At 70.8% G+C, this 110,773-nt stretch carries 107 protein-coding genes, 1 tRNA gene and 1 pseudogene (2 of these 109 only partly in view); 56 read left to right on the plus strand and 53 right to left on the minus strand.

Features of this window, described 5'->3' with window-relative positions:
- Together LC438_RS03855 and LC438_RS03860 are read left to right on the plus strand one after the other, a co-directional pair.
- Positions 1-1,469: the 3' portion of a DUF11 domain-containing protein gene (locus LC438_RS03855; protein WP_223585902.1), read on the plus strand. Its footprint begins 4,069 nt before the window's first position; 1,469 of the gene's 5,538 nt are visible here — the last part of the coding sequence; its start codon lies beyond the left edge, outside the window; the stop codon is at positions 1,467-1,469.
- A gap of 225 nt (positions 1,470-1,694) precedes the next feature.
- Positions 1,695-2,549 (plus strand): EamA family transporter, encoded by an 855-nt coding sequence (locus LC438_RS03860; RefSeq protein ID WP_105672853.1) that lies wholly within the window; start codon positions 1,695-1,697, stop codon positions 2,547-2,549.
- A 99-nt stretch (positions 2,550-2,648) separates the two neighbouring features.
- Here the strand turns inward: LC438_RS03860 and LC438_RS03865 are convergent, their stop codons facing one another.
- Entirely contained in the window at positions 2,649-3,302 is a 654-nt protein-coding gene (locus LC438_RS03865; RefSeq protein WP_105672852.1) for a response regulator transcription factor, read from the minus strand.
- Between the two features lie 231 nt (positions 3,303-3,533).
- Between LC438_RS03865 and LC438_RS03870 the strand changes: the two genes are divergently transcribed.
- Positions 3,534-4,676 (plus strand): sensor histidine kinase, encoded by a 1,143-nt coding sequence (locus tag LC438_RS03870; RefSeq protein ID WP_105672851.1) that lies wholly within the window; start codon positions 3,534-3,536, stop codon positions 4,674-4,676.
- 205 nt (positions 4,677-4,881) lie between these two features.
- Here the strand turns inward: LC438_RS03870 and LC438_RS03875 are convergent, their stop codons facing one another.
- The gene (locus LC438_RS03875; protein ID WP_223585903.1) at positions 4,882-5,625 is read right to left on the minus strand and encodes a GntR family transcriptional regulator; all 744 of its coding nucleotides are present in this window, start codon (positions 5,623-5,625) and stop codon (positions 4,882-4,884) included.
- Between the two features lie 170 nt (positions 5,626-5,795).
- Here LC438_RS03875 and LC438_RS03880 point away from each other — a divergent pair, with 170 nt between their 5' ends.
- The 7 genes from LC438_RS03880 (at position 5,796) to LC438_RS18730 (ending at position 13,347) form a co-directional block, all read left to right on the plus strand.
- On the plus strand, positions 5,796-6,725 hold the full coding sequence (locus LC438_RS03880; protein ID WP_105672849.1) for a phosphate/phosphite/phosphonate ABC transporter substrate-binding protein: 930 nt from the start codon (positions 5,796-5,798) through the stop codon (positions 6,723-6,725).
- Positions 6,726-6,806: 81 nt separating this feature from the next.
- Positions 6,807-7,634: a phosphonate ABC transporter ATP-binding protein gene (gene phnC, locus LC438_RS03885; RefSeq protein WP_105672848.1), complete on the plus strand. Its 828-nt coding sequence runs from the start codon at positions 6,807-6,809 to the stop codon at positions 7,632-7,634.
- Positions 7,631-9,370, plus strand: a complete 1,740-nt coding sequence (locus LC438_RS03890) for an ABC transporter permease (RefSeq protein WP_223585904.1) — start codon at positions 7,631-7,633, stop codon at positions 9,368-9,370. Before phnC ends, LC438_RS03890 begins: the two co-directional genes overlap by 4 nt.
- Entirely contained in the window at positions 9,367-10,491 is a 1,125-nt protein-coding gene (locus LC438_RS03895; protein ID WP_105672847.1) for a TIGR03364 family FAD-dependent oxidoreductase, read from the plus strand. Before LC438_RS03890 ends, LC438_RS03895 begins: the two co-directional genes overlap by 4 nt.
- Positions 10,488-11,195: an HAD family hydrolase gene (locus tag LC438_RS03900; RefSeq protein ID WP_223585905.1), complete on the plus strand. Its 708-nt coding sequence runs from the start codon at positions 10,488-10,490 to the stop codon at positions 11,193-11,195. Before LC438_RS03895 ends, LC438_RS03900 begins: the two co-directional genes overlap by 4 nt.
- Positions 11,196-11,202: 7 nt before the next feature.
- Positions 11,203-12,282 (plus strand): alcohol dehydrogenase catalytic domain-containing protein, encoded by a 1,080-nt coding sequence (locus tag LC438_RS03905; protein WP_223585906.1) that lies wholly within the window; start codon positions 11,203-11,205, stop codon positions 12,280-12,282.
- A 156-nt stretch (positions 12,283-12,438) separates the two neighbouring features.
- A complete protein-coding gene (locus LC438_RS18730) occupies positions 12,439-13,347 on the plus strand; it encodes a DMT family transporter (RefSeq protein ID WP_105672844.1) in 909 nt (302 codons plus the stop codon).
- A gap of 1 nt (position 13,348) precedes the next feature.
- Here LC438_RS18730 and LC438_RS03915 read toward each other — a convergent pair whose 3' ends face one another.
- Positions 13,349-14,107, minus strand: a complete 759-nt coding sequence (locus LC438_RS03915; RefSeq protein WP_105672843.1) for a membrane protein insertase YidC — start codon at positions 14,105-14,107, stop codon at positions 13,349-13,351.
- A 63-nt stretch (positions 14,108-14,170) separates the two neighbouring features.
- Positions 14,171-14,443, minus strand: coding sequence for a DUF6412 domain-containing protein (locus LC438_RS03920; RefSeq protein ID WP_105672842.1), 273 nt, complete (start codon positions 14,441-14,443; stop codon positions 14,171-14,173).
- 90 nt (positions 14,444-14,533) lie between these two features.
- On the opposite strand from LC438_RS03920, the gene LC438_RS03925 reads away from it, so the two are divergent.
- A complete protein-coding gene (locus LC438_RS03925) occupies positions 14,534-15,565 on the plus strand; it encodes a nitronate monooxygenase family protein (RefSeq protein ID WP_105672841.1) in 1,032 nt (343 codons plus the stop codon).
- Between the two features lie 236 nt (positions 15,566-15,801).
- Here the strand turns inward: LC438_RS03925 and purU are convergent, their stop codons facing one another.
- A complete protein-coding gene (gene purU, locus LC438_RS03930; RefSeq protein WP_105672840.1) occupies positions 15,802-16,653 on the minus strand; it encodes a formyltetrahydrofolate deformylase in 852 nt (283 codons plus the stop codon).
- A 75-nt stretch (positions 16,654-16,728) separates the two neighbouring features.
- Between purU and LC438_RS03935 the strand changes: the two genes are divergently transcribed.
- Positions 16,729-17,196, plus strand: a complete 468-nt coding sequence (locus LC438_RS03935) for a glutaminase (protein WP_105672839.1) — start codon at positions 16,729-16,731, stop codon at positions 17,194-17,196.
- A gap of 62 nt (positions 17,197-17,258) precedes the next feature.
- Here LC438_RS03935 and LC438_RS03940 read toward each other — a convergent pair whose 3' ends face one another.
- From LC438_RS03940 to LC438_RS03955, 4 genes are read right to left on the minus strand one after another with little or no spacing between them, the layout of a single operon-like run.
- Positions 17,259-17,975, minus strand: a complete 717-nt coding sequence (locus tag LC438_RS03940) for a GMP synthase (RefSeq protein ID WP_105672838.1) — start codon at positions 17,973-17,975, stop codon at positions 17,259-17,261.
- A gap of 24 nt (positions 17,976-17,999) precedes the next feature.
- Positions 18,000-18,740, minus strand: coding sequence for a LysR substrate-binding domain-containing protein (locus LC438_RS03945; RefSeq protein WP_223585907.1), 741 nt, complete (start codon positions 18,738-18,740; stop codon positions 18,000-18,002).
- A 20-nt stretch (positions 18,741-18,760) separates the two neighbouring features.
- Positions 18,761-19,126, minus strand: coding sequence for a hypothetical protein (locus tag LC438_RS03950; RefSeq protein ID WP_223585908.1), 366 nt, complete (start codon positions 19,124-19,126; stop codon positions 18,761-18,763).
- Positions 19,123-20,745, minus strand: a complete 1,623-nt coding sequence (locus tag LC438_RS03955) for a PspC domain-containing protein (RefSeq protein WP_223585909.1) — start codon at positions 20,743-20,745, stop codon at positions 19,123-19,125. Before LC438_RS03955 ends, LC438_RS03950 begins: the two co-directional genes overlap by 4 nt.
- Before the next feature lie 113 nt (positions 20,746-20,858).
- Between LC438_RS03955 and LC438_RS03960 the strand changes: the two genes are divergently transcribed.
- Together LC438_RS03960 and LC438_RS03965 are read left to right on the plus strand one after the other, a co-directional pair.
- On the plus strand, positions 20,859-22,058 hold the full coding sequence (locus LC438_RS03960; RefSeq protein WP_223585910.1) for an ATP-binding protein: 1,200 nt from the start codon (positions 20,859-20,861) through the stop codon (positions 22,056-22,058).
- Positions 22,051-22,710 (plus strand): response regulator transcription factor, encoded by a 660-nt coding sequence (locus LC438_RS03965; RefSeq protein ID WP_105672834.1) that lies wholly within the window; start codon positions 22,051-22,053, stop codon positions 22,708-22,710. The genes LC438_RS03960 and LC438_RS03965 overlap by 8 nt, the downstream gene beginning before the upstream one ends.
- 126 nt (positions 22,711-22,836) lie before the next feature.
- Here LC438_RS03965 and LC438_RS03970 read toward each other — a convergent pair whose 3' ends face one another.
- The 5 genes and pseudogenes from LC438_RS03970 to LC438_RS03990 form a co-directional block, all read right to left on the minus strand.
- Complete coding sequence (locus tag LC438_RS03970; RefSeq protein WP_105672833.1) at positions 22,837-23,244, minus strand: DapH/DapD/GlmU-related protein; 408 nt, start codon at positions 23,242-23,244, stop codon at positions 22,837-22,839.
- A gap of 80 nt (positions 23,245-23,324) precedes the next feature.
- Positions 23,325-24,097: pseudogene (locus LC438_RS03975) on the minus strand (DNA-formamidopyrimidine glycosylase family protein).
- Positions 24,097-24,867, minus strand: a complete 771-nt coding sequence (locus LC438_RS03980; RefSeq protein WP_223585911.1) for an EI24 domain-containing protein — start codon at positions 24,865-24,867, stop codon at positions 24,097-24,099. The pseudogene LC438_RS03975 and the gene LC438_RS03980 overlap by 1 nt, the downstream one beginning before the upstream one ends.
- Before the next feature lie 140 nt (positions 24,868-25,007).
- On the minus strand, positions 25,008-29,606 hold the full coding sequence (locus LC438_RS03985) for an ATP-dependent helicase (protein ID WP_223585912.1): 4,599 nt from the start codon (positions 29,604-29,606) through the stop codon (positions 25,008-25,010).
- Positions 29,607-29,644: 38 nt separating this feature from the next.
- Positions 29,645-29,824, minus strand: a complete 180-nt coding sequence (locus LC438_RS03990) for a PspC domain-containing protein (RefSeq protein ID WP_223585913.1) — start codon at positions 29,822-29,824, stop codon at positions 29,645-29,647.
- Between the two features lie 78 nt (positions 29,825-29,902).
- On the opposite strand from LC438_RS03990, the gene LC438_RS03995 reads away from it, so the two are divergent.
- Complete coding sequence (locus tag LC438_RS03995) at positions 29,903-30,313, plus strand: DUF6157 family protein (RefSeq protein ID WP_223585914.1); 411 nt, start codon at positions 29,903-29,905, stop codon at positions 30,311-30,313.
- A 27-nt stretch (positions 30,314-30,340) separates the two neighbouring features.
- Here the strand turns inward: LC438_RS03995 and LC438_RS04000 are convergent, their stop codons facing one another.
- The 4 genes from LC438_RS04000 to LC438_RS04015 are packed head-to-tail and all read right to left on the minus strand — an operon-like array spanning position 30,341 to position 35,701.
- Positions 30,341-31,660, minus strand: coding sequence for a CHAT domain-containing protein (locus LC438_RS04000; protein ID WP_223585915.1), 1,320 nt, complete (start codon positions 31,658-31,660; stop codon positions 30,341-30,343).
- Complete coding sequence (locus LC438_RS04005; RefSeq protein WP_223585916.1) at positions 31,657-33,288, minus strand: tetratricopeptide repeat protein; 1,632 nt, start codon at positions 33,286-33,288, stop codon at positions 31,657-31,659. Before LC438_RS04005 ends, LC438_RS04000 begins: the two co-directional genes overlap by 4 nt.
- Positions 33,285-34,373: a hypothetical protein gene (locus LC438_RS04010; RefSeq protein ID WP_223585917.1), complete on the minus strand. Its 1,089-nt coding sequence runs from the start codon at positions 34,371-34,373 to the stop codon at positions 33,285-33,287. Before LC438_RS04010 ends, LC438_RS04005 begins: the two co-directional genes overlap by 4 nt.
- Positions 34,370-35,701 carry a hypothetical protein gene (locus LC438_RS04015; RefSeq protein ID WP_223585918.1) on the minus strand — a complete coding sequence of 444 codons (1,332 nt, stop codon included), beginning with the start codon at positions 35,699-35,701 and terminating at the stop codon, positions 34,370-34,372. Before LC438_RS04015 ends, LC438_RS04010 begins: the two co-directional genes overlap by 4 nt.
- A gap of 81 nt (positions 35,702-35,782) precedes the next feature.
- Here LC438_RS04015 and LC438_RS04020 point away from each other — a divergent pair, with 81 nt between their 5' ends.
- The 4 genes from LC438_RS04020 (at position 35,783) to LC438_RS04035 (ending at position 39,881) form a co-directional block, all read left to right on the plus strand.
- A complete protein-coding gene (locus tag LC438_RS04020; RefSeq protein ID WP_223585919.1) occupies positions 35,783-37,078 on the plus strand; it encodes a PA2928 family protein in 1,296 nt (431 codons plus the stop codon).
- A gap of 100 nt (positions 37,079-37,178) precedes the next feature.
- Positions 37,179-37,928 carry a DUF998 domain-containing protein gene (locus tag LC438_RS04025; protein ID WP_223585920.1) on the plus strand — a complete coding sequence of 250 codons (750 nt, stop codon included), beginning with the start codon at positions 37,179-37,181 and terminating at the stop codon, positions 37,926-37,928.
- 25 nt (positions 37,929-37,953) lie between these two features.
- A complete protein-coding gene (locus LC438_RS04030; protein WP_223585921.1) occupies positions 37,954-39,225 on the plus strand; it encodes a sensor histidine kinase in 1,272 nt (423 codons plus the stop codon).
- Positions 39,222-39,881 (plus strand): response regulator transcription factor, encoded by a 660-nt coding sequence (locus LC438_RS04035; protein ID WP_223585922.1) that lies wholly within the window; start codon positions 39,222-39,224, stop codon positions 39,879-39,881. The genes LC438_RS04030 and LC438_RS04035 overlap by 4 nt, the downstream gene beginning before the upstream one ends.
- Before the next feature lie 230 nt (positions 39,882-40,111).
- Here LC438_RS04035 and LC438_RS04040 read toward each other — a convergent pair whose 3' ends face one another.
- Positions 40,112-41,791 (minus strand): ABC-F family ATP-binding cassette domain-containing protein, encoded by a 1,680-nt coding sequence (locus LC438_RS04040; RefSeq protein ID WP_223585923.1) that lies wholly within the window; start codon positions 41,789-41,791, stop codon positions 40,112-40,114.
- Between the two features lie 287 nt (positions 41,792-42,078).
- On the opposite strand from LC438_RS04040, the gene LC438_RS04045 reads away from it, so the two are divergent.
- On the plus strand, positions 42,079-42,444 hold the full coding sequence (locus LC438_RS04045; protein WP_105672821.1) for a hypothetical protein: 366 nt from the start codon (positions 42,079-42,081) through the stop codon (positions 42,442-42,444).
- 7 nt (positions 42,445-42,451) lie between these two features.
- Here the strand turns inward: LC438_RS04045 and LC438_RS04050 are convergent, their stop codons facing one another.
- Positions 42,452-43,096, minus strand: a complete 645-nt coding sequence (locus LC438_RS04050; protein WP_223585924.1) for an alpha/beta hydrolase — start codon at positions 43,094-43,096, stop codon at positions 42,452-42,454.
- Between the two features lie 29 nt (positions 43,097-43,125).
- On the opposite strand from LC438_RS04050, the gene LC438_RS04055 reads away from it, so the two are divergent.
- Positions 43,126-43,728, plus strand: a complete 603-nt coding sequence (locus tag LC438_RS04055; RefSeq protein ID WP_105672819.1) for an NUDIX hydrolase family protein — start codon at positions 43,126-43,128, stop codon at positions 43,726-43,728.
- Positions 43,729-43,896: 168 nt separating this feature from the next.
- On the opposite strand, the gene LC438_RS04060 is transcribed toward LC438_RS04055, so the two are convergent.
- Positions 43,897-44,964 (minus strand): low specificity L-threonine aldolase, encoded by a 1,068-nt coding sequence (locus LC438_RS04060; protein WP_223585925.1) that lies wholly within the window; start codon positions 44,962-44,964, stop codon positions 43,897-43,899.
- A 72-nt stretch (positions 44,965-45,036) separates the two neighbouring features.
- On the opposite strand from LC438_RS04060, the gene LC438_RS04065 reads away from it, so the two are divergent.
- On the plus strand, positions 45,037-46,554 hold the full coding sequence (locus LC438_RS04065; protein WP_223585926.1) for an MFS transporter: 1,518 nt from the start codon (positions 45,037-45,039) through the stop codon (positions 46,552-46,554).
- Complete coding sequence (locus LC438_RS04070; protein WP_223585927.1) at positions 46,551-47,162, plus strand: GNAT family N-acetyltransferase; 612 nt, start codon at positions 46,551-46,553, stop codon at positions 47,160-47,162. Before LC438_RS04065 ends, LC438_RS04070 begins: the two co-directional genes overlap by 4 nt.
- A gap of 44 nt (positions 47,163-47,206) precedes the next feature.
- Here LC438_RS04070 and LC438_RS04075 read toward each other — a convergent pair whose 3' ends face one another.
- Together LC438_RS04075 and LC438_RS04080 are read right to left on the minus strand one after the other, a co-directional pair.
- The gene (locus LC438_RS04075) at positions 47,207-47,848 is read right to left on the minus strand and encodes an SDR family oxidoreductase (protein ID WP_223585928.1); all 642 of its coding nucleotides are present in this window, start codon (positions 47,846-47,848) and stop codon (positions 47,207-47,209) included.
- A gap of 111 nt (positions 47,849-47,959) precedes the next feature.
- Positions 47,960-49,399, minus strand: coding sequence for a DUF6421 family protein (locus LC438_RS04080; RefSeq protein WP_223585929.1), 1,440 nt, complete (start codon positions 49,397-49,399; stop codon positions 47,960-47,962).
- A gap of 72 nt (positions 49,400-49,471) precedes the next feature.
- Between LC438_RS04080 and LC438_RS04085 the strand changes: the two genes are divergently transcribed.
- Positions 49,472-49,930, plus strand: a complete 459-nt coding sequence (locus LC438_RS04085; protein ID WP_105672814.1) for an Lrp/AsnC family transcriptional regulator — start codon at positions 49,472-49,474, stop codon at positions 49,928-49,930.
- Positions 49,931-49,945: 15 nt separating this feature from the next.
- Here the strand turns inward: LC438_RS04085 and LC438_RS04090 are convergent, their stop codons facing one another.
- Positions 49,946-50,971: a DUF5937 family protein gene (locus LC438_RS04090; protein ID WP_105672813.1), complete on the minus strand. Its 1,026-nt coding sequence runs from the start codon at positions 50,969-50,971 to the stop codon at positions 49,946-49,948.
- A 45-nt stretch (positions 50,972-51,016) separates the two neighbouring features.
- Between LC438_RS04090 and LC438_RS04095 the strand changes: the two genes are divergently transcribed.
- From LC438_RS04095 to LC438_RS04105, 3 genes are read left to right on the plus strand one after another with little or no spacing between them, the layout of a single operon-like run.
- The gene (locus LC438_RS04095; protein ID WP_105672812.1) at positions 51,017-51,379 is read left to right on the plus strand and encodes a cupin domain-containing protein; all 363 of its coding nucleotides are present in this window, start codon (positions 51,017-51,019) and stop codon (positions 51,377-51,379) included.
- Between the two features lie 15 nt (positions 51,380-51,394).
- Positions 51,395-51,685, plus strand: a complete 291-nt coding sequence (locus LC438_RS04100; protein WP_105672811.1) for a DUF4287 domain-containing protein — start codon at positions 51,395-51,397, stop codon at positions 51,683-51,685.
- Between the two features lie 22 nt (positions 51,686-51,707).
- A complete protein-coding gene (locus tag LC438_RS04105) occupies positions 51,708-52,352 on the plus strand; it encodes a dihydrofolate reductase family protein (protein WP_223585930.1) in 645 nt (214 codons plus the stop codon).
- Here the strand turns inward: LC438_RS04105 and LC438_RS04110 are convergent.
- Positions 52,339-52,530, minus strand: a complete 192-nt coding sequence (locus tag LC438_RS04110; RefSeq protein WP_223585931.1) for a hypothetical protein — start codon at positions 52,528-52,530, stop codon at positions 52,339-52,341. The two genes, LC438_RS04105 and LC438_RS04110, sit on opposite strands and share 14 nt — an antisense overlap.
- 427 nt (positions 52,531-52,957) lie before the next feature.
- On the opposite strand from LC438_RS04110, the gene LC438_RS04115 reads away from it, so the two are divergent.
- A complete protein-coding gene (locus tag LC438_RS04115) occupies positions 52,958-53,923 on the plus strand; it encodes a 1,4-dihydroxy-2-naphthoate polyprenyltransferase (protein WP_105672809.1) in 966 nt (321 codons plus the stop codon).
- Positions 53,924-54,167: 244 nt separating this feature from the next.
- On the opposite strand, the gene LC438_RS04120 is transcribed toward LC438_RS04115, so the two are convergent.
- The 3 genes from LC438_RS04120 to LC438_RS04130 are packed head-to-tail and all read right to left on the minus strand — an operon-like array spanning position 54,168 to position 56,585.
- Positions 54,168-55,346 carry a hypothetical protein gene (locus tag LC438_RS04120; RefSeq protein WP_223585932.1) on the minus strand — a complete coding sequence of 393 codons (1,179 nt, stop codon included), beginning with the start codon at positions 55,344-55,346 and terminating at the stop codon, positions 54,168-54,170.
- Between the two features lie 49 nt (positions 55,347-55,395).
- Positions 55,396-55,671 carry a DUF4229 domain-containing protein gene (locus LC438_RS04125; protein WP_105672807.1) on the minus strand — a complete coding sequence of 92 codons (276 nt, stop codon included), beginning with the start codon at positions 55,669-55,671 and terminating at the stop codon, positions 55,396-55,398.
- The gene (locus LC438_RS04130; protein ID WP_223585933.1) at positions 55,668-56,585 is read right to left on the minus strand and encodes a hypothetical protein; all 918 of its coding nucleotides are present in this window, start codon (positions 56,583-56,585) and stop codon (positions 55,668-55,670) included. Before LC438_RS04130 ends, LC438_RS04125 begins: the two co-directional genes overlap by 4 nt.
- 104 nt (positions 56,586-56,689) lie before the next feature.
- Here LC438_RS04130 and LC438_RS04135 point away from each other — a divergent pair, with 104 nt between their 5' ends.
- From LC438_RS04135 to LC438_RS04155, 5 genes are all read left to right on the plus strand, one after another.
- Positions 56,690-57,670: a glycosyltransferase family 2 protein gene (locus LC438_RS04135; protein WP_223585934.1), complete on the plus strand. Its 981-nt coding sequence runs from the start codon at positions 56,690-56,692 to the stop codon at positions 57,668-57,670.
- Positions 57,667-59,016, plus strand: a complete 1,350-nt coding sequence (locus tag LC438_RS04140) for an alpha-2,8-polysialyltransferase family protein (RefSeq protein ID WP_223585935.1) — start codon at positions 57,667-57,669, stop codon at positions 59,014-59,016. The genes LC438_RS04135 and LC438_RS04140 overlap by 4 nt, the downstream gene beginning before the upstream one ends.
- Entirely contained in the window at positions 59,013-60,161 is a 1,149-nt protein-coding gene (locus LC438_RS04145) for an acylneuraminate cytidylyltransferase (RefSeq protein WP_223585936.1), read from the plus strand. Before LC438_RS04140 ends, LC438_RS04145 begins: the two co-directional genes overlap by 4 nt.
- Positions 60,162-60,244: 83 nt before the next feature.
- Entirely contained in the window at positions 60,245-61,117 is an 873-nt protein-coding gene (locus LC438_RS04150) for an N-acetylneuraminate synthase family protein (protein WP_105672803.1), read from the plus strand.
- Positions 61,114-62,490 carry a DUF6716 putative glycosyltransferase gene (locus LC438_RS04155; RefSeq protein WP_223585937.1) on the plus strand — a complete coding sequence of 459 codons (1,377 nt, stop codon included), beginning with the start codon at positions 61,114-61,116 and terminating at the stop codon, positions 62,488-62,490. The genes LC438_RS04150 and LC438_RS04155 overlap by 4 nt, the downstream gene beginning before the upstream one ends.
- Before the next feature lie 21 nt (positions 62,491-62,511).
- Here the strand turns inward: LC438_RS04155 and LC438_RS04160 are convergent, their stop codons facing one another.
- The gene (locus LC438_RS04160; RefSeq protein ID WP_105672801.1) at positions 62,512-63,114 is read right to left on the minus strand and encodes a TetR/AcrR family transcriptional regulator; all 603 of its coding nucleotides are present in this window, start codon (positions 63,112-63,114) and stop codon (positions 62,512-62,514) included.
- A 104-nt stretch (positions 63,115-63,218) separates the two neighbouring features.
- Here LC438_RS04160 and LC438_RS04165 point away from each other — a divergent pair, with 104 nt between their 5' ends.
- Together LC438_RS04165 and LC438_RS04170 are read left to right on the plus strand one after the other, a co-directional pair.
- Positions 63,219-63,932, plus strand: coding sequence for an SDR family oxidoreductase (locus LC438_RS04165; protein ID WP_105672800.1), 714 nt, complete (start codon positions 63,219-63,221; stop codon positions 63,930-63,932).
- Between the two features lie 37 nt (positions 63,933-63,969).
- Entirely contained in the window at positions 63,970-64,968 is a 999-nt protein-coding gene (locus LC438_RS04170) for an NADP-dependent oxidoreductase (protein ID WP_223585938.1), read from the plus strand.
- Positions 64,969-64,972: 4 nt separating this feature from the next.
- Here the strand turns inward: LC438_RS04170 and LC438_RS04175 are convergent, their stop codons facing one another.
- Both LC438_RS04175 and LC438_RS04180 read right to left on the minus strand, forming a co-directional pair.
- Positions 64,973-66,022, minus strand: coding sequence for a hypothetical protein (locus LC438_RS04175; RefSeq protein ID WP_223585939.1), 1,050 nt, complete (start codon positions 66,020-66,022; stop codon positions 64,973-64,975).
- A gap of 118 nt (positions 66,023-66,140) precedes the next feature.
- Positions 66,141-66,494: a metalloregulator ArsR/SmtB family transcription factor gene (locus LC438_RS04180; protein WP_105672797.1), complete on the minus strand. Its 354-nt coding sequence runs from the start codon at positions 66,492-66,494 to the stop codon at positions 66,141-66,143.
- Between the two features lie 83 nt (positions 66,495-66,577).
- Between LC438_RS04180 and LC438_RS04185 the strand changes: the two genes are divergently transcribed.
- Both LC438_RS04185 and LC438_RS18445 read left to right on the plus strand, forming a co-directional pair.
- Complete coding sequence (locus LC438_RS04185; protein WP_223585940.1) at positions 66,578-67,897, plus strand: FAD-dependent oxidoreductase; 1,320 nt, start codon at positions 66,578-66,580, stop codon at positions 67,895-67,897.
- Positions 67,894-68,022: a hypothetical protein gene (locus LC438_RS18445; protein ID WP_258132452.1), complete on the plus strand. Its 129-nt coding sequence runs from the start codon at positions 67,894-67,896 to the stop codon at positions 68,020-68,022. Before LC438_RS04185 ends, LC438_RS18445 begins: the two co-directional genes overlap by 4 nt.
- A gap of 70 nt (positions 68,023-68,092) precedes the next feature.
- On the opposite strand, the gene LC438_RS04190 is transcribed toward LC438_RS18445, so the two are convergent.
- Both LC438_RS04190 and LC438_RS04195 read right to left on the minus strand, forming a co-directional pair.
- Positions 68,093-68,872: an ABC transporter permease gene (locus LC438_RS04190; RefSeq protein ID WP_105672796.1), complete on the minus strand. Its 780-nt coding sequence runs from the start codon at positions 68,870-68,872 to the stop codon at positions 68,093-68,095.
- Entirely contained in the window at positions 68,869-69,903 is a 1,035-nt protein-coding gene (locus LC438_RS04195) for an ATP-binding cassette domain-containing protein (protein WP_223585941.1), read from the minus strand. Before LC438_RS04195 ends, LC438_RS04190 begins: the two co-directional genes overlap by 4 nt.
- 61 nt (positions 69,904-69,964) lie before the next feature.
- On the opposite strand from LC438_RS04195, the gene LC438_RS04200 reads away from it, so the two are divergent.
- Both LC438_RS04200 and LC438_RS04205 read left to right on the plus strand, forming a co-directional pair.
- The gene (locus LC438_RS04200; protein ID WP_105672794.1) at positions 69,965-70,948 is read left to right on the plus strand and encodes a YafY family protein; all 984 of its coding nucleotides are present in this window, start codon (positions 69,965-69,967) and stop codon (positions 70,946-70,948) included.
- Positions 70,949-71,040: 92 nt separating this feature from the next.
- Positions 71,041-71,116: transfer RNA gene (locus LC438_RS04205), tRNA-Met, on the plus strand.
- Between the two features lie 31 nt (positions 71,117-71,147).
- Here the strand turns inward: LC438_RS04205 and LC438_RS04210 are convergent.
- The 9 genes from LC438_RS04210 to LC438_RS04250 all read right to left on the minus strand — a co-directional run bounded on the left by LC438_RS04210 (position 71,148) and on the right by LC438_RS04250 (position 81,155).
- Complete coding sequence (locus tag LC438_RS04210) at positions 71,148-72,038, minus strand: siderophore-interacting protein (protein ID WP_223585942.1); 891 nt, start codon at positions 72,036-72,038, stop codon at positions 71,148-71,150.
- Positions 72,035-73,843, minus strand: coding sequence for an ABC transporter ATP-binding protein (locus LC438_RS04215; protein ID WP_223585943.1), 1,809 nt, complete (start codon positions 73,841-73,843; stop codon positions 72,035-72,037). Before LC438_RS04215 ends, LC438_RS04210 begins: the two co-directional genes overlap by 4 nt.
- On the minus strand, positions 73,836-75,476 hold the full coding sequence (locus tag LC438_RS04220) for an ABC transporter ATP-binding protein (RefSeq protein ID WP_223585944.1): 1,641 nt from the start codon (positions 75,474-75,476) through the stop codon (positions 73,836-73,838). Before LC438_RS04220 ends, LC438_RS04215 begins: the two co-directional genes overlap by 8 nt.
- On the minus strand, positions 75,473-76,261 hold the full coding sequence (locus LC438_RS04225; RefSeq protein WP_223585945.1) for an ABC transporter ATP-binding protein: 789 nt from the start codon (positions 76,259-76,261) through the stop codon (positions 75,473-75,475). Before LC438_RS04225 ends, LC438_RS04220 begins: the two co-directional genes overlap by 4 nt.
- An 11-nt stretch (positions 76,262-76,272) precedes the next feature.
- Positions 76,273-77,379 carry an iron chelate uptake ABC transporter family permease subunit gene (locus LC438_RS04230; protein ID WP_223585946.1) on the minus strand — a complete coding sequence of 369 codons (1,107 nt, stop codon included), beginning with the start codon at positions 77,377-77,379 and terminating at the stop codon, positions 76,273-76,275.
- Positions 77,376-78,449, minus strand: coding sequence for an iron ABC transporter permease (locus tag LC438_RS04235; RefSeq protein ID WP_223585947.1), 1,074 nt, complete (start codon positions 78,447-78,449; stop codon positions 77,376-77,378). The genes LC438_RS04230 and LC438_RS04235 overlap by 4 nt, the downstream gene beginning before the upstream one ends.
- A gap of 8 nt (positions 78,450-78,457) precedes the next feature.
- Positions 78,458-79,525, minus strand: coding sequence for an ABC transporter substrate-binding protein (locus LC438_RS04240; protein ID WP_223585948.1), 1,068 nt, complete (start codon positions 79,523-79,525; stop codon positions 78,458-78,460).
- Between the two features lie 167 nt (positions 79,526-79,692).
- Positions 79,693-80,535: an AraC family transcriptional regulator gene (locus LC438_RS04245; protein ID WP_223585949.1), complete on the minus strand. Its 843-nt coding sequence runs from the start codon at positions 80,533-80,535 to the stop codon at positions 79,693-79,695.
- A complete protein-coding gene (locus LC438_RS04250) occupies positions 80,532-81,155 on the minus strand; it encodes a TetR/AcrR family transcriptional regulator (RefSeq protein ID WP_223585950.1) in 624 nt (207 codons plus the stop codon). The genes LC438_RS04245 and LC438_RS04250 overlap by 4 nt, the downstream gene beginning before the upstream one ends.
- A gap of 71 nt (positions 81,156-81,226) precedes the next feature.
- Here LC438_RS04250 and LC438_RS04255 point away from each other — a divergent pair, with 71 nt between their 5' ends.
- Positions 81,227-82,564 carry an MFS transporter gene (locus tag LC438_RS04255; RefSeq protein ID WP_223585951.1) on the plus strand — a complete coding sequence of 446 codons (1,338 nt, stop codon included), beginning with the start codon at positions 81,227-81,229 and terminating at the stop codon, positions 82,562-82,564.
- A 140-nt stretch (positions 82,565-82,704) separates the two neighbouring features.
- Here the strand turns inward: LC438_RS04255 and LC438_RS04260 are convergent, their stop codons facing one another.
- Positions 82,705-83,559, minus strand: a complete 855-nt coding sequence (locus LC438_RS04260) for a hypothetical protein (protein WP_223585952.1) — start codon at positions 83,557-83,559, stop codon at positions 82,705-82,707.
- A complete protein-coding gene (locus tag LC438_RS04265; protein ID WP_223585953.1) occupies positions 83,552-84,541 on the minus strand; it encodes a type IV toxin-antitoxin system AbiEi family antitoxin in 990 nt (329 codons plus the stop codon). Before LC438_RS04265 ends, LC438_RS04260 begins: the two co-directional genes overlap by 8 nt.
- Before the next feature lie 109 nt (positions 84,542-84,650).
- Between LC438_RS04265 and arfB the strand changes: the two genes are divergently transcribed.
- The gene (gene arfB / locus LC438_RS04270; protein ID WP_105677308.1) at positions 84,651-85,091 is read left to right on the plus strand and encodes an alternative ribosome rescue aminoacyl-tRNA hydrolase ArfB; all 441 of its coding nucleotides are present in this window, start codon (positions 84,651-84,653) and stop codon (positions 85,089-85,091) included.
- Positions 85,092-85,163: 72 nt separating this feature from the next.
- Here arfB and LC438_RS04275 read toward each other — a convergent pair whose 3' ends face one another.
- Positions 85,164-87,239 (minus strand): bifunctional lysylphosphatidylglycerol flippase/synthetase MprF, encoded by a 2,076-nt coding sequence (locus tag LC438_RS04275; protein WP_223585954.1) that lies wholly within the window; start codon positions 87,237-87,239, stop codon positions 85,164-85,166.
- A 67-nt stretch (positions 87,240-87,306) separates the two neighbouring features.
- On the opposite strand from LC438_RS04275, the gene LC438_RS04280 reads away from it, so the two are divergent.
- Entirely contained in the window at positions 87,307-88,374 is a 1,068-nt protein-coding gene (locus tag LC438_RS04280) for a sorbosone dehydrogenase family protein (protein WP_223585955.1), read from the plus strand.
- Between the two features lie 4 nt (positions 88,375-88,378).
- On the opposite strand, the gene LC438_RS04285 is transcribed toward LC438_RS04280, so the two are convergent.
- Entirely contained in the window at positions 88,379-89,485 is a 1,107-nt protein-coding gene (locus LC438_RS04285; RefSeq protein WP_223585956.1) for an LLM class flavin-dependent oxidoreductase, read from the minus strand.
- A 226-nt stretch (positions 89,486-89,711) separates the two neighbouring features.
- Between LC438_RS04285 and LC438_RS04290 the strand changes: the two genes are divergently transcribed.
- The 6 genes from LC438_RS04290 to LC438_RS04315 all read left to right on the plus strand — a co-directional run bounded on the left by LC438_RS04290 (position 89,712) and on the right by LC438_RS04315 (position 95,858).
- Positions 89,712-91,034 (plus strand): M20/M25/M40 family metallo-hydrolase, encoded by a 1,323-nt coding sequence (locus tag LC438_RS04290; protein WP_105677303.1) that lies wholly within the window; start codon positions 89,712-89,714, stop codon positions 91,032-91,034.
- Positions 91,035-91,207: 173 nt separating this feature from the next.
- Positions 91,208-92,251: an amino acid ABC transporter permease gene (locus LC438_RS04295; protein ID WP_223585957.1), complete on the plus strand. Its 1,044-nt coding sequence runs from the start codon at positions 91,208-91,210 to the stop codon at positions 92,249-92,251.
- Positions 92,248-93,039, plus strand: a complete 792-nt coding sequence (locus LC438_RS04300) for an amino acid ABC transporter ATP-binding protein (RefSeq protein ID WP_223585958.1) — start codon at positions 92,248-92,250, stop codon at positions 93,037-93,039. The genes LC438_RS04295 and LC438_RS04300 overlap by 4 nt, the downstream gene beginning before the upstream one ends.
- Positions 93,040-93,090: 51 nt before the next feature.
- Positions 93,091-94,089, plus strand: a complete 999-nt coding sequence (locus tag LC438_RS04305; protein ID WP_223585959.1) for an ABC transporter substrate-binding protein — start codon at positions 93,091-93,093, stop codon at positions 94,087-94,089.
- 78 nt (positions 94,090-94,167) lie between these two features.
- On the plus strand, positions 94,168-95,319 hold the full coding sequence (locus tag LC438_RS04310) for an LLM class flavin-dependent oxidoreductase (RefSeq protein WP_223585960.1): 1,152 nt from the start codon (positions 94,168-94,170) through the stop codon (positions 95,317-95,319).
- Positions 95,316-95,858 carry a GNAT family N-acetyltransferase gene (locus LC438_RS04315; protein ID WP_223585961.1) on the plus strand — a complete coding sequence of 181 codons (543 nt, stop codon included), beginning with the start codon at positions 95,316-95,318 and terminating at the stop codon, positions 95,856-95,858. Before LC438_RS04310 ends, LC438_RS04315 begins: the two co-directional genes overlap by 4 nt.
- Positions 95,859-95,918: 60 nt before the next feature.
- On the opposite strand, the gene LC438_RS04320 is transcribed toward LC438_RS04315, so the two are convergent.
- From LC438_RS04320 to LC438_RS04335, 4 genes are read right to left on the minus strand one after another with little or no spacing between them, the layout of a single operon-like run.
- Positions 95,919-96,779, minus strand: a complete 861-nt coding sequence (locus tag LC438_RS04320; RefSeq protein ID WP_223585962.1) for a DUF1684 domain-containing protein — start codon at positions 96,777-96,779, stop codon at positions 95,919-95,921.
- Positions 96,776-98,161 (minus strand): NtaA/DmoA family FMN-dependent monooxygenase, encoded by a 1,386-nt coding sequence (locus LC438_RS04325; protein WP_223585963.1) that lies wholly within the window; start codon positions 98,159-98,161, stop codon positions 96,776-96,778. Before LC438_RS04325 ends, LC438_RS04320 begins: the two co-directional genes overlap by 4 nt.
- Before the next feature lie 18 nt (positions 98,162-98,179).
- A complete protein-coding gene (locus LC438_RS04330) occupies positions 98,180-99,376 on the minus strand; it encodes an LLM class flavin-dependent oxidoreductase (RefSeq protein ID WP_223585964.1) in 1,197 nt (398 codons plus the stop codon).
- A gap of 31 nt (positions 99,377-99,407) precedes the next feature.
- Positions 99,408-100,436, minus strand: coding sequence for an LLM class flavin-dependent oxidoreductase (locus LC438_RS04335; protein ID WP_223585965.1), 1,029 nt, complete (start codon positions 100,434-100,436; stop codon positions 99,408-99,410).
- Between the two features lie 242 nt (positions 100,437-100,678).
- Here LC438_RS04335 and LC438_RS04340 point away from each other — a divergent pair, with 242 nt between their 5' ends.
- Positions 100,679-101,404, plus strand: coding sequence for a GNAT family N-acetyltransferase (locus LC438_RS04340; RefSeq protein ID WP_223585966.1), 726 nt, complete (start codon positions 100,679-100,681; stop codon positions 101,402-101,404).
- On the opposite strand, the gene LC438_RS04345 is transcribed toward LC438_RS04340, so the two are convergent.
- Together LC438_RS04345 and LC438_RS04350 are read right to left on the minus strand one after the other, a co-directional pair.
- Complete coding sequence (locus LC438_RS04345; RefSeq protein WP_223585967.1) at positions 101,401-102,042, minus strand: thioredoxin domain-containing protein; 642 nt, start codon at positions 102,040-102,042, stop codon at positions 101,401-101,403. The genes LC438_RS04340 and LC438_RS04345 overlap by 4 nt on opposite strands.
- Before the next feature lie 66 nt (positions 102,043-102,108).
- The gene (locus tag LC438_RS04350) at positions 102,109-102,513 is read right to left on the minus strand and encodes a hypothetical protein (protein ID WP_223585968.1); all 405 of its coding nucleotides are present in this window, start codon (positions 102,511-102,513) and stop codon (positions 102,109-102,111) included.
- A gap of 72 nt (positions 102,514-102,585) precedes the next feature.
- On the opposite strand from LC438_RS04350, the gene LC438_RS04355 reads away from it, so the two are divergent.
- From LC438_RS04355 to LC438_RS04365, 3 genes are read left to right on the plus strand one after another with little or no spacing between them, the layout of a single operon-like run.
- Positions 102,586-102,930: a PLD nuclease N-terminal domain-containing protein gene (locus LC438_RS04355; protein ID WP_105673772.1), complete on the plus strand. Its 345-nt coding sequence runs from the start codon at positions 102,586-102,588 to the stop codon at positions 102,928-102,930.
- Positions 102,927-104,591, plus strand: coding sequence for a 2-succinyl-5-enolpyruvyl-6-hydroxy-3-cyclohexene-1-carboxylic-acid synthase (gene menD / locus LC438_RS04360; protein ID WP_223585969.1), 1,665 nt, complete (start codon positions 102,927-102,929; stop codon positions 104,589-104,591). Before LC438_RS04355 ends, menD begins: the two co-directional genes overlap by 4 nt.
- Positions 104,592-104,607: 16 nt before the next feature.
- Positions 104,608-105,450: a PPK2 family polyphosphate kinase gene (locus LC438_RS04365; RefSeq protein ID WP_105673768.1), complete on the plus strand. Its 843-nt coding sequence runs from the start codon at positions 104,608-104,610 to the stop codon at positions 105,448-105,450.
- Between the two features lie 327 nt (positions 105,451-105,777).
- Here LC438_RS04365 and LC438_RS04370 read toward each other — a convergent pair whose 3' ends face one another.
- On the minus strand, positions 105,778-107,031 hold the full coding sequence (locus LC438_RS04370) for an isochorismate synthase MenF (protein ID WP_223585970.1): 1,254 nt from the start codon (positions 107,029-107,031) through the stop codon (positions 105,778-105,780).
- Positions 107,032-107,185: 154 nt separating this feature from the next.
- Between LC438_RS04370 and LC438_RS04375 the strand changes: the two genes are divergently transcribed.
- From LC438_RS04375 to LC438_RS04390, 4 genes are all read left to right on the plus strand, one after another.
- Positions 107,186-107,773 carry a hypothetical protein gene (locus LC438_RS04375; RefSeq protein WP_223585971.1) on the plus strand — a complete coding sequence of 196 codons (588 nt, stop codon included), beginning with the start codon at positions 107,186-107,188 and terminating at the stop codon, positions 107,771-107,773.
- Positions 107,774-107,842: 69 nt separating this feature from the next.
- The gene (locus tag LC438_RS04380; RefSeq protein ID WP_223587448.1) at positions 107,843-108,502 is read left to right on the plus strand and encodes a ubiquinone/menaquinone biosynthesis methyltransferase; all 660 of its coding nucleotides are present in this window, start codon (positions 107,843-107,845) and stop codon (positions 108,500-108,502) included.
- Positions 108,503-108,536: 34 nt separating this feature from the next.
- Positions 108,537-109,598 (plus strand): polyprenyl synthetase family protein, encoded by a 1,062-nt coding sequence (locus LC438_RS04385; protein ID WP_223585972.1) that lies wholly within the window; start codon positions 108,537-108,539, stop codon positions 109,596-109,598.
- A 56-nt stretch (positions 109,599-109,654) separates the two neighbouring features.
- Positions 109,655-110,773 carry the 5' portion of an FAD-dependent oxidoreductase gene (locus LC438_RS04390; RefSeq protein WP_105673758.1) on the plus strand. Its footprint extends 255 nt past the window's final position, so the window shows 1,119 of its 1,374 coding nt (coding positions 1-1,119); the start codon lies at positions 109,655-109,657; its stop codon lies off the right edge, out of view.

Genomic DNA, 110,773 nt, shown 5'->3' on the forward strand with positions numbered 1-110,773 from the left:
AGGTCACCGATGCGAACGGCGACGGGTTCATCGGCGCCGGCGACACGATCGACTACTCCTTCACGGTGCGCAACACGGGCAACACCACCCTGGTGGGTGTCACCGTGTCGGACCCGCTTCTCGGCGCGGGAGCGCTGTGCACCGTCGGCGATCTCCTGCCAGGGGCCAGCGCAGCCTGCGGACCGTTCACCTACGCGCTGACGCAGACGGACATCGAAGCTGAGCGCCGCCCGAACTTCGCCACGGCTACCGGCGACAGCCCGATCGGCGAGGTCAGCGACACCGGCTCCGCCGAGGTCCTGTTCTCCGGCACCACTGCGATCGCTCTGACGAAGACGCCCGGTGCCGTCGATCCGGGCGCGGACGGCATGGTCGGAGCCGGTGACACCGTGCCCTACTCCTTCACGGTGAGGAACACCGGAACGACGCAGCTCCGCGAGATCGTTCTCAATGATCCGCTGCTCGGCGGAGAGATCGAGTGCCCGGCACTCGACGGCCTTCAGCTGGAGCCGGGACAAGAGGTCGTCTGCGGCCCTGTCGACTACGTGCTGACTCAAGCCGACGTCGACGCCGGAACGGTCCACAACACCGCGACCGTCGAGGGGCAGTCCTGGAGCGGCACGGCCGACGCCACGGACGAGGCCGATGTGCGCGTGGCAGGGACCGACGCCCTCTCGCTGCTCAAGTCGGCCGCGGCGATCGTCGACGCGAACGGCAACGGACGCACGGATGCCGGCGACACCATCGCGTACACGTTCACCGTCACGAACACGGGAACGACGACGCTCACCGGCATCTCGGTCTCCGACCCGCGTCTGAGCGGCGACATCGTCTGCGACACGACGGAGCTGGCCCCCGGCGAGGCGACGCTCTGCCACGGCGAGCCCGCCGTGATCACGCAGGCCGAGGTCGACGCAGGCCAGATCGTGAACACCGCCACCACCACCGGCACAGGTACGAGCGAGATCCCGCCGACGGCGGAGGACACGGTGGTCACGCCCATCGAGGCGCAGCCGGCCATCGCCCTCGCGAAGACCGGCGGGGAGTACGCGGATGCTGACGGCAACGGCAAGATCAGCGCGGGCGACACGGTGAGGTTCCGCTTCACCGTGACGAACACCGGTGCGAGGACGCTGACGGCCGTGGCGATCAGCGATCCGATGCTGGGCGGTACGATCGCCTGCGAGATCCCCGACCTCGCGCCCGGGGCGAAGGCCGACTGCGGTCCGGTCGTCTACGTCCTCACGGCGGCCGACGTCGCGGCGGGCAAGGTCGTCAACGTCGCGACGGCGACCGGCACGGCTGGCGCCGTCACGGTCACGGCGGCGGCGACGGCATCCGTCGACCTGAACGTGCTCGCCACGACCGGTGGCGTCATCAACGGCGTGGGCTGGGCGCTCGCCCTGCTCGCGATCGGCGCGTTCGTGCTCCTGATCGCACGGCTCCGTCGCGACGAGATCGAGGTCTGACCCTCGCGTCGGATGAGAGGCGCCCGGTGCGGAAGGTCGCACCGGGCGCCTTCGCGTTCACGTCGATGGGCTAGGGTGTACCGCGATAGCGCCTAGGGTTCCGGGGTCCGTCCCGTCTGGTCCGAGCGGCGCCACGGCTCTTCTCCGCAGGAGAGCCGTCATCTGACAGGACAAAAGCCCGGAGGACCCTGTTCGTCGCGCCCGCGGCGGATGGAAGGGTCTGTCATGTCCTCTCTCGCCTTCGTCCTCGTCTTCGCCGCGGCCGTGTCCCATGCCGCCTGGAACGTGATCGCACACGGGGTGAGTCGTGCCGGGGTGCCGTTCCTGTGGTGGGGAGCCGTCGGCGGAACAGCCTTCTGGATCGGAGCCATCCCGTTCACGGGCGGGCTCGGCACCGACGACCTCGGCGGGTTCCTGCTCGGCGTGGGCGTCTCCGCGGCCCTGCACGTCGTCTACATGGCCGTGCTGCAGCGCGGGTACCAGGAGGGCAACCTCTCGACCGTCTACGCCACAGCGAGGGGCACAGGGCCGTTCCTGTCGGTGATCGTCGCGGTGCTGCTGCTCGGGGAGCGCCCGTCTGTCGTCGCGCTGATCGGCGTCGCGGCGGTGATCGTCGGGGTCGTCGCGATCGGGCTGGTCGACCGTGGCGGGGATCGGGTCTTCGACCTCGGGCTCGTGTTCGGGCTGCTCACCGGCGTCGCGATCGCGGCGTACACGATCTGGGACGCGAACGCCGTGCGCACCTGGTCGCTGTCGCCGGTCGCGTTCATGGTCGGCACGATGGTGCTGGAGATCCCGTTCTACACGCTCGGGGTGCGCAGGCGGTGGGATGCCGTCGCAGCCCTGTGGCGCACGCAGTGGAGGCGGATCGTGGCGTTCAGCATCCTGTCTCCGCTGTCGTACATCCTCGTCCTGACGGCGATCCAGATCGCTCCCGTCGCGCTGGTGGCTCCGCTGCGCGAGGTGAGCGTGGTGCTCGTGAGCCTGTTCGGGGTGCTCGTGCTGAAGGAGGACCGCCCTGGCTGGAGGCTCGGCGCATCGGTCGTCGTGGTCGCGGGCATCGTGCTGCTCGCGCTGTAGGTCCGTCCTGCATTCCGCGACTCCGGTCGCGAACCTGGTCGCGAAAGCCGGCGAGTCTCGACCAGGTTCGCGACCGGAAGGGGGGAGCCGCTCGAGGGCTCAGCGGAAGTCGACGAGCCCCGCGTGCGCTGCGGTGACGAGGATCTGCACGCGATCGCGCACCTGCCACTTCGCCATGATGCGGCCGAGGTGAGCCTTGACCGTGCCCTCGGACACGATCAGCGACTGCGCGATCTCGGAGTTCGACATGCCCTGGGCGAGGCGTTCGAGCACCTCGGCCTCGCGCTCGGTGAGCTCTTCGAGCTCCGTGTCGCCGGGGAGCGGTTCCGTGCTGCGCACGTGCTTGACGAGGAGGGACGCGATGCGCGGCGACAGCGAGCTCGCGCCGCTGTGCACTTCACGCACGCCGGTGACGATGCTCTCCGCGCTCGAATCCTTGAGGAGGTAGCCGGAGGCGCCGGCGCTCAGCATCGGCAGCACGGTGTCGCTGCCGTCGAGGGTGGTGACGGCGAGCACCCGAACCCCCGGCCACCGATCGGCGATCGCCGCGGTGGCCTCGATGCCGTTCATCTCGGGCATCTGGACGTCCATCATCACGACATCCGGCTGGTCCTTCTCGATGAACGCGATCGCCTCGAGCCCGTTCTCGGCCTGCCCGATGACGTCGATCGCCGGATCCCTCGCGACGAAATGGGAGAGTGCGGAGCGCACGAGAGGGTCGTCGTCGACGATGAGCACGCGGATGTCCGGCATGAGGGAAGCCTATCGGCGCTGGCCGGGAGGTCAGGGGCAGATCTAGACCTTTGTCTAGTGAGGTCTGGACTCAAGGCAGATGTGCGCCGCGAGCGGAGCCGAGAAGATCAATAGGTACCTAGACGAAAGAACTACCTACGGAGGTGAACTACTATGACTTTCTGGCAGCAGGTTGGCAAGATGTTCGGCGTATATCGCTAAGAATACCTGGCTAAAGGGAGACAGTGAACCATGGCCTTTGACCAGTCGCTCCGCGAATCACCGGGTGTGCTTCGCATCGGGCGCGGCGAGAGACTGGGTGCCGTCGAGAGGATCGTCGTCCTCGCGGCCATCGGCATCGTCGTCTCGATCGACATCATCGGTCTCTTCCTCCCGCCGGGTGTGGAACTCGGTGCGGCGGCGATCAGCATCGCCTCCACCGCAGTATTCGCTCTCTATCTGTGGTCGCCCGTCTGGGCGACCGTGGCAATGGCCGTCATCTTCGGCCTCTCCTTCTTCAGCGGAACCGAGACCCAGGTCCTCACCGCCGCCGCAGTCGCGGCCGGAATGGTGATGCGACTGGGCAGAGGGTCCCTGATCTTCTCCTACATCGGAGTCTTCCTCCTGTCCTCGGCGCTCATCGCGTTCGGGGATACGAGGGTGCCCGTGAACGTCGGCGTCCAGATGATCCTGGCCGCCGTGTCGGGCGCCATCGGCTATGCGCTGCGGCTCGGCGCCGAGAGAGGAAGCCGACTCGAGCGCGAGCTCGTCGTGCAGGTCGAGAAGGAGCACGAAGCGGTCCTCGCCGAGAGGCGCTGGATCGCAGGAGAACTCCACGACAGCATCGCGCACCACCTCACCGTGGTCGCCCTGCACGTGCAGATGCTCGACGACCCGACGATGACCTCCGAATCCCAGGAGGCCATCCGGGTCGCCGCACGCAAGGCCATGGCCGATCTGCGCTTCGTGATCGAACTCGCCGACGACGGACCCCGCTCTGCCGGAATGCAGACGGGCGACCTCGATTCGGCGGTCGACGAAGCGAAGGCGGAGATCGAGGCCGCAGGCCACCCCGTCGTCGCGACCGGCGACCCCCGGGATGAGCGCATCCCCCGTGTCGCGGAGATCGCCTTCGCGCGCATCGTCCGAGAGTCGGCGACCAACATCCTCAAGCACGCCGGCCCGGGGGAGGTCGCGATCAGCCTTGACATCGACGACGACTCGGCCGCGCTGACGATCAGCAGTCCGATGCCGACGACTCCGCGGAGGGATCTCCCCTCCAGTGGCACCGGTCTCAACCGCATGGCCGAGCGCGTGCTCGGAGCGAGCGGCGAGTTCACGGCGGGTGAGGTCGACGGCGCATGGCAGGTTGCCGCTAGACTGCCAATGGCCTGATCAGCGCCTCAATCAAGACCTAGACGAAAGTCTAGGCAAGTCTGAACGAACGTCCCTTTCAAGGGCACCCTCACGCGACCTATCCTGGAATCTCCCCAGAATAAGCGTCCCCAGCGCTGCGATCGCGAGCGCGATCTTCTAAGGCTTCTGAAACCACTGCGCTCGCGATCGCGTTCTGTGTACGGGACACGTCCCGATCAGGCGGCTATCCGCCCACCGCGCGCATGTAGTGCCCGTCCGTCGAGATCCCGGATGCGGCGACCGTGAAGCGCACGACCTCGCTGAGGTAGCGGTCCTCCGACGCCTCGAAGATGCGCCCCTCTGCGTCCCTCGAGATGCGACTCAGGCGCAGGATCGGCGTCCCCTGCGGAACACGCAGCAGCGCGGCATCCTGCTCGTCCGCTGCTACCGCGTCGATCACGTGCTGCAGTCCGACGATCGGATGTCCGACGGATGCGAGGTACTCGGTGATCGACACGCTGTCGAGGTCGACCTCGAAGAGCCTCCGCCCGGCGACCTCCGTGTAGAAGAGCCGCTCGAGCATGGTCGGGCGTCCGTCCAGCGACCGCAGCCGTACGACGCTGACGATGGTGTCGTCCGGAGCGACCCCGAGGAGCTCGGCCTTGGAGCCCGCGCGCCGCAGGCTCAGCTCCTGCGTCTGCGCGCCGGGGGTCACGCCGAGGTTGCGCGCCCAGCGGGTGAACGGCACGGACATGTCGACGGCCTGACTTGCCTTCCGCGCGACGACGCGCGCGGGGCGACCTCGGCTGGTCTCGATCAGCCCCTCGCCCCGCAGGGCGGCCAGGGCATTGCGGATCGGGCCGCGCGATGTGCTCCAGCGCTCGGCCAGTTCGGCCTCGGTGGGAACGTCATCGCCCGGACGCAGGATGCCGGAGGCGATCTGCGCGCGCAGCTCGTCGGCGATCTGGGTGTACACAGCTTCTGCCACATAGGCATACTACTTGGTCAGGTCGTTGAGGAGTGAGAGGTTTCTCCGGTGTTCATCCGGGAGAACCCTCGGTAAACGACCTCTGAACTCTTGCAAGTTAGGTACCTTTCTCGACTCGAGACCTGAGAGAGTCATCCGTGGATCAACCCCCACACACCCGAAAGGTCCTCATGAAGCTCCGTGCTCTCCCCGCCCTCGCCGGCGCCGCGGTCCTCGCCCTCGGCCTCGCTGCCTGTTCCGGTTCGGCCGATGCCACCAGCAACGGCGGCACCGACGAGGCAGCCGCGACCTCCAGCTACGCGGTCGACGAGAACACCCTCGTCTTCGGCGTCGTCCCCGACTCGGTCGACACCGAGACCAACTACCAGCCGCTGATGGACTACATCGCGAAGATCACCGGCAAGACGGTCGAGTACCACGAGTCCACCGACTACGCCGCTCTCATCGAGGCCGCGGTCGCGGGCAAGATCGACGTCGCCTCGTTCTCGGGCTTCACCTACGTCACGGCCACCGCCAACGGCGCCAAGCTCACCCCCATCTCCTCCATCGTCACCGAAGAGGGTCAGGAGCCCGGCTACTACTCGCAGGCGATCGTCCCCAAGGGCAGCAGCATCTCGAGCATCGCGGACTTCAAGGGCAAGAAGGTCTGCTTCGTCGACCCGTCCTCGACCTCCGGCTACCTCTTCCCGTCGTACAACCTGCTCCAGGCCGGCATCGACCCGAAGACCGACATCACCCCCGTCTTCGCGGGCAAGCACGACGTGAGCGTGCAGAAGGTCGGCGAGGGCGTCGAGTGCGAGGCGGGCTTCGCCGAGGACTCCGAGGTCGAGAAGTCCGACGCCGTGAAGGTCATCGACGAGACCATGGTGCCCGGTGCTCCGCTGGTCTACTCCTCGACCCTCCCCGACGACGTCACGAAGAAGCTCAGCGACGGCCTCGCCGAGGTCACGATCGACGACATCATCGCCGCGGGCATCAAGAGCGCCGACACGGACTCGTTCCGCAGCGTGTTCTACGCCACGAAGCCGGTCGACGACAAGTACTACGACCTCATCCGCGACATCTGCAAGAAGACCGAAGCGGAGCAGTGCCAGGGCTGACGCCCTGAGCCACGCACCCGGCCGTCGAGCGAGGTCACGACCCGTTCGACGGCCGGGACCGACTCATACAGGAGATCTGACATGAACGCGGCATCCGATGCCCTCATCCGCCTCGACGGCGTCACGAAGACCTTCGGGTCGACCACGGCGCTGAAGGACGCGTCGCTCCAGGTCTCCCGGGGCGAGATCGTCGTGCTGCTGGGGCTCTCCGGCTCCGGCAAGTCCACACTGCTCCGCCACCTCGACGGGCTCGAGGTCCCCACCTCCGGCTCGGTCGAGGTGCTCGGCCAGCAGGTCCCCGCGCTGAAGGGCGGCGCGCTGCGTCGGCTGCGCAGCCGCGTCGGGTTCATCTTCCAGCAGTTCGAGCTGGTGCCGTCGTTGACCGTGCTCGAGAACGTGCTCACCGGATCGCTCTCCACGGTGCGCGGCCCGCGGCTGGGCCTGTGGGGCTACTCGAGGGCCGCCAAGCTGCAGGCGCTCGAACACCTCGACCGCGTGGGTCTCCTCGACCGCGCCTACCAGCGCAGCGACACCCTCTCGGGCGGACAGCAGCAGCGCGTGGCCATCGCCCGGGCCCTCATGCAGAAGCCCGACATCCTGCTGGCGGACGAGCCCGTCGCGTCCCTCGACCCCGAGTCCAGCGACCAGGTCATGGCGCTGATCCGCGAGATCGCGGCGGATGCCGGCCTCACCGTCGTGTGCAGCCTGCACCAGGTCGACCTCGCGATCTCCTGGGCCGACCGCATCGTCGGCCTGCGGCACGGCGAGATCGTGCTCGACACCGTGACCGACGGACTGAGCAAGGCCGCGGTCATGGAGATCTACGGGCGGGTCGCGACGACCACCGCCGAGATCCAGGCCGTGCAGGTCGAGCTCGCGGATGCCGTCGCCGAGGTGGCTGCGCAGTGACCACCCTCACCGGCGCCCCGACCGGGGCCGCGACCCAGGGGCCTCGTGGCTCCGTCTCCGAACGCGCCCCGCGGCCCCGTATCTCTCCGGAGCGCATCGCGGCATCCCTCACGCTCGTCGCACTGGTCGTGCTCGGCATCCTCGCGGTCAACGAGGTGGGCATCTCGATCCCGGCGATGGTGGAGAGCTGGGGCAACGCGGAGAACTTCTTCGCCCGTGTGCGCGGTCTCTCCTTCCCCGAGGCCGGAGACCTGATCTGGCTGATCGCGCTGACCGTGGGCCTCGTGCTCACGGGGACCCTGCTCGCGGCCGTCCTCTCCGTGCCCATCGCGTACCTCGCCGCATCGAACACCACCCCCGGCAACGGCTGGCGTCTCGCCGCGCGCTTCATCGGCGTCCTCACCCGTGCGATCCCCGACGTCGTGCTCGCGATGGCGTTCGTGCTCATGTTCTCGCTCGGAACGCTCCCCGGCATCCTCGCCATCGGCATCCACTCGATCGGCATGATCTCGAAGATGTTCGCCGACGCGATCGAGCAGATCGACGAGGGACCCCGTCTCGCGATCCGAGCCGCCGGCGGGTCGAAGATGCAGGAGTTCACCTCCGGCGTCCTGCCGCAGGTGCTGCCCAGCTGGGTCGCGACCGTGCTGCACCGCAACGACATCAACCTGCGCGGCAGCGTGGTGCTCGGCTACGTCGGCGTCGCCGGACTCGGCCTCGAGATGTCCTACGCGTTCAAGGCCCTCAACTACGGCAAGGGCCTCGGCATCGCCCTGGTCATCTTCGTGCTCTGCATCGTGATGGAGATCGTCTCCAGTCTGGTGCGCGGCGCGATGCTCGGACAGCAGCAGCAGACGCGCTCGTGGATCGACCGCATCGTACACCCCCGCCTGGGCGGCCGCACCCCCGCGGCGCCGGAGGTGCGTGCGGCGTGGGCCGCGAGCCCGCAGACGGCCGTGCGCCGACCGTGGACCGGCCAGCGCGTGCGGCACACGATCGCCGGAGCCGTCGCCGTGCTCGTCGTGATCGGCGGGGTCGTCGTCAGCGACATCAACTGGCTCGACTTCGTCACGTTCTGGGGGCGCGTCCCCGAGGTCGCCGCGAAGTTCTGGCCGCCGTCCTTCGGCAACTACGACGCCACCGTCATGATCGTCGCCATGCGCGACACGGTCGCGATCGCCCTCGCGGCCACCGTGCTCACCCTGCTCCCGTCCCTGGTGCTCGGCTCGCTCGCCGCCAGCAATGTGGCGCCGAGCAGGGGTGCGCGAGGCGTCGCGCGCTTTCTGCTCGTCGGCATCCGCGGCATCCCCGAGCTGATCCTCGCGATCGTGCTCGTCGTGATCACCGGTCTCGGACCGCAGGCGGGAGTGATCGCCCTCGCCATCGGCGGCATCGGGCTGCTCGGCAAGCTCATCGCGGACTCCTTCGAAGAGGTCGACCGTGGCCCGGAGCGTGCGCTGCGCGCCGTCGGGGCGACCCGCCTGCAGACCTACACCTCGGCGACCGTGCCGCAGGGCACCCGTGCGCTGATCGGACACAGCTTCTACATGCTCGACACGAACATCCGCGCGGCGACGATCCTCGGCATCGTCGGCGGTGGAGGCGTCGGCTACTACCTGCTCAACGCCAGCCAGGGCTCCCGGTACGAGACGGTCACCGCGATCGTGCTGATGATCCTCGCCACGGTGCTCGTCGTCGAGGGGCTCGCGATGTGGATGCGGAAGGTGTTCCGGTGAGCCGCGCCGACGTGGTCGTCGTGGGCTCCGGCATCGTCGGACTCGGAGCCGCGTACGCCGCCGTGCGCCGCGGGCTGCGCGTCACCGTCGTGGACCGGGCGGATGCACCGGTCGGAGCGACGATCCGCAACTTCGGGCACCTCTGCATCGGCGCGCAGACCGGCGAAGCCCGCCGCTACGCCGACCTCTCGCGAGAGCTGTGGCTGATGCTGTCGCGCGACGCGGGGTTCTGGCTGCGCGAGTCGGGGACGCTCGTCGCCGCCCGGCACCGCGACGAGCTGGCCGTGCTGGAGGCTGCAGACGGAGACGACATCCGGATGCTGGATGCCGACGAGCTGCTGCGCCTCGCACCGCTGCGGTCCGTGGGTCTTCTCGGCGGAGCGCACATCGCAACGGATCTGCAGACGGATCCCCGCACCGCGGCATCCGCGATCGTCCGCCATCTCGCCGAGCTCGGCGTCTCGTTCCTCTTCCGCACGTCGGTGACGTCGATCGCCACAGGGCGGGTGGACACCACCCGTGGCGCGATCGAGGCCGGGCAGATCGTCGTCGCGGTGAACCACGATCTCGATCAGCTGCTGCCCGAGATCGCCGAGCGCATCGGCGTCGAGCGCTGCGCGCTGGACATGATGCGCGCGGCGGTGACGCTGCGGCATCCGCTCGCCGCCCCGCTGCTGACCGGGTGGTCGCTCGTGCGCTACGGGCGCTTCGCCGGGTCCGCCGAAGCCGCGGCACTGCGCGAGCGCCTGCACGCCGAGCGGCCTGATCTCGCGGCGATCGACCTCAACCAGATGTACACGCAGCTGCCGGACGGCACGCTCATCATCGGCGACTCGCACGCCACGTCGGCAGCGCCTCCGCCCTTCCAGCCGGAGTCCGCGTTCGACGCGTTCTTGACGGAGGCGCAGGCGCTGTTCGACATGCCGGAGCCCCGCGTGATCGAGAGATGGCAGGGCGTCTACGCCAAGGGGCCGCAGGAGTTCCTCGTCGAACGTCCTGAGGAGGGGGTGCTGGTGCTCGCCGCGACCACCGGCATCGGAATGACAACGGGTCTGGGGCTCGCTGAAGAGAATCTCACCGCCGCCTTCGGGTGGGCACCCGCAATGGAAGGAACATCATGACCACTCCTCTCGAACTCGCCGTCCTCGACATGGCAGGCACCACGGTGCTCGACGACGGCGTCGTCGAGCAGGCGTTCCAGCGCGCAGCCGAGCGCACGGGCGTCGCCGACCGGATGCCGTGGGCCGAGGCCCTCGACTACGTGCGCGTCACCATGGGGCAGTCGAAGATCGACGTCTTCACCCACCTGTCGGGCGGCGACGCGCTCGCTGCAGCCCGCGCCACCGCCGAGTTCGAGGGGGCCTACGCCGAGATCGTCGCGGAGCAGGGGGTCTCCGAGATCCCCGGCGCCGCCGACGCGATCCAGGACCTGAAGGACGCCGGTCTCGCGGTCGTGCTCACCACCGGCTTCGCTCCCGTCACGCGCGATGTGCTGCTGAACGGACTGGGCTGGGGCGACCTCGTCGACCTCGCGCTGTCTCCTGTGGACGCCGGGCGCGGACGCCCCGCACCCGACCTCGTGCTCACGGCGCTGCTGCGCACGGGCGCCACCCGGGTGTCGGCCGTCGCCGTCGCGGGTGACACCACGAGCGACGTCGAGTCGGGTCGCCGCGCGGGCGCGGGCTTCGTCGCCGGCGTGCTCAGCGGAGCGCACGATCAACGGGCGCTCTCCGCCGCGGGCGCCGACGCGGTTCTCGCCGACGTCACGGGTCTGCGCGGCGTGCTCGCCGAGCGCGGGCTGCTCCCTCTCGTCTCCCGCGTCTGAGCCGGACATGGGCACGCTGCTGATTCGCCCGCCCGGCCACCGCAGAGACGTCGCGCTTCGCCCGGCGGCCACGGCCATGGTCTGGATCGGCGAGGGCCACCCGCACGAGATGATCGCGGTGCCGGGCGTGGCCCTCGGCGACCGCGACGCGCTGATCGCGGTCGAGATGTCGACGATCTGCGGGTCCGACGTGCACACCGTGCAGGGGCGCCGCTCGGCGCCTACCCCTCTCGTGCTCGGGCACGAGAGCGTCGGCCGTGTGATCGCGCTCGGGGATGCCGGGGCGCTCGCCGTCGACGGCACACCGCTGCGCATCGGCGACCGGGTCGTCTGGTCGGTCACGGTGTCGTGCGGAACGTGCGACCGCTGCCTCGCCGGCCTCACGCAGAAGTGCCGGTCGCTGGGCAAGTACGGCCACGACCGGATCGGGGCGCACGGAGACCTCACGGGCGCATTCGGCAGCCACGTGCAGCTCCGCGAGGGCACGGCCATCGCGCGCGTGCCGGAGACGCTGCCGGCGTCGGTGCTGGCGCCGGCCGCCTGCGCGACCGCCACCGCCTGGGCCGCCGTCGCCCGCGCTCGTCGCAGCCTCGAGGGGGCGACCGTGCGGATCCACGGCGCGGGACTCGTCGGACTCTCCGCCGCGGCCATCGCCGCGGAGCAGGGAGCGCTCGTCGAGGTCCGTGACCCGAACCCGCAGCGTCAGGCGCTGGCCACGGCCTTCGGTGCGACGACCATCGACCGTGACCCGGAGGTCGTGATCGAGGCCTCAGGGCATGCGGTCGCCGAGGCGATCGACGGGGTCGCCGTCGGCGGCGTCGTCGTGCTCGTGGGCAGCGTGTTCCCCGCAGAACCTGTTCCCCTCGACGCCGAGAGCATCGTCCGCAGGCTCGTCACGATCGCCGGGGTGCACAACTACACGGGCGCGGAGCTCGCCGAGACGGTCGCCTTCCTCTCCGGGAGGGGCCGTGCCTATCCGTTCGCGGATGCGGTGGGCGAGATCCGTCCGCTGGGCGAGCTCGACGAGGCGCTGGCCGCGGCATCCGCTCCCGGCGCCCCGCTGCGGATCGGACTCGTGCCGGGCTGACGCCGGCACCCGGTCGTCGAGCGAGCGGAGCGAGCCCGGACGGGTTCCCGGGGCGCGCGGCCGCGGGGCGCGCCTCACCCGGTCGTTGAGCGAGCGGAGCGAGTCGAAACGGTTCCCGGGGCGCGCGGCCCCGGGGCCCGCCCCTAGGCTGGAGGGGTGCAGCAGCCAGCGTCGTCCCGCCCTCTCGTCGGCGTCGCCCTCGTCGTCGGCTCCTGCGCCTCACTGCCGTTCGGGGCGGCCGTCGCGGCGCAGCTGTTCCCGAAGCTCGGGCCCTGGGGCGTCACGTCGCTCCGGGTCGCGATCGCCGCGCTCCTGCTGCTCGTCATCGTGCGTCCGCGCCCGCGCAGCTGGAGCCGACAGCAGTGGATCGCCGCCGTCCTGTTCGGTGTGTCGCTGGCGGCGATGAACGGCTTCTTCTACGCCGCGATCGACCGCATCCCCCTGGGGCCCGCCGTCGCGATCGAGTTCCTCGGACCGCTCGTGCTGGCGGCGGTGCTCACCCGGAGGCTCGCCGACGCCGTGTGGGTCGGCATCGCCCTCGTCGGCATGGCGCTGCTCGGGGTCGACGGCATGGTCGGCGCCGAGCCCCTCGACCCGCTCGGGGTCGTGTTCATCCTCATCGCCGCCGGTTTCTGGGCCATGTACATCCGCATGAGCGCCCGTGTCGGCGCGTTGATCCCCGGGACCAGCGGACTGTCGATCGGTCTCGTCGTCGCGGCCGTGCTGTTGCTCCCGGTCGGAGTCCCCACGTCCCTCGTGGTGGCGGGGGAGCCGGATCTGCTCGTGCTCGCCGCGATCACCGCCGTGCTTTCGTCGGTGATCCCGTACACGTTCGAGCTGGCGGCGCTGCGGCGGCTGCCTCAGCGCGTGTTCGGCATCCTGCTCAGCCTCGAGCCCGCGTTCGCGACCCTCGCCGGCTGGCTGGTGCTCGGACAGGACGCGACCGTGCTGCGGATGCTCGCGGTGGGCCTCGTGATCGCGGCCAGCGTCGGCACCACCCTCGGCGTGCGCAGGGATCGGCGCCCCGACGGGCCGTTCACGGCGCCGATCCCTCTTCCCGACTGAGTCAGACCCGCGCGGGAGCCGCCTCCGGAAGCGGGTACCGCCGGCGCAGCACGACGCGCTGCACGAGGGTCCACGCCACCGTGACCGTCAGGTAGAGCGCCGCCGCGAGCGGGACGAACACCGCGAACACCGCGGTGAGGTAGTGCATCGCACTCATGATTCGCAGCATCCCGGGGGAGGACAGCGGAGAGTCGTCGACCGGCGTGGGGCGGAACACCCTCCGGGTGATGTCGGCGATCACGATCATGATGGCGATGAGCACGCCATACACCAGCAGGGTGGGGAGCTGGAACGGCCCCGTGGCGAGCATGTGCAGCAGGCTCGTGCCCAGCGGTGCGCCGAACAGGTCGTGCTCGAGCAGGGCGTTGGGGTGCCCGGCGATCTCCGGCCGCAGGAACAGCGTGTAGAGGATGCCGACGACGGGCGCCTGAGCGAGCACGGGGAGCATGCCCGCGAAGGGGGAGGTGTTCTCGGAGCGGTACAGCTCCAGCATCTCCTTCTGCAGCCGCTCCGGGTTCTTCTTGTGCTTCTGCTGCAGGGCGCGCAGCCGCGGTGCGAGGCGTGCTCTGGTCTGCTCGGCCTTCGCCTGGGAGATCCCGACAGGGATCAGCAGGGCGCGCACCAGCAGGGTGACGAGCACGACCGCGAGGGCGGCCGCGGATGCTCCGGCGAGAGGGGTGAGGATGGTCGAGAGTCCGGCGAGGCCGCCGTAGGCCACGTCGAGCAGCCAGGTCAGGGGAGGGAAGGCGAAGATGTCCAAGAGGGGTCCGTTCGTGTGCGGGAAGGGTCGGCGAAGACCGCGCAGTCCCGTACGAGAGACGGACTACGCGGCGACGGCGACTCCCGGCGCACGAGGGCGCGGGTGGCCTGCGGCATCCGGATCGCTCTGACTCAGCAGCGCGCCGATGTCGATGGCGCGCAGCGGGTGCGGGGCATCGGCATCCGGAGCGGGCCCGACGGTCAGGGCGAGGGCGATGGTGAGGGCGGCCAGCGCGACCAGGGCGATCGCGAGACCGAGCGCTGCGGCATCGGGCATGGACACGAGGCCGAGGGCGGTCGCGACGAAGCCCAGCATCTGGCTGATCCACTCGCTCATGCGCGCCCCTCTCCGAGCCGAGAGTATCACCGCGCGCGGGGAACGGTCACACTCCGCCACGGCTGTGCGCTGCGGGCGTAACGTCGAAGCATGAGCCTCTTCGACGTCGCGCATCCGATCGTCCTCGGCCCGTTCGGCGGGCTGTCGTCCGTACCGCTCACGGCCGCCGTCAGCGAGGCGGGAGGACTCGGATCGTACGGGCTGTACGGCTACGACGCCGACAGGATCCGTGCCACGATCGCGGCGATACGGAACGCGACGGCCCAGCCGTTCGCCGTGAACATATGGCTGCCGACGGGCGACGAGGTCGAGCCGAACGCGCAGCACGCGATCTTCGCACAGGCCCTCGCGCCCTTCTACGAGGCCGTCGGCGTCGACGTGCCTCCGCGCCCCGCGCAGTACCTGCCGTCGCTGGAGGAGCAGACGGATGCGATCCTCGCGGCCGCTCCCGCGGTGCTCAGCGTCGTCTTCGGGGTACCTTCAGCCGAGCTGGTCGACGACGCGCATCGCCGTGGCATCCGCGTGGTGGGCACGGCGACCACCGTCGGTGAGGCGGTGGCGCTCGCCGGGTCCGGGGTGGACGCGATCGTCGCGACCGGGGCGGAGGCCGCGGGGCACCGAGTGTCGTTTCTGCGGCCTGCCGAGGAATCGCTCGTCGGACTCTTCTCCCTGCTCCCGCAGGTCGTGGATGCCGTCCACGTGCCCGTGATCGCGGCAGGCGGCATCGCCGACCGTCGCGGCGTCGCCGCCGCCTTCGCGCTGGGCGCCTCCGGGGTGCAGGTCGGCACGGCGTTCCTGGCGACGGAGGAATCGGCGGTGACCGATGCCCATCGCGATGCGATCCGCGCGACGGCGGCCGACGAGACCGTGCTGACCAGGGCGATGAGCGGTCGCCTCGCTCGCGGGGCGCGCAACAGGGCGGTGAGGGCGATCGAGGCGAGCGGCACGATCGCGCCGTTCCCGATGCAGAACTGGCTCACCGGGCGGTTCCGCGCCGCCGCGGGGGAGCAGAACCTCGGGGAGCTCCAGTCGCTCTGGATGGGGCAGTCCGCCCCGCTCGCGCGCTACGCCACGGCATCCGAGGCGTTCGCCGAACTCGTGGCGGGAGTCCCGGCGCGCTGAGGCGCGTGAGGCGCGTGAGGCGCGTGAGGCGCGTGCGAGCGAGCGGGGCGTGGGCGCGTCAGGCGCGTGCGAGCGAGGAGTCAGGAACGGTCGGGTGTGGGTGCCGTGAGGGCACGTTTTCCGACCTCTCACATTTGGCAGGGGGTGAGGGGCCGAGAACGGTCAGGTGCGGGCCATCGAAGGCGGCGGTTTCTGACCCCTCGCGCCTTGACGACGCGCGCGCGGAGGCGGGCGGGCTAGAGGATGACGGTCGAGCGGCCGTGCACGATGACGCGGTCCTCGGCGTGCCACTGCACAGCACGGGCGAGGACGAGGCGCTCGACGTCGGCGCCGCGGCTCTGCAGCTCGGAGGCCGACTCGGAGTGCGTCACCCGGGTCACGTCCTGCTCGATGATCGGGCCCTCGTCGAGGTCGGCGGTCGCATAGTGCGCGGTCGCGCCGATGAGCTTGACGCCGCGGTCCTTGGCCCTGGCATAGGGGTTCGCGCCGATGAACGCCGGCAGGAACGAGTGGTGGATGTTGATCACCGGGGCGCCGAGGCGCTCGATGAAGTCGTCGGTGAGGATCTGCATGTACCGGGCCAGGACGACGAGGTCGACGTTGCCGCGCAGCAGCTCCAGCTGCCGCTCTTCCATGAGCTGCTTGTCACCCGAGGGGATGTGCACGAACGGCACGCCGAAAGAGCGGACCGACTCCGCGAGGTCGGGGTGGTTCGACACGACCATCGTGATGTCGATGTCGAGCTGGCCGCGCTGCGTGCGCCACAGCAGCTCCATGAGGCAGTGGTCGTACTTCGAGACGAAGATCGCGACGCGCTTGCGGCGAGCGGTGTCGTGCAGCGACCACTCCATGCCGAACCGTTCGGCGACCTTCTCGAGGTCCGCTTCGAGGGCGGTCCTGGCGGCGGAGAGACCGGGCAGGTGGATGACGGTGCGCTGGAAGAATCGTCCGCCTTCGGAGTCCGTGGAGTGCTGGTCGAGGGAGATGATGTTGGCCCCGTGCTCCGCGAGCACGCCGGCGACGGCGGCGACGATGCCGGGCTGGTCGTCGCAGGCGATGAGCAGGCGGGCGGTATCTGGCTGAGACATGGGGGCTCCTCGAGGGTGTGCAACGATTCTGCCGTGGATGCGACGACCGGGCGAATCGGCTCCTAACCTGGAGGCGTGGACACTGCCGCACAGCTGCTCGATGACGCTCGAAGCGCCCTCTCCGGCGCGCCGAAGGAGGGGCTCGGCGAGGAGCGCGAGTCGCGCTGGCGAGGGCACCGCATCGTGAGGGTCGGCGAGGCCTGGCACCTTGGCGTGCTGCTGCTCACCGAGTCGCACGCGCTCGCGACGGCCGAGGTGCTGCGGGCTGCGGAGCTCGGGCGTCGGGGGTTCACCGCCGAGTCGGCGCGCGATCGGGCGGAGCGGCGGGCGCTGGCCCTGCGCGGCGGATTCGGCGAGGGCGACGTCGCGCACGTCGGCTGGACCGTGATCGACGTGGATGCCGTGGATGCCGGCGGTGCGTCTGGTCCCCTGGCGTCGATCGACGGCGTGCCGTCCGTGCGGTGGAGCGCGGCGGGCGGGTTCATGCCTCTGGAGGCGTACCTTCGCGAGCGCGTGGAGCTGCTGCGTGAGGCGGGTCGCTGAGCGGAGTCCGTGGTTCTGTCTGAGGCGATCGTGGCACCGGAGCAGGGCCCGGCCCCGGTGGCTCAGGCGAAGTGCTCGGCGAATCGTCGAAGCAGTGCCGCGCCCTCGGTGACGGATGCCGCGAGCACCTGGCCCTGCACGAGATCGAACTCGTCCGGGTCGAAGTAGCCGGTGGTGCGGTAGAACGTCATCCGGTCGGCGAAGTCGCGCGGGGTGGGTTCCGGGTGGAACTGCGCCGTGTACAGGTGGGCGCCCACGCGGTACGCCTGCACGGGGCAGGTCGCGTTCGTGGCGAGCAGCACGGCGCCCTCGGGGACGGCGACGGCGCTCTCCTTGTGCGCGGTGAACACCGTGAGAGCCGGCGCGCTCGGACCGAAGATCGGGTCGACGTCGCCCTCGGGCGTGGTCTCGATGACGGTGGCGCTCGCCGACTCCGGGGTGTCGTTCGCGACTTCTCCGCCGAGCATCCGTGTGACCACGCCGATGCTGAAGCAGGTGAAGAACGCCGCGATCCCGCCGTCGATGGAGTGCTGGGCGAGGCGTTCGAGATCGGCTTCGACCCGACGTTGCAGCAGCGACTTCGCGGCGTCGCTCACGTTGAACGGGGAGCCTCCGATGACGACGCCGCGGTAGCGGGCGAGGCGCGTGAGGTCGAGCGGCTCGTCGAGGAGGTTGAGGCGGTCGACCACGTCGACCCCGAGGGCGCGCCGGAAGGATGCGTGTTCGGCATCCGCCGCCCCGGTCTCCGGGCGCACGCAGACGTAGAGAAGCGAGGCCATTCGGAGATTCTACTGAGCGCGGGCTCAGCGCGACGAGTTGGCGGTGCGGCCTCGAACGATGCCGACGAAGGTATCGACGTCGGCGGTTGTGCGATCGCGGGGCCAGGCGAGAGCGACCGTCGAGATCGGGCCGTCGGTGAGGATGCGGTAGTCGACGTCCTTGCGGTGGTGCAGTCGGGCGATGGACATCGGCACCACCACGATGCCGACTCCGGAGGCCGCGGTCTCGATCGCGTTCTCGGCGGAGAGCGGCGCGAACGAGGCGAGAGTCGTACCGGGTAGGTCGAGCTGGCTGAGGGCGTCGTCGAGCAGGGGGATCACGACCTCGCCGTCGAGGTCGGACGAGGTCAGCTCGTCAGCGGCGAGGAGATGCGAGTCGATTGCGGCGACCACGACGGGCAGCTCGTCGTACAGCGTGATGACGTGAAGAGCATCATCGGTGAGCGGCAGTCGCACCAGCGCCGCGTCGACCTCGTCGATCGCGGACTTCTGGGTGGACACCGTGATCGGCACGAGCTCGAGCGGAACCTTGGGCATCCGGTCTTTCCATGCATCGATCCATTTGCCCGGGGTCGCGCCGGCGACGGCGCCGAGGCGGAACGTGCGTGCCTCCTCGGTCGTGGGGTCCTGCGCGTCGAACACCACCGGAGAGGTCTTCTTCGGGGGCTTGCGCGGAGGATAGCGTTCAGCCGGAGCCGCCTTGTTCTTGCGTACGGGCCCGGCCGGGCCGCGGGGACGCGAGGGGCGCCGCGGTTGTTTCGCCATCAGACCAGGGTATCCCCGGACTAGGGGGTTCGGGATGCCGCACGTCGTTGAACGCGGCGGATCAGACCGATCGCGCCGAGGAGGAGGACCAGCCCGCCCGCGACCAGCAGAGCGAAGGATGTCACGGTCATCGGTGTGAGATCGAGCACCCATCCCGCGATCCCTTCACGCCGTGCATCGTCGGCGAGGAGGAAGATCGCGTTGCCCGCGATCACGGCGAACAGCGTTCCCCAGATGATGGCCGCCCAGCGTGTACGCGGAGGGGCTGGGGCGGACACCGCTGCCATCGCGGCGGCGGGGGAGGGATCCACGGTGGCGATCGCGGCCGCGGGAGGCTCCAGCGCCACGGTCGGCGCGGGCGGTGCCGCGTAGTCGTCGGTGCTCATCGTTCTTCCTCTGCGGGTTCATGGATCGTGACGGTGATGCTGCCCGATCGCTGGGTGATGGTCACAGGCTGGATGGTGGTGATTGAGCCTCGGTCCGCGACGACGCTGGTGTTCAGCGTCTGTGAACCGTGCCGATCGGCGGACGTCCAGATGCCGCTGTCGATCACCGTGCCGGTCTCGTCGTCGATGCGCACCCACTCGACGGGGAGCGCGCCGACCGTGGCCTTCAGGTCAAGCCGGACCCCGGCTTCGAGGTCGATCTGCGTCGAGCCCGAGCCCTTGTTCACCACGAGCGGTCGGGGGCCGTCGTCATGGGGCATGAGCGTCATGTAGAGGTCGCCGAAGGGCTGATTGATCGTCTGAGCGGCGACATTCGAGATTCCCCGCGATCCGAAAGCGAGGTCTGAGAACGACGCGACGCTCCCGGTGATCAGACCCGCGACGAGTGTGAGCACTGTCACGAAGGCGAGGAAGCCGCTGCGTCGGCGCCAGGCGCCGGCGACGATCATCCCGAGGGCGAGCATCAGCGCCGCCGAGAGGAGACCGATCGCTCCTGCCGCTTCGCCGAGCCCGCTCTGCAGGGTGAACAGCGTGACGCCGGAACCGGCGACGATCGCCAGCCCGATGACAGCGGCGACGTAGGCGAAGCTCGCTCGAGGATTCGATGCCCTGCGTACGCGTCGGCGCTCAGCGGCCTCTGAGGCGAAGACCGCCGCCTCAGCCTGACGTTCTCTGCGCAGCTGGTCGCGCACGGCACGCTCGGCATCCTGCTGCTGGCGCCTCCAGGCCTGGTCCTGTTCCTTCCACGCAGCATGCTGAGCTCGCCACGCCGCGAGGGATTCGGGGTCGTTCGCCACCGGTGCGCCCGGAGGCTCCGGACGATCCGGGGCGGCGGTGGGCGGCGCGAGGTTCGTGGGAGTGGCGCCCGTCCCCTCAGCGGTACCCGAGTCGCTGAGGGTGACGGGCGCGCCCGGGGCGGCGGGATCTGCGGAAGCCATCGGCAGATCCGGCGCCGCGGCACCCGGGGTGCGGCTTGCGGCACGCACGATGAGGAAGAGCAGTCCGGCGACGATCACGAGTCCGACGAGCCAGCTGATCAGCGAGAGCGCAGACCATCCGGCATAGCCGAGACCGAAGACGGTTCCGGTGATGGGGGCGGTGGGGATGAGCCCGATGACGGCCATCGCGAGGATGCCGATCTGGACGGGCTGGTAGTCGCCCCGCAGCAGATCGCGGGTGTGGATGCGTCCGTCCGAGTCAGGCAGGAGCGCCCACGCCAGTGCGTAGAGGAAGATCACCGGCAATCCGAAGAGGGCGGCGACGACGAGCACGCCGCGCACGATCAGCGGATCGATGCGCAGGCGGACGGCGATGCCCGCGGCGACGCCGCCGAGCCACCCATCGGTCCGGGCGATGCCGAGGCCGGATACCCAGAGGAAGAATCGATCGGTGCTGTGAGGAGGGGCGGTGCGCGAACCGGCGGCCGCGCCCGTCCAGGAGTCCGAGGCCGGGGGCGTCGCGGCGGGAGAGGGATCAGGGGCGGCGTCAGAGGGAAGAGCCTCTGCAGCCTCGTCGTCGGTCTCCGCTGCCGCAGGTGGCGGCTCTGTGGGAATCGTCATGCATCGATCTTCTCGACATCGGATGCCGGGTTCCATGGGGTGAACCCCTGAGCGGACCCTGATTGTCGTCGGCTGAAGGCTCGGATCGTCGTCGCGGATGATTGGATGTCGTCATGTCCTCTTCGGCCGCGTCTGCACGACCTCCTCAGGTCTCCGCGCCCGCGCGCCCTCCGCTGGTGCGCGATCGCGAGTGCGTCGTCGCCGGTGTGAGCACCGGAGTGGCCAGGCATCTCAGTGCGCCGTTGTGGACGGTGCGCGCGTTGTTCGTCGTCCTGCTGCTGTCCGGTGGGGCCGGCCTGCTCCTCTACCTCTGGTTCTGGGCGTTCATGCCGTGGGCCGAGGGTGAGCAGACTCCGACCAGGCGAGCGCCTGTGGCCTGGATGCTCCTCGCCCCGGCGGCCGTCGGCGTGATCGTCGTGCTCTCGTGGAGCGTCGGCGGCAGCTGGCTCGGCGGGGTGTCCGCCGGTGAGGCCGCGGTGGTGGTCACCGTGACGACCTCGCTCGCTGCGGGGGCAGGGCTGTGGGCGACGCTGTTCGACCGCACCGACGCGGACCGCGGACCGCGGCATACTCTGATTGTCAGAGCACTGGCGGTCCTGCTCCTCGCGCTCCTCTTCGCCCTTCTGCTCATGCGGCCCGCAGGTGAGGCCAGCGTCGCCCTCGTGCTGCTGCCGCTCGCCGGTCTGCTCGCCGTGCTGTCGTCGACGCTCATCCATCGGTGGAAGGAGCTGACCGGCGAACGCGTGCGCCGCATCCGCGAGGAGCAGCGCAGCGAGATGGCTGCGCACCTGCACGACTCGGTGCTGCAGACGCTCGCGTTGATCCAGAACAGGGCAGGAGCGTCGAGTGAGGCGGCGCGGCTCGCCCGAGCGCAGGAGCGGGAGCTTCGAGCGTGGTTGTACGACGGCGATGCCCCGGCGGACAGCGATCTGCCCACCGATCTGAGGGACTACGCGGGGGCCCTCGAACTCGACTTCCCGGTGCGGATCGACGTCGTGTCGGCGGGCCTCTCCGCCGAACGCGCGAGCGGAGGGCTCGCCGCCGCGGCGCGGGAGGCGATGCTGAACGCTGCCAGGCACGCCGGCGGGGAGATCTCCGTCTACATCGAGGGCAGCGCGGCGGGGGTGGATGTGTTCATCAGAGATCGTGGCGCAGGGTTCGCTCTCGACGAGGTGCCGAGCGATCGCCTCGGGGTGCGCGAGTCGATCGTCGGACGCATGCGCCGGTACGGCGGCACCGGAACCGTACGCAGCGACGACAAGGGCACCGAGATCCATCTGCACCTCCCGACCCCAGGAGAGAACCGTGGCTGAGGCCATCCGCGTCGTGATCGTCGACGACCACTCGATCTTCCGATCCGGTCTCCGCGCAGATCTCGATGCGACGGTCGACGTGGTCGGAGAGGCAGCCGACGTCCCGTCGGCGATCGCCGTCATCCGCGAGACCGGCCCCGACGTCGTGCTGCTCGACGTTCATCTCCCCGGGGGTGGGGGTACGGATGCGACCGGCGGCGAGGAGGTGATCCGAGGCTCCACGCCGACGACCGCCCGCTTCCTCGCGCTGAGCGTGTCGGATGCCGCGGAAGACGTGGTTCGCGTGATCCGTGCCGGAGCTCGGGGGTACATCACCAAAGGCTCGTCCGGCGTCGAGGTGAGCAGTGCCGTGCGCGCAGTGGCAGACGGGGACGCCGTGTTCTCGCCTCGGCTCGCGGGTTTCGTGCTCGACGCGTTCGGTGCCGTCGCAGGGGAGACAGCCACCGCGCAGGATGAACTCGACAGGCTGTCGTCACGCGAGCAGGAGGTCATGCGACTGATCGCGCGAGGCTATGCCTACAAGGAGGTCGCGTCCGAGCTGTTCATCTCGATCAAGACGGTCGAGACGCATGTGTCCGCGGTGCTTCGCAAACTCCAGCTGTCATCACGACATGAGCTGACGGTCTGGGCATCGGAGCGGAGATTGCTCTGACGCATGCCGTCACGCACCTCGGAGCGGAGATTGCTCTGACCCACGCACACCGTAACGCACCTCGGAACGCAGATTGCTCTGACGCACGCACACCGTCACGCACCCCGCGGCGGTGGCTGAGCCCGCTCAGGCCGCGAGCCAGAGGCCCTTCGGGTCCGTCGCAACGGTGAGACCGGCGGCGACGGTCTCGTCGTCGCCGATACGCGCTCCGCGCACGATGCGTGCACCAGCGCCGATCTCGGTACGGACGCCCACATGCGCCCCATCGCCGATCGCAGCGCCCTGACCGATGTGCGCGTGCGCATCGATGTGCGCGTTGTCGCCGATCACGGCATCCGCGTCGACCCACGCTCCGCGCGCGATCGTCGCCCCGGCGCCGACGCGCGCGCCGGGTTCGATATAGGCGCCGGCCTCGATGTGCGCCTTGGGATGCACCTTCGCGCCATGCGCGACGAGACCTCGGCCGTTGGCGTGCTTACGGTAGCGCAGCGTCCCGCCCTGGTCGTTCTCGATGTCGACGTAGTTCTTGCCCACGATTCCTCCCGTGTCCGGAGTTCTCCGGATATAGCAACAACGACGGGACAGCCGATTTCATTCCCGAACCGGGATGCTGCTCATCGTTGGCAGCTCGGACACCAGAACGTCACCCGTTCACGGGTCGGATCCGCGCCCTGAGATCCCTTCCGGATCGGGGTCCCGCAGCGTCGACAAGGGCGTCCGGCCCGTCCGTAGACCCACGTCGTCTGCCCCGGACGATTGACTCCGGTGAAGGTGCGGTCGGCCCGGTCGCGATTGGCTCGGATCGTCCTGACACCGAGATCCACGAGGGCGGCGACGTCCACGTCCTGCACGGGCCTCTCGGGGAGGATTCCGCGCAGGAACAGGAGTTCTGCCGCGTACTCATTGCCGAACCCGGCGACATTTCGCTGATCCAGGAGGGCGACGTGAACGCTCCTCGGATCCGCCTCGAGTCTGCGGATCGCCTCCTCGGCATCCCAGTCCTCCGCGAGGGGATCGGGGCCGAGGTAGCCGATGAGCTGAGCCTCGTCGCGAGTCGGCACCACCTCGATCTCAGCCAGGTCGACGCCGACCGCCTCGCGCTTCGCTGTGCCGACGATCGCGCGGACCTTGAACGCCGGATGCCGCCACTTCTCCCCGGGGGCGTACACGAACCAGGCGCCGTCCATGCGCAGATGCGAATGCACCGTGCTGTCCCCGATCCGCAGCAGCAGGTGCTTGCCCTGGCCACCGCGCCGTGAACCAGCTGACCGGTCAGATCCACGGTCGCGGCCCGCGGCACCCTGAGGTCGAAGCGGGTGACCTCGGCGCCGGCCAGAGCGTCGTCGAGTCGCTTCGCAGTGCGGAAGACGGTGTCGCCTTCGGGCATCAGATGGGCCGAGCGTCCGGGGGCGTCAGCGGTGTCAGCGGGGTGCGCGCCATCATGTCGCGCGCGAGCATCGTCGACGCGGCGACGGCGACAGGCATGACGACGACGGCGCCCCCGGGGATCAGGAAGCACAGCTGCGTCGCCACACCGAAACCCAGTACCCGCGCCCTGCTGCCCGAGAAGAGCGCCGCCCTGTCGAGCGGGCTGAAGTCGCGAGCGTCGAACGCGCGGCCCGTGAGCTCCCGAGCGAGAAGCCGACCGGAGAGGATCACTCCGAGCACGGCCGCCAGGAAGCCGCCGATCAGCGGGACGAAGCCGATCAGGAGCACGACGAGGGCGATCAGGATGCCGAGAACGACCAGGCGCAGGCCTTCGGCGAGGGCTGACCAGAACCCGCCTCCATCGGAAGGCGGAGGGTCGCCGAGGTCGACCTCGACGGCATGCCAGATGCGCTGGTAGAAAGGGTCGCCGATCGTCAGCGTCAGTGCGCTGAACACCACGGTGGACAGCGCGATGGCGGCCGCGACGACGACGAACCCGACGGCGCCACGGACCAGTCCCTTCCACGGCGCGGGCCACTCCTCCGCGAACGGGGTCAGCCACGCCGAGATCGACGTCATCCCGAAGACCAGCGGCAGCAGCACCGCCGCGAGGATCGCGAGCGAGATGAGCGCGGGGACGAGACCGAGGTTCATCAGTCCTGGACGCGTGCGCCACAGCGTGAACCCGCGCAGCAGCGTCCGCACTCCGATGCCGAACTCCTGGATCATGTGACCAGGGTATGCGTCGAGGACGACATCGCGATGACGGCCCGATCAGATCGGATGTGCCCGGCAGTTCTCATCGCCGAAACTGTCCCCGGCAGGTCGGCTCCGAAATCGTGCAGGAACGGCCGGTCAGGAGCAGGAGCTCAGATCGCTCTACGGAGCGTGTAGCCGCGCGGGGTGACGACGAACCCGGCCTCCTGCAGGGCGAGCGCGAAGTCGGTGCCGTAGACGCCGTCGCCGTTCACCTTCTCGACCGTGAGGGTGTCGAGGCGCCTGGCTCGCGCCGTCGCCGCCAGGTCGGACGAGGCCGCCCGCAGCACATCGAGGTCGTCGCTGAACGACAGCACTGTGCGACCGCCCCGTTCGAGGTACAGCACGAGCGCTCCGTCGACCAGCACGACCAGCCCGCCCGCCTTGCGCCCAGGACGGTGGGAGACGCCCTCACGACGCGGCCAGCCGAGTGCGGCGCCGTACGGGTTCGCCGGATCGGTCGCCGCAAGTGTGACCGCCGTACGCGGCGGAGGGTCGGCGAGACCGGCGAAGGTGCGGAGGCGGTCGACGGTCGCGGATGCCGCGAACTGCGCGGCCCCCAGCTTCTCGATGACGTAGCCACGGCGGCAGTGCCCGGCCTCTTCGAAGCCCGCCAGCACCCGGTACGCCTGAGCGAAGCCGCCGGGCACGCCCTCGGCCTGCACGGCACCGCGGGTGACCACGCCGTACCTGTCGAGGAGGAGCCCCGCCGTGACGGTCGCGCGGCGCGCGGCATCCGTCTCCACTGCGGGCAGGAGCGACCAGCGGCCTCCGATGGACGTCGGCCTCGGGGCGGTGCGGGTGAGGGACACCCCGCGGTAGGTGCGCGCTCGCGGAGCCCGGCGGGTGACCTTGTGCGCCTGCGAGCCGCCGGCGAGCAGCGATCGCAACGGCGAGAAGGTGTCGTTGGTGACCCGCCCCGCCCAGGTCAGCGACCACAGTGCGTCGAGCACGGACTGCTCGTTCTCGGCGCCGGTCATCTCCTTCAGCTGCGCGGCGAAGTAGGCGCCCCCGGCGTGCAGAGCCGACAGCACCTGGGCCTCCAGGGATCCGGTCGCCAGCTCCGTCTCGGGCTCGGGGAGCGTGAAGGGAGCGAGGTCGGCAGGGTGCAGCGACACCCAGCCGTCGCGACCGGGGAGCGTGCCGTTGCCGGCCCAGACGACCTCGCCGGCGGCCGTCAGCTCGTCGAGCATCGCGGGGACGTAATCGTGCACACGCGAGGGGAGCACCAGCGACTCCCAGGCGCTCGCGGGGATGGGCACCCCGGCGAACTGCTCGATCACGCTGAGCACCCCGTCGAGGCCGTCGAGAGGGCGCTTCAGATGCTGCCAGTCGGGGAGGAACCGCGCGTACGCCTCTGGGGACACCGGCTCGACACTGCCGCGGATGGCGGCGAGCGAGCGCATCCGCAGACGCCGCAGCACCTCGGTGTCGCACCACTCCAGATCGGAGGCGCTGCCTGCGGCCTCCGGCAGGAAGTATCCGCTGGTGATGCGCCCGGCGGTCTCCAGCCGCTGCAGGGTGTGGCGTGCGACGGCCGCGCCGAGTCCGAAGCGAGAGGCGACGGCATCCGTCGTGAACGGACCGTGCGTGCGGGCGTGCCGGGCGACGAGGTCGCCGAGAGGATCGGCCACCGGTTCGAGGAAGGCCACGGGGATGCCGGTCGGGAGCGCGACCCCGAGGGCGTCGCGCAGTCGACCCGCGTCTTCGATCGCCGCCACCCGCGACACCCCGGCGACGGTCACGGGGATCGCCCGCCGAGCGGCGACGAGGGCGTCGAGGTGAGAGGCGGCATCCGAGGGCTCCTCGAGCCGCTCTGCGACCTCCGCGGCATCCAGCGGTCCCAGCATCCTGAGCAGGTCGGCGACGCCCTCGAGCCCCCGAGCTCGGCGCTCGGGGTCGAGGCGCTGGGCCTCTCGTTCGAACTGCGCGATCACCGCGGGATCGAGCAGTTCACGCAGCTCGACCGTCCCCAGCAGCTCGCCGAGCAGGGCGGGGTCGACCGAGAGCGCGGCGGCCCTGCGCTCGGCCAGCGGCGAGTCGCCCTCGTACATGAAGGCGCCGACGTACCCGAACAGCAGATCGCGCGCGTAGGGCGACGGCTGCGCGGGTTGCGTCTCGACGAGCCGGACGCGTCGGTCGGCGATCGCGGTCGCGAGCTTTCGCAGCGACGGAAGGTCGTAGACGTCCTGCAGCACCTCGCGCAGGGTCTCCAGGATCACCGGGAAGGTCGGATGCCGCCTCGCCACCTCGAGCAGTTGCGCCGAGCGCTGACGCTGCTGCCACAGCGGCGTCCGCTTGTTCGGGTTCATGCGCGGCATGAGCAGCGCGCGCGCCGCGCACTCGCGGAACCGAGAGGCGAACAGGGCAGAGCCGCCGACCTCCTCCGTGACCAGATGCTCCAGCTCGTCGGGGTCGAACACGAAGAGGTCGGCCCCCGGAGGCTCGGCCTCGGCATCGGGGATGCGCACGATGATGCCGTCGTCGCTCGCTACCGCCGATCCCTCGACGCCGAGTCGCTCGCGGACCCGCGCGTTGATCGCGAGCGCCCACGGGGCGTGCACCTTCATGCCGTACGGGGAATGCAGGATGACGCGCCAGTCGCCGACCTCGTCGCGTCCGCGCTCGACGGTGAGAGTCCTGTCGGTGGGAAGAGTGCCGGTGGCCTCTCGCTGCTCGGTGAGGTAAGCCATGAGGTTCGCCCTCGCCTGCTCGTCGAGACCCGCCTCGATCAGGCGTTGCGCCGCCTTCTCGGGCGTCGCCGCCGACACCTCTCGAGAGAACTTGCCGAGCGCCTCGCCCAGCTCGAACGGACGGCCGATGCCGTCGCCGTGCCAGAACGGGACCTTGCCCGGCTGGCCGTACGCGGGGATCACGTTGACGCGGTCGTGCGTGATCTCGGCGATGCGCCAGCTGGTGGTGCCGAGCGTGAACACGTCGCCGACGCGCGACTCGTAGACCATCTCCTCGTCGAGCTCGCCGACCCTCGCGCCCGTGGTCTCGCCGGCCACGAACACCCCGAACAGACCGCGATCGGGGATCGTGCCGCCGCTCGTCACGGCGATGCGCTGCGCACCGGGACGGCCGGTCAGCGTGCCGGCATCCCTGTCCCACACCAGACGCGGCCGCAGCTCGGCGAACTCGTCGGACGGGAAGCGCCCCGCCAGCAGGTCGAGCGTCGCCTCGTACGCCGAGCGGGGGAGCGATTGGAAGGGGGCCGAGCGGCGGACCGTCTCGAACCACTCCTCGACGCTGATCTCGCCGAGCGCGCTGGCGGCGACCGTCTGCTGGGCCAGGATGTCGAGCGGATTGCGCGGCACCTGGATGGCCTCGATCTGCCCCGCCAGCATCCGCTCGGTGACGATGGCGGTGTGCAGGACGTCGCCTCGGTGCTTGGGGAAGAGGGCGGCGCGGCTGATCTCGCCGACCTGGTGCCCCGCGCGTCCGACGCGCTGAAGGCCGGAGGCGGCGGAGGGCGGCGCCTCGACCTGGATCACGAGGTCGACCGCGCCCATGTCGATGCCGAGCTCGAGGCTGCTGGTCGCCACGACGCAGCGGAGGATGCCGGACTTCAGCTCCTCCTCGACCTGCGCCCGCTGCTCCTTCGACACCGAGCCGTGGTGGGCCTTCGCGAGCACGGGGTCGGCGCCCGCTGTCGCCCCCGCCTGCGCCATCATCGCGGCGGGGATCGTCGCCTCTGGGAGCGGGATGCCGTTGCGCTCCGAGTAGATCTCGTTGAGGCGACCAGTGAGCCGTTCGGCGAGCCTCCGCGAGTTCGCGAACACGATCGTGGAGTTGTTCTCGAGGATGCGATCGACGATCGCCTCCTCGACATGGGGCCAGATCGAGCCGGTGACCTCCGTGTACTCGGCGGGCTCTCCGTCGACGGGGGCGGCGACCCCCGGGGGTGGCGGCGGGTTCGTCATGTCGTCCATCGGAACGACGACGGCGAGTTCGAAGGTCTTGGACGCGGGAGGCGCGACGATCTCCACCGGCGCTGCTCCGCCGAGGAAGCGCGCCACCTCGTCGATCGGCCGCACCGTGGCCGACAGGCCGATGCGCTGCGCCGGGCGCTCGGCGCCGTGGGCCGTGCGCAGGGCGTCGAGCCGCTCGAGGCTCACCGCGAGATGCGCGCCGCGCTTGGTCGCCGCCACCGCGTGCACCTCGTCGATGATCACGGTGTGCACGTCGCGCAGGGTCTCCCCGGCGCGACTGGTCAGCATCAGATACAGCGACTCCGGGGTGGTGATGAGGATGTCCGGAGGATCGGAGACGAGCTTGCGCCGGTCGCTCGACGTCGTGTCGCCCGACCGAACCCCGACCGTGACCGACGGCGAGGTCGTTCCGAGGCGCCGGGCCGACTGTCCGATGCCGATGAGGGGGGAGCGCAGGTTGCGCTCCACATCGACGCCCAGCGCCTTCAGCGGCGAGATGTAGAGGATGCGGGTGCGGGCGGCATCCTTCTTCGGCTCCGCTCCGCCCGCCGCCATGCGCTCGCGGAACACGCTGTCGATCGCCCAGAGGAACGCCGAGAGCGTCTTGCCCGAGCCCGTCGGTGCGACGACCAGGGCGTGCTTGCCCGCCGAGATCGCGTCCCACGCACCCGCCTGCGCCGGAGTGGGCGCGGTGAACGCCCCACGGAACCAGTCCTGCGTCGCGGGGGTGAACCGGTCGAGCACGCGATGCTCTGAGCCTGTCGAAGCGTCGCTCATCCCTCCATCATCGCCGAGGGGACGGACATGGGCTCCGGTCACTCGTTCGGGATGACGATCCAGAGGAGCACGTACGCCCACAGCGACAGACCTGCGAACAGCACCAGCAGCACACTGAGCACGCGGACGGTGGACGCCTTCACCCCGAAGCGCAGGGCGAGGGCGGCGCAGACGCCGGCGAGCATGCGGTCGTCCCGGGGGCGCACGAGAGGGTTCATGGGTCCCATACTGCCCTTGCGTCGTCGTTCATGACGGATGCTCGTGCTGATGTCGGCGGGACGCGCGAGGATGGGCGCATGGGTCTCCACACGACGAACTACGTCTCGACGTTCATCGAGGTCGCCGACGACTGCCCTGCAGACGGCGCCACCGAGCCGCCGACGACCGAGAAGCCGACGATCGCCGCGCTCCACTACCGGCTGATCACCGAACAGCCCTACGCACGCACCTCGGACGACGTGATCTTCGAGACGTTCGCGCTCCGCGCCGGCATCGCATCGGACGACGACGACGCCAGGGCGGTGTTCTTCTCGAAGGGCCAGCCCTGCCTGAGATCGTCGCCGCTGGGCAAGCGCTACGGCTGGGGCATCCTCCACGACGCCGACGGCAGGGTCGCCCTCGTGCCCCGGGAGTCCGAGGAGTACGCGGCCCTCGCCGCGGACCCCTCGCTCGCGCACACGCGGGCGATGCGGAGCCGTCGCGCATGAGTGACGGACGCGCGCTGCGCCGATCCGTCAGACTCGCTCCGGCGCCGGGGCCCAGGCGGTCGCGAAGGCGCCCCACATGATCGGGGAGTGACGCGGGTCTCCGGTGGAGGTCCACCGCATGCGCTGCTCCCGCTGCCAGGCAGCCAGGGAGCCGACCGGGTCGTGCGACTCGTGCGCGGCGTTCACGGCGATGACCGCGTCGGTCAGCATCCCCTCCGCACGGTCGCCGAGAGCGGGGACGAGACGGCGCAGACCCGCCTCGGTGGGCAGGGTCCACCGGGTCGCGGTCACGTACTCCGCGCCGCGGTGCAGGAACGCGGCCACGAGACCGGTCGGCTCGGCGAAGCGCAGGTCGGTGCCGGAGTCGCACGCGATGAGCGCCACGCGGTTCGGCGCGGTCAACGGCGGGAGCCCTGCGCCGCCCAGGGCGATCTCGGCGGCGGAGTAGGGCCGATGCGCCCCGATCGGCGGGGTGTCACCGGGGGCGTCTGCGCCGTCGGACAGGTGGAGGCGGGCGTCGAGCGCGTGCGTCGAGGCGGTGACGTGCCCGACGTAGAGGAGCCGTCCTGCCCCGTCGAGGGCATTCGCCAACGCGATTCGGTCGATGTCCGCACGGCGGAACGCGTCTCCCTGCGGCATCCGTCGCCGTCCGAGCGCGTCGATGGCCAGCGCCAGCGGGGAGTCGGGCGAGACGGGGCCGAGCACGCTCCCCAGCTCGCTCGTGTCGGAGAAGCCGGGGACCACCGGATCCAGCACCGCCGCGACGGGGGAGGAGGGCGACCAGGGCGACACCGATCTGGACGGATCGTTGCGCAGCGTGGCGGGCAGCAGGACGGACGCATCGGCCATGTCGACGCCGCGTTCACGACCGGAGGTGCTCAGCAGCTCCCACGGCAGCTGCGCGGTGGAGGGAGACAGCTGGATCCGCAGATGAGGGCGCAGTCCGGCCTCTTCGAGGGCGTCGAGCTCGGCGCCCAGCCACTGCGGGATCAGCGCGGCGGTGAGCATCCCGGCGAGCTCCTGCTCGCGCTCCGGGTCCAGGAGGTCGCCGTGGGTGAGTGCTCTGGTCAGCGCATCGACCCCGCTCTCTCCCGGCAGGGGGGAGGGCAGGGCCCGCGCGAGGCGGTCGAGCACCGGCGCGACGAGATCCCGGGCGATGAGGGTCATCCGGGGCGAGCTGCGCTGGTGCTCCCACACCCAGCTCACGAACAGATCGTCGCCGTCGACGAAGCGCAGACGGGCCGTCGGCCGCTCGCCGTCTGGCAGATCGAGGAGCACGGCGGCGCCCTCGGCGCGGGCGAGGGGCAGTGGGGCGCCGAGGCCGGGGAGCTGTCTCCAGTTGCTCACCACGCCGGCACCACAGCCTCGGAGCGCAGCGGGACGCCGTACTCGGCCTCCGCCTTCCGGATCCACGTGTCGAGCGCCGGCGCGGCGCCGGGTACGGCGATGACCCGCGGCGGCGGCGCGAAGCGGAAGGATGCCGTGCCCTCTCCGCCGAGCAGGCCCGCAGCGGCCGCAGGGAGCTCGTCGCGCTCCCGCTCGTCGCGCTCCCTCTCGACGGCGGAGGCCCGCGGCCGCTCGAAGGGGAGGGGCGCGGTGACCTCGACCGCGGCATCCGCCTGCAGCGTCACGGACGCAGCCGCGTTCTCGACGAGCTCGAACAGCAGCGCGGAGTCGCCGAGCGTGCGGGCCAGGCGGAACGCCAGCGCGCGTGCGGGTGCGGCGACCTGCAGGCTCCAGCGCTCCCTGGTGCCACCGGGTGCGAACCCGTCGCGCAGCGCCTCCGTGAGCAGAAGGACGGGGATCGCGAGGTCGCGCGCCTTCTCCAGCCGGGCGAGACGAGAGCGCGGGGTGATCGACATCGCCGCCCACTCGGCGTGCATCTCGGCGCGTCGCAGGTCGATCCTGCCGCGATCGTGGGGTGATCGCGCGAGCTCCCGTGCGGCGCGGTAGGCGTCGTCGGCCGCCGGATACCGATTGCGTGCCGACTCCGCGTCGCCGAGGAACGAGTAGGCCTCCAGCCGCTCGTGCACGGCGGCATCCCGGTCGAGCTCATCGAGCAGCACGCGCAGCGCCTTGGCGGCCGCCCCCGTCCGCCCCGACTGCAGCAGTACAGCGGCGAGTCCCGTCCTGCTGGCAGCCAGCCGTGTCGTGAGGCCGATCCGTCTGGCGAGCTCGGCGGCCTGACGGAAGCCCTCCTCCGCCTCACGGAGCCGTCCCTCCTGCATCGCCACGCGAGCGAGGTTCTCGACGGCGTGCTGGCGGCTCGTCGCGTCGCCGGAGAGTTCCTGGGCCTGATGCGCGAGCTGCAGATACTCCCGTGCGGCGGTGTCGTCGCCGGTGCGCTGAGCGATCACGCCGAGGTTCGCGTATGCGTGTCCGGAGAGCTCGGGGCCGACGCCCAGAGCGACGGACAGGGCGCGCTGGGCCTCGTCCTGCGCCTCCTGCAGACGGCCGGTGGTGATCAGCACCACAGTGCGCGCGTTGTGCACGGAGAACGCGAGGAGCTCGCGCTGATCGAGGTCGTCCGCGTCCAGCTGGGCCTCGGCCTCCGCGATGCCGGAGAGGGCGTCGTCGAGACGGTCCAGCTGCGTGAGGGTCTGCGCCCTCGACAGCATGCCGTTGATCAGCACGGTGCGCGTCGCGCGTTCGTCTCCGATCAGGCCGAGCGCATCGGATGCCGCGGCCAGGCCCTCGTCGGCCGTGCGCAGCGCCTCGGCCAGATCGCCGCGGAACTCGTGCGCCGCCGCGAGGTTCAGCAGCGCCCTGGCGCGCATGTCCAGGCCCTCACCGTCGACATCGGCCACGCGGGTGAGGGCCACCACCTCGCGCAGCGCGACCGCGGCCTCGTCCACGCGCCCCTCGTGCAGCATCATCGCCGCCTCGTTGTTCCTGTCGCGTCCCGGCTTCCACCGAGGAGTCGCCGGGATGCGGCCGAGCACGGCGCTCGGCGGGCGCTCCTCGGGGGAGGTCATCGGCTCGACCCCGCGGCCCGTTCAGCGAGGGAGGCGTCGGGGGAGAGCATCCGCGTGGCCGCGAAGGAGAGCACCCGTTCGCGGTCCGCCGCCGAGTCAGGAGCATCGGCGTCAGCGGGACTCAGTACGGGGTCCCGCACCCAGAGCAGCCGTTCGCCTGCGGGGAGGAAGAGAGCGGATGCCGGAACCTCCGCCTGGCCGCGGAAGAGCGCCCCGTCGCGGCGGAGGGCGACGTCGACGCCGAGCTCCGCCGGTCCGAAGCGCGCGGCGAGCGTGCGGCCGGAGGACGGGGCGTCGACGGCGGGCACCTCCACCCGCAGCGTCACGACACCGGCGCTCTGCCGCAGCGTCCACCGCGCCTCGGCCTCCGCGTCGACCGTCTGCGCGGGCACGTCGCCCCACCGCACGGAGGCCGAACGGGAGGCGACCTCGATGCCGTCGGACGCATCCCGCGCTCCACCCGCGGCGAGCGCCCACTCCTGACGGACCTGCGCGGCGTCCGCCGCAGCGGTCTCTGCCGGATCGAGGGCCACGCCGTAGTCCTCGGACAGCGCCGTCAGCGCGGAGAGGAGCCGTTCCCCCTCCGCGGTGAGCGCAGGAGGGAGCGCGGTCAGGGCGGATGCGATGCCGGCGGCGTCGGCGAGGGCCCTCTCGGTCGCCAGGTCGTCGTCGAGGAGGTGCTCCACGGCGTGCGAGACGAGCGCGATCTCGGCGGCGAGCAGCACCGGGTCGACGGCGGGCACCCGAGATCCGGCCGGCCACCACGCCTTCGTCCAGGAGAGGCGAACGAGACGGAGCACGGCGTCGATGACCGTCTGATCGCCCGGTTCGACGCGGGTCGCACCGTGGACGCCGCGGATGACGGCATCCGCTGTCTCCGGCCCGTACACGTCTGCGAGCCAGGCGCTCGCCGCGTCGACGTCGTCGATGTCGGCATCCGGAAGGGAGGCAGGCCCGGTCGGGTCCCCGTGCAGCAGCCCGCCCCTGACCTCGACCACCGCGGTGAGACAGGGCACCCGATCGAACGCTCCGTCGGCCGAGGAGAGGTGCGCGAGATCGCCCTGCACCCTGATCCGCAGGGTCATGCCGCCTCCGTCGCTTCCCGCTCGTCCGCGCCGCGGACCATCATCGTCTTCAACCGCTGGCGCTGATCCATCACGACCGAGCGCAGCACGCCGTCGAGGAGATCCCACACGTCCCGCGGATCGAGGGGCTGCTCGCGCAGCTCCCTGCCGTGCAGACGCACCCACAGTCGCCGCAGGTATCCGCGCCGCACGGTGCGGATGTCGTCGACGACGGATGCCGGCACTCCGCTGGCACCCTCGGGAAGCCGCAGCGCCCGGCGCACGTAGGCCTCGCGGTGCCAGCGGGCCGCGAGCAGACGGTGGGCCGCGGTCGGCTGCGCCGCGCGTCCCGCGTCGAGGGCGGTGCTCGCCTCGGCGCCGAGCAGCATGGCGACCCTGCTGTCCTCCTCGCCGAGCTGCCAGGCGCTCGTCGAGCGGACGATCTCCGCGGCGATCAGCTCTTCCGCGTCGATGCCGAGATCCACGCGCGCGCCGCCCGAGAGCGCGGCGAAGAGGCGCTCGAAGATCGAGCGGTCGAAGGGCAGCGGCAGGTCGCGCTTGGACGCCGTCTCACCGAGCCGGGGTGCGGGAGGGAGCAGATGCCGGGTCAGCCCGAGCTGCTGCGCGGCTCCGTCGTCGGCGAGCCGAGCGCCCGCCGTGGAGCCCGCGGAGCCGTCCACGAGAAGGGAGAGGGGCGCCGACCCGTCCCCGGTCGGGCAAGCGTCGAGGGCGGCGGCCACCGTCTCCGCCGATTCCGACGCCGACGCCGCTGCGGGTCCGGGGCCGGGGCGGCGTGCCCATGCGTCGCCGAGCTCCTCGCCGAGACGCGTCGCAGCCGTCTCGTCTCTGAGCAGCTCCCGCACCTGAGCGAGCAGCGAGTCGCCCGAGGCCTCGGCGATCTCCGTCACGACCTCTGCGGCGACGACATCGGCATCGGCCGACGGCGGCCCCGAGGTGCGGGCCAGCTCGAAGCAGCGCTGGAAGTACTTCTCCTGCGGGTTGCCGTCGGTGATCCGCAGTCGTCGCCGAGCGGCCTTCAGCTCCAGGAACCAGGCTGCCGCAGCGGTCAGATCGCCGCCGGCGGCCCGGATGCGGTCGTGCAGCTCGGCCGCGGCATCCGACGTCAGAGTCCCCCCGGCGAGTCCGGGATTCTGCACCGGGCGGATCACCAGCGGATCGAGGATCAGCTTCAACGTGCGGGCGAGCGGACGCCCCGAGCCGTTGCTCAGCGCAGCGACACCCGGACCGAGCTCCCGCCACGCCTCGGCGATCACGAGCGCGCGCGGGCGCCGTCCCTCTGCGGACTCCGCAGCGGGGGCCGAGGGGGAGAGCTTCAGGGGCGCGCTCATGACCGCCAGCCTATAGAGCCGACACGACGGCGCGTCGAAACCCGTGATCGGGAGACCGAGGGCGACGGGCATCCTGACGGCATGAACACGAACGAGTCGCGAGGGTATGTGCTCAACGGCAGCACGGTCGTCCCGCTGGGTTCCTCGGCGGTGCCGCCGCCGAGGTCCCACGATCCGAAGCGGGTGCGCCGCCGCCTCCGGCTCCGCTTCCTCGGCTTCCTCCTCGCGCCCGTGCTCATCGGCGGGCTGATCTTCATCGCGACGGCGCTGTTCAGCCCGTCGTCGCGCGACGTGGAGATCCTCCCCGGCGCCGCGGCGATCAGCATCGACGAGCAGGACGTGGCGCTCGTCGTCTACGCCGACGACTCCCGTCCCGGTATCGGCGAGCCGATGTTCCAGACCCGCGCGGCGGCGATCCGGCTGTCCGACGGCGTGACGCTCTGGGACCAGCGCCTGAACGAGGAACTCGGCAGCGAGGCCGCGGCGCTCGCCGGCGACTCGTCGCTCGTCTACGTCGCCACCGATGAGGGACTCGTGATCTTGGATGCCGCGACCGGTGCGATCCGCGCCGAGGGGCACGGCATCGACGGCATCGGGGCGGATGCGGTGTTCTCGGCATCCGCGTACGGCTACGACGTCGAGACGAACGCGGTCGTGGCGCTCACCGGAACCGGCGCGGTCGTGCAGATCCCCGTCGGCGCCCTCGCGGCATCCCCGGCGGAGGCATCCGTCGCGAGGCGCTGGCAGGGCACGCTCAGCGCCTCGGCCTTCCTGGACACCGCCGCCCTCACCAGGCTCGTCGACACGGCGACGGCGACGGACGGCACGACCGTGGAGATCGAGACGGTGGCCGAGGCCGTGAGTCGGGACGCCCTGGTGATCACGTCGCCGGACGGTGCACTCATCCGCCGCACGGAACTCGTCGACGCCGAGATCATCCCGCTCACCGGCGCGCAGACCCGACTCGGGGTCATGCTCCCGACCGGGCAGTTCCTTGAGGGCGACTTCAGCGACATCGACCAGGACGACATCGAGGCTCTGCTCGAGGCCGCGAGCGCGCAGGCATCAGCGGGCGGTGCGCTCTCGTCGCCCGCGGGGTTCGCCTCGGGATACGTGCTCGTGCAGCACCGCGAGTCGGTCAACGCCGAGCGGATGCTGCTGAGCAGCGTGTCCGTCGCCACGGGGGAGCTCGTCGACACGGTCGAGATGGGGGCCGACGCGATGAGGGCGATCGCCGGTCCGTCGGGGACGACGGCGGTCATCGCGGCTGATCCGGACGCCTGGCAGCCCGACACCCTCCGCGTGCTCGACGCCGACGGATCCCTGCGCCGCATCGAGGTCGGGTCGGTGCCGTGGTGGGTGATCTCGTTCGGATGACGCGGCTTCGTGGACGGTGTCGTACCCAGGTACGACACCGTCCACGAAGGGGCACTCCGGGGCGACGCGGCGGGTCGACCCCGAAATCTACGGTCGATTCATGCCCACGAATCCTCACAGCCCCACCGCACCAGGAGTCCCCCTCAGAGTCGTCGCCGCACTCGCGGGAAGCGTCCTGGTCGGCATCGCCCTGACGATCATCTGGATCGCGCGACTGAGCACCGACCGCACGCTGTACGTGAGCGGTCTGGGGGCCGACGGCGAGCCGACGGCGGGGTGGTTCGAGATGGCGCTGCTGCTGCTCGTCGCGGGAGGATTCTCCGTCGCGTGGGCGGCCCGCGGCCTCCGCGCGGCTGTTCCGATCCTGAGTATCGGCACGCCGTCGCTCTCCGTCGCACTGTCCTCGTCGCTGTTCCTCGTGGCCTCTCAGGTGCCCTGCACCTCGGGATGCCCGCTGCCCGTCGGGCCCACGTTCACCTGGCAGGACCTGATCCACACCAGCGTCGCGGTGCTCGCCTTCGCCCTGGCCGCGGTGGCGATGCTCCAGGCGTCGTTCGTGCAGGGCCGGCCGGTGCTGCGCGCGCTCTCGCTGGGGTCGGGGATCGCCACCGCTCTCATCGCCGCGGCGGGTGGGATCCTCTCCCTCCTGCAGTACCGCACCGACATCGGCAGCATGCTGGAGCTCGTCGCGACCACGGTCGGGATGGGGTGGCTCATGATCCTCGGGGTCTCGACGGCGCACACGCAGCGGAGCCTCCTCTCGGCCTCTGCGAGTCGGGACGGGAAAGGCGCCCACGACGGAGCACGTCTCGGGGCGGCGCGCGCAGAGGCGTTCGCGGCATCCGCGTGAGGGGCGCGGTGCGTAGAGTCGTCCCATGGCCGAGTCTCCCGTCTCCCCGCAGGCGCCGGTCCGCGAGGACGAGCTGCCACGGCCGCCCGGCGCCGTCCGCCGGTTCTGGAGCGGACACCCGCTCCTCGTCGATGCCGTGCTCGCCGGCGTCTACCTCCTCTTCGCCACGCTCTGGGCGACCGTCACCCCGCTCTCCTCGGGGGTGTGGTCGCCGTTCGGCCCGATCCTCGTGCCGCTCGTCGGCGGCATCGTGGCGACGGCATCCCTCTTCGTGCGGAGACGCCGCCCGTGGGTCACGTTCGCGGTCTTCGGAGCGGTCGCGGCCCTGTGCCTCGTCGTGGATGCACCCGCCGAGCCGTTCGGCATCGCCATCGCCCTGTACGCGGTGTTCGTCTACCGGTCCAACCGCAGCGGATGGATCGGCTTCGGCATCGCGGCGCTCGCCGGCTGCATCCTCTTCCCCGCGATCGATGCCGCGCTCCGGGGGCGTCAGGAGAGCCCTCTCTCCTCGGCGCCGACCGGGCTGCTGCTCCTCGTCGTGCTGCTCGTCTCCGCGCTGCTCGGGGTGACGGTGGGCGACCGGCGCCGCTACATCGGGGCGATCCTCGACCGTGCCAACCAGCTGGCGCGGGAGCGGGATCAGCAGGCGCGGCTGGCGACCCTGGCCGAGCGCGCGAGGATCACGAGGGAGATCCACGACGTCGTGGCCCACAGCGTGTCGGTCATGGTCTCGCTCGCCGACGGCGCCGCCGCGCTGGCGGAGAAGGACCCGACCCGCGCGCGGAGCGCCGTGCAGGAGATCGGCGCGGTGGGGCGGCAGTCCCTCCTCGAGATGCGACAGCTGCTCGGCGCGCTGGGCGACGAGGGCACCGACGGCGAGGAGCGGTCGCCGCTGCAGCCGAACCCTGGCGTCGGCGACCTCGCCGCGCTGATCGAGACGTTCCGCACCGCCGGACTGCCCGTCGTGACGCGCACGCATGGCGAGCCGCCGGCATCCCCTGCGCTCCAGAACGCGGTGTTCCGGATCGTCCAGGAGGCGCTCACGAACGTCCTCCGCTACGCCGCCGAGCCCCGTACGGTGACTGTGACCCTCGACTTCAGGGAGGGTGCGGTCGTCGTCGACGTCATGGACGACGGGCGGGCGGGACCCCCGGCGGAGTCGGTCGGCTCCGGGCGCGGGCTCGTCGGCATCCGAGAGCGGGTCCGCCTCTACGGGGGAACGGCGGATGCCGGTCCGATCGAGGGCGGAGGGTGGCGCGTGCACGTGGAGATGCCGGAACAGGAGGCGCAGCGATGAGCGGCGAACGGATACGGGTGCTGATCGTCGATGACCACGAGCTGATCAGGCGCGGCATGAGGATGGTCCTCGACGCCGAGGACGATCTGGACGTCGTCGGCGAGGCCGTGTCGGGGACGGACGCGGTGCATCAGGCGGAGCAGCTCGCCCCCGATGTGGTCCTCATGGACATCAGGATGCCGGAGATGGACGGCATCGAGGCGACCAGGCGCATCGTCAGGAGCGCGCCGTCGACCAGGGTCCTCGTGCTCACGACCTTCGACCTCGACGAGTACGCGTTCGGCAGTCTGCGCGCGGGGGCCAGCGGATTCCTGCTGAAGAACACGCCCCCGGCGACGCTGACGGCGGCGATCCGCTCGATCGCCGCCGGCGATGCCCTCGTCTCCCCCCGCGTGACGAGAGCGATGCTGGACCTGTTCGCGACACGGCTGCCGCGGCAGGCCGGCGACATCGATCAGCGCGTCGGCGCTCTCACGGAGCGCGAGCGGGAGGTGTTCCTCGCCATCGCGAAGGGGCTCAACAACGCGGAGATCGGCGAGCGGCTGTTCGTCACGGAGTCGACGGTCAAGACGCACGTCGGCCGGGTCCTGCAGAAGCTCGACCTCCGCGACCGCGTGCAGGCCGTGATCATGGCCTACGAGGCCGGTCTGGTCTGACGACGCGGCGGGGCTGGTCTGACGACGCGGCGGGGCTGGTCTGACGACGAGGCCGGGATGGTGCGGCGGCGTGACCGGGATGGTGTGGCAGATGTGGCGGCGTGACCGGTCTGACGACGAGGCCGGTCTGGTGCGGCGCGTGACCGGGTAGGCGTGGCGGAGTGTCGGGCTGGTGCGACGGTGCGGCCGGCCAGGGAGGCGATGCCCCCGGACCGGCCGCACCGCGCGGGTCAGCCGACCTCGCGCAGCATCCCCTCCGCATCGATCTCGAGCGTGAGATCGAGATCGAGCCGAGCGAGGAACGCGTCGTCGTGGCTGACGATGAGCACGGCGCCGCGGTACGCGCGCAGCGCCTCGACGAGCTGGTCGACCGTGTCGAGGTCGAGGTTGTTCGTCGGCTCGTCCAGCACCACGAGCTGAGGTGCGGGGTCGGTGAGCAGCAGCGCGGCCAGCGCCACGCGGAAGCGCTCGCCTCCCGACAGCGCAGCGACAGGGCGCTCCGCCGTGGCTCCGCGGATGAGGAACCGGGCGAGCCGGTTGCGCAGCTCCTTCTCGGGCACCTGGGGTGCGGCATCCGCGATGTTCTCGAAGACCGAACGGGTCTCGTCGAGTCCGTCCACGCGCTGCGGCAGGTAGCCGATCCGGTCGGTGTGAGCCGTGGCCTCGAGGTCCGGGCCGCCGGAACTCCGGAGATCCGGGGCGGAATCCGCCGGAACCGCTCCGGTCGGCTCGTATCCCGGGGAATCTCCGGAGTTCTGGCGCCCGCTCTCGACCAGCCGCTCCAGCAGCGTGGTCTTGCCCGCTCCGTTGCGCCCGATCAGCGCGACGCGCTCCGGACCCTGCAGGATCCACGAGCGCTCGCCGTCGCCGATCTCGGCGATCCGGCGCGCCCGCGAGACCTCGGGGTCGGGCAGCTCGATCTTCATCGACGAGTCCGAACGCACGCGGCGCCCCGCCTCGTCGAGGGAGGCGCGCGCGGCATCCTCCTTCGCTCCGACCTCGGTGCGCAGCTTTCCCGCTGAGACCTCTGCGGCCATCTTCCGGCCGTGCGCGACGATCTTCGGCACGCGCTTCTCGACCTCGGCCTTGTTCGCCATCTTCGCGCGCGTCGCGAGCTTGGACTCGGCCTCGATCCGCTGGCGCTTCTCCTTGCGGAGCACCTGCTTGGCGGTGACCTCGGCCTGCTTCGCGGCATCCTGCTCGGCGTCCAGCCAGGCGCGCCACGCGGAGTACGGTCCGCCGAACACGCTCAGCGTCTGCGCGTACAGCTCGGCGGTGTCGTCCATCAGCTCCAGCAGCGAGATGTCGTGGCTGACCACGATGAGCGTGCCCTTCCACGACCTCACCATCGCCGCCAGCTTCGCGCGGGCGTCGCGGTCGAGGTTGTTCGTGGGCTCGTCGAGGAGCGTGATCGGCGCTCGCCGCAGGCGGATGCCGGCGATCGCGACCAGCACGGCCTCGCCGCCCGACAGCTCTCCGACGCGGCGGTCGAGGAAGTCGGGCGAGAGGCCGGCCTCGGCGAGGGATGCCTCCGCCCTGGCCTCGATGTCCCAGTCGTCGCCAACCGCGTCGAAGTGCGCCGGGTCGACGTCGCCGGCGCCGATCGCGCGGACGGCGTCGAGCGCCTCGGCCACGCCGAGCAGTTCGGCGACGCGCCGGTCGACGTCGAGGGTCAGCTGCTGCGGGAGGTAGGCGACCTCTCCGGTGGCCGAGACGACACCCGAGGTGGGCGCCAGTTCTCCGGCCATCAGGCGCAGCAGCGTGGACTTGCCGGCGCCGTTGCGTCCGACCAGTCCGGTGCGGGCCGATCCGAAGGCGCCGGACACGGCGTCGAGCGCCGTCTGCCCGTCGGGCCAGGTGAAGGTGAGGCGGTCGAGGGTGACCGATGCATGAAGGGTGGGGGTTGACATGGTGTCTCCTGTCGAGTGCGAGGGTGCACTGACACCGAGCCCTCGGGGAGTCGTCGGAAGACGACCTCGCAAGGAGGGAGATGGGCCGTGGATCAGCCGTCGTCGGGTCAGCGCGCGGAAAGAAGAGCGCGGAGGCGACGGATCAGATCAAAGGACTTCCAGACACGGCGGACAGGACTCCACGACGATACCCCCGCCTCCGCGGTGCGCGCAACCCGGGCGTGTCGCGCCGGGATGTCCACCGCGCGGGGGATGCCGCAGGGCCTCCGGACTCGTAGCGTGGAGGAATGGCAGACGAGAGCATGAGTCCCGGCGAGATGATGCAGCGCGTCGGCATGGGGGCCGGACTCGCGATCGGAATCGGCGTCGGCGTCTCTCTCGGCACGGGTTTCCAGAACCTGGCGCTCGGCATGGGGATCGGCGTCGGGATCGGAACCCTCGTCATGATGTGCTTCATCAGCGCCGGATCGAAACTCCGGAAGCAGGAGTGGGCGGCGGCGCAGGCGGCGCGTGAGTCCTCCGACACGGATGCCGAGGATGACTCCGAGAGCGGGGCCGGAGCGGGGAGTGGGGCCGGCGCCGAGAGTGGAGCCGGCGCTGGTGCCGTGGCCGACGGCGAGCCTGACGCGGATCGACCGGGCCCGCGCTCCTAGTCGGCGGTCAGCCCTCGAGCCACTTCGCGATGAAGTGGCGCACGTCGCCGAGCTCCTCCTCGGAGATGCTGTGGGTGAGTCCCGTGTAGACGCGGCCGGAGAGGTCGGAGTGGCCGGGCAGCCACTCGGCGGTGTGCGCGACGAGATGCGCCGGGATGACGTCGTCATGCGTCCCGCGCCCCCAGAACACCGGCGGGCGCAGCTCGGCGAGCTCCTCGTCGCCTGCGACGTCCCCGGGGGTCGCGTATCCGCTCAACACCACGACAGCGCCGAAGCGCTCCGGCGCGAGCCGCATGGCCTGCAGAGAGACCGCCGCGCCCTGCGAGAACCCGAGCAGCGCGACCTTCGGAGCATCGGATGCCGCGGCGTCGAGCCAGCGGAGGAAGACCTCCGCTGCAGCCGTGACGTGGGAGGCATCGCGTCCGTCGAGGCCGTCGATCGGGTACCAGGACCGGCCGGGCATCGGCCACGGCGGGGTCAGGGGAGCGGCGACGGATGCCACGGCGATGCCCTCGGGCAGATACGGCACCAGACCGAACAGGTCGTGCTCGTCGGCGCCGTAGCCGTGGAGCAGCACCAGCAGCGGCATCCCCTCCCGGTCGCCGGCGGACCACCGGGTCGCGGCGTCGTCGATCGTCAGGTTCTCGGTCACGCTCCTATCCTGCCTGGTAGAAAGGACACATGGCGGTTCGCACACCTGATCCCGATCCGGAACCCGAAGACTCGGGGCTCGGCTCCTTCGACGGCGCCGCGCCGGCGTCGGGGGCGAATCCCGGCTGGCTGACAGACGTCGAGCTCGAAGAGGCTCGTCGTCGCATGCCGATGCTCTACGTGGAGGCGATCCCCGTGCGCACCGACGGCTCGGGGGTGGTGACCGAGATCGGCATCCTGCTGCGATCCACGCCTCTGGGTGAGATGACCCGCACGATCGTGTCGGGCCGGGTGCGCTTCGGCGAGACGATCCGCGACGCGCTGTTCCGGCACGTCGAGAACGACCTCGGGCCGATGGCCTTCCCGCTGCTGCCGCCGCAGCCGCTGCCGTTCACGGTGGCCGAGTACTTCCCGATCCCGGGCGTGAGCGCCTATCACGACGACCGTCAGCACGCGGTGTCGCTCGCGTTCGTGGTGCCGGTGACCGGCACCTGCGAGCCCCGTCAGGACGCGCTGGAGGTGACCTGGTTCACTCCCGAGGAGGCGGGCTCAGACGCCGTCGCCGCCGAGATGGAGGGCGGCCGTGGCACGCTCATCCGGCAGGCCCTCGCGAACCTCGGCCTGCTCCGGTAGCTCGCGCCCGCGCTCCGGCTCCGTCGAGTCCGTTGAGCGCGTCGAGCGTCGAGTGCACGGGAAGTCGCCGAGTGCACGGGAAGTAGGCGTGAACAAGCCGTGCAGTCGGCGAATTCGTGTGCGCTCGGCGGCAGGATGCGCCGCGGCGAGTGAGCGGGTGGCGGTGCGTCAGGCCTGCGTCAGGCGCGCGAGCTCCGCGACGAAGGCGTCGACGTCGTCTTCGTGCGTGTCGAAACCGCACATCCAGCGGACCTCGTTGCGTGCGGCATCCCAGTCGTAGAAGCGGAACGACTCGCGCAGTGCGTCGGCGACGCCGTCGGGCAGCGTCGCGAAGACGCCGTTCGACTGGGTCGGCTGCGTGAACGAGACACCGGTGATCGAGCCGTCGGCGATGCCGGCGTCGATCGCCCCGCGGAGGCGCTGGGCCATGGCGTTCGCGTGCTGTGCGTTGCGCAGCCACAGGTCGCCCTCGAGCAGCGCGATGAGCTGAGCCGAGACGAAGCGCATCTTCGAGGAGAGCTGCATGTTGAACTTGCGCGAGTAGCTCAGACCGTCGGACGCCTCGGGGTTCAGCACCACGATCGCCTCGCCCAGCATCGCGCCGTTCTTCGTGCCGCCGAAGCTGAGCACGTCGACGCCGACGTCGCGCGTGAAGGCCCGCAGCGGCAGGTCGAGCGCTGCGGCCGCGTTCGAGATGCGCGCGCCGTCGACGTGCAGCTTCATGCCGCGCTCGTGCGCGTGATCGGCGAGGGCCTTGATCTCCTTGGCCGTGTAGAGCGTGCCGAGCTCGGTGGACTGGGTGATCGAGACCACGAGCGGCTGCGCGCGATGCTCGTCGCCCCAGCCCCAGGCCTCGCGGTCGACGAGCTCGGGGGTGAGCTTGCCGTCGTCGGTCGGGACGGTGAGCAGCTTGAAGCCGCCGATCTTCTCGGGGGCCCCGCCCTCGTCGACGTTGATGTGGGCGGTGGATGCCGCGATCACGGCGCCCCAGCGCGGCAGCATCGACTGCAGGCCGGTGACGTTGGCTCCGGTGCCGTTGAACACCGGGAACGCCTGCACGCCCTCGCCGAAGTGCGACCGGAAGACCTCCTGCAGGCGCGCCGTGTAGGCGTCTTCGCCGTAGGCCACCTGGTGGCCGCCGTTGGCCGCGGCGATGGCGGCGAGGACATCGGGGTGGATGCCGGAGTAGTTGTCGCTGGCGAATCCCCGGATCGCGGGGTCATGCTGAATGCTCACCGACCCAGTCTATTTGCGCGGGGGAGCGCGACAGGCCTACCGGATGTCCGTACCCCCGCCTACCCTCTTAGCATGCAGAGAACCGCGGCGAAGACGGCCTTCGCGAACGTCCTCGTCAACACGCTGATCGCCAACGTGACGACGAGCTTCCTCTGGTTCGCGCTGACGTTCTGGGTGTACATCGAGACGCAGTCCGTGCTCGCCACCGGCATCATCGGCGGCGCCTACATGCTCTTCATCGCCTTCTTCGCGATGATCTTCGGCACGATCGTCGATCGTCACCGCAAGCACACCGTGATGCTGCTGTCGAGCGTCGTCTCGGCCGCGGCCTTCCTGGTCGCCGGCATCCTCTACGTCTGGCAGGGCGAATCGGCGCTGCTCGACCTCGGCGGTCCGTGGTTCTGGGCGTTCTCGCTGGTGATCCTCTTCGGCGGGGTCATCGAGCAGCTCCGCAACATCGCCCTGTCGACGACCGTCACCCTGCTGGTCGACGAAGACAAGCGCGCCAACGCGAACGGCCTCGTCGGCACCGTGCAGGGCCTGGCCTTCCTCGTCACCAGCGTCTTCTCCGGGCTCTCTATCGGCTTCCTCGGCATGGGCTGGACCCTGGTGATCGCGATCGCCGCGATGGCGCTGACCTTCGTGCACCTGATGTTCATCCGCATCCCCGAGGGCACACCGGAGCCCGACCCGAACGCGTCGAGCGCGCTCGACTTCCGCGGCAGCGTGCAGGCGATCAGGCTCGCACCCGGCCTGTTCGCGCTGATCATCTTCTCGACGTTCAACAACCTCATCGGCGGCGTCTACATGGCGCTCATGGATCCCTACGGACTCACCCTGTTCGACGCGCAGACGTGGGGCTTCGCGCTGGCGTTCGCCTCGACGGGCTTCCTGGTCGGCGGAGGTCTCGTCGCGAAGTTCGGACTCGGCCCGAAACCGATGCGCACCCTCCTGCTCATCGTCATCGCGATGGGTCTGCTCGGGGCTGTGTTCATGCTGCGGGAGTGGTGGCCGCTGTACGTCGTGGGCATGTGGGTCTACATGGCGATGGTGCCGCCGGCCGAGGCCGCGGAGCAGACCGTGATCCAGAAGGTCGTGCCGTTCGAGCGGCAGGGGCGGGTGTTCGGCGTCGCGGCGGCGATGGAGGCGGCCGCCGCCCCGATCACGGCCTTCCTCATCGCGCCGATCGCCGAGTTCCTGATCATCCCGTACATGAAGACCCCGGCCGGCGACGCGCAGTGGGGCTGGCTGCTCGGGCAGGGCGAGGCCCGCGGCATCGCCCTGATCTGCCTCTTCGCTGGGCTCATCATGGTCGTCGTGGGCGGTCTGGCCTTCCTCACGAAGTCCTACCGGCAGCTGACCGAGCTGTACGCCAACGCGCCGGCGCAGGAGATCCCCGGCGGAGAGGGCGACAGTGCGGCGGATGCCGACGACGGCGCTTCGTCGGCAGCTGCGGACGTGACGGAGCGTGCCGAATCGGGCGGGGTTCCCCGTTCGTCCGGGCCTGTACTGATCGATCCGGTATCAGCTCGCGGTGGACGAGCAGGGGCGGACGGCAGGGAGGCGGCCGACGAGGGGCGCGATCGGTGAGCCCGCAGCACGCCGCGGAGCCGGGGGAGATCAGGATCGTCCCGGCGAATCAGGCCGGGTGGGATGACCTGCAGTCGATCCTCACGGGGTCGGCGGCGCGGTGCCAGTGCGAACGGCAACGCCTCGGTGACGGCGACTGGTGGAACATGCCCGTGGAGGAGCGGCGCGATCTGCTGAGGAGCGAGACGCACTGCGGGGATCCGCGTGCGGCGGAGACGATCGGCCTCGTCGCCTACCTCGGCGACGAGGCGGTCGGCTGGTGCGCGGTCGATCGGCGCAGCGTCTACGGGCGACTCCGTGGATCGTCGGTGCCGTGGAAGGGCCGCGACGAGGACAAGAACGACGACGGCGTCTGGGCGATCGCGTGCCTCATCGTGCGGCCGGGCTTCCGCCGCCGGGGTCTCACGTACCCCATGGTTGTCGCGGCGGTCGACCACGCCCGCGCGCAGGGCGCCACGGCGATCGAGGGATACCCCCTGCTCACAGGAGGCTCCACGGTCTCGTGGGGCGAGATGAACGTCGGCGCGGTCGGCCCATTCGCCGCGGCCGGATTCACCGAGGTCAGCCACCCGACGACCCGACGCGTCGTGATGCGGCTCGATCTCTGAGCGGCCGGATTCCACCCGCCGAGCGCCCGCGTCCGCAGCCGCCGTCAGGCGAGGTCGATCACGCGGTCGTTGAGCTCTGCGGCATCCGCATCCCACAGTGCGAGCACGGCGGTTGCGAGCGCGGCGGGATCGAGCGCCTTGGCGCGGAACACGACGGATGCCGCACGCAGCGGCTCCTCGGCATCCCGAGCCGCCTTCGCGAAGCCCTGCGCGACCGCCCGCGCCCACGCTTCACTCGCCGCCTTCACGGCCGCGTAGTTCGCCCCTCCGGCGAGCGGCCTGGCGACGGCCGTCGACGAGACGACGGCGAAGCGTCCGGCATCCGAGGTGCGCAGCGCGGCATCGAAGGCGCGGCTCGTGGCCCGCACCGCGAGCAGGGCGGGGAGAAGGGCGTCGAAGTCCTCATCGGACTGTCCTGCGAGCCCACCGCCGCCGCGCCATCCGCCGACCAGCGGGAGCACCCCGTCGACGACGTCGAGGCGTGCGGCCAGCGAGGTCATCTCCTCCACGGAGGTCGCATCGGCGACCTCGACCTCGGCGCCGGCATCGGCGAGCGGCGCCAACCGCGACGCCGAGCGCCCGGTGGCGACGACCCGAGCTCCCGCCGTCAGGAGTGCGCGCGCGACGACGAGCCCCGCGTCGCTGGTGGCTCCGGCGAGGACGATGGTGCGACCGCTGACGCTCATGACGGGTTCCCCTTTCGACGGCATCCGATTCTCGGACGAACGCGCCCTTCTCGGACGATCCTCCCCGAATCATCCGAGAAACGGGAGGGCGTCCGAGAAGGGCGCGTGTGATCAGTCGTCGGTGCCGCGGATGCCGACGGTCGACTCGATGACCGGCTTCATCTTCTTGTCGAGAGTCTCGAAGAACATCGACAGCGGGAACTCGTCGTCCATCACGGCATCCGTGTAGCCCTTGGGGGCGCCGGCGAGGATCTCGTCGGAGAGCCCACGGGCCCACTGCGACGCCGGGTGCGGCGTGAGCGTGCCCCGGACGAGCTCGTACGCGGCCAGCCAGTGCGCGACCTTCGGGCGGTCGATCGAGTGCCAGTACAGGTCGTCGATCGCATCGCCCAGCGCGACCACGGCGTCGGGGACGTTGTCCCAGTCGAACGCGAGAGCGGTGTCCGTCCAGTGCAGCACGCCGCGCTGGTGCAGCCACGCGAACAGCAGCTGGCCGCCGACCGCGTCGTAGTTGCGCGTGCGGTTGCCGGTGATCGCGAAGCGGAAGATCCGGTCGAAGATCACGGCGTACTGCACGAGCCCGGCGTGATCGTGCATCTCCCGCTCGGCCTCGGTCAGCTCCTCGCCGGCGGCGATACGGGCCGCGAGGGCGCGCTCGATCTTCACCGACTCGCGGAACGCGGTCATGTCGCACCGCATCTCCTCCAGCGAGTAGAGGAAGAACGGCATCCGCTGCTTGATCATGAACGGATCGAACGGCAGGTCGCCGCGCATGTGCGTGCGGTCGTGGATGATGTCCCACATCACGAACGCGCGCTCGGTCAGCGCCTGGTCGTCGAGCATCGCCGCAGCGCGCTCCGGCAGGTCGAGGTTGGTGATCTCGGAGGCGGCGCGGGTGACCCGGCGGTAGCGGGCGGCCTCGCGGTCCTGGAAGATCGCACCCCACGTGAAGGAGGGGATCTCGCGCATCGCGACGGTCTCGGGGAACAGCACGGCCGAGTTCGTGTCGTAGCCGGGCGTGAAGTCGACGAGACGCAGCGAGACGAACAGCTTGTTGCCGTAGTCGCCCGCTTCGAGCGCCGCGATGAACTCCGGCCAGATCGTCTCGACGATGAGCGCCTCGACGAGGCGGTCGCTCGACCCGTTCTGCGTGTACATCGGGAAGATCACGAGGTGGCGGATGCCGTCGACGCGGTGCTGCTGCGGCTGGAAGGCCACGAGCGAGTCGAGGAAGTCCGGCACGCCGAAGTCCTCGGAAGCCCAGCGGTCGAAGTCGACGATCGAGGCGGCGAGGTAGTCGGCGTCGTGCGGGAAGGCGGGAGCCAGGGCACGGATGCCGGCGGTGATCGCGGCGACGAGTTCGCGTGCGACGCCGTGGTGCGCGGCATCCGGAATGGAGCCGTCCTTGATCTGGAGCTCGCGGATGGCGATCGCGGCGTCCTTGAGCTGCGCCCAGGCGGCGCTCTGCTCGGCGATCGCGGCATCCTCGACGACCTCGGGTTCGCCGACGATGGCCTGTGCAGCGGAGCTGGTGGCGGAAATGATGGACATCGGGACCTCCGATCGGAGAATGTGGCGGAAAGATTCCGGCGTATACGGAATCCTGACGATAATCTTACATCCATGGATGACTCTGTCGACCGCGCGATCCTCGCCGAGGTCTCTCGAGACGGCCGCGCCACGCTCTCCCAGTTGTCGGATGCCGTGGGCCTCTCGGTGTCGGCCGTGCAGTCGCGCCTGAAGCGCCTCGAGACGCGTGGCGTCATCACCGGCTACCGCGCGATCCTCGACCCGGAGCAGGCGGGCACGCCGCTCTCGGCCTTCATCGAGATCACCCCGCTCGACCCCGCGCAGCCCGACAACGCCCCCGAGCTGCTGGAGCACCTCGACGCGATCGAGGCCTGCCACTCCATCGCCGGAGACGCGAGCTACATGCTGTTCGTCCGGGTGGCCTCCCCCCGGGCCCTGGAAGGACTGGTCCGCGACATCCGCCTCGCCGCGAACGTGAGCACGCGCACCACGGTCGTGCTGCAGACCTACTACGAGCACCGGCCGATCATCCCCGTCGGCTCCGCGGACTGACCTGGTCGCCGCGGATCAGATCGCCGCGCCGATCATCGCCTCCCCGAGGGGCGTCCGCAGATGCAGCATCCGGTTGCCCTCGCGCTCGCTGCCGATGAGCCCGGCGCCGCGGAGGACGGTGAGGTGATGGGATGCCGTCGACACCGCGATGCCGGCATCCCTCGCCACCTGCGAGGTGGTGCGCGCGACTCCCGCGTGGAGCAGGATGTCGGCGCGCGCAGGACCCAGCAGGGCGCCGAGCGCGTCGGCCATCTCGGCCGCGTCGCGCGCCCAGCCCGCGGTGACGCCGCGCGCGGGGTAGTAGAGGGTCGGCTGGGCCGGCGGTTCGGTGAGCACCATGCAGCCCCACGACGACATCACCGATGGCACGAGCACGAGTCCGCCTCCGCGGCAGTCGACGTGTTCGCTGTGCCGTCGCAGCTGCACGCGCACGGCCCCTTCTCCCCAGCTCACCCGCGGGTGCAGATCCTCGGCCATGGCGGCGATTCCCGACGATGCGATGGTCCGTGAGCGCACCGCGATGTCGGCGCGCAGCAGCCGCTCCAGCTGGGGCCACACCGGCGCGAGCACGGCATCCCACACCTCCGGCCAGGCGTCGGCGATCATCTCCCGCGCACGCGCTGGACGCTCCTGCATGTCTCTGAGCGCTCGCTGACGCGCCCCCGTCGACCGGTCGACCATCTTGCCGAAGTCCACGCGCATGCCGTCGAGGGGCGTCCGCCGCAGCGCGTCCCGCTCGGCATCGGGCGTCAGATCCCACGCCGCGGTCGTCGTGAGGAAGTCGGGGAGGTAGCCGTCCTCGCCGATGACGACGGCGAGCAGCTCGAAGCTCCGGCGGGGGAGGCGCTCGCGCACCGCTCGGAGCCATCCCCACTGCAGCGGATGCTGCGCCGGACGCAGCAGCACGCGCACGGCGTGGGCCAGCTCGTGCCCGGGGGAGATCCCGAAGCGCACGGCCTGGATGTCGCCGGGGCTCAGGTGGAACTCCACCCGGTGGTCCGGATGCTCGACGCCTTCGATCGGAGCAGAGTTTCGATCCACATCGAAACTCTAGGCCGTGTCGGTGGGGGTGTCGAGACTGGACCCATGAACAGCGCACCGACGTCCGCAGGAATCGTCGCCGCGGCGGACATCCGCATCGGCACAGGTCGCAGCCGTCGCTTCGAGGGCGGCGAGCACGGCGCGGCCGTCTCGTACTTCTACGTGGAGAATCAGCCAGGGCAGGGGCCGGGGCTGCACTGGCACCCCTACCCTGAGACCTGGGTGGTGCTCGAGGGCACCGCGCAGATCACCGTCGGCGACGAGACGCTGCTGGCGGTGGCGGGAGACACGGCCACCGGGCCCGCGTTCGTCCCGCACCGCTTCACCAACGTCGGCGAAGGAGTGCTGCGCATCATCGGCATCCACGCCTCGGCCACCATCATCCAGACGTTCCTCGACGAGGACTGACACACAGGAGAGCACATGTCGTTCCAGGCATACCTCGACAACATCGAGACCAAGACCGGCCTCACCCCCCGGCAGTTCATCGAACTGGCCACGGAGAAGGGATTCGGCCCCGAGACCAAGGCCACCCCGATCGTCGCCTGGCTGAAGGAGGAGTATCAGCTCGGCCAGGGGCACGCGATGGCCCTCGTGCACGTCATCACCAAGGGGCCGCAGATCAGCGACAAGCACGTCGGCAAGGGCGGGGCCCACGGCGATGCGTCGGACACGCTGTGGCTCGACGGCAAAGACAGCAAGCCCGCACTCTGATCCCTCTGCAAGGAGCACCGACATGGCCGTTCGCGCCGATCTGAACATCTCCCTCGACGGTTTCGCGACCACCACAGACCAGACGCCGGAGAACCCCTTCGGCGAGGACTGGGGTCGGCTCGTCGCCGCCTACACCGCCACCCGCACCTTCCGCGCCCGCGTGCTCGGCGACCCCTCGGGGGAGGGCACGACGGGACTCGACGAGGACTATGCCGCCGCGTACTTCGAAGAGGTCGCCGCCGAGATCATGGGCGCGGGCATGTTCGGCCTGCACCAGCACGGCGACGACCCCGACTGGCGCGGATGGTGGGGAGACGAACCGCCGTTCCACGTGCCCGTGTTCGTGCTCACCCACACCCCGCGCGCCTCGATCGAGTTCGCGAACGGCACGGCCTTCCACTTCCTCGAGGCGACCCCGGAGGAGGCGCTGGCGCGCGCGACCGAGGCCGCGGGCGGCGGCGACGTCCGCATCGGCGGCGGCGCCGACGTGGTGCGGCAGTTCCTGCGGGCGGGGCTCATCGACAGGCTGCACGTGGCCGTCGCGCCCCTCGTGATCGGCAGTGGAGAGCGCATCTGGGACGGCCTGCGCGGCATCGAGAACGACTACGCCGTCCGCAGCGAGGTCGCGGAGAGCGGCGTCACTCACGTCACCTTCACCCGTCGCTGAGCATCCGATCCTGCTCCGTGCCGGTCGCGCGGGCGAGGTCGCGGGCTCGCGTCGTCGCGTCGCGTCGAGTCGAGTCTGTGCGGGTGCGGGTGCGGGTGCGGGTGCGGGCGCGGGCGCGGGTGGGGTCGCGTGTGCGCGGGCGGGGGCGCGTGTGCTCGCGTTCGGGAGGAGATATCACGTTCGGGAGGAGGATTCCGCCCGGATTCTCCTCCCGAACGTGAGTTCTCCTCCCGCGGGGAGTTCTCCCCTCGAATGTGAGTTCGCATCACGTGGGGAGTTCTCGTCCCGAACGTGAGTTCGCGTCGCGTCTGCGCGGGCGTATGCGGGGGCGGGGTCGCGTGTGCTCGCGTTCGGGAGGAGATATCACGTTCGGGAGGAGGATTCCGCCCGGATTCTCCTCCCGAACGTGAGTTCTCCTCCCGTGGGGAGTCCCCCCGGTGGGGAGTTCTCCACCCGAATGTGAGTTCTCCTCCCGAACGTGAGTTCTCCTCCCGAGTGTGATTTCTCCTCCCGTGGTGGCGCCGGCTCCTCGCCGGGGTGCGGGTTCGCGTCGTGTCTCGTCTCGCTCGACGGCGGGAAAAGGAGTGACCAGTAGGATTCCTTCCGTGGCAGCATCCTCGAATCGCAAGAAGAAGTCCCGTCGCGCTCCCGTCCGCACGAGCGGGAATCCGGCGAAGAAGCCCGTCGTCGAGCTCGGCCCGGTGACGGCATCCGACTGGATCGGCGCCGCCCGTCTGCGCACGCTGCCGCTCGCGATCGCGCCGGTTGTCATCGGCACCGGAGCTGCGCGCAGCACAGGACCGGAGTTCCACTGGGTCATCGCGCTGGCGTGCCTCGCGGTCGCGGTCTTCCTGCAGATCGGCGTGAACTTCACGAACGACTACAGCGACGGCATCCGCGGCACCGACGCGCACCGTGTCGGACCCGCACGCCTGACCGCCTCGGGCCGGGTGTCACCGCGCACCGTGCTGATCATCGGCCTCGTCTTCTTCGCTCTCGCGGCGGTCGTGGGTCTCGCGATCGTCATCCGCACGCAGCAGTGGTGGATGCTCGCCGTCGGAGCGGTCTGCATCGTCGCCGCGTGGTTCTACACCGGCGGAAAGCGCCCCTACGGGTACTTCGGCCTCGGCGAGGTGTTCGTCTTCGTGTTCTTCGGGCTCGTCGCCACCCTCGGCACGACCTGGGTGCAGATCTTCGCGCTGCCGCAGCAGGCGTGGCTGGGCGCGGTGGCCGCCGGACTGTTCGCGTGCGCCGTGCTGCTCGCCAACAACCTCCGCGACATCGACCAGGATCGCCTCGTGGGCAAGCGCACCCTCACGGTGCTGATCGGCGCGCGGGCGACCCAGGTGCTGTACACCCTGTTCGTGCTCGCGCCGTTCGGCATCTCGATCTTCCTCGCGCTGCTCTTCCCGATCGCGTGGATCGCGCTGCTGGCCCTGCTCGCCGCGCTCCCGGCGCTCGTGATCGTCTGGACCTATCGCAAGCCCGGCGAACTCGTCATCGCCCTCGCGCTGACATCGCTCGCGGCGCTCCTGTACGCGGGGGCGCTGTTCTGGGCCTTCGTCGGCTGACGCGCGCCTCAGCGGGGAGACCTCGCGTCTCAGTCGGGGAGATCTCGCGTCTCAGCCGGGAGACCGCGCGTCTCAGCGGGGAGACCTCGAGTTTCAGCCGGGAGGCCTCGCGCCTCAGCGGGGAGACCGCGCGTCTCAACCGGGAGACCTCGCGTTTCAGCCGGGAGATCGCGCGTTTCAGCCGGGAGATCGCGCGTCTCAGCGGGGAGACCTCGCGTCTCAGCCACGAGACCGCGCGTCTCGCTCAGGAGACGAGGTTGCCTCCTCCGTCGCTCGGATGCTCGACGGGGAGACGGTAGCCGAACTTCTCGCGGAGCGACGGCGCAGCGGCCCCGAGGCGCATCGCGAGAGCGAAGAGCGCGGCGAGCCCGAGCAGCAAGATGATGGCCGTCACGACGGCAGGAGTGAGGTCCGGAGCGGTGAGGCCCAGCACCCCGGCGCCGAGCAGCACCCACACCGCGGTGGCCGTGCGGAGGTCCGCGGCGAGCGCCGTCGTCGCTGCGGATGCTCGCCCCCGATCGGCGGCCGTCGCGGCCCTGCCGGCGCGAACCCGCTGGAGGACACGACGCAGCTGGTCGATGCGAAGGGCTCCGAGGACGAGAAGCGCGAGCACGCTGAGCGGACCCACAGCGGCTCCGACGACCTGCGCCTGCGCGGAGACTCCCGTCGGCGGACGGAGCGAGAGGACGGCGCAGGCGAGGGCTGCCGGTGTCAGCACCATGAGGAGGGGCGTCGCAGCGCGATCCAGCGCGGAGCGCTCTCGACGCTCCCGGGCGTCGACCCGCTTCTGAACGTCATCGTCGGCCACGAGCACCCTGGCTGGTCCCTGCTCGCCGAGCGCTGCGGTCGGGAGCCGGTCGGCCGCGACGCGGGCCCAGCGGCGGTCGGCGGCGAGCAGGACGAGCACGACAGGGATGCAGAGCGCGCCGACCACCAGCGAGACGGCGGCGATGAGGGGGAGTGCGCCGGCGGCGAGGAGGATGCCGCCCGTGCCGAGGGCGATCACGCCGATGGACGTGGTCGTGGCGACGGCGGCGATCCGCGGAGAGCGCCCGATCGGTCCGCGCACCTCGACGGCATTGCGCAGCTCACGCGGGTCTGCTGTCCGCGCGTACATCCGGACGAGGGCGAGCTGTCGTGTGGTGGACGCGTAGCCCCACGTGATGAGAGACAGAGCGCCGCCCAGAACCGCGGCGAGGAGCGGGCCGCCGAACACCTCGATGAAGTCGGTCGGCGAGTCGGGGAAGACGAGCCTGCCGAGGAGTGCCAGGAGCGGGAGGGTGCACAGGAGCAGGCCGCATCCGACGGCGGCGGCAGCGGAGAGGCCCACAACAGCGTCGCCGATCAGCACGCTCGGGGTGGGTGGCAGCTCGCGGCCCCGTCGGCGTCGTCCGTCTCCGAGAGGTCCGCGGCGTGAGGTCACGAGACCAGGCTCTCATGTGCGGACGCCGCACGAACCACGGGAAGCGGGCTCAGGACTCGGAGTCGAGTGCGTCGTCCTCGGCGTTCGCATCCGACTCGGCGCCGGTGGTGCGGGCCTGACGACGCTCGTGGAGGCGCGTCGAGGCGTCGGAGAGCGGCGTGCGCAGGAACAGCAGCGAGATGCTCACCCCGATGAGGGCGGAGAAGATCGCGGCGAGCCACCAGAACTCCCGGAAGATCGGGAAGAAGAACCAGAGGATCGCGAGCGGGACGAGGAACGCCAGCAGCCGCAGCACGGTGTAGACGATGATCGGTGCGGGCTTCACCCGTCCAGTCTACGTTCGCCGCGGGGGTGCTCGATCCCCAGGCGGGCGAAGGGGATGCCGCGCACCACGCGTCGCCAGGGATGCTCGCCCAGCGACCACAGCATCCGCGCGTCCGGGTCGAGCGCGAGGTCCTGGCATCCCGCGGGCAGGGGCTGGGCGGCGCGGCGGAGTGCTCCGGCCGGTCCCGTCCACAGGGCACCGGGGCGCAGCTGGTCGGACTGCGACGCGAAGTAGGTGGCGCCCCAGCGCACGGCGCCCTGGAGCTGCGGGATGCCGGGGGCGATGAGCCCGTTCTCGACGGCGGCGAAGCCGTCTCCCTCCCGCGCGGGCATGAGGAACTCGCCGATCCGGCCGTCTTCGCCGGTGCGGTACTCGCCGATGAGCACCCTCGGCAGCGGCTCGCCGTCGGCGTCGAACACGCGACCGAGGAACGAGCACCGCAGCGCCACGGGGTGGATCCTCGTGCGCACTGCGACGAGCGCGCTCCGCCGCAGAGAGCCGGTCAGGCGTCGGGCATCGGCGCCGCGCACGGTGCGGAGACGGGCGAGATCGAACTCCCAGATCCCCTGCATGGTGGCCGCGGCGAAGAGGCGGTCGCCGAACCATGCGAGACCGCCGACGTGGATGCGCGCGGGTTCCAGCTCTCCATCCGGACCCTCGATCACGAGGGCGACGTCGCGGTGCCGCGAGCGTTCGAGGTCGATGAAGGAGACACGCGAGGCGAGGTGATGCCTGTCCCTGTCCTGACGGAACCAGCTGACCGCGAGAGTTCGTCGACCGTCCAGGATGCCGAGATCGACGCCCTGCGGATACCACCGGTTCGTCCACGCCCGCGCGGTGAGCCAGCGGAGATCCAACGTCTCGCGCGATCTCCGGCGCAGGGGTCTCCCCGAGGATCCGAGTGGTCGCGGCATCCCCCTATCGTGGGGGATCGACCTGGGAGCGGGCGGGCAGGACACCCCGTGTTCACCTCGACGTCGCCGGGAGGCAACGCTCGCGTGCCAGCATCCGTGGCACCATGCGCGCTCCCCTCGTCACCGTCATCCTCCCCGCCAAGGACGCCGGCCCGTACATCGCGACCACGCTGGAGACCCTCACGCGCCAGTTCGACGACCCCGCCGCGCTCAAGCTGGTCATGATCGACGACGGCTCCCGCGACGACACCGGGCAGCTCATGCGCCGCTACGCCGAGCGCTTCCCGCACTCCGCGGTGCTCACGAACCCGCGGCCGCAGGGTCTCGCGAGCGCGCGGAACCAGGGCCTCGCGCACGTCGAGGGCGAGGCCTTCTGCTTCGTCGACGGAGACGACTGGATGCAGCCCCACCGCCTCTCCGTGCTCGCGGAGCGGCTGAGGGAGCTGGACTGCGACTTCGTCCGCACCGACCACGTCACCGTCACCGGCGCCAAGCGGGCACTGCACCGCGCCCCGCAGCCCTGGCGCGAGCGGGTGCTCTCGCCGCGCGACGCGATCCTCCCGGAGAACGAGCCGACCATGGTCGACTACCCCTTCGCGTGGGCGGGCATGTTCCACCGGCGCGTGCTCGACGCCGGCCTCGCCGCCTTCTCTCCCGGACTCTTCACGGCCGAGGACCGGCCGTGGATCTGGCGCCTGCACCTCGAGGCGGAGTCGTTCGCGGTGGTCGACGCGCCGGCGCTGCTGTACCGCCGCGGGGTCGCGACGTCCCTCACGCAGATCCGCGATCGCCGCCAGCTCGACTTCGTGCGCGCGATGACGGAGGTGCTCGACGTGGTGGCGTCGGATCGGGATGCCGAGCGCTTCCTGCCCAAGGCGACGTGGACCGTGCTGGCGCTGAGCTCGCGGCATCTCGTGCGGTCACGGCGGATGACGAGGTCGCTGCGTGCGGAGATGCGCAGCGGCATCCTCGGTCTGCTGGAACGTCTTCCCGCGGACGACGTGGCGGGAGTGATCGGGCGGCTCGACGGGCCGCGGCGGCGGGTGCTGGCGCCCCTGCTTCGTCGGGTGGGGAGCGACGCATGACGCAGATCTTCGCGCTGCACAGCGCCTACGGGCTCGCCACCGCGGTCGCCGCGATCGACGCCGGACTCCTCGACGCGGATGGCCGGGCCGAACGGGTCCTCGTGCCGTTCACGTCGTCGCGGGTGCCCGAGACGACGGTCGGCATCGCCGCTGACCCCGCGCTGCGCTCGCTGCGGGAGCGGTTCGACCGCGTGGAGGACCTGGACGTGCTGCTCGGGGCCGCTCACCCCAGCGCGTGGAAGCCGAGGGAGGGCGACCTCCCGATGCTGGAGCGGCTCCTGCGGCGCGCCTGGAACCTCGATCCGCGCGGACTCGAGCTGTTCGTGCAGAGCCCACAGGTCGCGCCCGCGCGCACGCTGATGACGCTCTTCCCCGGCGCACGGATCACGATCATCGGCGACGGGCTCATGACCTACTCGCCGATGCGGGTCGCGCTGGGGCACACGGTCTCGGCGCGCATCGAGCGCGTGGTGCACGCCGATGTCCTGCCGGGGGTGCGGCCGCTCGTCGGGGCGCCGCACGCGGAGTCCGTCCCCGTGCCGGCGGCGCGGTTCCGCACGGTCTTCGAGGAGACCGCGGCGGGCGACGCCGCGGGACTCGACGACGGGACGCCGACCGTGCTCGTGCTCGGGCAGTACCTCTCCGCCCTCGGCCTCATGACGGCCGAGGAGGAGGTCGCGCTGCAGGCCGAGCTGATCGATCGTGCAGCGGCCTGGTCGCCCGAGCGGATCGTGTTCAAGCCGCATCCGTCGGCGCCACCCCTGCACACCGACGCGCTGCGGGCCCGCGCGGCATCCCTCGGCATCGCGTTCGCCGAGTACCGGGGGGCGCTCGCGGCCGAGATGCTCGCGGAACGCCTCGACGTCCTCGCCGTCGTGGCCGGGTTCTCCACCGCCCTGCCGACCGTGCGCGCCCTGTTCGACCGGGAGATCGGCGCGGCCGGCACCGACACCGTGCTGGCGAGGCTGACGCCGTTCGAGAACAGCAACCGCATCCCGGCGACCATCGTCGATGCCCTCACCCGGCCCGCATCGGGCTACGCCGATCCCGAGCGGCTGCAGCTGCTCGTCGACGCCGTCGGGTACGCGATGCAGCCGGAGATCGCCGGTCACCTCCGCCTGCGCGCGGAGGAGCTGCTGCGGGGCATGGACGCCGTCGAACGCGACAGGTACTTCTCCGCCCAGCGGCTCACGGAGCTCCGGCTGCCGGGAGCCCCCGACGAGGGGGCGCTGCAGCGGGTGCTGCGACCGGCCGGCGGGGTCGGGCGCATGGAGGAATGGCGGTTGACGGCTCTCGGCGCGAGGCGGAGGGCCGGCAGGGCATGGAAGGCGATACGAGGACGATGACATCGACGGTGGCGATCATCCCCGCGCGGGGCGGATCGAAGCAGGTGCCGCGCAAGAACGTGCAGCGCGTGGGCGGCGTCCCGCTCGTGGCCAGGGCGGTGCACGCCGCGCTCGCGGCCGACGGCATCGACCTCGTCGTGGTGTCGACCGACGACGAGGAGATCGCGGCGATCGGCGCCGCGGCCGGTGCGCGCATCGTCCGCCGCCCCGCCGAGCTCTCCGGCGACACGGCGACCTCCGAGAGCGCGATCCTGCACGCGCTCGACGTGCTCGCGGCGGACGGCATCGACACGGGGGTCGTCGCGTTCCTGCAGGCGACGTCGCCGTTCATCCCCGCCGACGCCCTCTCCGACGCCGTCGCGCAGGTCGTCGGAGGGCGCGCAGACAGCGTGTTCTCGGCCTACGAGACCTACGGCTTCCTCTGGAGGAGGGATGCCGACGGCGCGGCTGTCGCGATCAACCACGACGCCGCGCACCGACCCCGCCGGCAGGATCGGGAGCCGCACCACCTGGAGACCGGGGCGTTCTACGTGTTCTCGGCCGCGGGTTTCCGTGAGAGCCGGCACCGCTTCTTCGGCCGCACCGCGATCGCGGAGGTTCCGGAGTGGACCGCGATCGAGATCGACGACGAGCAGCAGCTCCGCATCGCGCGCTCTCTGGCGGCGCTGCACGAGCAGCGGCATCCGATCCCGGTGAAGGCCGTGGTCACCGACTTCGACGGCGTGCACACCGACGACACCGCGATCATCGACGCCGACGGCGGGGAGCGCGTGCGGGTGAGCCGCGAGGACGGCATGGGCGTCGCTCTGCTGCGGGCCGCAGGGGTGCCGATGCTGATCCTCTCCACCGAGGTGAACCCCGTCGTGCGGGCACGCGCCGAGAAGCTGCGTGTGCCGGTGCTGCACGGCATCGACGACAAGGAGACGGCGCTGCGCGGCTGGGCCGCTGAGCAGGGCCTCGATCTCGCGGACATCGCCTACCTCGGCAACGACGTGAACGACCTCCCCGCACTGCGCATCGTCGGGTGGCCCGTCGCGGTCGCGAACGCCCACCCGCTCGTCATCGAGGCGGCGCGGGTGGTGCTGTCACGCGAGGGCGGACGGGGAGCTGTTCGCGAACTGGTCGAACGCGTGTTGTCCAGCTGACGTGCGCCGGTAACCCGGGTGTTGGGCGCAGTTCACCATCGGCGCGTACCCAGGAGAGAAGGCATTCGCAGACCGGAGGAATCATGACTGTCAGCATCGGATCGCACGTCATCGGAGGCGGTCGTCCCGCCTACGTCATCGCGGAGATCGGCCTGAACCACAACGGCGACGTCGAGATCGCGAAGAAGCTCATCGACGTGGCGGCGCGCGCGGGGGCGGATGCCGTGAAGTTCCAGAAGCGCACGCCCGAGATCTCCACCCCCGAGCACATGCGCGACGTGCCGCGCGAGACGCCATGGGGCACCATGAGCTACCTCGACTACCGCCGCCGGGTCGAGTTCGGCCGCGACGAGTACATCGAGATCGGCGACCACGCCACGATGCTGGGTCTCGACTGGTTCGCCTCGCCGTGGGATGTGCCCAGCGTCGCGTTCCTCGAAGACCTGGGCGTCGTCGCCCACAAGGTCGCCTCGGCCAGCCTCACCGACACCGAGCTGCTGGTCGCGCTGCGCGAGACCGGCAAGCCCGTCATCCTCTCCACCGGCATGTCGACGATCGAGCAGATCGACCGCGCTCTCGACACGCTCGGCACCGACCGTGTCGTGCTCATGCACGCGACCTCGACGTATCCCCTCGAGCCGGAGGAGGCGAACCTGCGGGTGATCTCGACCCTCCGCGACCGCTACGCCGGCGTGCCGGTCGGATACTCGGGCCACGAGCGCGGCCTGCAGATCTCCCTCGCCGCCGTCGCTCTCGGCGCCGTCGCTGTCGAACGCCACATCACGCTGGACCGCACCATGTGGGGCTCCGACCACGCGGCATCCCTCGAACCCACGGGTCTCGAGCACCTGGTGCGCGACATCCGCGTGATCGAGAAGGCCCTCGGCGACGGCGTCAAGCGCGTCTTCGACAGCGAGCGCGCGCCCATGGCGAAGCTGCGTCGCGTTCCGGCATGAGCACCGGGCTGCGGGTCGTCGCGATCGCGGACGCCGACTCGTTCGTGAAGTGGTCGGCGTCGTTGCTCGGCGCCGTCCCCGGCATCCGACCGCATCTGCTGCTGGTGAAGACCCCGCTGACCGCGAGCGCCGCCCAGGAGCGCACGGCGCTCGCGGGCGCAGGGCTCGATCCGAGCGCCGTGTCGCGGGTGATGTTCCGCGAGACGGCGCCGTGGCTCGAGGCGCAGCGCCCCGACGTGGTGCTGCTCGCCGGCCGGGGGCCGTTCGTGCGGCTGATGGGGCGGATGATCGACGGCCTGCGGCACCGCCCCGTGACGGTGGCGGGTCTTCCGGGGATGGCGATCCCCGCGCAGCGCGGAGCCCTGGACTATCGCCGCCACGTCGACCTCCTGGTGGTGCACTCGCATCGGGAGGAGCGGGCGTTCGCCGAGCTGGGCGGCCGCATCGGCGTCGACGTGCCGACCGCGCTCGCGACGCTTCCCTTCGCGAGGACGCGGGCGCGGATGCTGTCGCCCGCCGTCGCGCGCGCCAGGGCGGAGCGCGGGATCATGGTCGACGAGAAGCCGACGTCTTCGGCGCCCGCTCTCGCGAAGGCCGCGGCGACCGACATCGTCTTCGCGGCGCAGGCGCTCGTGCCGGCGGATCGGGAGGAGCGCGCCGAGATCGCCGCGACGCTGGTGCGGGCGGCGAAGGCCGATCCCGGTCGACGCGTGGTCGTGAAGCTGCGGTCGCGGCCGGGCGAGGTGGAGACGCACCTGGAGCGAGACGCGTACACCGAGCTGCTCGGCGAGCGCCGCCCCGACAACCTCGTGTTCTCCTACGACTCCATGGCCGCCGCGCTCTCGACCGCCGCGGGGCTCGTCACGGTGAGCTCCACCGCCGCGATCGAGGCTGTGGCTCAGGGCGTCCCGGTCATCGCGCTCGACAGCTTCGGGGTGAGCAAGTCGCTGCTGAACACCGTGTTCGTCGGCAGCGGGCTGCTCGGCGGGCGCAGCGAGGTCGTCGCAGGGCGGTTCCGGCATCCGCATCCCGACTGGCTGCGCGACAACTACTTCCATCCCGAGATCGAGTCCACGTGGTGGGAGCGGGTCGAGGAGCTCGTCGTGCGGCGTCGAGAGGGCTCGCTTCCCGCGCGACGTGTCCCTGCGGCGCGCGGTGGTGCGCTGCACGAGGCCTGGCACCGGGCGAGCGTGCTGGGCCGCGACGACCGCACTCTCGCTGGACGGGTCGCGCTGGCGGTCGGAGTGCCCGCGACACGAGCGCTCGCCGCGGTGCGCCGACGCCGTCAGCCCGCGGGTCTGGGCACGTGGGGCGAGGCGGGCACCGACTTCACGCTCGAGCCGAACCCGTTCCACGACTCGATCCGTCGGTAGCGGATCGACCTCCGCGACCGGTCAACGGCCGATGACGGCGGCGATCTGTCGTCTGATGTCGTCGGCGAGGTCGTCGATGCTGCGTGTCGCGTTCACCGTGGCGGCCATCGTGAGGAACATGATCGCCGACACGACTCGCGCCTGGGTCGTCGCCCGCGCCTCCGCTTCGACCATGCCCCGGCTGAGGATGCGGGCGACCGCGTCTTCCGTGGATCCCACGATCGAGAGGGCCTCGGCGTGGCGTTCGTCGTCCACGCTTCCGAAGACCATTTCGCGGAGGTAGGTTCGTCCGTTGTCGATCTGGACGCGGTTGCATTCGATGATCGGCCGGAGGAGCGCCATCACCGCATCGAGGGCATCTGTCATCGCCTCGGCGGCGTGCCTGCCCTTCTCGAGCGCCTCGGCGTAGTGCGCGTTCTGCACGAGCAGCAGCAGCTCGCCTTTCGTCTTCGCGTAGAGGAACACGGTGCCGGTGCCGACGTCCGCCTTCTCGGCGATCTGCTGGGTGGTCACATCCTCGACGCCGTACTCGGCGAAGAGCGCAGCGGCGGCCGCCGTGATCCGCTCCAGCTTCTGCTGCTTGTTGCGCTCACGACGCCCTGCGGATGCGAGCTGGGCCGACATGTGATCCTCTCGGAATAGAAACTGAGTGCACTCAGTTATGAGTGGAGTCGCTCACGCGCACTCACCATCATCACCCATTGTCCCCACAGAAGAGAGATCTGCTCATGCCCACACTTAACGGCGCCGTCGTCCTCATCACCGGAGCGAACGGCGGGATCGGCACCCGTTTCGTCGAACAGGCGCTCGCGCGTGGGGCCGCCAAGGTGTACGCCACCGCCCGCACCCCGCGGGAGTGGACGGATCCCCGCGTGGTTCCTCTGGTCCTCGATGTGACCGATCCCGCATCGATCCGTGCGGTCGTCGAGGCGGCACCCGACGTGACCGTGCTCGTCAACAACGCCGGTGCATCCGTGCCCACCGCCGGCATCCTCTCCCATTCCGATGAGGACATCCGCCGCAACGTCGAGACGAACTTCCTCGGCCCGCTCTTCCTCGCACGTGCGTATGCGCCCCTCCTCTCCGGACGGCCCGGTGCTGCGATCATCGACATCCACTCGGCACTCGCGTGGTACGCGGTCGGAGGCATCTACAGCGCCACCAAGGCCGCACTGTGGTCGGCGACCAACTCTCTTCGACTGGAACTCGCTCCGGCCGGTGTCCACGTCGTGGGGGTGCACGTCGGGTACGTCGACACGGCGATGGCCGCTCATGTCTCCGACCCGAAGACGGACCCCGCCGCCCTCGTGGCCGCGGTTCTCGATGCCACCGAGCGCAACGAGTACGAGGTTCTCGCCGATGACACCTCCGTGCAGCTGAAGGCGGGTCTCAGCGCGCCGCTCGAAGCGGTGTACCCGCAGCTTCGCACCACGACGGTCTGACCCGGCGCAGACGGTCACGAGAAGACAGGAGAAGGACATGCGCGCATTCGTCGTCAAGAAGTACAGGCGACCACTGGAGCTTCAGGAGGTCGCCGAGCCGGAGGTCGGTGACACCGACGTGCTGGTGCGGGTCGAAGCGGCGGGCGTCAACCAGCTCGACGAGAAGATCCGCAGTGGAGAGTTCGCGCAGATCCTCCCCTACGCGCTCCCCCTCGTGCTCGGCAACGACGTCGCGGGTACGGTGATCCGCGTCGGACGGCTGGTGCGGGGATTCCGTCCCGGCGATGAGGTGTACGCGCGACCGGACGCGGCGCGGATCGGGACGTTCGCCGAGCGCATCGCGGTCGACGAAGCCGATCTCGCTGCGAAACCGGCGAACATCTCGATGGCCGAAGCGGGGTCGTTGCCCCTCGTCGCTCTCACCGCCTGGCAGGCGCTGGTGGAGAGGGGGCGGCTCGCTCCGGGGCAGAAGGTCCTCATCCACGCCGGCGCCGGCGGAGTGGGGTCCATCGCGATCCAGCTCGCCAGGCACCTCGGCGCGCATGTGGCCACCACGGCGAGCGGCGCCAATGCCGATTTCGTCCGTGACCTCGGCGCCGACGTCGTGATCGACTACCGCCGAGAGGACTTCGCGGAGGTCCTCTCGGGGTACGACCTGGTGCTGGACAGCCTCGGAGGCGAGAACCTCGAGAAGTCGCTGCGTGTGCTGAAGCCGGGCGGGCGGGCGATCGGCATCTCGGGGCCGCCGGATCCGGCCTTCGCCCGAGCTGCGGGGCTCCACCCGCTCCTCGTCCTCGCGATCACCGCTCTCAGCCGCAGGATCCGTCGTCAGGCGAAAAGGCTCGGGGTGGCGTACGAGTTCCTCTTCATGCACGCCGATGGTGAGCAGCTCCGAGAGATCACCGATCTCGTGGAGCGGCGGGTGATCCGCCCCATCGTCGCGCGGACCTATCCGTTCGCTCAGGTGCCGGAGGCTCTCGCCGATGTCGCCGCAGGGGTGAGCCGCGGCAAAGTGGTGATCACGGTGTCGAGCTGACGGCTCACCGCGGGAGCACACCCCCGGCGGGACCGGGCGGCGGCGCATCGGGGTCGACGAGGTAGGGCGCGTACTCGTCGTCCCACCTCTGCAGGGTCTGCACCCACCAGAACACGGCGAAGAGAGACAGCGCGAACGCCTCCCCGATCAGGACGAGAGGGAAGCCGTTCAGGTGATCGCGGATCGCGAAGGCCACGATGAGGAGGATGAGGTCTCCGGCCATGAGGCGGCTGACCCAGCGGTAGAGGGTCCGCTGCCAGGGGGCGGGCGCCGTCTGCTCGTCGCTCTCGTCCTCGCGGGCATGAAGGAGGGGAACGGCCGCGAACGCGCCGAAGAACAGCAGGGTCGCCGCGAAGTGGATGCTGGAGGGGAACGGCCAGAAGTTGAACGGGAACCCATCGCTGAGACCGGGGGCGAACGCGAGGACGAGCATGACGACCGCGGTGGCGGCGGCGACCCATGACACGATCGCCGCCGACCTCCGGCTCCGCGCGGCATCCTCCCGCAGCAGTGTCTCCTCGGCGCGCTCCTCGGGGCTGAGCGCCGGGCGGGTGCTCCGCTCGCGTCGGAGTCGATCGTGTCTGCGGACCAGGGCCATGACGATGATCGTGGTGAACACGACCACCGCGTAGACGGCGATGCCCGCCCGCGCGCCGTCCAGGTACTCCTCCGGCACGCAGTCGCCGCTCTCGGGGCAGATCTGCTCTGGCGTGCGCTGAGACGGAGCGATGCCCGTGGGCACGAGGGCGATCAGCGGAGCGAAGAGCGCCGAGATGTCGAGGAGGGTGACGGCGCGCGAGCGGCCGGAGAGCGCGAGGAGAGCGAGGGATGCCGCGATCAGCGCTCCGACGAACACGGTGCGGACGGGCGTGTAGAAGTAGTGGCTGATCGACGGCAGCATGTTCCAGCCGAACTCCAGCGGCCGCCAGGAGATCACGACCGTCTGGATCAGCACGCTCGCCAGGATCGCGAAGACGACGAAGACCAGGGAGAGCCGCAGGTAGCGGTGGGTCTTCAGCACCGTGGAAGGCGGGCGTACCGGGTTCTCCATCATCGTCGTCCCCTCAGGGCGTCACGGGATGCGGCGGCGCTGCCGGCATCGTCGAACGGCCGCGTATGGAGGGGACGCTACACCCGGACGGGCGGGCGGAACAGGGGCGTCGCGGCGGGAGTCACGCGTCGACGAGCACCGCGGACACCGAGGTCAGAGCATCCGGCACGAGACGGTAGTACGCCCAGGTGCCCCGCTGGGAGCGAGTCAGGAACCCGGCGGTGGTGAGCACCTTGAGGTGATGGGAGACCGTCGGCTGGGACAGGCCGACCGGGTCGATGAGGTCGCAGACGCACGCCTCCTGGTCGGTGCTGGAGGCGACGATCGACAGCAGCCGCAGTCGGGCCGGATCTGCGAGGGCCTTCAGGCGGGCGGCGAGATGCTCCGCGTCATGCTGTCCGAGCGGTTCCTTCACGAGCGGAGCGCAGCAGGTGGTGCCGGCGGAGACATCGGTGACCTCGAGCAGCTGGACCATGTATCGATACTAATCGATATTGACAGTCATCGATAGATACGCCCATACTTGCATCGACATTCATCGATATATGGAGGATCCTGATGGTGACGCTGCTCGATCTCACTCCCCGGACGGTCGCTTCCGACCGGCTCTCGACGTTGCCGGTCGTGGTCATCGGCGCCGGCCCGATCGGCCTCGCGGCCGCGGCGAACCTCGCCGAGCGCGGCATCGACTTCATGATCCTCGAGGCAGGGGAGCGGGTGGCCGCGTCCGTTCAGCGCTGGGGGCACACCCGCCTGTTCTCCCCGTGGCGCCACCTGGTCGATCCCGCGTCGCGGCGACTGCTGGAGGCATCGGGATGGGCGATGCCCACGGAGGGGCGCGCGCCGACCGGGCAGGAGCTCGTCGACGACTACCTGGTACCTCTCGCGGGGCTTCCCGAGATCGGATCGCGGATCCGGTTCGCCTCCCGTGTGATCGCGGTGTCGAGGGAGGGCATGGACCGCACCCGGACGGCCGGGCGCGCGCAGGCCCCGTTCCTGCTGCGCATCCAGCGTGCAGACGGTCAGGTCGAGGAGCAGACGGCGCGGGCGGTGATCGATGCGTCCGGCACCTACTCGACCCCGAACCCCCTCGCCTCCTCCGGCCTCATCCCGCTCGGGTTCGACAGGGTCGCCGACCGGGTGCTGCATGCCCTGCCGGATGTCCTCGGGGCGGATCGGGAGCGGTTCGCCGGTCGGCATACGGTGGTCGTCGGGGCCGGGCATTCGGCGGCGAACACCCTCATCGCCCTCGGCAAGCTGGTTCGCGATGAGCCGGGGACGCAGGTGACGTGGGTGATCCGGAACCCTTCCGCGATCAGGGTGTCGTCCTCGCCGGATGACGAGCTGCCCGATCGTGCGAAGCTCGGCACCCGTACCGACCGACTTGTCGCGTCCGGAGCCGTCGCGGTGGTCGACTCGTTCGAGATCTCCGGTCTCGAACCCTCCGGTGACGGGATCCGAATCGTCGGCACGCGCCGCGGAGAGCCGGGGATGGTGGAGGCGGATCTGGTCGTCAACGCGACCGGGTTCCGTCCCGACCTGGACATGCTCCGCGAGATCCGCCTCGAGCTGGATGACATCGTCGAGGCGCCGAAGCGGCTGGCCCCGCTGATCGATCCGAACGTCCACTCCTGCGGGACGGTCGAACCGCACGGGTTCCGAGAGCTCACGCATCCCGAGCCGGGGTTCTTCGTCGTCGGGATGAAGTCCTACGGGCGGGCGCCGACGTTCCTCCTCGCCACCGGTTACGAGCAGGTCCGCTCCGTCACCGCATGGCTCGACGGAGACCTCCCCTCGGCCGCACAGGTCGCTCTCACGCTGCCGGCGACCGGGGTCTGCTCCACCGGAGACGCGACCGGATCGTCCTGCTGCTCATGACGATCGGCATCCGCCCGATGGGCCAGGGCGACGGAGGACGGATCTCGCGCCTCCTGCGCGGACCGAACGACGGCGCCCGGCGGCATGCGGTGCTCATCGAAGGGCTTTCCGCCTGCAGCGGCTGATCGGCGCGATCGCCGGCGGGTCGGCGGACCAGAGGCCTCCCTCATCAGAGGGAGGCCTCTGACCGATCGATCAGCTGCTGCGGCGGATCGACCGGATGCCGACAGCGAGTCCGACCACCGCGACCGCGGCCGCCGCGACCCAGCCCCACAGCACAGTGATGTCGCCGAGGTCTCCGGCGAACAGCGCGCGCTCGGCCTGCACGACCCAGTTCACGGGGTTCACCGAGGCCACGGCGCGCATCCATGCGGGTCCGTCGTCGAGCGGCAGGAGCATGCCCGACAGGATCAGCAGCGGGAAGATCAGGGCCTGCTGCACACCCCAGAACAGCCACTCTCGATCCTTCGTGGCCAGAGCCAGCGAGTAGGAGAGCGAGCCGAGCCCCACGCCGAACACCGCGAGCAGGGCCAGCCCGATGAGGAGGCCGGGCAGGTCGATCGCGAATCCGAAGGGCCAGGCGATCAGGACGATCACGATCGACTGCACGACGATCGGGGCGACCTCCTTGAGCGCACGGCCGATCAACAGCGACGACCGGGCGAGAGGGGCGACGAGAGTGCGCTCGTGCGAGCCGGTCATCATCTCGTACTGCAGATTCGAGCCGGTCGCGCCGGTGCCGAACAGGACGATCATGACGAGCACGCCAGGCACGAACCACGCCAGCGTCTCGCCGGCAGGTCGACCGGAGCCGCCGATCAGCAGCGGCGCGAACAGCCCGAGGAACACGAGCGGCTGGAGCAGGCTGAAGATCAGCGTGAACGGATCTCGTACGACGGGCCTGAGCTCGCGAGCGAGGACGTTCTTCGTGTCCCTGGCGAGGTTCGGGCGCACGAGGGTCTCGATGGTGGTCATGAGAGGACTCCCGTCCGGGTGGTTTCGCTGGGGGCTTCGGAATCGGATGCCGCGTCTGCGGCCCCCTCGCCTGCGTCCCGCAGGGTGCGGCCGGTCAGGGCGAGGAACACGTCGTCGAGCGTGGGCGGCACGCCGGTCGCTCTGCGCACCTGGATGCCGGCGGCATCCAGCTCGCGGACGATCACGGGGAGCAGGAGGTCCCCGTCCGGAACGGCGAGAGACACGGAGTCCGCGTCGACCGTGACCTCGGCGGGGCTGAGCCGGGAGATCACGGCACGAGCGCTCGCTGCGACCGCGTCATCGGCGAAGCCGAAGGTGAGGACATCCCCGGCCAGCGTCGCCTTGAGCGCGGCGGCGTCGTCGTCGGCGATGATGCGGCCCTTGTCCATCACCATGACGCGCTCGGCGTAGCGATCAGCCTCTTCGAGATAGTGCGTGGTGAGGAACACCGTCGTGCCGTGCTGGGTGCGGAGGTCGAGGATGTGCTCCCAGAGGTTGGCCCTGCTCTGCGGGTCGAGGCCTGTCGACGGCTCGTCGAGGAAGATCAGCGGCGGGGCGTGCATGAGTCCGAGGGCGATGTCGAGGCGGCGCTTCTGCCCGCCGCTGAGCTGCTGCACGGTGCGGGCGGCGAAGGAGCCGAGATCGAGGGAGTCGATGAGCTCGTCGGCCCGGCGCGCGCTGTCGCGCTTCGACATCCCGTAGAACGCTCCCTGACTGAGGAGCTCATCGCGCACCCGCTGCGAGAAGCTCCCGCTCGTGAGCTGGCCGACGTAGCCGATCCGGGCGCGGACGCCGGCGGCATCCGTACGGATGTCGTGGCCGACCACCCGTGCCGTGCCGGATGTCGGCGGGATCAGCGTCGTGAGCATCCGCAGGCTCGTCGACTTCCCGGCTCCGTTCGGTCCGAGGAACGCGACGAGTTCTCCGCGCGCCGCGGTGAAGGAGAGGTCGGTGACCGCGTCGACCGACGTCTTCTTGACGGTGAAGACCTTGGTCAGGCCCTCGGTTTCGATGATGGGTTCAGTTGCCATACCTCGAAGGTAGAAACCAACCAGGACAGATTCTGTCCGCAATATCTGCGAATCTTGAGACATGTCCGATACGACCTCCCGCGCACTCGCCCTGCTCAATCTGCTGCAGACGCACCGGCACTGGCCGGGCACCGAGCTTGCGAGCAGGCTCGGCGTCACCCAGCGCACCGTGCGGCGCGACGTCGACAGGCTGAGGGAGCTCGGCTACCGCGTGGAGTCGACGCCCGGCGCTGCGGGCGGGTACCGGCTGGAGGCGGGGAGCGCCGTGCCACCGCTGCTGCTCACGGATGACGAGGCGGTGACGATGGCGATCGGTCTGCGGGTCGCCGCGACGCAGCAGCTCGTCGGAGGAGCCGAGGTCACTCTCACCGCACTGGCCAAGCTCGAGCAGGTGCTGCCGTCGGCGCTGCGCCGAAGGGTGAACGCGCTCGCCGAGTCCGTGCAGCCTCCGCGCATCGGAGACGCGCCGGTCGTGTCGCCAGAGGTGCTCGGCGAGATCGCGCTCGCCACCAGGGATACAGAGCGGCTCCGGCTGCGGTACATCGACGGGGCCGGCGCCGAGAGCATCCGTCGGGTCGAGCCGCACGCGCTGGCGCCGTCCGGCCGCAAGTGGTTCCTGCTGTGCTGGGATCTCGACCGAGACGACTGGCGCACCTTCCGCGTCGACCGCATCGAGACGGTCGATCACACGCGCGTGCTGTTCGCCAGGAGGCTGATCACCCGCGAGGAGATCGAGGAACGCATCCTCGTGGCATCGTCGTGGTCTCCGCAGAGGGTCGAGGCCGATGCCGTCATGGAACTCCCTCTCGCCGAGATGCAGGAGCGCTTCGGCGTCTGGTCTCAGGGGGCGACGGCGGAGGGCGCCGACCGCACTCGCTGGCCGTTCGGCGGCGGCGACTGGCGCGATGCCATGTACGCGCTGCTGTGGATCCCGGAGGGCGTCGAGTACGCGACCACGTTCCCCGAGCCGGAGCGTGCAGAACTGCGCGAGGCGCTGGAACGGATGCTGCGCGCCCTCGACGCTCCGGTCCCTGGCATCGCCTGACGCCCGTCGCCGTCATCGCCGGACTCATAGCGTTATCCCAGGCAACGAGCCTGGTCATCCGCGGATCCGCCGGGTAGCGTCGAGGTCATCATCGCGGCGATCCGGGCGGTCCCGGGCTCCGGCTCATAACCGGCAGCGTGGCGGGTTCGACTCCCGCCGTCGCGTCCACGTCGCACGTCCCGCTCATCGAGAGCGGACGTCAGAGCCCGAGCTGGTCGAGCCTCTCCTCGAACCGCACCTGCACGTCCTCCGGCTCATCGTCGTCGATCTCGGCCCAGATCGCGTCGAGCTCCTTCTGCACCGACTCGGGCAGCGCGGCGAACTTCTCGTCCCACGCGGCGATCGGGGTCCAGTAGCCGACGACCTTGAAGCGCGTCGCGGGCAGCCCGAGCTCCTTGCGCAGGTACTTGCGCACATCGCGCAGGGCGACCGTCTCGCCGGCCACCCAGACGTATCCCTCGTCGAGGGCGAGGCGGTCGTCGACGATGCCGCGCACCAGCTGACCGAGCGCGCTGGGCCCGTGGCCGTTGCCGCCGACGACCCAGGTGACCTCGACGTCGGCGCCGACCTCGAACGCGACCTGATCCTGCGCGGTGGGCACCTCGAGCACGACCCGGGTGCGCACGCCCTCGGGCGCCGCAGCGGCGATGCGGGCGACGGCGGGGAGTCCGGTGAGGTCGGCCACGAGCACCTGCCAGGTGATGTCGGCCGGGGGCGCGTACAGGCCGGTCGGCGCGTTCAGCCCGAGGACGTGGCCGGGTTCGGCGCGCGCCGCCCAGGGCCCGGCGACCCCCGCCTCGTGGATGACGAAGTCGATGTCGAGCTCGCCGGCATCCGGGCGCACGCCGCTGATCGTGTACGTGCGCATCGGAGCCTCCGGCGCTCCCTCCGGCGTCTCCCACCAGTCGCCCGCAGGCACGGGCAGCGAGACGTCGGTGGGGTCTTCGCCGTGCGGGAAGAACACGCGCACGTACTCGTCGCCGATGCCGGTGCTGAGGAAGTCGGCGACGCCCTCGCCGCCGAGGGTGATGCGCACCAGGTTCGGGGTGAGGGTGGCCGTGCTGCTGACGATGCCGCGGTGGATGTTCACGGAGTCTCCGTCTCTTCGTTCGGGGTGGGGGAGTGGGTGGGGGCGGTCGGGGCGTGCGCGGTCTGGGCGAGCCAGGAGTCGCGGTAGAGGCCGTCGGCGGCGAGGAGCTCCTCGTGCGTGCCGCGCTGCGTCGTGCGCCCGTCGGCGAACACGACGATCTGCTCGGCCGTGACGGCCTGCTGTAGTCGATGCGCGATGAGCAGCGCGGTGCGGCCCCTGCGCAGTGCGGCGATGGCGTCCTCCACCGCGTCGCGGTGATGCAGTCCGACGTCGGCGGTCGCCTCGTCGAGGATCACGATGGAGGGGTCGGCCAGGAACGCCCGCGCGACGGCGAGCTGCTGGATGCGCCCCTCGTCCATCGGTACGGCGAGCTCATCCGATGGGTCCGCGTCGTCCGGCTCCCGGTTCAGTTCGTCGACCGCCCACTCCGCTCCGACCGCCTGCAGTGCGGCGACCATCTGGTCAGGAGTCGCGTCCGGGGCGACCAGCGTGAGGTTGTCGGCGATCGTGCCGCGGAACCGGTGCAGCTCCTGCGACAGGTAGTACGGCTCATCCGTGGTCGAGGCCAGGTGCACGCTGCCCGAGGTTGGCGGGTGATGACCGGCGATCACCCGGGCGAGCGTGCTCTTGCCCGACCCTGAGGTGCCGACCAGCGCGGCGGTCGTGCCCGGTGAGACGTGCAGGGTCACGTCGCTGATGCCGCGACCGGTGGTGGGGTAGTGGAACGTCACGTCGCGCACCTCGATGCCGGCGGATGTCGTCGGCGCCGCGGCCGATTCCTCGACCCGCGCACCCGAGGCCGCAGGGGCGAGGTCGATGGCGCCCACGAGGCGCGCGAGCCCGATCGCCGCGCGCTGGATGTCGTCGAGACCGAAGATCAACTGACCGACCGGGCCGAACAGGCGGTGGAAGAGCAGGGCGGCGGTGGTGACCATGCCGACGGTGATCGCGCCGCCGGAGTGCAGCAGGAAGCCGGTGCCGAGGATCGCGGCCAGTCCGACGAGCTCCCCTCCGTTGATCCACCGGAACAGGCGGTTCGTCACACGCACCCCCTCGATCTGCATCCGGATCGACGCCTCGGCCCGCTCTGACACGCGGGCGAGAGCGTGCTCCTGCTCGTTGAACGCGGTGAGCGTGTCGATGCCCTCGACCGCGTCGAGCACGGCCTGGCTGCGCGCGGCTTCGCGCACGCGCACCTCACGGAACACGACGCGCGACCTGCGCAGGAACGCCAGGGTGCCGAGCACGTAGAACGGTGCGGAGGCGATGCCCGCGAGCGCGAGCCAGGGGTCGAGCGCGGTCAGAGCGGCCACCGAGACGGCGATCGCGAAGGCGGCAGACAGCAGGGTCGGTGCGACGTTCCCGCCGGCCTCCGCCACGGCGTCCACGTCGCCGGTGACGCGCGAGAGCAGGTCGGCGCTCTCGCCGTCGTCCACAGCACCCACCGGCAGGCGCATGGCCGAGGTGAACACGTCTTCACGAAAGCTGGCCAGCATGTCCTGCACCAGTCCGGTGAGCACCCGCACCGCCCACAGCATCACGAGGGCGGCGCCGATCGCGCCGGCGCCGGCTCCGACGACCCAGCCCGCGATGGTCGCGACGCCCGCGTCGGATGACACGGCATCGACGATGCGCCCGAGACACGCGGGCATCACGATGCCCAGAGCGGATGCCGCGAGGAACAGCACGGCGACGCCGGCTGCCCTGGCCGAATGCTGTCGCAGCAGCGCTCCGACCGCGGCGCGCACGCGGGCGCCGGAGGCGATCGGAAGCAGGGGGGTGGTGGTGTCGATGGCGTCACTCATGCGGCGCATCCGATCCGTGTGAGGGGATGTCGATGACCCTGTCGCAGGCGCCGAGCAGCACGGGGGACGTGCTGATCACGATGACGGTGTCGGTGTGCGCCGCGAGGGCGCGGGCGATGTGCGCCTCGGTGACGGCATCCACCGCCGAGGTCGGCTCGTCCAGCACGAGCACGTCGGCCTCCGCGTGCAGCGCCCGCGCGATCCCGATGCGCTGCCGCTGTCCGCCCGAGAGCCGTCGACCGGCCTCGCCCACCTGCGACTCCCAGCCGCCGACCTGAGCGACGGTGTCCTGCAGCGCCGCCATGTCGACGAGCGCGGGATGCGGCGAGCCGTCGATGCCGTGTCCGCGCACGGCCTCGCGCAGGGTGCCGCTCACGATCGTCTGCCCGTGCGGTGGGGCGACGACGCGGCGGCGGTACTCGATCGGATCCCACTCCGTCAGGTCCCGCCGCTCGCCGTCGATGGCGAGCTGCACCCGCCCGTGCTCGGGCGGTGTGCGCAGGCCGAGGAGACGCGAGAGCGAGCGAGCGGTGTCGCTGTCGGCGGGGCGGATGCCGAGCAGCTCGCCCTCCCTCACCTCGACGAGCGAGTCGGGGGAGTCGCCGGGGCGGAAGGCCAGCACGACGTCATCCGCCGAACCCCGACGGCCCTCGCGCGCGATCGGGGCCCCGAGCAGGTCGTCGGCGTCGATGACCTCGGCGAGTCGCTTGGCCGAGGCGAGCTTGTGGATCCAGTTCGAGGGGAACGACCCGGCGTAGGCGAGGTAGCCGCTGATGAACTGGGCGAGGCCGAGCACGGTGACCAGCTCGCCGATGCTGATGCGGCCCTCCGCCGCGAACCACGCCGACATGCCCGCGAGCGCGGTCGTCGCGACCGCGGCCAGCGTGGTGCTGACGGCCTCGTACGAGGCGAGGGATCGACCGGCGGCGGTCGCGGCGCGACGGGAGGCGTCGCTCGCGGCGACGTAGCGCCGCACGGCCTCCTCGCGGGCGCCGATGCCCACGAGCACGCGGAAACCGCTCATGAAGTCGGCGGCGACGGCCCCGGCCTCGGTGGCCGCGTGCTGCTCGGCGAAGCCGCGGCGCTCGAGCGGGCGCGACACGACCTGCATCACGAACATCATCGCGATCGTGGAGCCGAACACGACGAGAGTCGCGACCGGCGAGATCACCAGCATCGCCAGCCCGGCGCCGAGGATCGCGGCGATCGCGGAGCACTGCTGCGCCACCGACCAGGCCACACCGGCCACGCGGTACGTGTCGGAGGTGACGAAGGTCAAGGCCTCGCCCGGCGTCACCGCCCGGCGGGACAGGCGGGGGCGCAGCATCCGCGACAGGGTGAGGTGGCGCAGTGCCTGCTCGCCGTAGCCGTAGATCGAGACCATCAGGCGGGATGCCGACTGGTAGCTCACGGTCAGCACCAGGAACGTCGCCACCAGCACGCCGATCCACAGCGCGAGCGCCGCCGGGTCGGCGGGGAGCACTGCCCGGTCGATGGTCGCGCCGATGATGACGGGGATCGTGGCCTCCGCCAGCGCGTGCACGATGAGCAGTGCCGTCGCCGCGGACAGGGCGATACCGCGCCCCTCCGCCTTCAGCGCGATCCCGAAGAGTCTCCGCGGAGTGTTCGTCACGGCGTCCGCCGACCGAGCGGGAGCACCAGCGGGGTGCCCGAGACCGGGTCGGTGATGACCCGGCAGGGCAGGTCGTACACGGCCTGCACGAGCTCGGCGGTGATGATCTCGCGCGGGTCGCCCTGCGCCACGATGGCCCCGTCGCGCATCGCCACGAGGTGGGTCGCGTAGCGCGCGGCGTGGTTGAGGTCGTGCAGCACGGCCACCAGGGTGGTGCCGTTGCGGTGCAGATCCGCGAACAGCTCCATCAGATCGATCTGGTGCGCGATGTCGAGGAAGGTCGTCGGCTCGTCGAGCAGCAGGTGCTTCGTCTGCTGGGCGAGGGCCATCGCCACCCAGACGCGCTGCCGCTGACCGCCCGAGAGTTCGTCGACCAGACGGCGGGACAGATCGGTCACCCCTGTGGCCGCCATCGCCTCGGAGACCGCCCGCTCATCGGTGCTGCTCCAGGTGCGCAGAGCGCTCTGGTGCGGGAACCGTCCTCGTCCGACGAGGTCGGCGACCGTGATCCCGTCGGGGGCGATGGACGACTGGGGGAGGAGCCCCAGTTTGCGCGCCGCCTCCTTCGGCTTGAGGGAGCGCAGTTCTGCACCGTCGAGCAGCACGGCGCCGGTGGTCGGGCGCAGCAGCCGGGCGAACCCGCGCAGCAGGGTCGACTTGCCGCACGCGTTCGGTCCGATGATGATCGTGAACGAGTCGTCCGGCACCTCCAGCGACAGATCGGAGATGATCGGTGTCTCCCCGTAGCCCAGCGTGATGTCGCGGGCCAGCAGCGAAGCGGTCATGGGTGTTCCTTTCAGGTGCGGCGCGCGTACTGGGCGGCCAGCAGCCAGGCGAGATAGAGTCCGCCGATCGAGACCGTCACCACGCCGACGGGGACGGCGACGAGCTGGGCGACCGCGTCGGAGACCACGACGAGGGCGGCGCCGGTGAGCATCACGGGGACGGTACCCATCGGGGTGTTCGAACGGGTGAGGCGCTGCGAGATCTGCGGAGCCGCGAGCGCGATGAACGAGATGGGGCCGGCGGCCGCGGTGACCAGGGCGACCAGGGCGACGCCGAACACCATCGCCGCGAGCCGGGTGCGACCGGGGCTGATGCCCAGCGCGGTGGCCGCGTCGTCGCCCATCTCGAGCACCGGCAGCGTGCGGTTCAGCGGCAGCGACAGCAGGGTGACGATCGCGAACACGATCGAGGCGGGGATCAGCTGGTCGAACCCGAGCGAGGCGAGCGAGCCGGCACCCCAGGTCGCGGCCATCATCGCCTTCTCGACGCTCACCGAGATGAGGATCCAGGAGGTGAGCGATCCGAGTCCGGCAGAGACGCCGATGCCGACGATGATCAGGCGGAATGACGACAGGGTGTTCTTGTTCGCGAGCACGTACACGAGCAGCGCCGTGATCAGGCCGCCGATCAGCGCACCCACGGCTTTGAACATGTAGGTGTTGAGCTCCAGCACCACCATCATGAGCGTCACGCCGAACTGCGCGCCGATGCCGAAGCCGATGATGTCGGGCGAACCGAGCGGATTGCGCGTGAGCGACTGGAAGATGCCGCCGGCGAGAGCGAGGGCTGCACCGCAGAGCACGGCGAACAGCACGCGCGGCAGCCGCCACTCGAAGACGACCTGGCGGATGTCGGGGTCGGAGGACGGGTCGACGATGGCGCGGACGACCAAGCCGAAGTCGACCTCGTACGCACCGATCGTCATGGACGCGAGACCTGCGGCGACGATGACGACGGCCAGCACCACGCAGACCACGATCGAGCGCACCGGGATGAGTGTCGCGATGCGCGCTGTCTCGATCCGGATCTGCCGGCGTCCGTGGTCGACGGGCGTGAACTCCGTGCCGTCGTGGGCTGCCGTGGTGGTGGGGACGGTGGGGTGCTGATCGATGCTCACAGTCCGCTCACCCGCTTGCGGCGTACGAGCGCGATCAGGAGCGGGGCGCCCAGCAGCGCGGTGACGATCCCGACGCGGAGCTCGCCGCTGGGGAGCACGATGCGGCCCAGGATGTCGGCGAACAGCAGGAACGACGGGCCGATGATCATCGAGTAGGTCAGCACCCAGCGCTGGTCAGGGCCCGTGAACCAGCGGACGATGTGGGGGATCATCAGTCCGACGAACGCGATGGGGCCGGCAGCGGCGACGCTCGTTCCGGCCAGCAGGGTGACCGCGATGATCACCAGTACACGGGTGACCTGCACGCGGGCGCCGAGCGCCTGGGCGAGATCGTCGCCGAGCGCCAGCGCGTTCAGGGAACGCGCGCAGAGCAGCCCGATCAGGAGACCGGCGACGATGAGGGGCGCCGCCCAGGCGAGCTGGTCGAGGGTGCGTCCGCCGATCGAGCCGACGCCCCAGAAGCGCATGACCTGGAGGGTGCCCAGATCGCGCAGCACGATGGCGGTCGTGAGGCCTGTGAACGCCGCGCCGAGCGCGACCCCGGCGAGCGTCAGCTTCATGGGCGTCGCGCCGGACGCGCCGAACGAGCCCAGCGCGTACACGAGGATGGTGAGCACGAATGCGCCGGCCAGGGCGAAGGGCACATAGGCGCCAGGGGTGGTCAGTCCCAGCACGCCCACCGCGAAGGTGACGGCGAAGGATGCCCCGGCGTTCACGCCCAGGATGCCGGGGTCGGCCAGCGGATTGCGGGTGAAGGCCTGGATGAGACCGCCGCACACGGCCAGGGCGGCCCCGACGACGATGCCGAGCAGTGTGCGGGGGACCCGCAGCTCCATCACCATGAGGTGCAGCGCGTTGTCATCGTCGTAGGCGAAGAGGGACTGCAGCACCGTGACGGGGTCGATCGCGCGATTGCCGATCGCCAGCGAGGCGATGGTCACGATCACCAGCACCACCGCCGAGACGATCAGCCCCAGGACGAGTGTCGTGCCGCGGTGCGGGGAGCCGTCTGCACGGCCCCCCGCATCTGAGTTCGAGACGTCCGTGCCGTCTTCCGTCGCCAGGGACATCTCTCGCGTCACTCTCCTGCGATGGTCGGCTCGCCCTGCAGCGCGGCTGCGAGGTCGTCGACGTACTTCGGGAGGATGTACTTCAGCGACAGCACGGTCGGAGCGCTGATCGCGGAGGCCTCGGCGGCATCCGCGTAGATCACGTAGGAGCCGTTCGCGATGGGGTTCCAGCGCGAGACGACCTTGTTCTCGACCGTGTACTCGCCCTCGGCCGCGCTGCCGCCCCACGCGGCGAACAGGTCGGCCTGCACGTCGTAGAGCTTCTCCAGGCTGACGCCGGTGTACCAGTTGTCGCCCTCGGCGCTCGCGAGGAAGCTGTCCATGGCCGAGGTGGAGGTGAAGCCGAGCGCCTCGGTGATGCGCACGCGGGGGTCGTACTCCAGGTAGACGCCGAGGTCGGTGCCGCCCTCGTTCAGGGTCAGGCCCCAGACGAAGGTCTTGTCCTGGAACTCGGGGTGCTCGCCGGCGAGCGTGCTGATCTGCTCCTCGGTCTCGGCGATCAGCTCCTCGGCCTTGGCGTCCTCCGACAGCGCCTTGCCGACGGTGCGGGTCATGCCCTCCCAGGTGCCGGGGTTCCAGGGGCCTTCGATGTAGGGCACGGTGGGCGCGATCTCGCTCAGCCGCTCGTACTCGATGTCGCTCACGCCCGAGTACAAGCTGAGGATCAGGTCGGGCTTGAGAGCCTTGATCGCCTCGTAGTTGGGGCCGTCCTCGGTGAACGGGATGATCTCGGGGGTCTCGCCGTACTCCTCGGTGACGAACTCCTCGAACCAGGGCTGGTAGCCGCTCTCGCCGGCGCCCCACACCTCTTCGATGCCGACCGGGTTGGTGCCGAGTGCGGCGACGATGTCGGGCGTCATCCAGCCGAGGGCGACCACACGCTGGGGCTTCTCGGGGATCACGGTCTTGCCGTGTCCGTGCTCGATGACCACGCCGTCGGTGGACGTCGACGACGAGGCGGACTCCGCGCCTTCTCCGGTGGTCGAGCACCCGGCCAGGGTGAGGGCGGCGGCGATGGCCGCGGCGACGAGCGCGGAGCCTCGCCGGATCTTCGGGCGCGCGAGAGCGTGCGACATGGTTCTCCTTCAGAGAGATGGGGAGGGGAGCGCCGCGTCGACGCGGCAAGAAGTTAGGTAAGCATGCCCTAACAGAACGATGCTAGAACGCCGAGAACACGGCCAGTGTCGATCGATGGACGACTTGTGTCGCTATACGGACAGAACGCGTCGGATGGGCGCGAGGGTCAGCGCCAGTAGAGGTGGTGCGCCGAGTCGGCCTGCACGCGAGCGACGTGCTGACGCGGGGTGAGTCCGAACCGCTCCTTGAAGCTCGCGGAGAACGCGCTCGTCGTGGCGTAGCCGCACCGGTGGGCCGCGGCTCCGATGGGGGTGCCGTCGACGATCAGGCGGGCGCCGAGGGTCATCCGCACGCCGGTGCGCCACCGGCCGAACGTCATGCCGACGTCGTTCTGGAAGATGCGCAGGACCGTGCGCTCGTGCAGGCCGTGCGCGAGGAACAGCTCACCCGCGCTGCGCGGGTCGCCCGGATCGTCCAGCACCGCCTGCACCAGGGCGCGCACGCGCTCGTCGGCGGGCAGCGGGACCTCGCCCCAGCCGTCGAGCGCCTCAGGCGCCGGCTGCTGCAGCATCTCGATGAGCGTGCCCTGGATGCGCACGCGCAGATCGGTGGGCATGTCGTTGATGCCGAGGTGCAGCAGCATCTCCTGGACGGCGCGCGGCACGAGCACCCGGGTGACGTCGTCGATCGGCGCGATCGCGGATGTCGCGGGCAGGTACGTGTAGCACCCGACGGAGTCCCGCTCGTGGTGCGCCGTGTGCGGCGTCCGCGCGGGGATCCACACGCCCTGACCAGGGGCGAGGCGCCACATCGCGTCCTGCAGGTGCACCCACACGGTGCCGCGGTAGCACCACGCGAGCATCGCGTCGGCGTGGGAGTGCGGAGGGGAGAGCGGGCGGGTTCCGGTGTCCTCTCCGGTGACGACCCCCGTCCCCATCAGGTACGGCGCGACGACGGTCGACGGAAGCTCAGGGCTCGCCTCCCAGTCGTCCCGCCGATAGGCGTTCATCGTGCGTCGGTGCGCGCGCTCGCCAACCGCGCCTCGACCGGCGACCATCCGCTCTCCAGGATCGCGAACCCGGCGTCGAGCGTGCCGAGCTGATCGTCGGCGTCGTTGACGAGCAGCAGCATCTGCAGGACGAAGCGGGAGTAGACCCTGATCTCGGCAGTCGGCGCGTCGAGTCCGAGCTCGTCGGCGATCGCGTCCGACAGGGCGTCCTCGTGGCGGAGCCACATTCGAGCCGCGTACTCGCGGAGCACCGGCGTCTCGTTCAGGAACGCCATGAAGATCCGGGTGACGTCGTCGCCGTGCTCATCGACGTTGGTGCGGACGTCGGTGGAGTAGAAGTCATGGAGCGCCCGGTTGATCGAGATGCCGTCTGCGCGTCCGCGCACGGCGCTGACGAGCCGGTCGCGCTGCTCGTCGTCTTCGTCGAAGACCAGCGCCTCCTTCTGCGGGAAGTGCGCGAAGACGGTGGTGGGGGAGGCATCGGCGGCGTCGGCGATCTCGCGGATGCTGACGTTGTCGAAGCCGCGATCGAGGAACATCTTCGTCGCGACGTCGGAGATGTTCTTGCGGGTCGCCGCCTTCTTCCGCTCGCGTCGACCCATCGGCTCGGTGCTCGTCATGCCGACCACTCTATCGCGGACCGGACTCATAAGTGGCTTGACACCGAAACTGGTATCGATACACTTTCGGTATGACTTCACTCAATTCGACCGGTCGCGTCGGCAACCGCGCCTGGGTCATGCTCGTCGTCCTGACGATGCTGACCGTCATCGGGATGACCGTCGTCCTCCCCGTCCTGCCCTTCGTGGTGCTGGAGTACGTCTCGAACGAGAAGGACCTCGCGATCTGGGTCGGCGTCCTCGAGGCGATCAACGGACTCTGCGCCTTCCTCGTCGCCCCCTTCCTCGGGCGCCTCTCCGACCGCTTCGGCCGACGCCCCGTGATCATCGCGGCCGCGTTCGGCGCCGCCTTCTCGATGACCCTGTTCGGCATCGGCGGAGCGATCTGGGTGCTCGTGCTCGCCCGTGTCATCCAGGGGCTGACCGCCGGCGACATGCCCGCGCTCTTCGCCTACCTCGCCGACATCACGCCGCCCGAGAAGCGCGCCCAGCGCTTCGGCCTGCTGGGCGCCCTCTCCGGCATCGGCATGATGATCGGGCCGGCCATCGGCGGCCTCCTCGCCGCGATCGACCTGCGCCTCCCCGTCTTCCTCACCGCGGCGGTCGCCCTCACCATCGCGATCCTCAGCATCTTCCTGCTCCCCGAGAGCCTCAGGCCGGAGAACCGGATCTCCGCGATCTCCGCCAAGGACGTCCAGCCGTTCGCGGTGTTCACGGACGCGTTCGGCCGCAAGGAGCTCCGCGGACTCATGATCGGCTTCGGCATCCTCGCCCTTCCGTTCGGGTTCTTCGTCAACAACTTCAGCGTTCTCGCGCTGGACTCGATCCAGTGGGGGCCCACCCAGATCGGTCTGCTGACGGCCGCGGTCGGCATCATCGACATCCTCATCCAGGGCGTGCTGCTCGGCATCCTGCTGCCGCGCATGGGAGAGCGCGGGGTGATCGTCAGCGGCATCGTGGCGCAGGCTGTCGGTCTCGCCGCCCTCGCGATCGTGGCCTCCGTGCTCGCGCAGCCGTGGGTGTTCATCGTCGGAGCGCTCCTCCTCGCCGCAGGTCAGGGCGCATCGCAGGCCGCGATGGACGGCGCGATGTCGAACGCCGTGGGTGACGACGAGCAGGGCTGGCTGGGCGGGGCGACGCAGTCGCTGAACGCCGCGATGAGCACGGTCGCGCCCCTCATCGCCGCCGCCCTCTACGCCGGTGTCAGCCACGCCGCCCCGTACTGGCTGGGCGTCGTGCTCATGATCGTCGCCGCGATCGTCCTCGGGCGCGCCCACATCGCGAACACGGCGAAGACGGCCCCGAAGGGCACCGCCGCGGCCGGGGATCCCGGGGCAGGGGTGCCCGCGGCCGGGGATCCCGTCGCCGCTCCGGCCGCCGCGGATGCGGCCGTCGACGCCGCGGTCTGAGCGGAACGCGCTCCAGAACTCCGGAGAAACGCGCCGGGGCAGCGGTGGTCAGCCGGTTCCGTCGCGGTCTCGGTCCGGTTCTCCGGAGTTCTGAAGCGGAGAGCACGGCAGAGCGCTCGCGTGGTGTCACGCCGCCGCGCCTATGCGGCTGACTGGTCCTCGAGCCCCAGGGTGAGGCCCGAGAGGACGCTGTCGATCAGGGCGAGTCGTCGCGGACGTTCCGCCGACCAGTCGTAACCCGATGGAAGCGTGAGCGACCGCGAGAGGAGGTCGCGGTCGGTGGCCCTCCATCGCGCGGAGAGGTCGACTCCGTTCGCGGTGCTGAGCTCCTCGCGAACGTCGACTCCGAGCAGGAAGGCCGACCCGAGATCACGATCCCAGTCGAGCCGCTCGAGCAGCGCCAGCCCGTCGTCGGTGTCGAAGAGGCGCTCATGGACATCGGGAGACTCGCCGTACCAGAAGATCGCGGCCGCGAGGTCCTTGCCGTCCTTGTTCTGGCCGTACGCCGCCCGGTCGATCCACGCCCGCAGCTTCAGGGCGGTGTAGCCGGCGATCGTCGGGATGCGAATCCTCCCCGCGGTCGGGAGGGAGAGCTCCCGCGAGCGCGAGAAGACGTCCTCGAAACCGAACACGACCATGTCCTCTCCTCGTGCTCGAGGCGTCACCTGGCCTTTCGGGTCCTCCACCGAGCCGAACGGCATGATGTCGACCTTGATGCCGTCCACCAGGAAGCAGATCCCGGAATCGCCCCTGCTCTCGAAGGTCGCCGCGATCCTGTCGTATGTCTGCCAGTCCGTGAGGGCGATGGCGAGATCGGTGTCATCGGTGACGCCGATCTCGGCCTCGTAGCCGAGCGCGGAGTGCAGAACGTCCCGGCATCTCGCTCCCACGAGCATCAGCCGATCATCGACGATCCCGATTCGGGCGCGGAGCTCGCCGACGACCATGTCGACGTCATCGAGGAGGCGGGGATCGCCCTTCGAGAGATCACGCATCGCCCTGCCTCAGCGATCGGGCGACCTCCGCCTGCCGTCCGTCCCCGCTCGCGAGGAGGTCGGCGTACACGAGCACCGGTGGCGCGATGCCGATGCCCTCCGAGATCGCCTCGGGGTCCTCCCAGAACAGCGTCCGCACGAAGATGTTCGGGCGGCGATCGGTCCGCCACCGGTTCTTTGCGATCAGGCGATTGACGGAGTCGTCGTCGACGTAGACCGTGAGGGTCTCCGGGCGTATCCGGTGCGAGACGGCCGACTCTCCGCTCAAGAGGGCCGAGACTCCGGGAGGGGCCTCGAGAGAGCCGATGTCCCCGGTGAACATGCGAGTGCGCTGCGGGCTGCCGAGTCCTGTGGGGAACGCTGCGGCCCATCGATCCAGGAGCTCGTCCTGGCGTCCGAGGCTCAGCTCGCCGTCATCCGCGAGATACCCGGCTTCGTGCAGTTCGTTGAGCGTCTTCTGTGCCTGTCCCAGGGAGACCCCCGCTCTCGCGGCGACGCGGCGCAGCGTCGCAGTCCTCAGCTCCGGCCACGCGAGCAGCGCGAAGATCACCTGGGAGCGCTTCGTGCTGAACAGGTTGGCGGCGCCGAGACTCGACGACCGCTCGTGTCGCTTCGTCTCCGCCCGTCGCCCTCGGACATCGATGTGGACGTTCTCGAACGAGATGAACGCGTTGCCCGCTTCGTCCAGGAAGTTGGCGCCGATCCGCCGGAGAGTCTCCGCGCTCCGCTCGTTGATCCGCTCGCCGAGGAGAAGGATGTGACCGCCGATGCTCTCGAGTCCGTACCGCCCCAGTTCGGTGAGCGTCATCGACGGCGAGTAGAGGAGCGTCATATCCGACGCATTGCGGCCCCGCGTGATCGTCGCACGCTCGGGGATGCCGGGTTCGAGGTCTTCCACAGGGCTGCTCGAATAGCCGCTGGACACGCTGACGCCGAGATCCAGCAGTCGACGGCTCAGAGCCGTGGCCGATCGGGTGTCCACGTCCACCTCTCCCGTTCAATAGTTGCGAATGTTCAGTTTAGTTGAAAGTGATATAAAAATGAACAACATGTGCGGGGTGAGATCTCCGCCGGTCGGAGATGATGGATGCATGCCCTCTCCCCATCGCCCCGGACTGCGGGTCACCGCGGGCGTCACGATCCCCGAGTCCGAGCTGTCGTGGCGGTTCTCGCGGTCGTCGGGACCCGGCGGCCAGGGCGTCAACACCGCAGACTCCCGCGTGGAGCTGGTGTGGGATGCCGCGGCTTCCGCTGCGCTGTCGCCGGTCCAGCGGGAACGCGTGCTCGACCGGCTCAGCGGCCGGCTGGTCGGAGGGGTGCTGACGATCGCGGCATCCGAGCACCGCGCCCAGCTTCGCAACCGGGATGCCGCGCGCGAGCGTCTCGCGTCGGTCGTCGCCGAGGCCCTGCGCCCGCCCGCCCCGCCGCGCCGACCCACGAAGCCGAGTCGCGGCGCGAAGGAGCGCCGGCTGAAGGAGAAGCAGCGCCGCACCGACGTGAAGCAGCTGCGCAAGCCTCCGCGCGACGGCTGAGGCCTCGGTCGGCCCGCCCGGCCCTCGCACCCCAAGCACCTGCGTCGGCCGCCTCGCGACGGCTGAGCGCGTTCAGTCGCGGGGCCCGCGCACGAGCTCCAGACCGGCTCCGGCGAACTGCCGCAGCGTCGCGTCGGGCAGGAACGCCCTCGTCAGCGCCCCGCCGATCGCGGCGAGGTCGCTCTCGTCGCGGAACAGCAGGTACATCGTCTCGTAACGCGGGTGGAACTTCTGCTTGAAGCGGTGCAGCGACCCGAAGCCGTAGACCGGCTCGAGCGCCTCGGCGAGGCGGTCGCTCAGCGCCGCGATCATGCCGGCGTCCGGCGGGTAGTCGTGGGCGAGCGGGGCCCCGGAGAGCGACATGATCTCGCAGCCCTCCTCGGAGAACTGCTTCGCGGACGAGCCGATCAGGTACTCCATGACGGGGCCGAATCCGCCCTCCCTGCGCCGCATGAGATCGAGCGTCCACCCGCGCACGACGCCGCCCTCGCCGTAGATCGGCAGCCAGGAGAGGAAGCCGTCGACGTCTCCGTTCGGTGCGACGGCGAGCGCGAGCCGCACCTCGTGCGCCTCCGCCTCTTCCAGGGTGCCGAGGGTGAAGCGCATCTCGGGGAGGTCCTTGTCGCCGACCCACGCCTCGGAGATCGCGCGGAGCTGCTGCTGCACGCCCCACGGCTCCGACTTCAGGTGCGTGAGGCGGAAGGTCATCTCCTCGCGGCCGGCCTTGTTGAGTGAGGTGCGCACGGAGTTCCAGCGCTTGCCGGTGAACGACAGGCCGGGCAGGTCGACGATCGTGTCGTCGGCGACGACCAGACTGCGCCAGGTGTCGGGCACGGCGGCGCGGGTCGCGTCGTCGGCGCTGAAGAAGCACGGCACGAGCCCCGCGTTCTCGGCGGTGTAGATGAACTCCTCCACCGCCGCGGCGCGCGTCTCGGCGGGGCCGATCGGATCGGCGAGCGCCAGGGCCACTCCGCCCCGTCGTTGATAGGCGACGATGCCGCCGGTCGTCCCGGCGTAGCTGTTGCCCTCCCACGTCGTCATCCAGGAGAGGGTGCCGCCGCCGTGGGCGCGCAGCGTCCGCAGCAGGTCGGCGAGGGTCGGGGCGGGCTGGATGCCGAGCTTCGACGACCTCTTCGCCCGGAACGCGCGCCGCACCACGATCAGGTAGATCAGCACGAGCAGCCAGAGGAACGCGCTCGCGAGCGACAGCTCGGTCTCGCCGTAGATGACGGACTCGAGCTCCGCGGCGCTGGTGAGCATGATGAGCGTCAGGACGAGGACCCCGCCCAGCACGTTGAGCGCACCGAGGATGATCGCGAGCACCCAGCTCCAGCGGCGACCCCGGCGGAGCCCACGCACGATGAGGAGGACGACCGCGACATCGATCGCCACGTCGACGACACCGCCGGACACCGGTTCGGTCGGGCCGAACGGCCCGTCGGTGGGGAGGAGGATCGTGATGATCTCGGCCGCGGTGAGCGCGATCACGGCGATCACGGCGATCAGGCGCTGCTCCCGCACGGTCGTCCTGCGGACCCGCAGCGAACGGTCCGTGACGAGGATCAGCAGCACGGCGAGCAGGTGCTCCAGATCGTCGACCGCACCCCAGAACAGCATCATGACGAAGACGAAGCCCAGGAGCACGAGCCAGCCGCGCACGCGCCACGGCGCCCGGAACAGGCCCACGGCCGCGGCGATGCAGGCCATCGTGCCACCGGACGCTCCGACGTCGAGCGACTGGGCCTGCGTCTGCGCCCAGGCCCAGGGGGCCTGCGACAGGAGCAGCAGCGTGAGGGCCGTGGCGAGGACGGCGAAGAGCTGGCCGACCCAGAAGTAGGCGAGGGCCACGCGCGAGCCTCGACGGAACTCGAGGTAGCCCATGCCCCAGAAGCTGGCGATCGTGATCGCATAGACCCACGGCTGGCCGATGAAGAACGTTCCGGTGACCGGCGTCCACCACCTGCCGTCGGAGAGGTTCGGCAGCCCGTAGGCGACGGCCTCGAAGAGATCGGCATCCTCGAACGGCATCCACAGCCCTCGGGATGCGACGCCGACGAGGAGGATCAGCCCCACCATGGTCAGGGTGGCGGGGATCCTCCGCAGCGCGGAGACCGCCTGGCTCGGTGTGATGCGTCGCGGCCGGGTCATGTGCTCAGCGTAACGATGCGGGCGGCGGGGCTTCCCTCGGCGCGGCGCGGGGCGTTGGATGGGACGCATGGTCGGGACGAGCGGACAGAGAACGGCGGTGCTGCGTCGCACGGTCGCGTGCTGCGCGACGGCATCCGTCTTCGCGCTCGCCGCGTGCACGTCGTCGAGCGGGCAGCCTGTGGCATCCGCACCGGCTCCGATCGTGCTCGCCGACGGCCTCGATGCGCCCTGGTCGATGGTCCTCCACGGCGATGCGCTCCTGATCAGCGAGCGCGACAGCGGCCGGGTGCTGGAGTTCGACGAGAGCGGAGCCAGGCACGAGGTCGGAGTGATCGGCGGCGTCGTCGCAGGCGGGGAGGGCGGGCTCCTCGGGCTCGCGGTGCGCGACGGGGACCTGTACGCCTATCTCACCGCCGACGACGGGAACCGGGTCGAACGCCGGACGCTCCTCGGCGAGCCCGGCGCCCTCTCGCTCGGCCCTCCGGCGACGGTGATCGACGGCATCCCCTCCGCATCGAACCACAACGGCGGGCGCCTCGCCTTCGGGACGGACGGGATGCTCTACGTCACCACGGGCGATGCGGGAGACCGCGACAGCGCGCAGGACCTCGACGCCCTCTCCGGCAAGATCCTCAGACTCACGCCCGAGGGAGGCATCCCCGACGACAACCCGTTCCCCGGGTCGCCCGTGTACAGCTACGGCCATCGCAACCCGCAGGGCATCGGGTGGGATGCCGACGGCACGATGTACGCGACCGAGTTCGGGCAGGACACCTGGGACGAGCTCAACGTCATCGAGGCAGGGGGGAACTACGGCTGGCCGGAGGTCGAGGGCGCGGCCGATGACGCGGACTACACCGACCCCGTGCAGCAGTGGCGTCCGGCGGAGGCGAGCCCCAGCGGCATCGCGGTGACGAACGGCGACATCCTCATCGCGAACCTGCGCGGTGAACGACTGCGCAGCGTGCCGCTCGACGACCTGTCCACGAGCACCGAGAGCGTCGTCGGAGAGTACGGACGGCTCCGCGACGTCATGGTCACGACGGGGGCGATCTGGCTGCTGACGAACAACACCGACGGCCGCGGCGACCCCGCGGAGGGCGACGACCGGATCCTCCTGTTCCCGATGGACTGAGGGCTCAGTCGAGCAGGCCCTTCTCCCTGAGCAGCGGTCGGACCCCTTCGGCGAACCAGTACGCCTCCTCGAGGTGGGGGTAGCCCGACAGCACGAACTCGGTGAAGCCGTGACCGTGGTACTCGGCGACGAGATCGGCGACCTCCTCGTAGCTGCCGACGAGCGCCGTGCCCGCCCCGCCGCGCACCAGCGACACCCCGGCCCAGAGCCCAGGGTGCACCTCCAGCTCGCTGCGGGTGAGCCCGCCGCTGCTGAGCGCGTTCTGACGCTGCTGGCCGACCGACTGCGAGCGGGAGAGCGTGGCTCTCCGCCGCGCCAGGACCTCCGGGTCGAGGCCGTCGATCAGCGAGTCCGCGATCGACCACGCCTCCTCAGAGGTCGGACGGGCGATCACGTGCAGGCGGACGCCGTAGTCGAGCCTGCGCCCGAGCGCCGCAGCCCTCGTCTGCACGCGACCGATCTTCTCGGCCGCCTGCGCCGGGGGCTCGCCCCACGTGAGGAACACGTCGGCGTGCGCGGCGGCGACCTCGATCGCGGCATCCGATGAGCCCCCGAGGTAGATCGGCGGCGCCGGCACGGCCGTCCGGAGCTGCGCATCCTCGATTCGGAAGAACTCGCCGTCGTGGGTGACGTTCTCTCCCGCCCAGAGCCGGCGCAGGATGCCGAGGTACTCTGCTGCCCTGCGGTACCGATCGTCCTTGCCGATGGTGTCGCCGAAGCGGCGCTGCTCTGCATCCTCGCCGCCGACGACGATGTTGACCCGCAGCCGCCCGCCGCTGATGCTCTGGAACGTCGCGGCGGTCTGCGCCTGCAGCGTCGGGGAGACGAGTCCCGGCCGGACCGCGATGAGGTAGTCGAGCGCGCGGGTGTGCTGGGTGAGAGCCGAGGCGATCGTCCAGCTCTCCTCGTTGCCGCCGCCGGAGGGCACGAGCACCGCCTCGTAGTCCAGCTGCTCGGCGGCGCGCGCGATCTGCGCGAGGTAGTCCACGGTGGGCTCGCGCTGAGCCGCCACCCGACCGGCCGGGTCGTAGGCGGTCGCGCTGCCGAGGCCGATGTCGGTGCGGGAGTCTCCGGTGAGCGGCAGGAACCAGTCCAGCGAGATCGCGCTCATGCCGACGCGCCTTCCGGACGGGAGAGGATGCCGCGCACGATGCCTCCGTCGTTCACAGATGCCATGCGTCGAGTGTCGCCCGTCCGCCACCTCGCCCGCACGCCGAGCGACGCTGTGAGACGCTCGATGACGTACTGCGTCGGCGTGCGGCATCCGCCCTGTGCGCCGCGGGTAGCGTGAGGCGACGCCGGGCGGGCGCCCGGGTGGACCCCGAGGAGATACGCAGATGACCGCACCCAGCCCGCTCGAGACCGAGGCGCTCGAATTCATCCGCGCCCTCATCCGCATCGACAGCGTCAACACGGGGGATGCCGCGACGATCGGCGACGGCGAGACACGAGCCGCGCTGTTCGTGAAGGAGAGGCTCGAAGAGGTGGGCTATCGGGTCGACCTCGTCGAGCCGCAGCCCGGACGCGCCAGCGTCGTCGCGCGACTCGAGGGTTCCGACCCCGACGCGGGGGCGCTGGTCGTGCACGCGCACCTCGACGTCGTGCCCGTCGAGGAGGCCGACTGGACCCACCCGCCCTTCGGGGCCGAGATCCACGACGGCGTCCTGTACGGCCGCGGAGCGGTGGACATGAAGAACTACGCGGGCACGATCCTCGCGATCGCCCGCGCGTTCCGTCGCGACGGCGTCGTTCCCCGCCGCGACCTCATCTTCGCCTTCTTCGCCGACGAGGAGGCCGGTGGCGTGTGGGGAGCGCGCTGGATCGTCCGACACCGGCCGGAGCTGTTCGCCGGCGCCACCGAGGCGATCAGCGAGGTGGGCGGCTTCTCCGTGCCTCTCGCCGACGATCGCCGCGCGTATCTCGTCGCCACCGCCGAGAAGGGCGTGACCTGGGCGACCCTCACGGCGCGCGGCCACGCGGCCCACGGCTCCCGCCCGACAGCCGACAACGCGGTCGTGCGTCTCGCCCGCGCCGTCGCCGCCGTCGGCGCGCACCGGTTCCCGGTCGTCCGGACGCCCGCCCTCGACCGGTTCCTCCAGGTGTTCGAGGAGCACCGCGGCCTCCGCGTATCCGGCGCCGACAGCGAGCTCGACGAGCAGCTCGCCGAGCTCGGGTTCGTGTCCTCCCTCGTCGGAGCATCGGCGCGCAACACGGTGTCGCCCACCGTGCTCGCCGCCGGCGGCAAGACGAACGTGATCCCCGCGGAGGCATCAGCGCGCCTCGACATCAGGGTCCTGCCCGGAGCGGATGCCGCGCTGCGCGACGAACTGGCGGCCGTGGTCGGCGAGGGGGTCGACATCTCGTGGGGCCATGCGGTCCCCGCGATCGAGGCGCCGCTGGATGCGCCGCTGATCGACGTCCTGCAGGGGGCGATCGCCGCAGAGGACCCGGGGGCGCTGGTGGTGCCGTACCTCCTCCCGGCGAGCACCGACAACAAGCACCTCGCTCAGCTCGGCATCCGCGGCTACGGCTTCGTGCCGCTGCGCGTGCCCGCCGACTTCGACGTGTTCGGCGAGTTCCACGCGGCCGACGAGCGGATCCCCGTCGACGCCCTGCACTTCTCGACGAGGGTGACGGAGCAGATCCTCCGCAGGGCCTGATCCGCCGCTTCCCGTGTTACCGGCGGAGCCGTCCGGTTACGCGACGAGCCCCTCGGTTACGGCGTGCGTCTGCCGGTTGCGACGTGTGAAACCCGGCTGTGATCAGCGATTGCGATGCCCCTACCTTGGCTTCACGCGGCACACCCGGTGCCGCTCGGAGCACGAGGATCACCATGACTGACACAGCCGCCCCACCCGTCGGCACCGCGGTCGATCTCGAGATCGACCGCCCCCAGGATGCGCGGGGGAAGGTGGATCTCGGCGCCGTCACCGTGGTGCATCCGCGCCACTGGCGGCGATGGACGATCGCCGCGATCATCATCTTCGTCCTGGCCCAGTTCGTCTGGAGCCTCTTCACGAACGACCGCTACATGTGGGACTCGTTCGCCGAGTACTTCTTCTCCGGTCCCGTGCTCATCGGCATCGGCTACACGCTCTCGATCACCGCGGTGTCGGCGGTCGTCGGCTTCGTGCTCGGCACGATCATCGCCCTCGGCCGGCTCTCGACGTCGACGCTGCTGAGCTCCGCGGCGTGGGGGTACATCTGGTTCTTCCGCTCGGTGCCGCTCGTCGTGCAGATCATCGTCTGGTACAACCTGGGCTACCTCTACCCGACCCTCGGGCTCGGCACCCCGTTCACCACCGACTTCTGGATCGTCGAGTTCCCGACCGTGCAGCTCATCAGCGCGTTCGCCGCGGCGATCCTCGGGCTCGGGCTGCACCAGGCCGCGTACTCGGCGGAGATCATCCGGGGCGGCCTCATCTCGGTCGACCAGGGGCAGCAGGAGGCCGCGGCCGCTCTCGGCATCCCGGCCAGCAGACGGCTCTTCCGCATCATCCTCCCGCAGGCGATGCGCTCGATCATCCCCAACGCGACCAACGAGGTGATCGGCCTCGTCAAGGGCGCCTCCGTCGTGTTCGTGATCGCGATCCCCGAGCTCTTCTACGCCGTGCAGGTGATCTACAACCGCAACAGCCGGGTCATCCCGCTCCTGCTCGTCGCCGTGGTCTGGTACACGATCATCACCACGATCCTCAGCATCGCCCAGTTCTACATCGAACGGCACTTCGCCCGCGGCTCCGTGCGCACCCTGCCGCCCACCCCGCTCCAGCGGGCGCGCCGCTGGGCGAGCGCACAGTGGACGCGGCTGGGGGATGCCCCACCCGAGGCGCCGGTCGCGTCCGCGCTCACCGCATCCGGAGGGGGCGTCCGATGACCGCCGTCGCCGCGGAGACCGCGACCAGGGGGCTCGTCGAGATCCACAACGTCCACAAGAGCTACGGCGGCGTCGAGGTGCTCTCCGGCATCGACCTGACGGTGCAGCCGGGGGAGGTGGTCGCACTGCTCGGCCCCAGCGGTTCCGGCAAGTCCACGCTGCTGCGCACGATCAACCACCTCGAGAGCGTCGACCGCGGATCGGTCACGGTCGACGGCGAGCTGATCGGCTACGAGCTGCGCGGAGAGAAGCTGCACGAGCTGCGCGAGCGCGAGATCCTGCGGCGCCGCACGCAGGTGGGCATCGTGTTCCAGAACTTCAACCTGTTCCCGCATCTCACCGCGCTCGAGAACGTCACCGAGGCGCCCATCGCGCTGAAGAGGCTGAGCACGGACGATGCGCGGGAGCTGGCGCTGGGCCTGCTCGACCGCGTGGGTCTCGCCGACAAGGCCGACGCCTACCCGCGGCAGCTCTCCGGAGGCCAGCAGCAGCGCGTCGCGATCGCCCGCGCCCTCGCGCTGAAACCGAAGGTGCTCCTGTTCGACGAGCCGACCAGCGCGCTGGATCCCGAGCTCGTCGGGGAGGTGCTCGACGTCATCCGCGACCTCGCGCAGCTCGGCACGACGTTGATCATCGTCACGCACGAGATCGGCTTCGCCCGGGAGGTGGCCGACCGCGTGGTGTTCCTCGACGCCGGCGTCGTGGTCGAGCAGGGGCCTCCGGCCGACGTGCTCAGCAACCCCCAGAACCCCCGCACCAGGGACTTCCTGTCCAAGGTGCTGGGCTGACCTGCACGACCCGAACGCGGCCCGTCCGCAGCATCCAAGGAGAACACAGAAATGGCACTCAGCAAGAAGCAGGGCGTCGCGATCGGAGTCGCCGCCGCGGCGGTGCTCGCGATCGCCGGCGTCGTGACCGCCGTCACCCTCAACCGCCCGACGGAGGCGGCCGCCGACAACGCGACCCCCGCCCCGAAGGAGACCTCGGCCAACGTGTCGGCCGACGACATCGAGTGGGTCACCGGCGAGGTCGTCCCCGAGGCCGTCGCCGCGCTGAAGGAGAGCGGCTTCGAACCGATCGAGAAGGGCAAGCTCACCGTCGCCGTCGGCGCCTTCGTGCCGCCGCTCAGCTACGTCCCCGACGGGGAGACCCTCCCTGCGGGCACCGAGCCGAACATCGGCAGCCTGATCGCGGAGGGGCTCGGGCTGGAGTACAGCCCCGTCGTCGTCGCCTGGGCGGACTGGCCCCTCGGCGTGCAGTCGGGGAAGTACGACCTCATCACCTCCAACGTGACCGTCACCGAGGAGCGCAAGGAGCTCTTCGACTTCGCGAGCTACCGGCAGGACCTGCTCGGCTTCTACGTGAAGGCGGACAGCACGATCGACAAGATCGAGGAGGCGGCGGACATCTCCGGCCTCAAGATCGTCGTCGGCTCCGGCACCAACCAGGAGCAGGTGCTGCTCAAGTGGAACGAGGAGCTCGAGGCCGACGGCAAGGCCCCGGCCGAGCTGCAGTACTACGACGACAACGCCGCTGCGACGCTCGCGCTGCAGTCCGGCCGTGTCGACGCGAGCTTCGGCCCGAACGCCACGGCGGCCTGGGCGGCGCGGGAGACCGGCGACACCAGGCTCGTGGGGATCGTCCCCGGCGGCTGGCCGCTCGCGGCGACGATCGCCGCCGGGACCGCGAAGGGCAACGGCCTGATCGAACCCGTCGGCATCGTGCTGAACGAGCTCATCGCGAACGGGAAGTACGCCGAGGTCCTGAAGGCCTGGGGGCTCGATTCCGAGGGCATCGACGAGTCCGAGATCAACCCGCAGGGGCTTCCGAAGTCCTGACACAGAGGTGCGGGCCGTGCGCGAGAGCGCCGGCCCGCACGCCTCCGCCGCACCTCCGCACCGAGAAGGACGAAGACCATGACCGACCGCGCACCACTCAGCATCCTCGACCTCTCGCCCTTCGGCGCCGGGTCGACTCCGGCGCAGGGGCTGCGCGACACGATCGCGCTCGCGAGGACGGCGGAGCGCCTCGGCTACCGCCGGTACTGGCTCGCCGAGCACCACCTGAACCCCGGTGTGGCCGGCGCCGCGCCGCACGTGCTGCTCGCCGCGGTCGCCGCAGCCACCGAGCGCATCCGCATCGGCACCTCCGCGACGATCATCGGCAACTACTCGGCGCTCCAGGTGGTCGAGGCCGCCGGCGTCGTCGCGGCCCTGCATCCAGGACGCTTCGACCTCGGCATCGGCCGCTCCGGCTCGACGACGCAGCCGACCGGCCGTGCGTCGGAGCCGGCGCCGCCGCAGGCCAGGATGGTCGACGGACTGCTCCTCCCCGCCGCGCGGCCGTTCGCCTTCGACGCCGTGCGGTTCGCCGCGCAGGCACGGCTGCTGAGACGGACCGCGGGCGACGCCGACCGCTTCGAGCAGGACGTGCTCGACATCCTCGCCCTGATCGAGGGCTCCTACGTCGCACCCGAGGGCGTACCGATCCATGCGACGCCCGCCGAAGGACAGCCGATCGAGGTCTGGCTGCACGGCAGCACGGCCGGACCCAGCGCCGAGCTCGCGGGTCGGCTCGGACTGCCGTTCGGCGCGAACTACCACGTCGCCGGCAGCTTCGTGCTCGACGCTGTCGACGCGTATCGTCGCGCGTTCCGCCCCGGCGTGCTGGATGCGCCGCACGTGATCGTGTCGGCCGATGTGCTGGTCGCCGACACCGCCGCCGACGCCGAGCGCGTGGGCCGCGGCTACGCTGAATGGGTGCACAGCATCCGCGCCGGTCAGGGCGCCATCGCCTATCCGCGCCCCGAAGACGCTCTCGTCGAGCCGTTCGAACCCGACCTCCTGGATGCCGTCGGGGACCGCCTCGACACCCGGTTCATCGGCGATCCCGATCACGTCTCCGAGCGGCTGGAGACCCTGCAGCGGGTCACCCGCGCCGACGAGCTGCTGGTCACCACGATCACCCACGACCCCGCGGACCGTGCGCGCTCCTACGAGCTCCTCGCCGCAGCGTGGGGGCTCGGCTCTCCCGCCGAGCGCGCCCTCGCCACGGCGGTGCGGGCGTGACGGCATCCGCATCCGGCACGCGGGCGCCCGCCCTCGTCATCCGTCTCATCGCGCCGGCCGAGCACGCTCTCGTCGGGCGCCTCACCGAGGAGGCGTACCTCTCCAGCTACACCGGTCTCTCACCCGCGTACGTCGAGTCCCTGCGTGACGTCGACGCCCGTGTCGCCCTCGGCGACGTGTGGGTCGCGGAGGACGCAGGCGGCGTCATCGTCGGCAGCGTGTGGGTGCCGCGCCCCGGGGAGCAGCTCTCCGAGCTGGCGGAGGAGGGCGAGCTCGACTTCCGGCAGCTCGCCGTGTCTCCGTCGGCGCGCGGCCGCGGCATCGGCGAGGCGCTGACGAGGCACGTGATCGCCCTGGCCGTCGAGCGCGGCGCCCAGCGCGTCGTGATGAACAGCGGTCCCGAGATGCTCGGCGCGCACGCGCTCTACGCGAAGCTCGGCTTCCGTCGCCTCCTCGAGCGCGAGCACCGCATCGAGGTGGAGCCGGGGCTCTTCCTCGACCTGCTGGCTTTCGGTCTGGACCTCGATCCGCGCAGCTGACGGGGGACGACGTGGAAGGAGGACGTGCCCCACGGGGCACGTCCTCCTCTCCGTTCTCCGTCAGAGTCGACCGGACGGCACGATCCCGGCGGCGGAGAAGACACCCTCCACCCGGTCGCTCGGCGTCCTCTCGCCGGCCTCGACCGCGATGCGCAGACGGTTCTCCGCCGGCGGCAGCGGGCAGGTCGCGAAGTCCGTGTAGGCGCACGGGAGGTTCACGGCCCGGTTGAAGTCGATCACCGTGTCGTCGGAGTCGTCCGCCACCTCGATCGTCACCGTGCGGTTCGCCGCGTAGGTGGTCACGCCGCTCGTCGCATCCGTGAAGAGGATGAACAGCTCGCCCGGCCGATGTCCGGGGAAGGCGAGCAGACGGAAGACCTCCCCGTCGATCGCGAACTCCGCATAGCCGGGGGAGTCGTACACGTGGCTCAGACCGTCGACCGCGGCTCCCACCTCGATCGATCGCGGCGCGATGAAGCGCACGAACCGTGCGGGAACGCGCCAGCCGGGGTCGGCCGGATAGACGGGGGTCCCCGCGTACGCGCGCAGGAATGCGAAGTCCGACCGCCGGGGGCGGAGGATGCCGCGGCCGCCGCGCGTGGCGACCTCCACGACGCCTCCGGAGAAGCCGACCGTGACGCCGTCCCGCTCGGCGATCGGGCCGAAGCGGTGCGTGCCTCCCACGGTCGCGCCCTCGACGATCAGTTCCTCGTCGTGCGCGAGCTCGACCGTGGGGCCCTCGGCGCCGGTGCTCCACAGCCCGGGAAGACCCGGCACCGCGGTCGGCTCCTCCGACAGCCAGAACAGCCCGGTCACGGCGAGGAAACCGTGCGGATCGGCGCGCCGGCGCTCATGCGCGGCATGCCAGTCCTCCCACTCCCGGGTGAAGGCCGCGGCATCGATCGTCGCGGGGATGCTCATCGCGCGCTCTCCGTCCCCGCCGAGAGCAGCTGCCCCGTGCGCTCCGGCACCGGAAGGCCGAGGTTGTCCCGCAGGGTCGTGCCCTCGTAGTCGGCGCGCAGCGATCCGCGCTCCTGCAGCAGCGGGACCACCTGGTCGACGAACTCGTCGAGCCCCGACGGCACCAGGTGCGAGCCGAGGACGACGCCGTCTCCTCCGCCCTCCTGCACGAACGTGTCGAGCTGGTCGGCGACCTGCGCGGCCGTGCCCACGTACCCGGCCCTGCCGGCGATCTCGTGGGCGAGGCCGCGCAGGGTCAGCCCCTTCGCCTCGGCGAGCTCGCGCCACGCGCGCACCGTCTCGATGCGGTCCTGGAACACGAACGCACGGCCCTGGATGATGGCGGGCGCCTGCGGGTCGGGGTCGACGTCGGGCAGGGGGCCGTCGGGGTCGTACGCCGAGAGGTCGCGATTCCACACCTGCTCGAACGTGACCTGGATGGTCTTGTCCGTCAGCTGCTGCTCGCGGATGTGACGTTCCTTCTCCTCGGCATCCGCCTGCGAGTCGCCCAGGACGAACCCCGCGGCGGGCAGGATCTTGATCTCGTCCGGACCGCGGCCGAAGCGTGCGGCGCGCTCCCTGATGTCGGCGGAGAACGCCTTGCCCTCCGCGAGCGTCGCGTAGGGGGAGAAGATCGCATCGGCCGTGGATGCCGCGAAGTCCCGCCCCTGCGGGGAGACGCCCGCCTGCACGATGACCGGACGGCCCTGCGGGCTGCGCGGCACCGTGAACCGCCCGGAGATGTCGAACTGCGTGCCGCTCTGCGCGAAGGCGCCGGCATCCGCATCCGCGAGGAACACACCGGACTCCTTGTCGGCGAGGATCGCGTCCTGAGCCCACGAGTCCCACAGGCGTCGGACCGCGGCGACGGTCTCCTCCGCCCTGACGTAGCGTTCGCTGTGCGGGAGGAATCCGCCGCGACGGAAGTTGGCTCCGGTGAACGCGTCGAACGACGTGACGACGTTCCACCCCGCCCTGCCCCCGGAGAGGTGGTCGAGGCTGGCGATCTGCCTGGCCAGCTCGTAGGGCTCGTTGAACGTCGTGTTCAGCGTGCCGACGAGGCCGATGTGCTCGGTGACCGCGGCCAGGGCGGCCAGCACGGGGAGCGTGTCGGGTCGCCCGGCGATGTCGTGGTCGAAGATGCGCCCGGCGCGGGCGCGCAGGGCGAGGCCCTCCGCGAGGAAGAAGTAGTCGAAGCGGCCGCGCTCGGCGGTCTGGGCGACGTGTCGGAACGTCGCGAAGTCGATCTGGCTCCCGGCATCCGGGTGCTCCCACAGCGTGTGCTCGTTCACGCCGCCGACGTAGGCGGCGAGGATGATCTGCGTGCGCGGTCTGGTGGTCATGTCGTGTCCTCCGGGTTCTCAGGCGATGGCGTAGCGGTTGGGGACGGTCTCGGCGAGTCCGAGCAGCCCCCGCAGGGTGCCGGCCTCGTAGGACTCGTGGAACAGCCCGCGCGACCGCAGCTCCTCTGCGAGACCTCCCGCGATGCGCGGGAGATCGTCGGTGAGCACGCCGGGGCGCAGTCGCACGCCGTCGTAGCCGATGGCGCCGAGCTGCGTGATGAGGTCGGCGAGCTCGGCGGCCGAGCCCGTGAAGATCCGCGCATCGCTCGTGAGGGGCCGGCCGAGGGCGTCGAGCCTGCGCAGTCGATCGGCGGCGCGCTCGCCACCCGGCTCGTCGAGGAGCACGACGATGTCGGCGAAGATCCGCAGGCGCTCGCCCGTCCGCCCCTCGGCCTCCTCGGCCGCGGCGACCTCGTCGAGGATCGACCGGGCGTGCGCGGCATCCGCGGGGGTCACGAAGACCGCATCGGCCGACCGTGCCGCCAGGCGATACGGCACCTCCGCATGGGCGAGGGCCACGACGACGGGCTGCCCCTGCGGCGGGCGCGGCGTGATCGATGGCCCGCGGACGCTGAACCAGCGCCCCTCGAAGTCGACCTGGTGCACTCTGTCGGCGTCGAGGAAGCGGTCGGTGGCGACGTCGCGGATCTCGGCGTCGTCCTCCCAGCTGTCCCAGAGCCGGCGGACGACCTCGACGGAATCGGCGGCCTCGTCGAAGAGCTCGGCGACGAGCGCGTCGAACGCCGGCTCGCCCCACGCCGCATCGGCGCCGGGGTGCGATCGTCGGCCGAAGTGCGTCGCCTCGTCGTGGCGACCGGACACCTTCACCTGCCACCCTGCGCGCCCCTCGCTGGTGTAGTCCAGGGTTGCGACGCCCTTCGAGACGTGGAAGGGCTCGGTGTGGGTCGTGGTGATCGTGGGGATGAGCCCGATGCGCGAGGTCGCCGGCGACACCCGCGATGCGATCAGCAGGGCGTCCAGGCGCCCGCGCACCTCGTCGGTGCGGTCGTCCGGTCGGCCCTGCTCGGAGGACTGCAGCGCGAGCGAGTCCTCGATGGTCGCGAAATCGAGGAGGCCCTCCTCGGCGAGGCGGACGAGGTCGACCCAGTACCCGGGTGTGAACAGCTCGGCCGGGCGGGACGAGGGCTCGCGCCAGGCGGAGGGATGCCAGCCGGCGCCCTCGAGGGCGACGCCGATGCGCAGTCGTGAACTCATTGTGTGTGCTCCAGTTCTCAGGCGGTGGATGTCAGGCGGAGGGGACGAGGGCGGATGCCGCCGGCACCCAGCCGAGGCGGGGGAGGACGGCGTGGCGGATGTCGGAGAGGATCTGCCGGTAGTCGTCGAGGGCGAGCGCATAGGGCAGCGCGATGCGCAGCTCCGTGCGTCCGTCGATCGCAGGGTCGGCGAGCAGGCGCTCGACGATGTCGTCGGCGGTGCCGAACAGATCGCGCTGGAAGACGTGGCCGCCGACCGGCGCCTCGGTGCGCGCCTGGCGGCTCTCGGCGAACGCCGTGTACCGCGCGCGCTGCGAGGAGGTGGCGCTGTCGAGCGGCAGGATCACCCGCTCTACCCCCACCGACGGGGCGCCGGGACCGGAGTGGTGCGCGTAGTAGTCATCGATGTGCGTGCGCTGGGCGGTCTCGAAGTCGTCGCCGGATGCGCTCGCCGTGATGTTGCCGAGCAGGAGCTTGAGTCCGCGCTGGGCGGCCCAGCGCACCGAGCGGGCGGAGCCGCCGCCGAGCCAGACGCGGTCGCGCAGATCCGCGATGTGCGGCTGCACGCGGGGTGTCTGCGGCCCGTACGGCGTGGTGATGTCCGGACCCAGTGCGCGGCCCTCCACGGCCTCCAGGAATCGGGAGATCAGCTCGTACGGATCCACGGCCTCCTCCTCGCCGCGGCCGAGGTGGCGGAGCAGGTCGCCGTGCGGCGCCGAGGAGCTGATGCCCACGTTGAGCCGGCCGCCCGACAGCGCGTCCACGGTCGCGAAGTCCTCGGCGAGCCGGAACGGCGTCTCGTAGCCGAGCGGCACCACCGCCGTCTCCAGGCGGATGGTGTCGGTGCGCTGCGTCGCGGCGGCGAGGAAGGTCAGCGCCGAGGAGACCCCGCGTTCGAGGTGCCGCTGGCGGATGCCGGCCACCTGGAACCCGATCTCCTCGGCGAATTCGAACAGCCGCAGGGTCTCCTCGAGACCTCCGGACGGATCCGCCTCCGGATAGTTGCCGGCGAGCGTGAACCCGGCCTCGGAGATGGTGTGGCCGTGCGGGTGTGCGGTCATCGGTGCGGGTCCTTCCCTGCGACGTGGAGTGCCGATGGGCGATGTTCTCACCGCGCCGCGGAGCCGCCAACGCGACGGTCACGCGCTGTCGCCCACGGTCACCGCCCGACCCCGACGGTTAAGCGGTGACGCGAGACGTCACCGGGCGACACAGGACGGAGGCAATACGACGGAGCCGACCCGTGTTGCTCCTAACGTGGGTGCACGCCACCCCGAGAGCCCCTGACGAACGGACCGGTCCCATGACGCACGCACCCACCGACGACCACGTCCTCGATAACCCCGCGTGGCACGCCCTCACGGGGCCGCACGCCTCGTTCGCCGTCGGCGGCGACCTGGTGCGCCGCTACCCGGCCGACGTCGCTCCGTTCGTCGCAGTGCGGACCTGGGAGCATCCGTACGTCTGGCAGGAGCTCACCGAGCTGGTGGGGCCAGGACAGGAGGTGGGCATCTCCGCCGCCGACCCCGAACTGCCGGAGGGGTGGGAGGAGCTCGGGCGCGGTGCGGGCGTGCAGCTGGTGGAGACGGATGCGCTGCGCCCCCGCCCCGATGAGGAGGCGGTGCTGCTCGGCGCCGCGGACGTCCCCGAGATGCTCGCGCTCGTCGAACGCAACCAGCCGGGGCCCTTCCGTCCGCGCACACACGAGCTGGGCCGGTACGTCGGCATCCGCCGCGACGGCAGGCTGGTCGCGATGGCGGGGGAGCGGCTGCATCCGGAGGGGTGGACCGAGATCAGCGCCGTCGCCACCGACGCGGAGCACCGCGGACAGGGTCTGGCCTCGCGGCTGGTGCTCGACGTGGCGTTCCACATCCAGGAACGAGGCGACCGGGCGCTCCTGCACGCGGCGGCGACGAACACGGGGGCGATCCGCGTCTACGAGCGCCTGGGTTTCACGCTCCGACGGCGCACCACCTTCCTCTCGGTCCGCACCCCCGTGGACGCGGACGACCGGGTCCTCGCCGGCTAGCCGTTCACGGCCTTCTCGATCGCGGCCTCCAGGTCGCCCCAGGCGGTCAGCTCGAGCAGCGTCCCGTCGAGGAAGAACGACGGGGTGCTCTGCACGCCGAGGGCGACGCCGTCCGCCTTGTCGGCCTCGATGCGCGCGAGCGTCACCGGATCCGCGACCGCCTCGTCGTACGCGGCCAGGTCGAGACCGAGCTGCTCGGCGAACCCGCGGAACACCTCGGGGGTCTCGACGGGCTTCTCGCCCCACTCCGCCTGGGTCTCGAAGAGCATCGCGTACATGTCCTCGAAGCGGTCCTGCTGCGCCGCGGCCTCGGCGGCCAGCGCCGCCTGGGTCGAGTTGATGTGACCTGGCAGCGGGAAGTAGCGCACGACGTAGGTGATCTCGCCGTCGTACTTCTCGCGGAGGTCTTCGACGATCGGGTGGAAGGCGCCGCACGCCTCGCACTCGAAGTCGAGGAACTCGACGAGGGTCACGGCGCCCTCTCCGGCGTCGTCGAGGACGTGCGAGTCGGTGCGGACGGTCTCGCCGTCTCCCGACGGGGCGGACGCGCGCTGGTTGAGGGCGAACACGATGGCGCCGATCGCGACGAGGACGATGACGGCGAGGGTGATGATGAGGGCTTTGAACGAGGTCTTCATGGGGTCTCCGAACACAGGACGAACAGGGGTGAGCACAGCGGATGCCGCAGAGAGCGGCGGCGCGGCTCAGGTTCGCGAGACGGAGAGCTGGGTGAGGGTGAGGGCGGGGACGTGCAGACGGGGGCCGGCTCTGCTCGGCAGCTGCGCGCGCACGGCCACGCCGGTGGTGACGACCAGCCTGTCGGCCGCCACGCGCAGGACCAGGAGCACCAGCAGGAAGCAGCAGATCACCGCGATGACGCCGAGGCCGGCATCCGAGGTGAGGACGTCCGCCGTCGTCGTGCCGTGGTGATCGGCCGCGGCGGTCCCCGCTGGTGCGTCCGCCGCGACGCACAGCGTCGCGTGGGCGTCGCTCTCGCCGTGCGACGACGACCAGGCCCCGACGACGAGCAGCAGTGCGAGCCCGAGCGCGATGGCGATCCTGACGATCAGCATCCGCTCGGTCCGAGGCGACGACGACGGACGGGGCATCGCCGGGCAGTCTAGCAACGCCGCCTCTGCGGACAGGGGCCGGTGCTCAGCCGACGCGCCTACACTGAAGACGTGGCGAGATTGTTGATCGTCGGCGGCTTCCTGGCCGCCGTCTTCTGGGTGTTCAGCATCGTCGACTGCGCTGTGCAGCCGGCGACGCGGCACCGCGGTGTGCCCAAGCCAGGGTGGATCGCCATCGTCGTCCTCATCCCCGTCGTCGGAGGCGTGCTGTGGTTCGCTCTCGGCCGGCGCCGTGGCGATGATCGCTCCGCGAGGGTGTTCGCTCCCGACGACGACCCCGCCTTCCTGCGCAGCATCGACAAGAAGGAGCAGGACGCCCGCATCGCCGAGCTCGAAGCGGAGCTCGCACGCCTCGAGGACGAGGGCGACGGGACTGCGACGGACGCGCGTCCGTGACGTCGTCTCCTGCGACGGATGCCGCGGCATCCCTGATCTCAGACCTCATCGCGCACGGCGTGCGCGATCTCGTGCTCTCACCGGGCTCCCGCTCTCAGGCGCTCGCGCTCGCCGCGGTGGCCGCCGCCGGACGCGGGGTGCTCCGCGTCCACGTGCGCATCGACGAGCGCGTCGCCGGGTTCACGGCACTCGGGCTGTCGCGGGAGACCCGCGTGCCCACCGCCGTCGTCTGCACCTCAGGCACGGCCGTCGCGAATCTGCTGCCTGCGGTCATGGAGGCCTTCCACTCCGGCGTGCCGATGCTCCTGCTCACGGCCGACCGGCCCCCGGAGCTCCGCGGAGTCGGCGCCAACCAGGCGACGATCCAGCCGGGGATCTTCGGGCCGTTCGTGCGTGCGCAGCTCGATGCGCCGGTGCCAGGGGACGGCGACTGGACGGGGCTCGCCTCCGCGGCGGTCGCGACCGCCATGGGCGGGGATGCCGCGCACGGGCTCCCCGGTGTCGCCGGCCCCGTGCACCTGAACCTCCCCTCCCGCGAGCCGCTGTCGAGCGGGTCCCCGGTCATCGACGTCGACCCCGGCGAGGCCCCGCGCCACGGCGAGGGCACGCCGGTCGTCCTCGAAAGCGGTCCGCGGACGGTCGTCATCGCCGGCGCCGACGCCGGGCCGCGCGCCGAGGAGATCGCCCACGAGGGCTCCTGGCCGCTCATCGCCGAGATCGTCAGCGGCGCCCGCTTCGGCAGGCGGCTCGTGCACGGCTACCGAGCGCTTCTCGGCGAAACGGAGCTCGGCGGACGCATCGAGCGCGCCGTGGTGCTCGGCCACCCCACGCTCAGCCGAGAGGTGTCGCGCCTGCTCTCCCGCACCGACGTCGACGTCGTCGCCGTGCGGCACGGGGGAGAGGATCTGAACCTCAACGGACGCACGCGCCCCGCGGCATCCGTCGTCGTCGCCCCGGGGGAGCCGGATCGCGACTGGCTCGGCGCATGGCTCACGGCATCCGCCTCCCTCGCGATCGACCTCAGCGAGCGGGCCCCCGATGCCGACGGACTCGCGTCGACCGACGTCGCGGCGCGGAGGGACGCGGTGCGGGCAGAGCTCGCCGCCGTGCGTCGCCCGCTCGATCGCCAGCTGCTCGCCGACGCCGTCTGGCGCGCGACCTGGCCGCACGACCGGCTGGTGTTCGGGTCGTCGCGGCTCGTGCGCGTCGCCGACGCCGTGCTGGGCGGCAAGAAGGTGCCCGTGCACGCCAACCGCGGGCTCGCGGGCATCGACGGCACGATCGCCACCGCCACGGGCATCGCCGTGGCCAGCCAGGCCGATGGGGCGCACGGCGTGACCCGCGTGCTGCTCGGCGACCTGGCCTTCCTGCACGACGTGGGGGCGCTGCTGCTGCCACCGGATGAGACCGCGCCCCGGCTGCAGGTCATCGTCGGCAACGACGGCGGCGGCACGATCTTCGACGGACTGGAGGTCGCGGCATCCGCACCCGCCGCCGACCTCGACCGCGCCTTCTACACGCCGCACGCCGTGCAGCTCGAGCAGCTGGCCCTCGCGTACGGCTGGGAGCACCACCGCGTCACGACGCGCTCCGCGCTCGACCAGGTGCTCACCGCCCCGTCGGGAGGACGTCAGCTCATCGAGGTGCCGCTGCCGCGCTGACTGGCATGATGTGTGCATGAACGCACACGCCTGGACACGCGAGCTGCAGGTCGGCGAGGGGTTCCGCCTCGCCGACGTCGACCCCGACGGCAAGCCCGGATTCTCCGGTGGCAAGACCGAGGGGGCGCACGCCCTGGTCTCCGGGCTCGATGACCTGAACCACCTGCAGGAACGGCTGTTCGCGGAGAGCCGTGCGGGCGTCGCGAAGGATGCCGTGCTGCTCGTGCTGCAGGCGATGGACTCGGCGGGCAAGGGCGGCATCGTGCGGCACGTCGTCGGCGGGGTCGACCCGCAGGGCGTCTCGCTGGCCGCGTTCAAGGCGCCGACCGCGGAGGAGCGGGAGCACGACTTCCTGTGGCGTATCGAGAAGCGCCTGCCCGAACCCGGCTTCATCGGGGTGTTCGACCGCTCGCACTACGAGGACGTGCTGATCGGACGCGTGCGCGCGCTCGCGGAGCCGGACGAGATCGAGCGCAGGTACGGGGCGATCAACGACTTCGAGGCGGAGGCCGCGGCCTCCGGCATCCGCATCGTCAAGGTCATGCTGCACATCTCGCGCGACGAGCAGAAGGCGCGGCTCATGGAGCGGCTGGAGCGCCCGGACAAGCACTGGAAGTACAACCCGGGCGACGTCGACGAGCGGTTGCGGTGGGACGACTACATGGCCGCGTATCAGACCGTGTTCGAGCGCACGTCGACCGAGGTCGCCCCCTGGCACGTGGTTCCGGCGAACGCCAAGTGGTACGCCCGGCTCGCCGTGCAGGAGCTGCTGCTCGCGGCGCTGGAGGACATCGATCCGCAGTGGCCGGCCGCCGAGTTCGACGTCGAGGCCGAGAAGAAGCGGCTCGCCGCGAGCTGATTCCGGGCGCGCCCGGAGCGGCCGGCGCGCACGCGGTGCACAACTCCTCAAGAATCCGCCTCAGGGCGCCGGATCCGGTTCGGTCGGGCGGTTTCCTCGCATTCTGTGAGGAGTTGTGAACGGAGCCGTGCTCCAGAACTCCGGAGATCCGGTTCAGTTCGGACGGCCGCGGCCCTGGATCTGTCAGCCGCTGTCGAGGGGCCGGAGCGTTCTCCGGAGTTCTGGCGCGCGCACGCGGTGCACAACTCCTCAAGAATCCGCCTCAGAGGGCCGGATCCGGTCCGGTCGGGCGGTTTCCTCGCATTCTGTGAGGAGTTGTGAACGCGCTCAGGCGAGGGCGTCGACCAGAGGGCGGAACTTCACCCTGGTCTCCAGCAGCTCGGACTCGGGGTCGGAACCGGCGACGATGCCCGCACCCGCGTACGCTGTGACGGCGATGGCGTCGGGGCCGGTCTCGAACTGGGCGCAGCGCAGCGCGATCGCCCACTCGCCGTTGCCCGCGGCATCCACCCAGCCGACCGGCCCGGCGTAGCGGCCGCGGTCGAAGGGCTCGAGCTCGCGGATCGCGGCGATGGCGTCGGGGGTCGGCGTGCCGGCGACGGCGGCGGTCGGATGCAGCGCGCCGATGAGGTCGAGCGAGGATTCGCCGTCGGCCAGCTCCCCCTCGACGTCGGTCGCGAGGTGGAACAGATTGGGGAGCTTCAGCAGGAACGGCTGTTCGCTCGCCGCCAGCGCCCTGGTGTGCGGTCGGAGAGACGCGAGCACGCTCTGCACGGCGTACTCGTGCTCGTCGAGGTCCTTGGTGCTGGACGCCAGCGATGCGGCGGCAGCGGTGTCGGCATCCGCATCGGCGCCTCGCCCGATGGTGCCGGCCAGAACCCGTGCGGTGACCGTGCGGCTCCGCACGGTCACGAGGGTCTCCGGGCTCGCGCCGATCAGCCCGTCGACGGCGAACGCCCAGGTGTCGGGGTATCCGCTCGACAGCGCGCGCACGAGGCGGCGCAGGTCGGATCCGGCGGGGATGCTGCCGGTGAGGTCGCGCGCCAGCACGACCTTGCTCAGCTCGCCGTCGGCGATGCGGCCGAGCGCCTGCCGCACGGAGTCCTGGTATCCCTGGGGGCTCTGCGCGCCCGGTCCGACCGTTCCCGCCCAGTGCGGCCCGTACTCCCGGGGCTCGGGGTCCGCGCACGACACCGGGTCGGACGAGCTGCGGATGCGGGTCAGCCAGGTGCGGCCGCGGTGCCGGCCGATGACGGCGGAGGGCACGACGAGGATGCTGTCGACGGCGGAGTCCTCATCGAAGGAGAGGGCGCCGAAGGCGACCAGTCCGGTGCCGGGGAGGCCGAGGGGATCGTCGATCTCGGCATCCTGCACCAGATCACGCCAGAGCCGAGCGGCGATCGCCGACCGCAGCGGGCCGCGGCCGGCAGGGATGCGGATGCTCTCCACGACACCGGATCCGACGGCGACGATCCCGTCGCCGCGGCGCAGCCACGCGAGCGGGTCGGCGGGGTCGGCGTACGCCAGGGGGTCTTCGACCGGGTCGATCTCGCGGGTCTCCACGACCAGCCTCGTGCTCACCCCTCCAGCCTAGTTCGTCGGTCCGGGCGGTCTCCCCGCCCGAGCCCCGTCTCCGCTTCTGTCCGCTTCGTCCTCCAGGAGTCTTCGCCCAACTCCACGGGCACGAGAGCTCCGCAGCGGCGGGCGTGGGGGTGGGGGCGCATACGCTGAGGGCATGAGCGATGCACGCCCCGCACCCGGCACCGAGATGATCATGCAGTGGCGCAAGTGGGACGGCTCCCCGCACTGGCGGCACGAGTGCTTGTACCTCGGCTCCGACCGATGGGGCGACTGGATCGGACAGCCGGTCGGCTGGCGGAGTGCTCGTCCGGGTCGCGAGTTCACGGCGGACGGGCTCAATGTCACTCTCGTCCCCGCCGGTCGAGAGGACTTCGCGCTCACGGTGAACCGAGACCACCCCAAGGGCATGCGGATCTACATCGATCTGGGCTGGGACGTGCACTGGTCCGACGACCCGCTTCTCGTGACCGGGATCGACATGGACCTCGATGTCGTGCGGGTGACGGGGGAGCGCGGCACCTGGGTCGACGATCGTGACGAGTGGGCCGAGCACAGCGCCGAGTACGGCTATCCGCCCGAGGTCATGGCCCACCTCGAGGCGCTCGCGCTCGATCTCGAGGAGGGGGTGCGGGCGCAGCATCCGCCCTTCGACGACGCCACGGCGGATGCCTGGCTCGACCGCCTCGCCGCGCTCGACCTCGGACCCGGCGAGCAGGGCGGGCGCTCAGCCGGGCGCGCCTAGACTGAACCCGTGACCCCGAACGAGCCCAACCGCGCAGATCTCGGCAAGGACCCCGCCCGCGTCAGCGGCATGTTCGACCAGGTCGCGGCGGGATACGACCGCACGAACACGGCCATGACGGTCGGCAACGACGCACTCTGGCGCGCCGCGACGACGCGAGCCGTCGCCCCGAAGCCGGGGGAGCGCATCCTCGACCTCGGCGCGGGCACCGCCTCGTCGTCGGCCTCCCTCGCCCGCAGCGGCGCCGAGGTCGTCGCCGCCGACTTCTCTCCCGGCATGCTGGCCGAGGGCAAGCGTCGGCACGGCGGCATGCGCAACCTGTCGTTCGTCGAGGCGGACGCCACCGACCTCCCCTTCGCGGATGCCGAGTTCGACGCCGTCACGATGTCGTATTCGCTGCGCAACGTGAACGACCCGAAGAAGGCGCTGCGCGAGCTGTTCCGTGTGACGAAGCCCGGGGGGCGGCTCGTGATCAACGAGTTCTCCACCCCGCCGCGGAAGCTGTTCCGGGGCGCGTACCGCTTCTACAACGCGCAGGTGCTCCCGCGTGTGGCGCGCGTCGCCGGCACCAACGGCGACGCCTACGACTACCTGAACGAGTCCATCCGCGAGTGGCCAGACCAGCGCAGGCTCTCCGCCTGGATCCGCGAGGCGGGCTGGACGGATGTCGCGTACCGCAATCTGTCCTTCGGCATCGTGGCCCTGCACCGTGCCCGCAAGCCCGAATGATCGAGGGGTCGCGCCGCGCAGGTAGGCTGGGTTCGTGACTTCGAGCCCCATCGCCCCGGGTTCGCGACTGGCGAGCCGTCTCGGCTTCAGCGACCGCGTCTTCATCGGACCCGCCGCTCGCCGTGTCGCGCGCGCCATCGAAGACGGACTCGAGCTCGTCGAGACCGGGCTGGCCGAGGACGTGCGCGTCGCCGACCCGCTCGCCGACGCGACCAGCCGCTACCTGTACGAGGCTGGGGGCAAGCGCATCCGCCCCGTGCTCACCCTCCTCGCCGCCCAGCTCGGCGACGGTAGCACGGAGGCCGTGATCGACATCGCCAAGGCGCTGGAGATCACCCACCTCGGCTCGCTGTATCACGACGACGTCATGGACGGCGCCGACCGGCGCCGTGGAGTGCCCGCGGCGCAGACCGTGTGGGGCAACAACATCGCCATCCTCACCGGCGACATCCTGTTCTCCCGCGCCAGCCAGCTCATGGCCCGCCACGGCGACCGTGCGATCCGTCTGCAGGCCGACACCTTCGAGAGGCTCGTGCTCGGCCAGATGCACGAGACGATCGGCGCCCAGCCCGGCGACGACCCCATCGAGTTCTACATCCAGGTGCTCGCCGACAAGACCGGATCCCTCATCGCCGCCGCCACGCAGGCCGGCGTCATCTTCTCGAACGCCTCCGCGGAGTACGAGGAGCCGATGCGCGTGTACGGCGAGAAGATCGGCGTGGCGTTCCAGCTCCTCGACGATGTGATCGATCTCTCGGCCAAGCCCGAAGACACCGGCAAGGTGCCGGGGACCGACCTCCGCGCGGGCGTCCCCACCATGCCGTACCTGCTGCTGAAGGCCGAGCCCGACGCGGCATCCGCCGACCTCGCCGCCCGGATCGACGAGGGGGTCGCCCTCATCGCCGACGGCGCAGACCCCTCGATCCTCGACGGAGCTCTGGCCGAGCTGCGCGACCACGCGTCGACGCAGAAGACCCTCGAGCTCGCACTCTCCTGGACGCAGGACGCCATCGACGCGCTCGCGCCGCTGCCGAAGGGCACGGTCCGCGACGCGCTCACGCGCTTCGCCGAGTCGCTGGCCGAACGCTCCAGCTGACCCTCGCCGCTCCGCGCGGCCGCACCCGGATCGCCGGGCGTGACGAAAGGACCCCCATGACCAAGCTCAGACTCGCCATCGTCGGTGCCGGCCCCGCGGGCATCTACGCCGCCGACATCCTGCTGAAGGCGGAGCGCAAGTTCGACGTGTCGATCGACCTGTTCGAGCAGCTCCCCGCACCGTACGGCCTGGTCCGCTACGGCGTCGCCCCGGACCATCCCCGCATCAAGGGCATCATCACGGCGCTGCGCGATGTGCTCGACCGCGGCGACATCCGACTGTTCGGCAACGTCCGATTCGGCGAGGACATCACCCTCGAGGATCTCAAGAAGCACTACAACGCCGTGATCTTCGCCACGGGTGCGATCCGCGACACCTCGCTCGACATCCCCGGCAGCGACGCGGTGGCGTCCTACGGCGCGGCGGACTACGTGAGCTGGTTCGACGGACACCCCGACGTGCCGCGCGAGTGGCCGCTGGACGCGGCATCCGTCGGCGTCCTCGGCAACGGCAACGTCGCGCTCGACGTCGCCCGCATGCTCGCCAAGCACGCGGAGGACCTGCTCGTCACCGAGGTTCCGGAGAACGTCTACGAGGGCCTCAAGGCCAGCGAGATCACCGACGTGCACGTGTTCGGTCGCCGCGGTCCCGCTCAGGTGAAGTTCACGCCGCTGGAGCTCCGCGAGCTCGGGGAGCTGCGCGACGTCGACATGGTCGTCTACGACGAGGACTTCGACTACGACGAGGCGTCGAAGGACGCGATCGCCAGCAACAAGCAGGTCATGGTCATCGATCGCGTGCTGCAGTCGTGGCGCAAGCGCGACTCGGTCAACAACGCCGGCGGCACGGCATCCCGCCGCCTGCACCTGCACTTCTGGGCCCGCCCCGTCGAGGTCCGCACCGACGAGAACGGCCGCGTCGCCGCTCTCGTCTACGAGCGCACCGAGCCCGACGGTCAGGGCGGCGCGGTCGGCACCGGAGAGCTCCGCGAGGTCCCGATGCAGGCGCTGTACCGTGCGATCGGCTACTTCGGCTCGCCGCTGCCCGGCGTGCCGTTCGACAAGAAGCACGGCGTGATCCCGAACCGCGAGGGCCAGGTGCTCGCGAAGGACTCCAACCAGCGCGTGCCGGGCATCTACGCCACCGGCTGGATCAAGCGCGGACCCGTCGGCCTC

It is taken from the genome of Microbacterium sp. OVT16B, from assembly GCF_019969705.1.
Classification (GTDB): domain Bacteria; phylum Actinomycetota; class Actinomycetes; order Actinomycetales; family Microbacteriaceae; genus Microbacterium; species Microbacterium natoriense.

Excerpts from the sequence above, each read along its gene's own strand:
- LC438_RS03860 (WP_105672853.1), top strand. The coding sequence starts at position 1,695 with ATGTCCTCTCTCGCCTTCGTCCTCGTCTTCGCCGCGGCCGTGTCCCAT.
- LC438_RS03865 (WP_105672852.1), bottom strand. The coding sequence starts at position 3,302 with ATGCCGGACATCCGCGTGCTCATCGTCGACGACGACCCTCTCGTGCGC.
- LC438_RS03870 (WP_105672851.1), top strand. The coding sequence starts at position 3,534 with ATGGCCTTTGACCAGTCGCTCCGCGAATCACCGGGTGTGCTTCGCATC.
- LC438_RS03880 (WP_105672849.1), top strand. The coding sequence starts at position 5,796 with ATGAAGCTCCGTGCTCTCCCCGCCCTCGCCGGCGCCGCGGTCCTCGCC.
- phnC (WP_105672848.1), top strand. The coding sequence starts at position 6,807 with ATGAACGCGGCATCCGATGCCCTCATCCGCCTCGACGGCGTCACGAAG.
- LC438_RS03900 (WP_223585905.1), top strand. The coding sequence starts at position 10,488 with ATGACCACTCCTCTCGAACTCGCCGTCCTCGACATGGCAGGCACCACG.
- LC438_RS03905 (WP_223585906.1), top strand. The coding sequence starts at position 11,203 with ATGGGCACGCTGCTGATTCGCCCGCCCGGCCACCGCAGAGACGTCGCG.
- LC438_RS03920 (WP_105672842.1), bottom strand. The coding sequence starts at position 14,443 with ATGAGCGAGTGGATCAGCCAGATGCTGGGCTTCGTCGCGACCGCCCTC.
- LC438_RS03925 (WP_105672841.1), top strand. The coding sequence starts at position 14,534 with ATGAGCCTCTTCGACGTCGCGCATCCGATCGTCCTCGGCCCGTTCGGC.
- purU (WP_105672840.1), bottom strand. The coding sequence starts at position 16,653 with ATGTCTCAGCCAGATACCGCCCGCCTGCTCATCGCCTGCGACGACCAG.
- LC438_RS03940 (WP_105672838.1), bottom strand. The coding sequence starts at position 17,975 with ATGGCCTCGCTTCTCTACGTCTGCGTGCGCCCGGAGACCGGGGCGGCG.
- LC438_RS03945 (WP_223585907.1), bottom strand. The coding sequence starts at position 18,740 with ATGGCGAAACAACCGCGGCGCCCCTCGCGTCCCCGCGGCCCGGCCGGG.
- LC438_RS03950 (WP_223585908.1), bottom strand. The coding sequence starts at position 19,126 with ATGAGCACCGACGACTACGCGGCACCGCCCGCGCCGACCGTGGCGCTG.
- LC438_RS03955 (WP_223585909.1), bottom strand. The coding sequence starts at position 20,745 with ATGACGATTCCCACAGAGCCGCCACCTGCGGCAGCGGAGACCGACGAC.
- LC438_RS03960 (WP_223585910.1), top strand. The coding sequence starts at position 20,859 with ATGTCCTCTTCGGCCGCGTCTGCACGACCTCCTCAGGTCTCCGCGCCC.
- LC438_RS03980 (WP_223585911.1), bottom strand. The coding sequence starts at position 24,867 with ATGATCCAGGAGTTCGGCATCGGAGTGCGGACGCTGCTGCGCGGGTTC.
- LC438_RS03985 (WP_223585912.1), bottom strand. The coding sequence starts at position 29,606 with ATGAGCGACGCTTCGACAGGCTCAGAGCATCGCGTGCTCGACCGGTTC.
- LC438_RS03990 (WP_223585913.1), bottom strand. The coding sequence starts at position 29,824 with ATGAACCCTCTCGTGCGCCCCCGGGACGACCGCATGCTCGCCGGCGTC.
- LC438_RS03995 (WP_223585914.1), top strand. The coding sequence starts at position 29,903 with ATGGGTCTCCACACGACGAACTACGTCTCGACGTTCATCGAGGTCGCC.
- LC438_RS04005 (WP_223585916.1), bottom strand. The coding sequence starts at position 33,288 with ATGACCTCCCCCGAGGAGCGCCCGCCGAGCGCCGTGCTCGGCCGCATC.
- LC438_RS04010 (WP_223585917.1), bottom strand. The coding sequence starts at position 34,373 with ATGACCCTGCGGATCAGGGTGCAGGGCGATCTCGCGCACCTCTCCTCG.
- LC438_RS04015 (WP_223585918.1), bottom strand. The coding sequence starts at position 35,701 with ATGAGCGCGCCCCTGAAGCTCTCCCCCTCGGCCCCCGCTGCGGAGTCC.
- LC438_RS04020 (WP_223585919.1), top strand. The coding sequence starts at position 35,783 with ATGAACACGAACGAGTCGCGAGGGTATGTGCTCAACGGCAGCACGGTC.
- LC438_RS04025 (WP_223585920.1), top strand. The coding sequence starts at position 37,179 with ATGCCCACGAATCCTCACAGCCCCACCGCACCAGGAGTCCCCCTCAGA.
- LC438_RS04030 (WP_223585921.1), top strand. The coding sequence starts at position 37,954 with ATGGCCGAGTCTCCCGTCTCCCCGCAGGCGCCGGTCCGCGAGGACGAG.
- LC438_RS04035 (WP_223585922.1), top strand. The coding sequence starts at position 39,222 with ATGAGCGGCGAACGGATACGGGTGCTGATCGTCGATGACCACGAGCTG.
- LC438_RS04040 (WP_223585923.1), bottom strand. The coding sequence starts at position 41,791 with ATGTCAACCCCCACCCTTCATGCATCGGTCACCCTCGACCGCCTCACC.
- LC438_RS04045 (WP_105672821.1), top strand. The coding sequence starts at position 42,079 with ATGGCAGACGAGAGCATGAGTCCCGGCGAGATGATGCAGCGCGTCGGC.
- LC438_RS04055 (WP_105672819.1), top strand. The coding sequence starts at position 43,126 with ATGGCGGTTCGCACACCTGATCCCGATCCGGAACCCGAAGACTCGGGG.
- LC438_RS04065 (WP_223585926.1), top strand. The coding sequence starts at position 45,037 with ATGCAGAGAACCGCGGCGAAGACGGCCTTCGCGAACGTCCTCGTCAAC.
- LC438_RS04075 (WP_223585928.1), bottom strand. The coding sequence starts at position 47,848 with ATGAGCGTCAGCGGTCGCACCATCGTCCTCGCCGGAGCCACCAGCGAC.
- LC438_RS04080 (WP_223585929.1), bottom strand. The coding sequence starts at position 49,399 with ATGTCCATCATTTCCGCCACCAGCTCCGCTGCACAGGCCATCGTCGGC.
- LC438_RS04085 (WP_105672814.1), top strand. The coding sequence starts at position 49,472 with ATGGATGACTCTGTCGACCGCGCGATCCTCGCCGAGGTCTCTCGAGAC.
- LC438_RS04095 (WP_105672812.1), top strand. The coding sequence starts at position 51,017 with ATGAACAGCGCACCGACGTCCGCAGGAATCGTCGCCGCGGCGGACATC.
- LC438_RS04100 (WP_105672811.1), top strand. The coding sequence starts at position 51,395 with ATGTCGTTCCAGGCATACCTCGACAACATCGAGACCAAGACCGGCCTC.
- LC438_RS04105 (WP_223585930.1), top strand. The coding sequence starts at position 51,708 with ATGGCCGTTCGCGCCGATCTGAACATCTCCCTCGACGGTTTCGCGACC.
- LC438_RS04130 (WP_223585933.1), bottom strand. The coding sequence starts at position 56,585 with ATGCCGCGACCACTCGGATCCTCGGGGAGACCCCTGCGCCGGAGATCG.
- LC438_RS04135 (WP_223585934.1), top strand. The coding sequence starts at position 56,690 with ATGCGCGCTCCCCTCGTCACCGTCATCCTCCCCGCCAAGGACGCCGGC.
- LC438_RS04140 (WP_223585935.1), top strand. The coding sequence starts at position 57,667 with ATGACGCAGATCTTCGCGCTGCACAGCGCCTACGGGCTCGCCACCGCG.
- LC438_RS04145 (WP_223585936.1), top strand. The coding sequence starts at position 59,013 with ATGACATCGACGGTGGCGATCATCCCCGCGCGGGGCGGATCGAAGCAG.
- LC438_RS04150 (WP_105672803.1), top strand. The coding sequence starts at position 60,245 with ATGACTGTCAGCATCGGATCGCACGTCATCGGAGGCGGTCGTCCCGCC.
- LC438_RS04155 (WP_223585937.1), top strand. The coding sequence starts at position 61,114 with ATGAGCACCGGGCTGCGGGTCGTCGCGATCGCGGACGCCGACTCGTTC.
- LC438_RS04160 (WP_105672801.1), bottom strand. The coding sequence starts at position 63,114 with ATGTCGGCCCAGCTCGCATCCGCAGGGCGTCGTGAGCGCAACAAGCAG.
- LC438_RS04165 (WP_105672800.1), top strand. The coding sequence starts at position 63,219 with ATGCCCACACTTAACGGCGCCGTCGTCCTCATCACCGGAGCGAACGGC.
- LC438_RS04170 (WP_223585938.1), top strand. The coding sequence starts at position 63,970 with ATGCGCGCATTCGTCGTCAAGAAGTACAGGCGACCACTGGAGCTTCAG.
- LC438_RS04175 (WP_223585939.1), bottom strand. The coding sequence starts at position 66,022 with ATGATGGAGAACCCGGTACGCCCGCCTTCCACGGTGCTGAAGACCCAC.
- LC438_RS04180 (WP_105672797.1), bottom strand. The coding sequence starts at position 66,494 with ATGGTCCAGCTGCTCGAGGTCACCGATGTCTCCGCCGGCACCACCTGC.
- LC438_RS04185 (WP_223585940.1), top strand. The coding sequence starts at position 66,578 with ATGGTGACGCTGCTCGATCTCACTCCCCGGACGGTCGCTTCCGACCGG.
- LC438_RS18445 (WP_258132452.1), top strand. The coding sequence starts at position 67,894 with ATGACGATCGGCATCCGCCCGATGGGCCAGGGCGACGGAGGACGGATC.
- LC438_RS04190 (WP_105672796.1), bottom strand. The coding sequence starts at position 68,872 with ATGACCACCATCGAGACCCTCGTGCGCCCGAACCTCGCCAGGGACACG.
- LC438_RS04195 (WP_223585941.1), bottom strand. The coding sequence starts at position 69,903 with ATGGCAACTGAACCCATCATCGAAACCGAGGGCCTGACCAAGGTCTTC.
- LC438_RS04200 (WP_105672794.1), top strand. The coding sequence starts at position 69,965 with ATGTCCGATACGACCTCCCGCGCACTCGCCCTGCTCAATCTGCTGCAG.
- LC438_RS04215 (WP_223585943.1), bottom strand. The coding sequence starts at position 73,843 with ATGAGTGACGCCATCGACACCACCACCCCCCTGCTTCCGATCGCCTCC.
- LC438_RS04225 (WP_223585945.1), bottom strand. The coding sequence starts at position 76,261 with ATGACCGCTTCGCTGCTGGCCCGCGACATCACGCTGGGCTACGGGGAG.
- LC438_RS04235 (WP_223585947.1), bottom strand. The coding sequence starts at position 78,449 with ATGTCCCTGGCGACGGAAGACGGCACGGACGTCTCGAACTCAGATGCG.
- LC438_RS04240 (WP_223585948.1), bottom strand. The coding sequence starts at position 79,525 with ATGTCGCACGCTCTCGCGCGCCCGAAGATCCGGCGAGGCTCCGCGCTC.
- LC438_RS04245 (WP_223585949.1), bottom strand. The coding sequence starts at position 80,535 with ATGAACGCCTATCGGCGGGACGACTGGGAGGCGAGCCCTGAGCTTCCG.
- LC438_RS04250 (WP_223585950.1), bottom strand. The coding sequence starts at position 81,155 with ATGACGAGCACCGAGCCGATGGGTCGACGCGAGCGGAAGAAGGCGGCG.
- LC438_RS04255 (WP_223585951.1), top strand. The coding sequence starts at position 81,227 with ATGACTTCACTCAATTCGACCGGTCGCGTCGGCAACCGCGCCTGGGTC.
- LC438_RS04260 (WP_223585952.1), bottom strand. The coding sequence starts at position 83,559 with ATGCGTGATCTCTCGAAGGGCGATCCCCGCCTCCTCGATGACGTCGAC.
- arfB (WP_105677308.1), top strand. The coding sequence starts at position 84,651 with ATGCCCTCTCCCCATCGCCCCGGACTGCGGGTCACCGCGGGCGTCACG.
- LC438_RS04275 (WP_223585954.1), bottom strand. The coding sequence starts at position 87,239 with ATGACCCGGCCGCGACGCATCACACCGAGCCAGGCGGTCTCCGCGCTG.
- LC438_RS04280 (WP_223585955.1), top strand. The coding sequence starts at position 87,307 with ATGGTCGGGACGAGCGGACAGAGAACGGCGGTGCTGCGTCGCACGGTC.
- LC438_RS04285 (WP_223585956.1), bottom strand. The coding sequence starts at position 89,485 with ATGAGCGCGATCTCGCTGGACTGGTTCCTGCCGCTCACCGGAGACTCC.
- LC438_RS04290 (WP_105677303.1), top strand. The coding sequence starts at position 89,712 with ATGACCGCACCCAGCCCGCTCGAGACCGAGGCGCTCGAATTCATCCGC.
- LC438_RS04295 (WP_223585957.1), top strand. The coding sequence starts at position 91,208 with ATGACTGACACAGCCGCCCCACCCGTCGGCACCGCGGTCGATCTCGAG.
- LC438_RS04300 (WP_223585958.1), top strand. The coding sequence starts at position 92,248 with ATGACCGCCGTCGCCGCGGAGACCGCGACCAGGGGGCTCGTCGAGATC.
- LC438_RS04305 (WP_223585959.1), top strand. The coding sequence starts at position 93,091 with ATGGCACTCAGCAAGAAGCAGGGCGTCGCGATCGGAGTCGCCGCCGCG.
- LC438_RS04310 (WP_223585960.1), top strand. The coding sequence starts at position 94,168 with ATGACCGACCGCGCACCACTCAGCATCCTCGACCTCTCGCCCTTCGGC.
- LC438_RS04320 (WP_223585962.1), bottom strand. The coding sequence starts at position 96,779 with ATGAGCATCCCCGCGACGATCGATGCCGCGGCCTTCACCCGGGAGTGG.
- LC438_RS04325 (WP_223585963.1), bottom strand. The coding sequence starts at position 98,161 with ATGACCACCAGACCGCGCACGCAGATCATCCTCGCCGCCTACGTCGGC.
- LC438_RS04330 (WP_223585964.1), bottom strand. The coding sequence starts at position 99,376 with ATGAGTTCACGACTGCGCATCGGCGTCGCCCTCGAGGGCGCCGGCTGG.
- LC438_RS04335 (WP_223585965.1), bottom strand. The coding sequence starts at position 100,436 with ATGACCGCACACCCGCACGGCCACACCATCTCCGAGGCCGGGTTCACG.
- LC438_RS04340 (WP_223585966.1), top strand. The coding sequence starts at position 100,679 with ATGACGCACGCACCCACCGACGACCACGTCCTCGATAACCCCGCGTGG.
- LC438_RS04345 (WP_223585967.1), bottom strand. The coding sequence starts at position 102,042 with ATGAAGACCTCGTTCAAAGCCCTCATCATCACCCTCGCCGTCATCGTC.
- LC438_RS04350 (WP_223585968.1), bottom strand. The coding sequence starts at position 102,513 with ATGCCCCGTCCGTCGTCGTCGCCTCGGACCGAGCGGATGCTGATCGTC.
- LC438_RS04365 (WP_105673768.1), top strand. The coding sequence starts at position 104,608 with ATGAACGCACACGCCTGGACACGCGAGCTGCAGGTCGGCGAGGGGTTC.
- LC438_RS04375 (WP_223585971.1), top strand. The coding sequence starts at position 107,186 with ATGAGCGATGCACGCCCCGCACCCGGCACCGAGATGATCATGCAGTGG.
- LC438_RS04380 (WP_223587448.1), top strand. The coding sequence starts at position 107,843 with ATGTTCGACCAGGTCGCGGCGGGATACGACCGCACGAACACGGCCATG.